The following is a 107832-nucleotide window of genomic DNA, read 5'->3' on the forward strand; positions in this document are numbered from 1 at the left end:
CGAACCGCCGGCACCGGGTTCGAAACCACGTGCTCCCCAGCCTTCAACGGCGAAACCGATACGGTCTTGATCGCTGTCGCCGGGCCACCGAGCAGCAAAGGCTTCACCGCCTCGGCATGCGCGTCCATGGGAGATTTTCCGAACTGCCCCGCCATGCGCTCCAACCATCGGCGCGCACGTTGAGACTTGATGCCGCCCAGCACCTTGGTACTTATTCGCACCGCCATCCCCATCCCGGCAGTGGCGAGACACAGCAGCAAATTGATCAATACTTCGGCGCTGATTTCCCCGAGCAACTCGTTCATATAGGGCGGCGGCAACAGGCGCATCCAGCTGACCGCTGCCGAGAGATGGATGAACAACAGCGGCTCGTCGCTGAGCACCAACAAGCCCTTGGCGAGGGTGTTGGCGCCGAGGCTCAGCAGCTTTTCAAGTTCGTCCGGGGACAGGTAGTGCAGCAGTTGTTCGGCATAAGCCAACGGGTCGCCAAGCCACTGAAACAGCTGCTTGACAGTGTCCCAGAGCGAGTAGAGCGCTTCGCCGAAGCCGCGCGCGTAGGCTTGATTCAGGGAGAGATAGCGCTTGGGGAAGCTGGCTTCGGAGTAACCCTTCCATAACGGCTCGAAGGTGGTCTCCCATTCACTGCGCAACCAACCGTCCAGTGCGGCAATCACCGACTGATAAGAGGCATACAGCGCCTTGAAATGATCTTTGGAGACGTTGGGGTAGAAGCTGACCCGGTACTGCTGGTTGCGATCACATTCCTTGATTTCAAGAATGCCGCTGGGGCCGATGGTCTTGTGGATCGGCTCGCCCAGGGGCCCGCCCTCTGGATCGACGCGTTGCACCATCACGGGCGTATTGCCAATGGGCACGAACCGAGCGCTCTGGAACATATGCAACAGGGTCAACGTGCCGTTTGCCTGGCACGTTGCTGTGGTGCTGCTGGGAATGATGGCGCGGTTGATCGGCGCGACAAGCGCCACGTCATCCCCGACTTTGAAGACCTGTTCGACATCCAGGGCCGAAAAGCTAAAGAAGCTTTCCGCCCAGTTCTCGTAGGTATTGAGGCAGCGCCCGAAGTCGCTGAGAACGGATTCGACGTCTCGCGTCTTTGAATCCATGGCGGCCAGCACCAGGTAGCCAATGGCTTGGCGGGTCACCTCGATCATGAAACAGCCCCTTCAACCGGGGCTTTAACGAAAAAAACCATCTGCAATCCCTCGCACTGTGTATTCAGGCGAGGGACTTTGCAGCGGTTTTCAGGGCAGGGGAGTAGCGCTTATCCGGCGCTTACGTGGGGCGTTTCGACAACTTTTGTCTTCTCCCGCCCCAGCACCAGGCTGCACAGCGCCGGCAAGAACAACAGCGTCAACACCGTGCCCACCAGCACTCCGCCAATCAGCACGAACGCCAGGGACGACCAGAACACCGACAGCGTCAGCGGAATAAACGCCAGCGCCGCCGCCAGCGCGGTCAGTATTACCGGCCTGGCCCGCCGCACGGTGGCCTCGACGATGGCCTCGCGAATTGCCATGCCGTGTTCCTGGTTCTGGCGAATCTGGTCGGTAAAGATCAACGTGTTGCGCATCAGGATCCCGCCGATCCCGATCAAGCCCAGGATCGCGTTGAACCCGAACGGCTGGTTGAACAGCAGCAAGGTCGGCACCGCGCCAATCAAGCCCAGCGGCGCGGTGGCGAAGACCATGAACATCACGCCGAAGGAACGCACCTGGAACATGATCACCGTGAGGGTCAGCAGGATCATGATCGGGAACAGCGCCGCCAGCGCCACGTTGGCCTTGGCGCTTTCTTCCACCGGGCCGCCGATGTCGATCCGGTAACCGGCCGGTAGTCTGGCGATCAGCGGTTGCAGGTCTTTGTACACGGCCATTTCCACATCGGGCGGTTGCACGCCGTCGATGATGTCGGCGCGCACTTCCACGGTGCTCGCGCGGTTGCGGCGCTTGAGGATCGGTTCTTCCATCACCGCCTGGAACTGCCCGACCTGGGCCAGGGGCACCGACGTGCCGGCGCTGTTGGTCAGGGTCATATTGTTGAGGTTGCCGAGGTTCTCGCGCTGGTTGCCTTGGGCGCGGGCGACCACGGACACGGTGCGGTTGCCCTCACGCACTTCGGTGATGGGGTTGCCGCTGAGCAAGGCGTTGAGCTGGGATTTGACCTCGTTGGGGGTAAAACCCAGCAGGCGCAGGCGGTCTTGATCCAGCACCAGGCGATAACCGCTGGTGCGTTCGCCCCAATCGAGAAAGGCGTCCTTGGTCAGCGTGTTGGCGGCGACGACCTTGCGCACGTCCTCGGACACGCCGCGCAGCACATCCACATTCGGGCCGGATACGCGGAACACCACCGGGAAGGGCACCGGTGGGCCGAACAGCAGTTGTGTCACCCGCACCCGCGCCGCTGGAAACTCACCGGCCGCAATTCGCTCACGCATGCGCAGCTTCAAGGCGTCGCGGACGTGAGAGTCCGGCGTCTGCACGATCAGTTTGGCAAACGCCGGGTCCGGCATTTCGGGGTTCAGCGACAGGAAGAAGCGTGGCGCGCCACCGCCCACATAGGTGTCGACCATGCTGGTCTGCGGCTCTTGCAGCAGCGCTTTTTCCAACTGCGCCGCAACCGCCTCGGTGCTCTTGAAGGCACTGCCGGGCGGCATATACACCTCAAGAATCAGCTCGGACCGGTCGGAGTTGGGGAAGAACTGTTTCTTCACCACGGCCATGCCCAGCACGCACAGTACAAAGGCGCCGATGACCAACCCGGTCACGAGCCAACGCCTGCGTACGCAGGCTTCGACTAAATCACGCAGCTTCTGGTAGTAGCGCCCGGCATAAATCGCGTCGTGGCCACCGGGCACCGGCTTGATCTGCGGCAGCAACTTCACGCCCAGGTACGGCGTGAACACCACCGCCACCAGCCAGGACGAGATCAGTGCAAAGCCGACGATCCAGAAGATATTGCCGGCGTATTCCCCCGCACCTGAACGTGCAAATCCCACCGGCAGAAAGCCGATGATCGTCACCAGCGTACCGGTGAGCATCGGTGCCGCCGTGGAGCTCCAGGCGAAGGTGGCCGCATGAATCCGGTCAAAACCTTCCTCCAGTTTCACCACCATCATTTCAATGGCGATGATTGCGTCATCCACCAGCAAACCCAGGGAAATAATCAGTGCGCCCAGGGTAATGCGGTCGAACTCACGCCCGGTGAGCAACATGATCACGAACACCACCGACAAGGTCAGCGGCACCGCAGCCGCCACCACCAGGCCGACGCGAAAGCCCAGGGCCAGCAGGCTGATGAGCATCACCACCGCGAGGGCGACGAAGAATTTGAGCATGAATTCATTCACCGCCAGGCTGATGTTTTTCGCCTGGTCGGAGACTTTGGCGAAGTTCACGCCCAACGGCAGGTCCGCCTGGATCCGGGCTTCCTGAGCCTTGAGGCTTTTGTCCAGCTCCAGACCGTTCCAGTGCTTTTCCATGATCACGCCGAGCATCAGCGCCGGGTCGCCCTGGTGGCGGATGCGGTAGCTGGGCGGGTCTTCATACCCGCGGCTGACGCTGGCGACATCGGCAATGCGCAGCACGCGACCGTTGACTTCCAGGGGCACGTTTTCGATCAGCGCCAGACTGTCGAAGGCACCGTCGATACGGATATAGGCGCGGGCCCCGGCGGTTTCCACGAAGCCAGACGGCGCCACGGCGTTTTGTGCGGCGAGGGCGCTGAAGATCTGGTCCGGCTTGATGCCCAGGGTCGCCAGGCGCTCATAGGAGAACTCGACGAAGATTCGCTGCGCCTGCTCGCCGAGGATATTGACCTTCTTCACCCCCGGCAGGTTGAGCAGGCCCTGGCGCAACTCTTCGGCCATCTGCACCTGTTGCCGATGGGGCAAGTGCTCGGCCTCCAGGGCGTACAGGGCGAAGTACACATCGGAATATTCATCGTTGAAGAACGGCCCGATCACACCGTTGGGCAGCCTCGCGGCTTCATCGCTGAGTTTTTTGCGCGTCTGGTAGAACAGCTCCTGGATTTCGCTGGGGCGCGTGGACTCCTTGTAGGTCATGCGCATCGACACAAAACCCGGCTGGGCGATGGTCTCGACGCGGTCGTAGTAGTCCAGCTCCTGCAGGCGCTTCTCCAGGCGGTCGGCAACCTGCTCCTGCATCTCCTGGGCAGTAGCGCCGGGCCAGGCGGCGGTAATGGTCATGACCTTGACGGTAAACGACGGGTCTTCGGCGCGTCCCAGTTTGCCGAACGAGAAGATCCCGGCGGCGAGGATCGCAATGATCAAAAACAGCGTGACTGCGCGGTGCTTGACCGCCAGTTCCGAGAGGTTGATGCCGCGCATGCTCATTGGTCCTGTTTGCGGTTGAGGGCCAGCACCTGGGCGGGCAACAGGCGCACCGCATCGCCGCTGTGCAACAGGTGCGCGCCGAGGGCGACGACGATCTGGCCGGGGTTCACGCCGCTGTCGAGCAGGGCGTCTTCCTGGCCGAGGCTGGCGACCTTGACGGCGGCGAAGCTGACCTTGTTATCCGCGCCGATCAGCCACACGCCGGTGCCTTGCCCGGAATCGTGCAACGCACCGATGGGCACGCGAGTTTGTTGCGCCTGGCCGTTGCCTTGCAGGCGCACGGTGATGGTCGAGCCGAGAGCGAAGCGCTCGACGTTACCGTGCAGCACATAACGGGCGCGGTAGGTGCGGGTGATGGGGTCGGCGCTGGCGGACAGTTCGCGCAAGGTGGCCGTTACCGCCTGGTCCGGGGCGCCGAAGGGGAAGGCCAGGGCTTTTTGCGCGGCCTGGTCACGCTGGTTTTCCGGCAGGTTAACGATGGCTTCGCGGGCGCCGTCATGGGCCAGGCGCGCGACGATTTGCCCTTCGGCGACCACTTGGCCGCGGTCCACCCGCACGTCGGTGATGGTGCCGTCGCCGTCGGCCTTGAGTACCGAGTAAGTGCGGCGGTTCTCGATCTGGCTGGCATCGGATTGCGCCGCAGCCAGCTCGGCCTCGGCGACGCGCAGGTTAGTCGCCGACTGGTCGAAGATCTGCCGCGACACCGCGCCGGTACTGGCCAGGCGCTGGTAGCGGTTTTCATCGTCGCGGCGTTGGCGCAGTTGCGCCTGGGCGGCGTTGACGCGGTTTTTCGCCGAGCGCAGGGCCAGCTCGAAGTCGCCGATGTCCAGCACCAGCAGGGTGTCGCCACGGGAGACGTGCTGACCGGGGTCGACCTTGCGTTCGATGACCTTGCCGCTGACCCGGAAGCCCAGGTCGCTTTCCGTACGCGCCGCCACCACGCCGGTGTAGGCGCTTTGCTGAGTGCCGGCGGCTTCGACCTTGGCGGCGAGTACCGGACGTGGTTGCGGCACTTCAGCGGCGGTGTCGGCCTGGCTGTTGCAGCCACTGAGGAGGATCAACAGGGCCAGGGGCGTGAGAAGACGCGAGGGGAGAGGGATCATGTCGGGCTCCGGGGATTACCAGTGGGCAAAAAATTATGGACATAATTTTTTACGCATATTATGGTCGAAATATAAATAAATCCAGCCCCGGATAATCCCCATGTCGAACGCCCCGGCCCCATCGCGAAGCTTATTGTTTTTACTGGTGGCCCTGACGGCACTGGGTGAAGTCTCGACCCAATTGATCATCCCGGGCTTGGGTGTGATCGAGCAGGCACTGCTGGCGCCGTCGGGGTCGGCGCTGATGGCACTGTCGGCGTTTGTCGCCGCCTTTGGCCTGGGGCAACTGCTGTTCGGGCCGCTGTCGGACCGTATCGGCCGCCGCCCGGTGCTGATCGGCGGGCTGTTGCTGTATGTGCTGGCGACCTTGTCGATGCTGCTGGTCAATGACATCCAGCAATTTATTGCCGCTCGCGTCGTGCAAGGCCTCGGCGCCTGCGCTGCGTTGGTACTGGCGCGCACCGTGGTGCGTGACGTGTGGAAGGCCGACGCGGGGCCGGCGCTGGCGCTGACCATGATCGGCATGCTTTACGCCATCGTCGTCGCACCGATGGTCGGCGGTCTGCTGATCAAGCTGCTGGGCTGGCGGGCGCCGATCCTGCTGGCCTTGGCGATTGGCAGTGTGGTGTTGCTGCTGGCGCTGCTGTTCTTCCGCGAGAGCAATCACTTTCTCGACCCCAAGGCCGGACACTGGCGCACCCTCGGCGGGCAATACCTGGATCTGCTCAAGGGCCGCCAGTACCGCGCGTTCGCCGTGGCGCTGGCGTGCACCTATGGCGCCATGTTCGCAGTGATCGCCGGTTCCTCGGCGGTGTATATCAATCTGCTGGGCTTGAGCAGCCTGGAGTACGGCATCAATTTCGGCGTGATCGTGTCGATGCTGATCATCGGTTCCACCTACACCCGGCGCAACATCCAGCGCCTGGGGCCGCAACGGATTGTGGCGATGGGCGTGACGCTGGTGGCCATGGGCGGGATTGCCGCGCTGGTGATTTATGCGCTGTTTGGCCTGTCGGTGCTGGGCCTGGATATTCCCATTGCGCTGGCGACCCTCGGCGGCGGCCTGGTATTGCCCGGGTCTGTGACCGGCGGGGTCATGCCCAACGCTCACCGCGCCGGTTTGGCGGCGGGCTTGATGGGTTTTGCGCAGATGTTCGGCGCGACCTGCAGTGGCCTGTTGCTGAGCCATCTGCGCGACGGCAGTGCCACGCCGATGATCGTGATCCAGGCGTGTTTTGCCGTGACGGCTTTCGTGGCCTTCCATTTGTTACGTGAGCGCCGTAGCGCAGAGGTCGCGGCCGCCTGAGTTGTCACACTTTGTCCAAGTTTATCGGGGCTGGATGATTACGATTCTCTTTTGAGTCTAATCCGAAGGTCTTCGCCCATGCTGCCTGCTTTTCGTTTCTCGCCCCTGGCCCTGTTGGTTGCCGCCAGTCTTCATGCCCACGCGGATGAGCCTGTTGCACTGGAACTCAATGATGTCGTGGTGACTGCATCCGGTTTTGCGCAAAGCGCGGAAGACGCGCCGGCCTCGGTCACCGTGATCGATGGCGAGGAACTGCGCCGCAAGTCCTACCGCGACCTCGGCGACGCAGTACGGGACGTAGAAGGTGTGACGGTCAACGGCGGTGCGAATGAAACCGACATCTCTATCCGTGGCATGCCGGCCGACTACACCCTGATCATGGTCGACGGCAAGCGCCAGAGTGCGCGGGAATCGCGGGTCAATGGCAACAGTGGCTACGAACAGAGCTTTGTACCACCCGCTGCGGCCATCGAGCGTATCGAAGTGGTGCGCGGGCCGATGTCCTCGCTGTATGGCTCGGATGCCATCGGCGGGGTGATCAACGTGATCACGCGCAAGGTCTCTCCGACCTGGGGCGGCTCCATCGGGTATGACTACTCGGCGCGCCAGCACAGCGACCAGGGCAATGCACGCCAGACCCAGTTCTACCTCAGCGGCCCCCTCAAGGAAGATTTCCTCGGTTTGCAGGTGTGGGGCCGCTACCTGGATCGCCAGGCCGACGACGACATCGAGCAGACCAATGGCTTCAGCAAAGCCGACCACCGCGACCTCACCGCACGCCTGGCCTTCACCCCGACCCTCGACCACGACATCCTGTTGGAAGCCGGCGCCACGCGCTTGAAGAATGGCGACGGCATGAGCGCCAACTGGGCCACCCGCGAGCAGGAAAACAACCGCGATCACTGGTCGCTGTCGCACCAGGGCCGCTGGGGCTGGGCCACCTCGGACATCGCGCTGTCCCAGGAAACCTCCAGCCGCGAAGGCAAGGCGACACCAGCGCAGACTGACATCTACGGGCGCAAACCCGAGATCAAGAACACCGTGTTCGACGCCAAGCTGGTGGTGCCCACCGCCCATAACGTCAGCACCGTGGGCGTGCAATGGAATAAAAGCGAACTGACCGACTGGAACCAGGGCCTCGGTGACCGCGTCGACTATAAATTCTCGGTGGTGCAAAAAGCCCTGTTCGCGGAAAACGAGTGGTCGATGACCGACAGCTTCGCGCTGACCACCGGCCTGCGCCTGGATGAGCACGAAGAGTACGGCGCCCACCTCAGCCCGCGGGTCTACGGCGTGTGGCGCGCCACCGAGCAGTGGACGCTCAAGGGCGGTATCGCCCGAGGTTTCAAGGCGCCGGAGCTGCGTGCCGTGGTTGAGGACTATGCTTACCTGCGCCGCAACCGCTTCGTGATGTTCGGCAACCCGGACCTCAAGCCCGAGACCAGCACCAACTATGAAGTCTCGGCGTTGTGGAGCAACCGCGACAACCTGTCCGGCGGCGTGACGCTGTTCTACAACGACTTCCAGGACAAGCTCTCCACCGTCACCACCGACCGGCGCTGGAACGGCTACACCATCATGGACCGGGTCAACGTCGACAAGGCGATCATCCAGGGCGTTGAGCTCAATGGCCAATGGGACATCAACCCCAGCGTGCTGCTCAAGGCCAACTACACCTACACCGACTCCGAACAGAAAAGCGGAGCCAACAAAGGCGCGCCCCTGGCCCTCACACCTGAGCAAAAAGCCAATGTGCGCACCGAATGGACCATCAACGATCGCACCCAGGCCTGGGCCTCGCTGAGCTACTACGGCGAGGAAACCGGCAACACCCTTACCACCGACGAACCGGCGCCGGGCTACACCACCGCCGACCTGGGCGGCTCCTATGACGTGAGCGATTCGTTGACCCTCAACGTCTCCCTCAACAACCTCACCGACAAGCGCCTGGACGATGAAACCTACGGCACGGTGAACTACGGCCGCACCCTGTGGATGGGCGCCACGCTCAACTTCTAGAGCGCGGTGGGCAATCGCACCACCGCGCACAGGCCGGCCGGTGGGCGATTTTCCAAGACCAGTTCACCGCCATGGGCCTGGATGCACGACCGTGCGATCGCCAGGCCCAGCCCCACGCCGCCGTCACTGACACCCCGTTGTACGAAGGGCTCGAAGACTTTGCTCAACCAAGCTTCGGGTAGACCTTGGCCGTGGTCGAGAATCTCGATGCGCAGCCAGCCGTTGTCCTCGCGAACCAGGCTCAGGTCGGCATCGCCGGCGTGGCGCAGGGCGTTGTCGATCAGGTTGGTCAGTGCGCGCTTGAGCGCCAGCGGGCGGCAGGTCAGCAGTAACGGTGGTGCGCCGGCCCAGGTGACGGGCTGTCGCAGGCGTTGGTAACGCTTGGCCAGGTCATCCAGCAGGTCGCTCGACGAAAGCGTGGCAGTCGCTTCCTGCACCGCGTCGTCGCGCACGAAATTCAGGGTTTCTCGTACCATCGCACTCAATTCCCCGAGGCTTTCGAGCATGTCATCGCGGGCTGCGCCAGGCTCCAGCAACTCCACTTGCAGGCGCAGTTCGGTGATCGGCGTATTCAAGTCATGGCTGACCGCTGCGAGCATCCGCGTGCGGCCTTCGACATGCCGGGCGAGGTTGACCTGCATGGTGTTGAAGGCGGCAGTGAGGTCGCGGGCTTCCTGTGGGCCGGTTTCCGGCAGCGGCGCGATCCATTCACCGCGGCTGACGCGCTCGGTGGCCTGGGCCAGGGTCTTGATCGGGCGCACCACGCGAGCAATGAAAAACATCACGATCAGCAGCACCGGCAGGGTCGTCACCGGCAGGCTGTAGGCCAGGACGCGGCCCCATTCATAGGCGCCGGCGGGGTATTGCACGGCATTCAGGTAGGTACCGTTGGGCAGCGGCACGCTGCTGCGCAGGCGCAACGGCGCCCAGCCGGCGGGGCTGAACACATGGGTGCGGGCGTCGGCGCCGCTGATGCGTTCCAACTGCATACCGATGGCGGCGGCGTTATCCAGCTGTAATTGGCGGCGCAGCTCGTTGGCCAGGCGCTGTTCTTCCGGGCGGTGTGCAAACGGCGCCACCTCCGGCGTGGGGGCGATCCAGAAGCGTGTGTCGTCGGTGCTCATGCCGGCCAGCAGGTGCTCGGTTTCATTCGGGCTCAGGTCGATTGCCGTGTGATGTGCAATCCCCAGGCGTTCCAGGCTGAAACTGCGCGACAGCGGGTGGATCAGGCTGCCGGTGCGTTGCAGAAACAACATCGCTATTGCGTTCGACGCCAGCAATGCCAGCAACAACAACAGGCTCAACTGACGTGCCAGGCTGTGCGGCCACAGCCGGCTCAAGGTGTGCATTCGCTGACCTCGGCCGCCAATAGATAGCCGCCGCCCCAGATGGTGCGCAACAGTTCCGGGGTGGCATCGCCCTGGGCCAGCTTGCGGCGCAGGCGGCTGACTTGCCGGTCGATGGCGCGGTCGCTGACATCGCTGTCGGCGGCGGCGGTGAGGTCGATCAGGCGTTCGCGGGGCAGTAGGGTATTGGGATGGGCGAGGAACACCTGCAGCAACCGGCTTTCAGCGGTGCTGAGTTGGATGTCGGGGTGGGCATCGCGGCGTAAGGTGGCGCTGGTCACGCTGAAGTGCCAACCGGAGAACTGATAGGCCCGTGCGCCAGTGCTGGGCGCGGTGGGGCCGGTGGCGCGGCCCTGACGGCGGAGCACGCTGTTGATACGCGCCACCAGCTCCCGGGGTTCGAAGGGCTTGGTGACGTAATCGTCGGCGCCCAGGTCCAGGCCGCGTATGCGGTCGGCGGCAGTGTCGCGGGCGGTCAGCAGGATCACCGGGGTGTTGCTGCGCCGATGCAACTGGTTGCACAACTCAAAGCCATCGCCATCGGGCAGCAGCACGTCGAGCACCACCACATCGAACGCCTGGGTCTTGAGCAATTGCCACATGCCGGCCGCGTCTTCAGCGGTGCGCACCTCAAAGGTGTGACGTCGCAGGTACGTGGCCAGGGGTTCACGAATCTTGCGGTGGTCATCCACCACCAGTACGCGCGGTGCGGCAGGCGCAGGGGCAAACGGCATTGCAGCCCTCGAGGGTTGAGCGGGAGAGGGCGGATATTACTACGAGTCATTATCATTAACGCTGTTTTGTGAGGATGCTGCCTTAAATCGTTCTGCCAGTAGGACGATTAAGGTTGTTTTTACCGTCTAGCGCCGAATTGCTGCGAGTTTTAAGGTGTATGCACTTTGGAGGACCACCATGAAAAAACTCATCGGCATCTACACCAGCCCACGCGCCCACTGGGTCGGCGACGGCTTCCCCGTGCGTACGCTGTTTTCCTACGACTCGATGGGCAAGCACATCAGCCCATTCCTGCTCCTGGACCACGCCGGCCCGGCCGATTTCACCCCGACAGACCAGCGTCGCGGGGTAGGCCAGCACCCCCATCGCGGCTTTGAAACCGTGACCATCGTCTACGACGGCGAAGTCGAACACCGCGATTCCACCGGCGCTGGCGGAACCATCGGCCCGGGTGACGTGCAATGGATGACTGCCGCCAAGGGCATCCTCCACGAGGAGTTCCACTCCGCAGCCTTCGCCCGCAGCGGCGGCGTGATGGAGATGGTGCAACTGTGGGTCAACCTGCCCGCCAAGGACAAAATGGCCGACGCGGGTTACCAGACCATCGTCGACGGCGATATTCCCGTGCTGCCCTTGGCCAATGACGCCGGCCACCTGCGCCTGATCGCCGGTGAATTCGCCGGCACCCAAGGACCGGCGCGCACCTTCACGCCGATCGACGTGTGGGACCTGCGCCTCAACGCCGGCAAGCCCGTCACCCTGGACCTGCACGTCGGGCGCAACACCGCCCTGGTGATCCTGCGCGGCACGGTGCTGGTCAACGGCGAAGAAGTCGCACGCCAAGGCCAACTGGCGTTATTCGAGCGCGACGGCCGCCAACTCAGCCTGGAGGCCAACGACGATGCCAAGGTCCTGCTGCTCAGCGGCGAACCGATTGACGAGCCTATCGTCGGGCATGGACCGTTTGTGATGAATACCGAGCAGGAGATTCATCAGGCGTTTGTGGATTTCCAATCGGGTAAGTTTGGGCGGATGGACGCCTGACGGTTCACCCTAAAAACCTGTGGGGGCGGATTTTATGTGACGAACGGGCTTGTTGTGGCGAGCGGGCTTGCCCCGCGTTGGGCTGCGCAGCAGCCCCAATAAACGCGACGCGGTTTTCCAGACATTCCGAAGCGGATGGTTTCAGGGCCGCTTCGCGCCCCAACGCGGGGCAAGCCCGCTCGCCACAACAAGCCCGTTCACCACCATTGCGCAGCAAGACATTTTGTTTGCGCAATCTCTATTTCATGCGATCTTCCCGTCATTCGCCCTGGAGTCGCCTGGATGCCCTCATTTATCGCTGATCACCCGATGCTGTGCGCCGTGGCGCTGATCTTTATCGACATCGCCGTGTGGCGCCTGATCTCTGCCGACCTGGCCAATTGGAAGCTGGCTGCGCGGTTGGCGATTTTTGCCGTGTTCAGTGCCGTGCTGTTCAACGACGGCATGAACCCCATGCAACTTGCGCCCTATACCGACAACACCGCCTTGCACCTGGCCGCCACGGCCCTGCAGATCGGCTGGTGGCTGTTTGCGGCGCGCACGCTGACGGTGTTGCTGGGCACGGTGATGATGCAGCGGGTGGGTCACACCGGGCGGTTGTTGCAGGACCTGATGGGCGCGGTGATTTTCCTCATCGCGATCATCGCCGCCATGGCCTATGTGCTCGACCTGCCGGTCAAGGGCGTGCTGGCCACCTCCGGCGCGGTGGCGATCATCGTTGGCCTGGCGTTGCAAAGTACCCTGAGCGATGTGTTTTCCGGGATCGTGCTCAACACCACCAAGCCTTATCAGATCGACGACTGGATCTCCATCGACGGCACCGAAGGGCGGGTCACCGACATCGACTGGCGTGCCACACGCCTGCAAACCTCCCAGGGCAGCCTGGCGGTGATCCCCAACTCCCTCGCGGCCAAGGCCAAGATCATCAACTTTTCGCGCCCGGCGGACATGTTCGGCCTGACGGTCAGCCTGCAAGTCAGCCCCCATGCGCGTCCGCAAACCGTGATCGAAGCACTGGAACGTGCGATGCAGGGCTGCCGGCCACTGTTGGCCAAACCCGCGCCGAGCGTGGCATTCAAGACTTCCGCCAGTGGCGGCGTGGAGTATGAAATCAGCGGGTTCGTGCCGGCTATGGCCCTCAAGCGCGAGGTGCGCAACCAGCTCTATGACCTGGCGTTCCGGCACCTGCAAGCAGCGGGCGTGGGCGTGCTGTCCGCCACCGAAAGCAGCGCGCCACCGGCCATGTCTGCCGCGCGGGCGTTGCTGGAGCGTTCGTCGATTTTCTCCACCTTGCGCCAGGAAGAGAAAGACACCTTCAGCCAGAACATGACCCTGCACACCTACCGCGCCGGCGAGATGATCCTGCCGGCGGGGGAGGTCAGCGATCATTTGTTTATCGTCGAGTCCGGCGTGGTCTCGGTGATGTTGACCAAGGGCGGCCATGTATTCGAAGCCGGGCGCATGGGGCCGGGAGAAGTGATTGGCGAGGCCGGGATCTTGTCCGATCAGGCCGTGCTGGCGGACTTTTCCGCCAAGACCTTCTGCACGTTGTACCGCATCGAGAACGAATACCTGAAACCGTGCCTGGATGCGCGCCACGACATTAGCGAGGCGATGAAGGCACTGTTGGAATTCCGCCTGCATGCCGCCCAGGTCCTGACCCAGGAGGCGCCGGTGGTGCCGGTGAAGAAGGGCTTTTTGCAGTGGCTGCGCAAGCGCGGCCTGTGAGAGGCAAGGGCCTGAAAGTGCTGTACTCGATGTCGAATGATCGCCAATGCGGGTTTTCTTGACTGTCTCTGACCACGTGAGGGCTCGACCTTGATTCGACTCACCGACTACATCGCCAACCTTGCTCAATCCCCTCTTGCCCCGTGGGCCGGCTTGGCGCCCTGGGCCCTGGTCGCCCAGGCGCCGGCCGTTGTTCGCCAGATGCTCGCCGACCTGCCGGCCGACGACTACAGCGTGAACGACGAAGTCGCCATCCACCGTACCGCTATCGTCGAACCCGGTGCCTTGCTCAAGCCGCCCCTGATCATCGGCGCCCATTGCTTTATCGCCAGCGGCTCACTGCTGCGCGGTGGGTGCTGGGTGGATGAGCACTGCATCATCGGCCCCGGCGCCGAACTGAAAACCACCTTCATGTTCAGCGGCAGCAAGCTGGCCCACTTCAACTTTGTCGGTGATTCAGTGCTGGGCCATGGGGTCAACCTTGAGGCGGGGAGTATCGTCGCCAACTACCGCAACGAGCGGGACGACAAGGACGTGCTGGTGCGGGTTGACGGGGTATTGCAGCGCACCGGCTGCGACAAGTTTGGCGCGTTGCTGGGGGATCAATGCCGGGTTGGCGCCAATGCGGTATTGGCGCCGGGGGCGGTTCTGGTACCTGCCAGCGTCGTGGGACGCGGACAGGTGTTTGATGCAGAGAACGGCTAGAAGTCGGCGATAAATTGCACGCCGCCGACCACTGCGCCCGTGGTTTGCGTAAGCCCGCCGGGGTATTTCACGTATTGCAGGTTAGGCCGCACCATCAGCCATTTCGTCGCCTGCACGCCATAGTTGATCTCGTAGCTGTACTCGCGGCGCTGCTCGGGCACGTATAGCGGGTCATCGATGTCGGTCACGCCATTGGCGCCGTTGAGCATCTGCGTATTGCGGGTATAGCGGTCGCTGACCTGCAACTTCGATGCGCCGAGGCCGAAGGTGTCGTCCGGGCGTGAATCGAAGGGGCCACGGTAGATCAGGCCGACCTGGATCAGGTGCTTGATCACGCTTTTGTCCGGGTCATTCACCGTCAGGTTCGCGAACACGTTGAGCCCGCGCCTGGCGTTGCCGTCGACCGTGGTTAATTGCTGCTGGCCTGACAGCCACCAGCCGCTGTTGCTGGAATACATCCGATAGGGCTTTCGTGAGCTGGCGGCGTAGTTGCCGTCGGCGTCCTTGAGCATGTCCTTGGTGTCGGCGTTGGCGTAGTAGTAACCGGCGTGGTACTCGGAATTCAGCCCGGCGAGCTGGCCTTTCCAGATGGCCTCGATGGGGAAGCTGGTGCCCTGGGAACCGCTGATAAACGGCTTGAAACCATTGCTGGCTTCGGCGTTGCCGGGGTTCTTGTCGTAGGCGCCGACCTGCATGGCGAACTCATCGGTGAACTGGTACTTGGCCCGCACCGCCCACTGGCTGATCGGAAAGCTGTTCCACACGCCGTTCCAGTTGCCCTCCTGGGAACCGCACAGGGTGACGTTCTGGAACTCGCAGGGGAACTGGTCGAAGTCTTCGCCATGGCCGAAGCGCCCCAGTTTCAGGGCGAACTTGCGCTCGAAGAACTTCTGCTCGTACCAGAACTGCGAGAGCCGCCAGGCATTACCGCCGCCGAAGACTTCCATGGTGGAGGTCAGGCCGGTGGCGTTGGGCTGGTGCACGCGGTCGTTGGTGATGTCCTTGCCATGGCGCTCACCGATGCCGATGCGAAAGGTCGCATCCTGCCAACCGAGGAGTTTTTGCAGGTCCATGTTGACGCCCAGGATCAACTGGTCGCTCCAGCGCGCGGTGGTGTGCGAGTTGTAGCCGCCGCCGAGGTTGGCACCGACTTCGCCGACATACTTGAGGGTGAAGTCGTAGCCTTGTTCGGCCAGTTGGGGGCGCAGGCCGTTCCAATCGCCGAGCATGGCCGGGGAGTTGGGGTCGAGCAGGCCCGCACTGAAGGCACAGGTGGACATGGCGCTGCAGAGCAGGGCCAGGGGGAGGGTGGTGCGCATGGAAGTACTCCTGGAATTGTTGTTTTTATTAGGTACAACACAAACTTCAGGCACACAGAGATCCCTTGTGGGAGAGGGCTTGCCCCCGATGGCGGTGTATCAGTCACTAATGTACCGACTGACACTCCGCTATCGGGGTAAGCCCCCTCCCACAGTGGAAGTGTGGTGTTTGTTAGGGCGCGGGGTTACTGCAGGTTTACGTAGAGGCCGCCATCGACGAGCAACGACGCACCGGTCACATAGCGCGCCATGTCCGAGGCGAGGAACACGATCGGCCCGGCCACATCGTCCGGCTCGCCCAGGCGGCCCAGGGGCGTGCGCGAGGTCATGTAAGCAAGTTTTTCTTCGTCGGCCAGGTCTTCCTTGTTGATGTCGGTGGCGATGGTGCCCGGCAGCACCGAGTTGCAGCGGATCCCATACGGGCCCAAGGCAATCGCGCAGGATTGCATCAACGAATGCAGGCCGGCCTTGGTCGGCGTGTAGTGGGTTTGCATGCCGCCGCCCACCAGCGCACTGATGGAACTGACGGCGATGATCGCGCCGCCACGGCCCTGGTTTTTCATCTGGTTGGCCGCCGCCTGCACGGCGAAGTAGGCGCCGTTGAGGTTGGTGTTGACGGTTTTCAGGTAGACCTCGCGGGGCATGTCGAGGAACGAGTGGAACGGGCAGATGCCGGCATTGTTGACGAACACGTCGACGCTGCCGAAGGCCTGTACTGCGCCGGCCACCAGCGTGTCGCCGGTGTCCGGGTCGGCCGCATCGCCGCCCACTTCGATGGCTTGGCCGCCAAAGGCCTTGATCTCTTCGATCAATGAATGCGCAGCCTCGGTGCCTTGGCCGCTGCCGCTGTGGCCGATCACCACGCGGGCACCCTGGCGGGCACACTCACGGGCTGCGGCGCGTCCGATGCCACGGGAGGCGCCGGTGATGATCACGGTTTTGTCTGCAAGCAACATAAAAATACTCCTAGAAAATCAAGCGGCGTCAGCCGAGGTAATTGCCGTAGCCGACCATGGCGATAGCGCCGAGGATCACCGCGATGCCCGCCACCAGCACGCCCTTGTTGGCCGCGCTGGTGCCGTGCCATTCGCGGAAATACAGGCCCCAGCAGTTGGACACGATGATGATGAATGACATGTGCAGCACCCAGGAACTGGCGTCGTTCTGCAGGCGGCTTTCGCCCATGCCGTAGAAAAAGAACTGCAGGAACCACAGCGTGCCGGCAATGGCCACCAACAGGTAGTTGCCCAGCAGCGGGGTGCTGCGGTCGGTGTAGTTATGGAAGGTGCGGTTGCGCCAGTTCAGCCACAGGCACCAGATGCCGTTGGTGGTCAGGCCGCCCCACATGATCACCATGAAGGTCACGTTGTTCTGGAACAGGCTGTTAGCGCCATGTTCCACCGCTGCCGCCGCCAGTGGGCGACCGGCGGAAATGCCGTAGCTGAAACAGGCACTCAGCACGCCGGAAATCACCGCCACCAGCATGCCCTTGCCCAGGGCGAATTCGCTGACGCTGGCGAACTTCACCGCTGCGGACACTTCCCGTTCCTTGATCAGCCCGGCCTTGCCGCACACCGCGATGCCGATCAGCGATACCGCCACGCCCCAGAGCACCCAATGCCCGCCTTGTGAGGCCAGCATCGAGGTCAGGGTACCTTCGGTGTCCTGGGTGAACAGGTCGCGGTACAGCGCCGGCATCAAGGCGCCGAGGGCCGAGGTGAGGCCCATGATCAGCGACATGCCTAAGGACAGGCCCAGGTAACGCATAGTCAGGCCGAAGGTCAGGCCGCCGATGCCCCACAGCACACCGAACAGGTAGGTCCAGAGCAGGGTGCCGGTGTCGGCATTGCGCAGGATTTCCACCCAGCCTGGCACCGTCAGTTGGGCGGCGATCAGCGGCACGATCAGCCAGGACACCAGGCCGCCGGTGATCCAGTAGCTTTCCCAGGCCCAGCCGCGCACCTTCTTGTAGGGGATGTAGAAACTGCCGGAAGCGAAGCCGCCGATAAAGTGCAGAATCACACCGAGGAGAATGATTTCCACGTGGTCGAATCCTTTTTATTGTTGTTGTGGGTCGGTTAATTCAAGGGCGGCTCAGCTGGAACATCGGCAGCAGGTCGACACTGACCGGCGAGCCGTCTCCATGGCTGGGCATGATGTCCTGCATATGGCGCCACCAGCGTTGCATCAGTGCGGTGCCGGGCAGTTCATCCAGGCCGTGGGTGTCTTCGTGGGTGAGCACGGCGAACAGCGCATTGGCCGCCTTATCGAGGAAAATCCGGTAATCCACTACGCCCGCGTCGAGCAGGGCCTGGGCCAGTTCCGGCCAGATCTCGTCGTGACGCCGGCGATATTCATCAGCCTGGCCCGGGTTGAGGTGCATGCGAAAAGCGCGGGTCTGCATTACAGCGCTCCATGGGGTGGCGTGGGCGTGTAGATACGCACGGCGTTATGCAGGAAAAACTTGGCCTGCACGGTTTCAGGTTTGTCGGCCATGCAGCGTTTGACGAGCCCCAGGGTGGTGGCGAAATCCGCCAGGTGATCGCTGTTGGGCCAGTCGCTGCCGAAGAAGCAGCGCTCTTCGCCAAAGGCCTCCCACAGCACGGCCAGGCGGTCGTGGTAAAACGCAGTGTCGGTGATCAAGCCCTGCGCCCCAAGCTGGGGAATTTCCGCCAGCTTGGCGAACACATTCGGGCGCTCGGCCAGGCGCAGCAGGTCGGCGTGGTACGCCGCCTCCTCACCCAGGAGTACCTGGGCGTTGGGCAGGTGGTCGACGATGATGCGCAACTGTGGCAATGCCTCGCTCAGCTGCAGCAGGCCTTTGAGCAAGCGCGGGTTCGGGTTGGCGCTGTCCAGGCTGCGGCCGGTGGCGGCGAGTTGGCGCAGGCCGTCGATAAACCCCGGGCGGGTCTGGTCGTGCAGCAGGTCGCGGTCCCACAGGTTGCCGTAGCGCAGGCCGAGGAACAGCGGCTCATACGCCAGGGCCTCGAGGTCGGTGGCGAAGTCGGCGTGCAGCGGGTCCAGGTTGCCGACAAAACCGAGCATGCGCGGCTCGCGGCGCAGGGTGTGCAGCAGCCAGCGGTTGTCGTCGCGCCATGGGCTGGCTTCCACGGCAATTGCGCCGATCACATTGTGTGGGCCGGCCAGGGCCCAGTAGTCGGCAGGTAAATGGGCGGCGTACAGCCGATTGCCCGGCTCGGGCCACGGGATGCCCTGGGGGCGACGTGGGTCGAACAGGTGCAGGTGGCTGTCGATGATGGGGCCGCTATAAGGCGTCAGGGGCATCGCGCAATCCTTGTGGGATTTTGTCAGGAAAGGCCCGCACGCTAACGCGCACCGACCCGTTTCACCACCTCAGCTCTGCAGGTACACCACATGGGTATGGGTGTACTCGTAGAGGCCGTGCTTGCCGTCGGCGCCGCCGATCCCGGATTTGCGCACGCCGGCATGGAAGCCTTGCATGGCTTCGAAGTTTTCGCGGTTGACGTAGGTTTCGCCGAAGTCGATCTCGCGCACCGCGTGCATGGCTTTGCCGAGGTCGCGGGTGTAGATCGACGAGGTCAGGCCGTAGTCGCAGTCATTGGCCAGGGCGATGGCTTCGTCGAGGTCGTCGACAATCTGGATCGGCAGCACCGGGCCGAAGATCTCTTCGCGCATGATCTCCATATCGGCCCGGCACCCGGCCAATACCGTCGGCTGGAAGTGAAAGCCGGCACCCAGGTCGGCGATCTGCCCGCCACTGACCAACGTGGCGCCCTGGCTCAGGGCGGTGCGCACTTTGCGGTTGACGCTGTCCAGGCCCTGGCGATTGATCAACGGACCCATTTCCGCATCGGCCATGGCCAGCGGATCGCCGTAGCGGGTCGCGGACATGGCCGCGCTGATACGCTCGATGAATGGCTCGGCAACCTTGCGCTCCACGTACACGCGCTCGGCACAGTTGCACACCTGGCCGGTGTTGATGATGCGCGAATCGCGGATGGCTTTGACCGCCAGGTCCAGGTCGGCATCTGCCAGCACGATGGCCGGCGCCTTGCCGCCCAGCTCCAGGTTGAGCTTGGTGATATTCGGCGCGGCGGCGGCCATGATGCGTGAACCGGTGGCGACGCTGCCGGTGAAGCTGATCATGTCCACGCCCTTGTGGGCAGTCAGTGCAGCGCCGACCTGACCATCGCCGCACACCACATTGAACACGCCGGCGGGCAAGTCGGTCTGGGCCACCAGTTTGGCGAATTCAAAGCAGTTGTTCGGGGTTTCTTCGCTGGGCTTGATCACGATGGTGTTGCCGGTGAGCAGCGCCGGGGCCAGCTTGCGGGCGATCAGGAAGAACGGGAAGTTCCACGGCAGGATCCCGGCCACCACGCCCAACGGTTTGCGGAACAGGAAGATGTTTTCGTTGGGGCGGTCGCTGGTGATGATCTCGCCTTCGATGCGGCGCGCCCATTCGGCCATGTAGTCGAGGTAGTCGGCGGTGAAGTTCACTTCGACCTCGGCCAGGCCGCTGACCTTGCCTTGCTCCAGGGTAATGGTGCGGGCCAGGTGGGCGACGTTTTCCCGCAGCTTGGCGGCGATGCGGCGCAGATGCCCGGCGCGTTCGATCGCGGGTTTGCGCGCCCAGTCTTTTTGCGCACTGCGGGCCGCGGCGAGGGCCTGGTCGACGTCGTCGGCGGTGGACGCCGGGACCTTGGACAACAAGACCCCGGTCGCCGGGTTGAACACATCGATGTGCGCCTGGCTTGGGGTAAAGCGGCCGTTGATAAAGTTCTGGTACACGGGAACGGATGACATGGGCAGCTCCTCAGTAAGTGCGCGATGGCGCGTTCGTTTCAGCCGCAGGGCGGTAGCGGGCCAGGGTGGCCAGGGCGCTCTGGCGCAGCAGGCTGATGTCGATGGCCACCGCGATAAAGCGGCAACCCCAGGCCTGGTAGCGGCGTGCGTCGTCTTCGTTGGGCGCCAGGATGCCGCTGGCCTTGCCGGCGGCGAGGGTGGCCTCCACCGCGTGCTTGATGCGCTCCTGCACTTCAGGGTGGCCGGGGTTGCCGGCGTGGCCGAGGCCGATGGACAGGTCGGCGGGGCCGATAAACACTGCATCCACGCCTTCCACGGCAGCAATCGCCGCGACGTTTTCCACGCCCAGGCGCGACTCCACTTGCACGATCAGGCACAGCTCTTCATGGGCGGTATTGAGGTAGTTGGCCACGCCATCCCAACGGGTGGCGCGAGTCAGGCCGCCACCGACGCCGCGAATGCCATGGGGCGGATAGCGCATGGCACGCACCAGGGCCTGGGCCTGTTCGGCGGTTTCCACCATGGGGATCATCAGGGTCTGGGCGCCGACGTCGAGCAGTTGCTTGATCAGGCTGGCGTCACTGTTGACCGCACGCACCACCGGTGCGGTGGCGTACGGGGCCACGGTCTGCAATTGGTTGAGCACGCTGGGCACGGTATTGGGCGCGTGTTCGCCGTCGATCAGCATCCAGTCGTAGCCGAGGCCGGCGACGATCTCGGCGGCGTAGCCGGTGGCAAAACCGGCCCAGATGCCATATTGGGTGGCGTCCTTGGCCAGGGCGGCCTTGAAACCATTACGGGGCATATTCATGGCGTTTTCCTCAGCGATTGTACGGACGGTGCAACTGGCAATCCGGGTTCAGGTCTACGCCGAAACCGGGCTTGTCGAGCACCGACAAGCGCATGCGGCCATTCACCGGGACCGGCTCGCCGAGCAGTTGCGGGTGGAACATCGGCACCACTTCATCGGCCTTGGGCGCCATCATCAGAAATTCGGCGAACGGGCTGTTATGGCGGGTGGCAACAAAGTGGTAGCTGTACACCGACGAGCCGTGGGGCACGACCATTGCGTTGTGGGCATCGGCCAGGGCGGAGATTTTCACCAGCTCGGTGAGGCCGCCGCACCAACCGACATCCGGCTGGATAATGTCGCAGCAGCCCATCTCCAGGAGCATGCGGAAGCCCCAGCGCGTGGCTTCATGTTCGCCGGTGGTCACCAACATGCCTTTTGGCACGTTGTTGCGCAGGGCGGCGTAGCCCCAGTAGTCGTCGGGAGACAGCGCTTCCTCGATCCACTTGAGCCCGTGTTCATGGGCGCCTATCGCCAGTTTGGTGGCGTAGTTCACATCCAGGCTCATCCAGCAATCGAGCATCAACCAGAACTCCGGGCCGACCCGTTCGCGCATGGTCGCCAGGGCTTCGAGGTTTTTGCGCAGGCCTTCTTCGCCTTCGCTGGGCCCGTGGTGCAGGGGCATCTTGCCGCCGATAAAACCCATCTTCTGCGCCAGGTCCGGGCGCGCGCCGGTGGCGTAGAACTGCAACTCGTCACGCACCGCGCCGCCGAGCAACTGGTGCACCGGCTCCTGGCGGATCTTGCCGAGCAGGTCCCACAGCGCGAGGTCCACCCCGGAAATGGTGTTGATCACCAAACCCTTGCGACCGTAGTAGAGGGTTGACTGGTACATCTGGTCCCAGATCTTCTCGAGGTCCGTGACACGTGCGCCTTCGATAAAGCGTGCCAGGTGTTTTTCGACGATATACGCCGCCGGTTCGCCGCCGGTGGTCACCGCGAAACCGACGGTGCCGTCGCTGGCTTCGATTTCCACCACCAGGGTGCCGAGCACGTTGATGCCGAAGCTGCGGCGGCTCTGGCGATACTCCGGGTATTTGCTCATGGGCGTGCAGATATGGTCGTCAATCCAATGGCCGTCGCCCTGGTCGTGGTAATCGGCGCCGCCGCCTCGCAGGACAAAGGCGCGCACGTGTTTGATGGTGAGATGACCCATGGTATGACTCCTGGAATTAAACAGTGGCCGGCGTGTTCGACGCGGTGCGGCCGGGTGAATGGATGCCCAGTACCAGCAATGCAGCGAGCACCGTGGTGGCGGACAGCAGGTACAAACCGGCCGCCGGGGAATCGAAGGCGCCTTCGGCCCAGTGCTTGATCACTGGGGCGATAAAGCCGCCGAGGGCACCGAAGGAATTGATCAACGCAATGCCGGCTGCGGCGGCGCTGCCGGCCAGGTAGCTGGAGGGGAAGGTCCAGAACACCGGCTGCACCGCGATAAAACCCGAGGCGGCAAAGCACAGCGCGAGCATGCCCAGCAGTGGGTTGGCGAAGGTCACCGAGCAGGCGATGCCGGCGGCCGCCATCAATAACGTCAGGCAGGCGGTGCGGCGGCGTTCGCCGGTGCGGTCGGAATAGCCGGGGATCCACCAGGCAGCGAACAGTGCGCAGACCCAGGGAATCGCCGAAACCAGCCCGACCATCAAGCCGACCTTGGTGCCGAGCAGGCCGCCCACCTGGGTGGGCAGGTAAAACACCACGCCATACACACTGGCCTGGATCAGCAGGTACACCAGGCACAGGTACAGCACCGAGGGTTGGCACAACACGGTCAGCAGGCTGCGGCCATGGGAGGTTTTGTGTTGGTCTTCCAGGTCGAGCAGGCTCTGGATTTGCTGGCGCTCGTCCACGCTCAGCCACTTGGCGTCGGCGGGGCGATTGTCCAGGTACCAGTAGGCCCAGATGCCTACCGCGCTGGCCATCAAGCCTTCCACGGCGAACAGCCACTGCCAGCCGTGAATCCCACCGAAGCCATCCATCTCCAAGAGCAAACCGGACAATGGGCTGCCGAAGATAAAGGCCAGGGGCGCGCCAAAGTAAAAGAAGCCCATGGCCTTGCCGCGCACGGCCTGGGGGAACCAGTAGGTGAGGTAGAGGATCACGCCGGGGAAGAACCCGGCTTCGGCCACGCCCAGCAGGAAGCGCAGCACGTAGAAGCTGGTTTCGTCATGGGCGAACACCATCGCCGCCGAAATCAGGCCCCAACTGACCATGATCCGGCACATCCACAGGCGGGCGCCGACACGGTGCAGGATCAGGTTGCTCGGCACTTCCAGCAGCGCGTAGCCGACGAAGAACACACCAGCGCCAAAGGCAAAGGCGGCATCGCTCAAACCGGTGTCGGCCTGGAAGGCTTGCTTGGCGAACCCGACGTTGGCGCGGTCGAGAAACGCCATGATGTACATCAACAGCAGGAAGGGCAGCAGCCGCCAGGAAATCTTGGCGAGCAGGTGCGCGGGCAGGGTTTTCATGAGGAGGTCCGTTGTTTTGTTCTTATGGACCGGACTGTACGGCGGCCGAGCAATGCGCTACAAATCGAATCTCGCTTACAACCGATAACCTCAGGGTATCGATAATAAGGAAAAAATGCGTAGTCCCACGATCTCCCCCAGCCTGTTCAACCGCCTGCGCTACAAGCACTTGCATATGCTGGTGGCGCTGAGTTCCAGCCAGAACCTGCACCGCGCCTCCCAGGCCCTTAACATGTCGCAACCGGCGGCCACGCGCATGCTGCGCGAGATCGAGGACATGTTCGGCTGTGACCTGTTCGAGCGCCTGCCACGGGGGATGCGTCCTACGGCACTCGGCCAGCAACTGATCAATTTTGCCGAATCGGCACTGAGCGGTCTCGACCGTTGCGCCGAAGACCTGATGGCGCGCCAGCAGGGCGGGTATGGCTACTTGTCCATCGGCACCATCATGGGCGCCGCGCCGGACCTGGTGATGGACTGCATTGCGCAGATCAAGGCGCTCAACCCGCAACTGCGTATCCGCATCATGGGCGACACCAGCGACCAGGTGATCCAACTGCTGGAGCAGGGGCGCATCGACCTGGCCATCTCCCGGCGCAACGCTGCCACCGACAGCGAGCACTACAGCTTCGAACCCCTGGGCAACGAGCGTCTGTTGGTGGTGGTGCACGCCGGCCACCCATTGGTCCGACGCGGCCAGCTATCCCTGGCGGAGCTGGTGCGCGACTGGCCGTGGATCCTGCAACCGCAAACCAGCCCGGCGCGTATCGGTTTCGACCAGGCCCTGCAAGACCTGGCGCTGCCAAGCCCGGCGGACATCATCGAATGCAGCTCGGTGTACTCCATGCAGCAGTTGATCCAACTGACCGACGCGGTGATGGTGCTGTCGGAAAGTGCCTTGCGTGATTATCTGAAAATGGGCCTGGTGGTCGCGCTGCCGGTGGCCCTGGATGTGCGGCTGGCGCCGTTTGGCATCTTGTTGCGCAAGGGCGAGGGGGTGAGCCGCGAATTGGGCTTGTTTATTGACCTGCTGCGGCAGAAGGCGGCGATGCTGTAAACGCGAGGTTGAAAAGATCATGGTGTCCCGGCACGATATTAAATAGAATGAATCTCATTTGAGACTCAATCGCGCCGTGCAGGTTGTTGCCATGAATGATGCTGTTGTCCCCACGCACGCCCCCGAACTGACGCTATCAAGCTTGTACCGTGACCATCGCAGTTGGCTGGAAAGCTGGCTGCGGCGGCGACTGGGCAATGCCTGGGATGCGGCCGACCTGAGCCAGGACACGTTCCTGCGGGTGCTTGCCAGTGCGCAGCCGATTGCGCAGATGCAGGAACCCCGGGCGTACCTGGTGACGGTGGGCAAGCGCCTGCTGGTGAATTTTCATCAGCGCCGCAGCCTCGAACAGGCGTATCTCAATGCCCTGGCCACCTTGCCCGACACCTGTGTACCGTCGCCCGAACAGCGCTGGCTGGTGCTGGAAACCCTGCAAGCCCTGGATGAATTGCTCGACGGCTTGCCCGTGCTGGTGCGCCGTGCGTTTCTATGGAGCCAGCTGGAGGGCCTGGGTTACCGCGAGATTGCCGAGCGTCTTGACGTGTCCGAACGTACGGTGAAGCGCTACATGGCCCAGGCCTATGAGCATTGCCTGCTGGTGGAGCTGTGAGCCGCGACGTCGCGCGCGCCGCCGCCCAGTGGCTGGCGCTGCTCGAATCCGGCGCGGCCACCGAGCGCGATCACGCCGCGTTGCAGCATTGGCGCGACAGCCATCCCCAGCATGAACAGACCTGGCAAAGAGCCCAGACCTTGCGCCAGCGTTTCAGCGACTTGCCCCAGGCGCTCGCGATGGCCAGCCTCGACCGCCCGCAACCGGGGCGACGTGCCGTGCTCAAGCGTGCCTTGGGCGTGGCGGCGCTGCTGCCGACGGCATGGTTGATCAGCCGCCAGTTGCCTATCGAAGCCTGGCGTGCCGACGTGCACACCGCCACCGGCGAACGCAAACGCATGCCGTTGGCCGAGGGTGGCAGCCTGCAACTGAATACCGCTACAGCCGTAGACGTGGACCTGGCACAACGGCGCATCACCCTGGTCGACGGTGAGCTGGCGCTGAACGTTCCGGGCGCGGCGGCGATGACGGTGCAAACCCGCTACGGCCAATTGCTCGTCAGCCAGGCCGAGGTGTGCGTGCGGCAACTGCCTTCCGGCTGCCTGGTGTCGGTGCTCAAGGGCGCGGTGCAGGTGCGTGATTTGAGCGCAAACCTGGCGACATTGCAGGGGGGGCAGCAAGCACCGCTGAAAGCCGGCGGACTTGGCGCCTGGGTGCCGTTCGATGTGCTGCAGCTGGGTTGGCGCGACGGCGTGTTGACCGCACAGAACCAGTTGCTGGGGGATTTTCTGCGCGAGCTGGAACGCTATCGTCCGGGCGTATTACGCTGGGACCCCAGCCTGGAAACGCTGCGGGTGACCGGCAGTTTTCGCCTGGATGACACTGACCGCATCCTCGGCCTGCTGGCCTCGACCCTGGGGTTGGAGGTGCAATCTCGAACCCGTTATTGGGTGAGCCTGCGCAAGGCGGCTTGATGCGCTTTGTGGCAAGCCTGCTTGTTGTGGTGAGCGGGCTTGCCCCGCGCTGGGCTGCGAAGCAGCCCCAATCAGGATTCCTGTGTTCTGTCAGGTAAACCGCAGCGCCTGGTTTTGGGTCTGCTCCGCAGCCCAACGCGGGGCAAGCCCGCTTGCCACAGGTTACGAGTAGTCCTCAGATCACGTGGGCACGCTGCAACTCGGTCAAGGCCAGCGCCATGAGCCGGGCCAGCAACGGATCACGTCGGTCTCTCGGGTGCGGCAGGTCGACCCCCAGTGCCTGGCGAATGCTGCTCGGTTGGTTGTCCATCACCAGCACCCGGTCTCAGGGGTTGTCATCGCTGATACCGATGTTCTGCTCCACCGTGAGCCCAGGCATCAGGCGTGGTTCCCGCAACACAAACACCACTTCGCCGTCGAGGCTGCGTCAGGCGCACTGCCGACCCAGGATCGAGTCGCGGCCGACGCAGCCTTGCCGGGACTCGAAAGCTGCTACCGGGGGGGAGCAAATTGTTGATCGGCTGTTGATGGGGCAACAGCTTGTATATTTCTATATGGAATAAATAAATAGTTATATATTCCTTTTAATGTTCTCTCGGATAACGCACTTTGAGGGCCTGCGCATTCGTGCGGATTGACCCAACAGCCAAAAGGAAAGCCGACATGACCATTAAAGCGATCAACGTGCGCAACCAGTTCAAGGGCGTGATCAAGGAAATTCTGCTGGGGGAGGTGGTGTCCGAAATTGACGTGCAAACCGCATCCGGCATCGTCACTTCGGTGATCACCACCCGCTCGGTGCGTGACCTGGAATTGAAGGTAGGCAGCGAAGTGATTGCCTTTGTGAAGTCCACCGAAGTGTCCATCGCCAAGCTGTGACGCCCACCTGATGTGGGAGCGCTGCTCCCACATTGATAAAACCTGCGACGGTGCCTTAGCGCTGCTGCAGCGCACGCTCCATACGTTGCAGACCCTCTTCCAGCAAGGCCCGTGGGCAGCCGAAGTTCAGGCGCACGAACTGCTGGCTGTCGTCACCGAATTCGATCCCCGCACTCAGCCCGACCTTGGCCTGCTCCAGGAAGAAGTGCTGTGGGTCATCCAGGCCCAGGGCGCTGCAGTCCAGCCAGGCGAGGAATGTGCCTTGCGGCGCATGCATCACCACGCCGGGCAAGCGGGTTTGCACGGCCTCGAACAGGTAATCGCGGTTGGCTTGCAGGTACTGCTTCAGCGCGTCGAGCCATTCACCACACTGGCTGTAGGCGGCGCGGGTGGCTTCCAGGCCCAGGGGGCTGACGCTGTCGACCATGCCGCAGCGGGCCTGGTTGAAGCGCTCGCGAATCTCGGCGTTCTGGATCACCGCAAAGCAGGTCTTCAAGCCGGCTACGTTGTAGGCCTTGCTCGCCGACATCAGCGTGATGGTGCGCTGGGCAATCTCAGGGCTGAGGCTGGCGGTGGGGATGTGGCGGCGGCCGTCGAAGCACAGCTCGGCGTGGATTTCGTCACTGATGATCAGCGCGCCGTTATCCAGGCAGGCATTGGCCAAGGCCAGCAGTTCTTCACGGGGGAAGACCTTGCCGATGGGGTTGTGCGGGTTGCTCAGCAGCAGTGCGCCGGCGCCGGTCAGGGCCTCGCGCAGGGCGGGCATTGGCGTGATGTATTCAGCGCCGCGCAATTGGAACGGTACTTCGATGCGCGGCAGGTTCCAGTGGCCGGGCGCCAGGCGAATCGGGCGATAGTTGGGGGTTTGCAGCACCACCGGCTGGCCCGGTTGTACAAAGGCGTGCAGCGCCATATTGAAGCCAGGCTCAACGCCGGGCAGGAACAGCAGGTCGTCGGGCTGTACGCGCCAGGCGTACTTGGCCCACAGGTCGGCCACGATGGCCTCGCGTACATCCGGGCCGGCCACGCTGTAGCCGAGAATCTGCTGGTCGACGCGAGCGTGCAGGGCCTGGAGAACGGCGGGCGGCGCGGCGATGTCCATGTCGGCGATCCACATCGGCAACACATCGGCCGGGTAACGGTTCCATTTGGTACTGCCAGTGCCGAGGCGGGGGTGGATCGTGTCGAAATCAACGCTCATGAGGGGGCTCGTGTCAGGGAGGGCAGACGGGAATGGCGATGATTCTAACGGGATAAAATCCAGATGCCAGCCCCGTCTTTACAGGCCCTGGTTGCCCCGAATCAAGTCATACGCCTTGCGCGCAATCGGGTTTGCCGTATTCGGCCGAATCCACAGGTAGTACGTGACCTCCGGCAACCTCGGCAACCCATCCGTTTCGCCCAGCACGCGCATATCCGGGCCGAGCATTTCCATGCTGCGCGGCGTCACCCCCAGGCCTGCGCGAGTGGCCGCTTTAATGCGAAGACCTGCAGCGCGGCTTTGCCCTGGCGGGCTGAGGATGACCGCTCCCGCGCAAGGCGGGTGCGGTACAGGGGGGTCAGCGATTGACCAGTTTCGCCGGCAACGCGATGACCAGGAAGCTGCTGAGGATCAGGCAGCCGGCAAAGAACCACAGCGCGCCGGCGCTGCTGCCGGTGACGTCGATCGCCACCCCCATCAACGAGTTGCTCACCAGGCCGGCGATATTCGCCAGCGAACACGCCAGGGCAAAACCGGTGGCGGCGGCGGTGCCTTTGAGAAAGGTCGCCGGCAGGCTGAAGAACACCGGCACTGCGCCGATGATCGCCGCCGAAGCAATCGCGAACAGCGCCACGGTAGCCGCGACGTTATGGGTGAAGAAGGTGCTGGTGGCCATCGCCGCCGCGCCGATGAAAAACGGCACGATGATGTGCCAGCGGCGTTCGCGGTGTTTGTCGGAGCTGGCGCCGATCAACAGCATGCCCAGCAGGGCGGCGACGCTCGGCAGGGCGGTGAGGATGCCGATATGGAAGGTGTCGGTGACCCCGGCGTTGCGGATGAACGTCGGCATCCAGAAGCCCATGGCGTAGGCGCTGAGCAGGATCGAGAAGTCGATGCCGCCGAGCATCCACACCTTGAGGTTGAAGAATCCGTCACGGAAGCTGTGCTTGCTGCCGGCGCCATCGGTGTCGTCCTTGCGCAGTTCGGTTTCGAGCAAGGCTTTTTCTTCGTCCGACAACCATTTGGCTTGCTGGTAGGTGTTTGGCAGCGCCCAGAACGTCAGCGCGCCGAGCACTACGCTGGGTACCGCCTCGATCAGGAACAGCCATTGCCAGCCGCGCAGGCCGCCGATGTGGTCGAAGTGGCCCATGATCCAGCCAGACAACGGGCCGCCGATCACGCTGGACAGCGGCAGGCCGATCATGAACAGCGCAATGATGCGCCCGCGCCGATGGGTGGGAAACCAGGTGGTCAGGTAGTACAGCACGCCAGGCAGGAACCCGGCTTCGGCGGCGCCGAGCAGGAAGCGCAGGATGTAGAACTGGGTCGTGGAGGTGACCAGCATGGTGCAGGCCGACAACAGGCCCCAGGTGATCATGATGCGCGCGATCCAGATCTTCGCGCCGACCCGCTCCAGTACCAGGTTGCTGGGGACTTCAAAGAGGATATAGCCGACAAAGAACAGCCCGGCGCCGAGGCCGAACGCGGTTTCGCTGAACTGCAATTGGTCGAGCATCTGCAGTTTGGCGAAGCCGATGTTGATCCGGTCGAGGTAAGCGGCCAGATAACAGAAGCACAGGAAGGGAATCAGCTTCCAGGTGATCTTGTGGTAAAGCGTGTTGACCGGATCGGCGACTGTGGTCGCGGGCGCTGCATTCGCAATGGGCATCGGGTGTCTCCTGGCGGTGACTTATGGTTTTTATACAGCCGCTTTTGTTTCAGCACTTCGGAATGCTGTCGAAGCGGCTTCCAAAGGCAGTGTCAGAATTGTTCTGCAGGTGCCGTGCTCTGTGGCGCGGTTGGGGGTAAGGCCTCATTGCTCCCTGAACTTGCTCATGGCCTCCTGCTTGCTCACCACGTCGCCGTACTTGCTGTCGATGTCGAACAGGTTGGCTTCATGGGGTGCCGGGTGTCGATCACCGACGCACTCACGCACGACGATGGTGCGAAACCCATGCTGCACTGCGTCCACCGCCGTCGCCCGAATGCAGCCGCTGGTGGAACAGCCGGCCAGCACCACCGTGTCGATACCCTGGGCATGCAGCATCGAAGCCAGGCTGCTGCCGAAAAACGCGCTGGCGTACTGCTTGGTGATCACCACTTCATCGGCTTGAGGCAGTACCTCGGCGCAGAACGCCGCCAGTGGGTTGCCTTCGACCATGTCTTTCATCACCGGAGCTTTTTTCACCCAGATACCGCCATCGGCGAAATGGCCGGGATGGTAGCGGATATTGGTGTGCACCACCGCAATCCCGTGCTGACGTGCGGTAGCCAACAGTTCGATGCTTTCAGCCACGGCGACAACCACTTCGGGTGCATATAACGGCGCGCCTTCGGTGGTGTAGCCCTGCATGAAGTCGATCATCAGCAGCGCGGCTTTCTTGCCGAAGCCGATGCGGTTGCCCCACACGCCCTGGTAGTTGGCGTTGGCGGATTGTTCGCTCATCTTTTCAATCCCTCATTTTCGAACAGGGCTCACTTCAGTACGCACCGGAGAGCAGGGCGCCCGCACCGGGAACGATGGGTTCCAGGTCCAAAGCCTTGAGCATGGCGTAGGTGGTGGCGATGGCGGCGGTGAGCACCGGCTTGCCGGTTTGCGCCTCGACCTTGGCCACCACCGGCAGCGACTGCATCTGCACGCAAGCCGACAACACGATCACGTCGACGCCTTCCAGGTTCATGCCGGCAACGATGGCCGGCAGGTTGGCCGGGTCGTGGCGGGCCACCTCGAGGTTGTCGGGGATCTCCAGCGCGCGCCAGTCCACCACCTCGAAGCCTTCTTCGCGGATGTAGTTCACCACCAGCTCGGTCAGCGGTTTCATGTACGGCGCGACAATCGCGATGCGCTTGGCGCCCATCACCTGCAAGCCTTCGATCAGCGCACCGGCGCTGGTGATCACCGGGGCGTTGGCGTCGTTATCGGCGGTGGCCTTGCGCAGGCGTTGTTCGGATTTGCGGTGGTAACCCAAGCCCATGGCCATGATCGCCACCAGGCACGCATACCCCAGCACGTCGACCTTGGCGTCGGACAGTTCGACGGCGCAGCGGTCGGATTCGCCGTCCATGGCCGCCAGTTCTTCCTTGCGCACTTGCTTCATGCGCATGCGGCTGGAGTGGAAGGTAAAGCGCTCGGGGCGGATCGCCTGGCGTGCGGTGAGCATGGCGGGGATCTCGGTCTCCATGGTGGTGTTGGAGCTTGGCACTATCTGGCCGATGCGGTAGGGCTTCTGCATGGAAGTGTCCTTATTGTTGTGTGAGGAAGTCGCCGAGGGCATCGAAGAAACCTTCAAGGTCATCCCACGGAATCATGTGTCCGGCATTCGGCACGCGGACCACCTGGATGCGCGCTTGCAGGTCCTGGATCTCGGCGATGTCCTCGTCGAGGATCACGCCGCCGCGTCCGGCCACCATCAATAGGGCTGGGGCCATGAGGTGGGGCAGGTCCTGGTGGAAGTCCACCGTGTGGAAGTCATTGAAGGCGCGCACGATGGCGGGCTCAAAGCAGGTGTGCAGCCATTCGGCGCGCAGGTGCAGTTGCTCGTCGGTCCAGGTGGCGCAGAAGGCGCGCATCGCCTGTGCATCCATGCCGACCAGGGATTGACGGATCGAGTCGACGTACCACGGCAATTTGCTCGGATACTCGCGTCGGCCCGGGCCGGATACCGGTGGGTCAATCAACACCATGCGGTTGACGCCCTGGGGATGCAGCACGGCGCTGCGCACGGCAAAGCGCGCGCCCATGGAGTGGCCCATCAGGTGGTAGCTGTCCAGGTTCAGCGCATCGGCAAAGGCACCGACGTCCTCGGCGCAGGTATCCGCGCTGTAATCCAGCTCCGGACCCGTCGAGGACAGCCCGCGCCCGCGTACATCCAGCACGTAGGTGTCGAACTGCGCGCCCAGGCGCTCGGCCACGAAGCCCCAGGTGATCGCCGGGCTGGTGATGCCCGGGATCAGAATCAGAGTCGGGCCTTTGCCGCCATAGCGCAGGTAATGCTGGCGAATGCCATTGGCCTGGACGTTGCCGCCGTAGAGGAAGGTACTCACGCGGCCACCCCCGATTTGAGCGGCTGGGCGTAGAGGTCATAGCCATAGACCCAGGCCGGGTCTTCCTGGGTGCGCAACCAGGTGTTGGCGTTCGATACGGCCTGCACGCGGGATGCGCGCTCCTTGCGGTTGGCTTCGTAGAGTCCAAAGGCCGTGCGGTAGTCGCTGATGCCGGTTTCCTGCAGGCAGCGGGTGAGCATCGCGGCGTCTTCGATGGCCATGCCGGCGCCTTGGGCCATGTGTGGCTTCATCGGGTGGCAGGCATCGCCCAGCAGCACCAGGCGGCCACGGCTCCACAGCGGCAACGGGTTGCGGTTGCGCAACGGCCACTTGGTCACGCTTTCGGTGCTCTCGATCAACGCCTGCACGGTGGGATGGTAGCCCTTGAAGGCGTCGAACATCTCTTCGCGGCTGCTGTCGACGAACGCGCCCTGGAAGTCCCATTCGGCATGGGGCACGCCGGTCACGTAGTAGTACTCGTCGCGCTTACCGGTGGTGTAGTAGACCATCATGTGGCGGTCCTCGGTCCACCATTTGATGCAGTCCTCGAACTTCAAGTCGTACTTGGCCAATTGGTCGCCACGGATCAGCGCGCGGTGCGCGACCCAGCCGCTGTACAACGGCTTTTCCGCGCCGAGCAGTTCCTCGCGGATCTTTGAATTGATGCCGTCGGCGCCGATCACGATGTCGGCATAGGTCACTTCGCCGTCAGCGAAGGTCAGGCGCACCTGGGTGTCGGTTTCTTCGAGGGTTTCCAGGCGCTTGTTGAAGTGCAGGGTGCCAGGCTTGAGGGTGGACATCTGCAGGGCGTGCAGGTCGCCGCGGTGCACGGTGATGTAGGACGCGCCATAGCAGGTGAGCGGGATACGCGAGAGGTATTCACCGCTTTCGCCGCAACGACTGAACCAGTACTCGGGGTGCGAGCCCATCAGGTCCAGCTGCTTTTCGATGCCCATGCGGCGGAAGATTTTCATGATGTTGGGGCCCATGTGGATCCCCGCGCCCAGCCGGGAGAACTCGGGTGCCTGCTCGTAGATGTCGACGTCGAAGCCGGCTTGCTGCAACAGGGTGGCTGCAGCTGCACCGCCCAGGCCGGCACCGACGATAGCGATTTTTTGTGTGCTTCCCATGGGGCGTGATCCTCTGTCTCTTTGATTGTCGGCGGCATCTGACCGCGAGTTTTTAGTGTATACGCTACTTTTTTAAAATTGAAAGCCCAACTTAATGAAATTGTTTTTTGGCTGTATTCGTCATCTGTACTGTATTTATCCCTGTATCTGTTGGGTATGTGTGAAAAGGTAACGTTTTTGTGCGGTGCTTGCAGTCCGTCCTCAATTCAGGTCTTATCAATATTAATTGGCGTGTACGCTATATAAATGCACCAGTGTGAAGCGCGATGCCTGAACGTGGTGCAGCCCCACAGGAGACAGGAAAATGCCGGTAAGCGATTGCGAACTGACCCAGATGTTTGAACACGTGCTGAAGCTGTCGAAGGTCGATCCGACTCAGAGCGTTGCCGTGCTCAAGAGCCATTACTCCGACCCGCGCACCGTGCGCGCCGCGATGGATGCGGCGCAGCGCCTGGGGGCCAAGGTGTATGCGGTGGAGCTGCCATCGTTCAACCATCCACGGGCGATGGGCAATGACATGACCGCCTACTGCGGCGACACCGCGCTCACCGGCAATCTCGCCGCCCAGCGCGCCCTGGAGGCGGCCGACCTGATCGTCGACACCATGATGCTTCTGCATTCGCCGGAGCAGGAGCAGATCCTCAAGACCGGCACGCGCATCCTGTTGGCGGTGGAACCGCCGGAAGTGCTGGCGCGCATGCTGCCCACCGAGGCCGACAAGGTGCGTGTGCTGGCCGCCGAGCAGTTACTGAAAAAGGCGCGTTCGATCCATGTGAAGTCCCGCGCCGGCAGTGATTTCCGCGCCGCATTGGGGCAGTACCCGTCGGTGACCGAGTACGGTTTTGCCGATGAGCCGGGGCGCTGGGACCATTGGCCGAGCGGTTTCCTGTTTTCCTGGCCCAATGAAGAAACCGCCGAGGGCGTGCTGGTGCTGGATGTCGGCGATATTCTGCTGCCGTTCAAGACCTATACCCGCGAGCAGATCACCCTGGAAATCGAGAAGGGCTTTATCACCGGGATCCACGGCGGTTTCGAGGCCGAGTACCTGCGTGACTACATGAAGTACTTCAATGATCCCGAGGTGTACGGCATCTCCCATATCGGCTGGGGCCTGCAGCCACGGGCGCAGTGGACGGCCATGGGGCTGCACGACAAGAATGACGGCATGTGCATGGATGCGCGGGCGTTCTATGGCAATTTCCTGTTTTCCACCGGGCCGAATACCGAAGTGGGTGGCACACGCAAGACGCCCTGCCATATGGATATTCCGCTGCGTAACTGCGATGTGTATCTGGATGATGAGGCGGTGGTCATTGGCGGGGATGTGGTTGCCCCAAAAGCTTCCCTGGCACGCTGAAAATCCAATGTGGGGGTCAAGTCCCCCACATGTTTGACCGAGTTTCTTCAGTGGGAAACTTGAGTACATCCAATAACGCGGCCATCATGCCCACCCATCGCCAACCACCCACCGAGCTCGCCGTGCCTGATTCCTACGTTTTTTCTGAACAAGTTGGCCACCTGCTGCGCAAGGCCTACCAGCGCCACCTGGCGATTTTTCAGCAGAATGTCGGCGATTCCCAGCTTACCGCCGTGCAGTTCGTCACCCTGTGTGCGTTGCGCGATCACGGTGCAAGTTCCCTCACTGAACTGGTCAAGGCCACGGCCGTGGACCAGGCGACCATTCGCGGGATTGTCGAGCGGCTCAAGGCCAAGGAACTGATCACCCTTGAGCCCGACCCGCAGGACAAGCGTAAGGTGGTGGTCGATCTGTCTGCCGCCGGCGCCGAGCTGGTCGCGCAAACCACGCCCCGCGCCGCACAGATCAGCGAATTGACCATGAGCAACCTCAACCCTGCCGAACGGATCGCGGTGCTGTTTCTGTTGCGCAAGATGATCGACGATCCCCAGGAATAAAGCCGGCTGGCATCGTTTTTGCTCTGTGTTGATGTAGCAGGCACTTCATCAGTCAAGTGTGTCGTGAGACCCCAGGTTCGCGACGCTTTTTTTTGGCTTATTAATGTAGTGCCTACTTCATCAAATGATTCGGGCGAAGCAAATGATCAGCCAGCACATCACGGTAGCGCTTGAGGTCAATGGGCAAACCAGCGAAGTCAGCGCCATGGCGGATACACCGCTGTTGCTGGTACTGCGCAATGATCTGCAACTCAACGGCCCCAAGTACGGCTGCGGCCTGGGCGAGTGCGGTGCGTGCACCGTGATCATCGATGGCGTCGCTGCGCGGTCGTGTGTATTTCCGCTGTCGGGCGCGGTGGGGCGCAAGATCGTCACCCTCGAAGGCCTCGGTACCCGCGAGGCGCCGCACCCGGTGCAGCAGGCCTTTATCGATGAGCAGGCCGCGCAATGCGGCTACTGCCTCAACGGCATGATCATGGCCACCAAGGCCTTGCTCGACCGTAACCCCAGCCCCAGCGAAGCCCAGGTGCGCCTTGAGCTGGCGGGCAACCTCTGCCGCTGCGGCACCCATATCGAAATCCTTCGCGCGGTGCTGCGAGCCGCGCGCCTGATGAACGTGGATGGATCACCATGACCGACACCCCGCTTTCCCGTGACCAGTGGCTGGCCAAGACCGGCGTTCTGTTGATCGTCGATGACGTGCTGCCGCCTTCGGGGCCGGTGGCCAAGGGGGGGACGCCCAGCGTGAAGCCCAAGGAGCTGGGGCTGTTTATTGCCGTCAACGATGACGGCCTGGTGTACGCATTCAACGGCCATGTGGACCTGGGCACCGGCATACGTACCGCGCTGGCGCAGATCGTCGCCGAGGAACTCGACCTGAGCATGAAGCAGGTGAAGATGGTGCTCGGCGATACCGAGCGCGTGCCGAACCAGGGCGCGACCATTGCCAGTGCCACGTTGCAGATTTCCGCGATCCCACTGCGTAATGCGGCGGCGGAGGCGCGGCGCTTCTTGTTGGCGCGGGCGGCGGGGCGCTGGGGCGTAAGCACGGCCAGCCTCAGGGTGGAAGGCGGCATGATTCACGGCGTCGACGGGCGTACCAGCACCTACGCGGAACTGGTCAGCGGCCAGCACGACCAGTTGCGCATCAGCGGCGATGCGCCCCTCAAGGCCGTCGAGGACTATCACCTGGTGGGCAAGGGCGCTGCGCGGGTAGACATCCCAGGCAAGGCCACCGGTGAACTGACCTATGTGCACGATATGCGTGTGCCGGACATGCTCCACGGCCGGGTGATCCGCCCGCCGTATGCAGGGCTTGATTGCGGTGACTTTGTCGGCAACAGCCTGCTGCGCGTGGATGAAGACTCCATCGCCCATATCCCCGGTATCGTCGCGGTGGTGGTGATCCGCGATTTTGTCGGCGTAGTGGCGCTGCGCGAAGAGCAGGCGATCAAGGCTGCCCAGGCGTTGCAGGTGCATTGGAAACCCTGGAATACCGCGCTGCCGGACATGGGCGATGTGGAACAGGCCATCCGCGATAACCCACGGGTGCGCCGCACCGTGCTTGACCAGGGCAATGTCGACGCAGCCCTGGCCGACGCCAGCCAACGCATGCCGCGTACGTACCTGTGGCCATACCAGATGCATGGCTCCATCGGTCCCTCCTGCGGGCTGGCCGATTACTCGCCGGCCGGCAGCCGCGTGTGGTCCGGCAGCCAGAACCCGCACCTGCTGCGCGCCGACCTGGCGTGGTTGTTGGAATGCGATGAGGCGCTGATCGAGGTCATCCGCATGGAAGCTTCCGGTTGTTACGGACGCAATTGCGCCGACGATGTGTGCGCCGATGCCTTGCTGTTGTCCCGAGCGGTGGGCAAGCCGGTGCGCGTGCAATTGAGCCGCGAACAGGAACACCTGTGGGAGCCCAAGGGCACCGCGCAGTTGATGGAGGTGGACGGCGGCCTCAACGCCGATGGCAGCATCGCCGCCTACGACTTCGACACCAGCTACCCCTCCAACGGCGCACCGACCCTGGCACTCTTGCTCACCGGCCGCGTCGAACCGCTGGCGGCGATGTTCGAGATGGGCGACCGCACCTCGATTCCGCCCTACGACATCGACAACCTGCGCGTGACCATCAACGACATGGCGCCCATCGTGCGCGCGTCGTGGATGCGCGGCGTGTCGGCGTTGCCCAACACCTTTGCCCACGAGTCCTATATCGATGAACTGGCCTTCGCGGCCGGCGTCGACCCGGTGGAATACCGCCTGCGCTATCTGAAGGACGAGCGCGCCATCGACCTGGTGAAATCCACCGCCGAACGCGCCAACTGGTCACCGCGCACCGCGCCGATGCAGACCGCCAGTGAAGACCACCTGCTGCGCGGTCGCGGCTTTGCCTACGCGCGCTACATCCACAGCAAGTTCCCCGGCTTCGGCGCAGCGTGGGCCGCCTGGGTAGCGGACGTGGCCATCGACAAGCACACCGGCGATGTGTCGGTGACGCGGGTGGTGATCGGGCATGACGCGGGGATGATGATCAACCCGTCTGGCGTGCAGCATCAGATCCACGGCAATGTGATCCAGTCCACCAGCCGCGTGCTCAAGGAGCGTGTGACCTTTGAAGAATCGACGGTGGCGAGCAAGGAGTGGGGCGGTTACCCGATCCTGACGTTCCCGGAGGTGCCGCAGATCGACGTGCTGATGATGCCGCGTCAGGACCAGCCGCCTATGGGCGCGGGTGAATCGGCGTCGGTGCCCAGCGCGGCGGCGATTGCCAATGCGATCTACGACGCCACCGGGATTCGTTTTCGCGAATTGCCGATCACCCCGGAGCGGGTGCTGGCGGCGCTGAATGCCGGCACGTTGGGTGAACCGGCCAGGTCGCCGGAAAAACGCCGCAAGTGGTGGTTTGGTGCGCTGTTCGCGACGTTGGGCGCGCTGCTGGCTACGGCCTGGCCGTTTCACAATGAAATCGCACCCATCGCTGCGCCGAGTGCCGGCACTTGGTCCAAGGCCACGTTGGAGCGCGGACGCTTGCTGGCGGCGGTGGGCGATTGCGCGGTGTGCCATACGGCGCCCGGTGGCGCGGTCAATGCCGGTGGATTGGCCATGGAAACCCCCTTCGGTACCCTGTACAGCAGCAATATCACCCCGGATGTAGAGACCGGCATCGGCGCCTGGTCTTATCCTGCGTTCGAGCGGGCGATGCGCGATGGCATTGGTCGCGACGGGCGCAACCTGTACCCGGCGTTTCCGTATACGGCGTTTCGCAATATCAACGATGCGGATATGCAGGCGCTGTACGCCTACCTGATGTCCCAGGCGCCGGTCAGCCAGGCGCCGACGCCGAATGCCATGGGTTTTCCGTTCAATATCCGGCCGCTGATGGCGGGGTGGAATGCGTTGAATCTGCGCCGCGGTGAAATATCGCTGCAGCCTGAGCGCAGCGAGCAATGGAATCGCGGCAATTATCTGGTGAATGGCTTGGGCCACTGCGCCGCGTGCCACTCGCCGCGCAATTTCATGGGGGCCGAGAAGGGTGGTAAGTCCTTCCTGGCGGGCGGCATGGTCGATGGCTGGGAGGCGCCGGCACTGACCGGGTTGTCGAAGGCGCCGACGCCTTGGACCGAGGACCAGCTATTCACCTATCTGAGCACCGGCTATTCCGATGCCCATGGTGTGGCGGCAGGCCCGATGGGGCCGGTGGTGAGCGAGTTGTCGAAACTGCCCAAGGCAGATATCCGTGCGATGGCGGTGTACCTGGCGTCGCTGAAGGGCGAGGCCGTTGCTGAAGTGCAGGTGGCCGCGACGGTGCCAAATCCCAATGGCCGGCGCGTGTTCGAAGGTGCGTGCAAGGCCTGCCACGCCGACGGGCTGGGGCCGAAATTGTTTGGGGTGAGCCCGTCGCTGGCAACCAATACCAATGTGTACAGCGACCAGCCGGACAATCTGATCAAGGTGATCCTGCAAGGCATCAGCAAACCTGCGACCCAGGACTTGGGCTACATGCCGGGTTTCAAGGACAGTTTGTCCAACAGCCAGGTGGCGGATCTGGTGGCGTACCTGCGCGGGCGGTTTGCGCCGAATGCGCCGGTGTGGAGTGGGGTGGAACAGAAGGTCGCGCAGCTGCGCGCCAACCCTGGTACTCACTGACACGACAGGGTTAAAGCGGTGGGAGGGGGGTCACGCCGCGCACCACCAGGTCACTGATAAACCCCAGCCAATCCTGCTGCTGCCCCTTGTTCGACAAGTCTTCGCCGAGGAATGAGCTGAGGGTGTGGCGGTTGGAGTTATAGAAGTAGCACAGCGAGGCGATCATCAAGTACACGTGCTTGAGGTCGACATCCTTGCGGAACACGCCTTGGGCCTGGCCGGCTTCGATGATCGGGCGCAATACGCCGACCGCTTCCCCCGACAGCCTGCGCAATTCGCCGGACTGCTTGGCGTGCTTGCCCTGGTGCAGGTTCTCGATGCTCAGGATCGCCACGAACTCCGGGTGCTTGACGTAGTAGTTCCAGATAAATGCGACCAGCTCGCGCAGGGCCTGCACCGGCGCATCCAGGTCCAGCTTGAGTGTGCTTTCGGCGTGGTTGAACTGCTCGTAGGTGTGTTCCAGCACGCAGACGAACAGGTGTTCCTTGCTGCCGAAATAGTAATAGAGCATGCGGTCGTTGGAGTCGGCTTCCTTGGAAATGGTGTCGACGCGCCCACCGGAATAGCCGTCGCGGGTGAACACCTTGACCGCCGCCTGCAGAATGCGTGAACGCGTCTGGTCCGCCTGTTGGGCACGAATTCCGGTCTTCTTGATCGCCATGTCAAAGCGCCTTGCAGGACAGTTTGGGCGCGAAATATAGCATGGGCTTTTTCCGCTCCGTTCTGTGACCGACAGGTTCTGTAATAAAAACGCCATTGCGCTGGGGATTAAATTCGGGGCGGGCTATTTTGGTGCGTCTCAATAACTAGAGTAGCCATGGATGAAATACCAACCCTTCAACCGCGCATTAATTGCCACCGCCTTGGTGTTGACGGTCAGCGGCGTGCAAGCCGCTTCCCAGGCACCGGTGGCCGGTGAAAATGGCATGGTGGTGACCGCCCAGCATTTGGCCACGCATGTCGGCGTGGATGTACTCAAGGCCGGCGGGAACGCGGTGGATGCCGCCGTGGCGGTCGGCTACGCGCTGGCGGTGGTGTACCCGGCGGCGGGTAACCTGGGCGGCGGCGGCTTCATGACCGTGCAACTGGCGGATGGGCGCAAGACCTTCCTCGACTTCCGCGAAAAGGCCCCGTTGGCGGCCACCGCTGATATGTACCTGGACAAGGCCGGCAATGTGGTCGAAGGCTTGAGTGCCAAGGGGCATCTGGCTGTCGGCGTGCCCGGCACCGTGTCCGGCATGGAGCTGGCCCTGAGCAAGTACGGCACACTCAAACGCGCCCAGGTGATTGCCCCGGCGATCAAGCTGGCGGAAAACGGCTTTGCCCTGGAGCAGGGCGATATCGACCTGCTGCACACCGCCACCGGCGAGTTCGAAAAAGACAAGGATATGCGCGGGATTTTCCTGCACAACGGCCAGCCGCTGCAGGTCGGCCAGAAGCTGGTGCAGAAAGACCTGGCCAAGACCCTCAAGGAAATCTCCGCCAAGGGCAGCGACGGTTTCTATAAGGGTTGGGTCGCCAAGGCCCTAGTGGATTCCAGCCAGGCCGGCAAGGGCATCATCACCCAGGCCGACCTCGACAGGTACAAAACCCGCGAACTGGCGCCCATCGAGTGCGACTACCGTGGCTACCACGTGGTCTCGGCACCGCCGCCAAGCTCGGGTGGGGTGGTGATCTGCCAGATCATGAACATCCTCGAAGGCTACCCGATGGCTGACCTGGGCTATCACTCGGCCCAGGGCCTGCACTACCAGATCGAAGCCATGCGCCACGCCTATGTGGACCGTAACAGCTACCTGGGCGATCCGGATTTCGTGAAGAACCCGATCGAGCATCTGCTGGACAAGAACTACGCGGCCAAACTGCGTGACGCCATCGATCCGCACAAGGCCGGGGATTCCCAGGCAATCAAGCCGGGTGTGTCGCCGCACGAAGGCAACAACACCACCCACTACTCGATCGTCGACAAGTGGGGCAACGCGGTCTCGGTGACCTACACCCTCAACGACTGGTTCGGTGCGGGCGTGATGGCGAGCAAGACCGGGGTGATCCTCAACGATGAAATGGATGACTTCACCGTCAAGGTCGGCGTACCGAACATGTACGGGCTGGTCCAGGGGGAAGCCAACGCCATCGCACCGGGCAAGGCGCCGCTTTCCTCGATGAGCCCGACCATCGTGACCAAGGACGGCAAGGCCGTGATGGTGGTGGGTACACCGGGCGGCAGCCGCATCATTACGGCGACCTTGCTGACCATCCTGAATGTCATCGACTATAAGATGAATATCCAGGAAGCCGTGGACGCGCCGCGTTTCCACCAGCAATGGATGCCGGAAACCACCAACCTGGAGACCTTCGCGGTCAGCCCGGACACCCAGAAGATTCTGGAAAGCTGGGGCCACAAGTTTGCCGGGCCGCAGGATGCCAACCACTTGGCGGCGATCCTGGTGGGGGCACCGTCCCTGGAGGGTAAGCCGGTAGGTAACAACCGCTTCTATGGGGCGAATGACCCGCGTCGCAATACCGGCCTGTCGTTGGGCTACTAACCGCCCCGGTGTTGTAGTGAGCGGGGCAAGCCCGCTCACTACAACAGCTGTTCTACCGCAGCAAACGCGGCGGTGCGGCGCTCCTCCCAACTCCCCCTGATGACCACCACCGCCTGTCGATGCGCCTGCATCCACGCCAGGCTGTCCTGGAAAAACGCCCGGCGGTCGGCCAGTTCCGGCTGGCAGCGTTGGCCATCGGCGGTCCATTCCACATCATCCGGCGACAGCAGCAGGTGCAGGTCGTACTGCCGGGCCAGCAGTTCGTCGTCGAGCCATGCCGGGTAGTCGCCGAACAGGGTCTGGCTCCACAGTTTATTGGTCAGCAGGTGAGTGTCGAGGACCAGCAGGCGCGGCTGCCGGGCGCGGGCGGCATCTTCCCAGGCCAGTTGGCCGTGGGCGATGGCTGGAATATCCGCCAGGGTGGTGTCGCGCTGGTGATGGTCCATGAAATCGCGCACGTATTCACGCACCATCAAACCGCCAAAATGCGCGTGCAGTTCGGCGGCCAGCCAGCTTTTACCGCTGGATTCGGGGCCGGCCAGTACGACCACCTTCATGGTTGCAACGCCGGGTCGGCGCGCCATTCACGCCAGCCTTGCACGGCGATCACGGTGAACAGGGCATAGAGCGCAGCGGTGAGATACAAGCCCTTGTAGAGGAACAGTCCGACGAAAATCACATCCACCGCGATCCACAGCGGCCAGCATTGCACGCGTTTCTGCGCCATCCACATTTGCGCAACCAGGCTGAAACCGGTGAGGGCGGCGTCGAGCCAGGGCTGGGCGGCATCGGTCCAGTGCGCCATCGCAGCGCCCAGCAGCAGGCTGCCGACCGCGCCGATGGCCATGCTGGTCATTATTGCGGGCCAACCCAGGCGGGTGACCTGGCGCCCTTGCCTGACCTCGCCGGCGCGGGTCCACTGCCACCAGCCGTAGACTTGCAAGGCGGCGTAGACCACCTGCAGCAGCATGTCGGAATAGAGCTTCACGTCATAGAACACCCAGGTGTACAGCAACACCATCACCAGGCCGATGGGCCAGCACCAGGGGTTCTGTTTGACCGTCAGCCAGACAGCGATCACCCCCAGGGCGGCGGCGAACAGTTCAAGCCCGGACATGGCAGTTCCTTGGGAGAGTGGGAGAGGGCGGGGATTGTAACCAGAGGCCAGCAATCTTCAAAACACAGTAGGGCAAATGTGGGAGAGGGCAAGCCCCTCCCACATTTGGAGCGGTGTTAGACCTTGAACTGGCGCAAAAGGCCGTCGAGCTGCTCGCTCAGCCCGCGTAAGTGCACGCTGGCCACGTTAGACTGTTCCGCCGCCAGCGCGGTGCTGTGGGACAAGCTCGCAGCCTGGGTGACGTTTTGGTTGATGTCTTCCACCACATGGGCCTGTTGCAGGGTGGCGCTGGCAATCGAGGCATTCAAGCCGTTGAGGTTGTGCAGGGCCTGGCCGATGGCGGTGAGGCTGGCACCGGCCTGGCCGGCTTGTTCGATGGTCAGTTGCGAGGCGCTGTGGCTGTCGCTGATCACCTTGACCGCTGCTTCCGAGTGACCTTGCAGGCGCTCGATCATCGCCTGGATCTCGGCGGTGGATTTTTGCGTGCGCTGGGCCAGCAGGCGGACTTCATCGGCCACCACGGCAAAACCACGGCCTTGTTCCCCGGCGCGTGCCGCTTCGATGGCGGCGTTGAGCGCCAGCAGGTTGGTCTGGTCGGCGATGGAGCGGATCACTTCCAGCACGCCACCGATCTGTGTGCTTTCGCTGGACAAGGTGCGGATCACTTCCACGGCCTCGCTGATGGTGGTGGAAAGCTGGTCGATCTGCTGGAGGCTACTGTCGATATTGACCTGGCCTTGCTGGGCCTGAGCCTGGGCATCGCGCATTTCGCTGGCGGCGTGTTCGGCGTTCTTGGCCACGTCCTGCACGCCGTAGGTGACTTCATTGATGGCGGTGGCCACCAGTTCCATCTGCTGGGACTGTTGCTGGCTGCGGTCATGGGCCTGGGTCGCGTTGTTGCCCAGTTCCGTGGAGGACTGGCCCAGGGCGTTGGCGCACACCTGCAACTGGCTGACGACCTGGCGCAGCTTGGCAGTGAAACTGTTGAAGTGTTGGGACAGCTGGGTGACTTCGTCGCGACCGTCGGTGTCGAGGCTGCGGGTCAGGTCGCTTTCGCCGCTGGCGATATTACCCATGGCGTTCACTGCGTCCTGCAAGGGGCGCACGATGCTGCGGGCAATCAGCGATACCAGCAGTGCCATTACCACGGCGATGCCCAGACCGATAAACGAGGCCTTCCACACCTGGCTGTTGAACTCGGCCTGCACATCGTCCACGTACACGCCGGAGCCGATGATCCAGCCCCACGGCTCGAACAACTGGATATACGAGGTTTTCGCCACCGGCGCATCGGCGCCCGGCTTCGGCCAGCGGTAGTTGATGATGCCGGCGCCCTTGGCCTTGGCGAGGATCACGAACTCGTTGAACACGGCAAACCCATCGGGATCGCGGATGGCCGAGAGGTTCTGGCCGTCCAGCTTCGGGTTGGCCGGGTGCATGATCATCACGGGGGTGAGGTCGTTGATCCAGAAATAGTCGTCGTGGTCATAGCGCAAGCCGCGCACCGCGCTCAGGGCTTGTTTTTGCGCGGCTTCGCGGGTCATCACCCCGGTGGTTTCGAGGCTGTGATAAAACGTCAGGATCCCGCTGGCGGTCTGGACCACGTGCTGGGTCTGCTGGCGCTTGGCCTGGTAAAGGTCGTCGTGGATCTGCTTGAGCATCAGCAAACCCAGGGCCATCAGCATCAGCACGGCGACGATCAGGATCAACCAGAGGCGTCGGCTGATCGACATATTACGCAAACTGTTCATCGTCCTGTCACTCCGGGCTTTTTATAATTGTGGGCGTCGCATCGACTTTTACGCCTTGTCTGATAGGCTTTCGGCCTGAAATCGCAAAACCTGAGTACTGCCTGATTTTTCACAGAATTTTTGCAGACCGGCATTGACCCATGGTCAACACCGGGCCTTCAGTGCGCTCGTCAGTGAACCATTAAAAGATTGATAAGGCATGCCACAGGGCATGACCTTTGGGGGAAGCATGGATTTTTGGACAGCCATTCAGGCATTGATTCTTGGCGTAGTGGAGGGGCTTACCGAGTTCCTGCCGATCTCCAGCACCGGACACCAGATTATCGTCGCCGATTTGCTCGACTTCGGCGGCGAACGCGCCATGGCGTTCAATATCATCATCCAGCTGGGTGCGATCCTCGCGGTGGTCTGGGAATTCCGGCGCAAGATCCTCGATGTGGTCACCGGTTTGCCGACCCAGCGCAACGCTCAGCGCTTCACGGTCAACCTGCTGATCGCGTTCCTGCCGGCCGTGGTGCTGGGGGTGATCTTTGCCGACCTGATCCACCATTACCTGTTCAACCCGATCACCGTGGCCACTGCGTTGGTGATCGGCGGCGTCGTCATGCTGTGGGCCGAGCGCCGCGAGCATGAAGTGCACGCCGAAAGCGTCGATGACATCACCTGGAAAGATGCGCTCAAGGTCGGTTTTGCCCAGTGCCTGGCGATGATCCCGGGTACGTCGCGCTCCGGCTCGACCATCATCGGCGGCCTGCTGTTCGGCCTGTCGCGCAAGACTGCCACCGAGTTTTCGTTCTTCCTGGCCATGCCGACCATGGTCGGTGCGGCGGTGTACTCGGGCTACAAATACCGCGACCTGTTCCAGCCGGCGGACCTGCCGGTGTTCGCCATTGGCTTCGTCACCTCGTTCATCTTCGCGATGATCGCGGTCAAGGGCCTGCTCAAGTTCATTGCCAGCCATAGCTACGCGGCATTTGCCTGGTACCGTATTGCGTTCGGCCTGCTGATCCTGGCGACCTGGCAATTCGGTTGGATCGACTGGGCTGCGGCCAAGGCATGATGATTCAACACCCACGCCTGAAAGCGGCGATTTTTGTGCTGCTGTGCACGGCGCCGCTGCTGGGTTCGGTGTTGGTGTGGCTGCGCGGTGAAACGGTACTTCCGTTGGCGGCCTATGGCGTGGTCAGCGTGCTGGCGTTCTTCCTGTATTGGAGCGACAAGCGCAAGGCCCTCACCGACAGCTGGCGCACCCCGGAGAACATCCTCCACGCCGTGGAGCTGGCGGGCGGTTGGCCGGGGGCATTGATTGCCCAGCAGGTGTTCCGGCACAAGACGCGCAAGGTGTCTTACCAGGTACTGTTCTGGGTGATCGTGCTGTTGCACCAAGTGTTCTGGCTGGACCAGTTGTTCCTCGGTGGCACGCTACTGTCAGTTCTCTAGCAGCAAGCCGACCTGCGTGCGCTTGGGCAGTTTGCTCACCACCAACTGGTGGGAGCGCTGCAACAAGCCGCGCAGTTCCTCGGCGCCCAGCGGGTAGGGCGTGTTCATGATGATCCACTGCGCGCGTGCCAGGTACGGCGCCGGGTGGATGCCAGGGCGGTCCACATGGCCGAGGAACAATTCCTTGTCGACCTTGAACGCCAGCGAATCACCGCGCAGGTTTTGCAGGGCGAACATCTTGTTGCCCGCTATCGAGAACACTCGCACGCCACCCCATTTGTAGTCTTCCCGCGCGCCGGGCAGGCTCAGGCAGAAACTCGCGACTTGTGCTTCGGTCATCTTCATAGCAAGCGGTCTCCGCAGCTCTTAAAGCCTTCTTCCAGGTAATCGATCCAGGCCCGAATCGCCGGCAGCACGCCACGGCGATGCGGGTAGACGGCCTGGAGCCAGCCGCCCGGCAACGACCATTGCGGCAGCAGTTGCACCAACCGACCGTTGGCCAGTTCCTCTTCGCAGTACATCATCGGCAGCACGGTAAAGCCCAGACCCATGACGGCGCTGGCCTTGCGCACGATGAAGTCGTCGATGCCCAGGCGGGCTTCCATCGCCAGATCGTGTGGGTTGCCCTGGGGGTCAAGGATGCGCTGATGCACCAGGCGATCCGCCTCCAGCGCACCGAGTATCGGCAGTTGCTTGAGATCGTCGAGGGTGCTTACCTGGCGACCGAGCATGAATGCGGGGCTGGCGACCAGTACGGTCTGGGCCTGGCGCAGGCGCTTGGTCACCAGCAGCGGGTCTTCGTCACCAAGCTCGCGCACTCGCAGTGCCACATCGATGCCTTCGGCGACCAGGTCGACGCGGCGGTTGACCAGGGTCATCTCCAGCTGTACCTGGGGGTTGGCGGCGAGAAATCCGGCGACCAGTTCTGGCAGGAAGTGCTGCGCCAGCCCCACCGGGCATGTGACCCGCAGCCGCCCGCGGGGTTCGCTGGACATGCTGGCCACCGCCTCGTCGGCCATTTCCGCCTCCAGCAGCATCGCCTGGCAGTGGCGCAGGTAGCGCTCGCCAACGGCGGTCAGGGTCAGTTGCCGCGTGGTGCGTTGCAGCAGGCGCGCGCCGAGGCGCTCTTCCAGTTCGGCGATACGCCGCGACAGCCGTGACTTGGGAATGCCCAAAAGCCGCCCGGCCGCCGCGAAGCCGCCGGCTTCGACGACTTTGGCGAAATAGTAGAGGTCGTTGAGGTCTTGCATGGTCAGCCTATTGTCCTGTCAGTGGGACAAACTATCGCAATTCAGGCGACTTATCGACTATTGGTTTCATGCGTAGCATCACCACCATCTGATCGCCACTGTCGATCCCACACTCGGAGATCCACCATGAAACTGTTGCACATCGATTCCAGCATCCTCGGCGACAACTCGGCTTCCCGTCAGCTCAGCGCTGGCGTAGTCAAGGCCTGGCAAGCGGCCGAGCCGGGTGTGGAAGTGACCTACCGCGACCTCGCCAGTGAAGGCATCAACCACTTCTCCGGCGCGACCCTGGGCGCCCTGGGCACCGCCGCCGAACTGCGTGACGCCGCACAACAGCACGAGGCCGACCTCAGTGCCAAGACCCTGGCTGAATTCCTCGCCGCCGATGCCGTGGTATTGGCGGCGCCGATGTACAACTTCACCATTCCAACCCAATTGAAGGCCTGGATTGACCGCATCGCCGTCGCCGGTCAGACCTTCCGTTACACCGAAGCCGGCCCTGAAGGCCTGTGCGGTAACAAGAAAGTCATCATTGTTTCCACCTCCGGCGGCCTGCATGTTGGCCAGGCAACCGGTGTTGCCCACGAGGAATACCTGAAAGTGATGCTGGGCTTCCTCGGCATTACCGACATCGAATTCGTACGCGCCCACGGCCTGGCTTATGGTGATGAAGTACGCAGCAAATCCATCAGCGACGCGAACGTACTGATCAACGAACAATTGTTCGCCGCTGCGTAAGGCTTGTGTAAATTTCATCTCTGCTCGGTTTCTATCTGAAGCCGGGCGCCTAAACTCTGTATTCTGGTCGTCTTGAAGCGACTGGCGTACGGAGTTTTTTCGTTTACCCGCTGTCATTACCTTGGCCCAGGTTATGCACGCATGGGTTTATCACCCAGTGTGAGTACCTTGAGCCATGGACTTTTCAAATAGACATGCCGCGGGTGTTGAACGTGGTCACGCAGCAAAGGTGGACATCCTCATGATGCGTCTTTGTGCCGTTATGGTTCTTTCCCTGCTCGGCGGCCTGTTTTCAGTGCACGCCGCGCCTGCGCCGCACCCCCATTGGAGTGTGGGCTTCCATCGCATGACCTTTCTCGACCCGCTGGATCTGCAACCGATGAAAGCGGTGGCGTTCTACCCGTCCACCGACGATGAACACAGCACACAACTGGGTCCCTATCACGTCGCGGCTACCGAAGATTCCAAGATCGCCATTGGCCGCTTCCCGATGCTGATGCTGTCCCATGGCAACACCGGTACGCCGTTGGCTCTGCATGACCTGGCCACCTCCCTGGCGCGTAAAGGCTTTGTGGTGGTCGCGGTATTGCACCCCGGCGATAACTACAAGGACCACAGCCGCCTGGGCACGGTAAGTAACCTGTACGGCCGGCCGATCCAGATTTCCGAAGCGATCACCGCGACCTTGGCCGACCCGATGCTGTCGCCGTTCGTCAACGTCGATCAGGTGGGCGTTATCGGCTATTCGGCCGGTGGCGAGACCGCGTTGATCCTGGCGGGGGCCAAGCCGGATTTCGATCGCCTGCGCCGCTATTGCCAGGAACGCCCCGAAGATCGCGATGCCTGCACCACCAAAGGTGAACTGGTGGTGGACCGTGACGACCTCCAACCACAATCCGACCCGCGCATTCATTCGTTGATGTTGATGGCGCCATTGAGCCTGATGTTCGGCCGCCACACCCTGGCGGATGTGCACGTGCCGGTGCTGCTCTACAGCGGCGACGGCGACAAGCTGGTGGCGGTAGACAAAAACGCCGCCGCCCTGGCGCGCAAGCTGCCGGAACCACCGGACTTCAAGTTGCTGGCGGGGGCAGGGCACTTCGTGTTCATGGCGCCGTGCGACAGCGACCAATTGGCCGCGATGCCGGCGATCTGCACCGATGCCGACGGCGTCGACCGTGAAGGCATCCACCGCGACTTGATTTCCGAAGCCGGGCGTTTTTTCACCCACACCCTCGGCCAATCTACCCGCGCCGGCTTGCAGACCGCCGATCAGTAAGCGCGGCGCTTGAGCAGCAAGGTCACGCCCAGCGCCGTGACCGACAACAGCGCCGCGCAGAAGAAGATCCAGCTGTAACCCAGGTTCAACGCCACGGCACCCATCAATGGCCCAGCAATCGCCAGGGCCAGGTCGAAAAACACCGCATACGCACTCAGGCCCGCACCGCGGCTGCTGTTTGGCACCTGTTTGATGGCTTCCACGCCCAGTGCCGGGTACACCAGCGACAAACCAAAGCCGGTCAGCCCCGCACCGATCAAGGCCACGCCGGTGGACGGCGCCAGCCACAGTAACGTCAGGCCCAAGGTCTCGATGATCATGCACGCAATCGCCGCCCTGAAGCCGCCAAAACGGCTGATCGCCGAGATGAACACCAGCCGCGAGACGATAAAACACACGCCAAACACCGTGAGGCAGTACGCCGCGCCGACCCAGCCGCGATTGAGGTAATACAGGGTGATAAAGGTGGTCAGGGTGCCGTAGCCGATGGACGCCAGGCACAGGCTGGCACCAAACGGTGCGATGCGCCCGAACACCGCCCAGAACGGCAGGCGCTCGCCGCGCACCACCGGCACCGAGGGTTTGTTGCGGATCAGCACCAGGCCCAGCGCCGCCAATACCGACAGCGCGATACCCAGGCTGGCGTAGCCATATTCGGCGACCATCACCACTCCGAGCGGCGCGCCGATGGCGATGGCGCCGTAGGAGGCAATGCCATTCCACGAAATCGATCGCGCGGTATGTTCGGCACCCACCTGGCCCATGCACCAACTGATGGTGCCCACGCCGATCAGGCCCTGGGCCACGCCCAGCAGCAGCCGGCCGGCAATCAGAATCCCCAGGCTCAGGTTGGGCAGGCTGTCCACCAGGGTGGCGAAAAACGTCAATACACCGCTGATCAGGATCCCCGCCAGCCCCAGCACAATCGCGCGCTTGGTGCCGACGTTGTCGGACATGCGTCCGGCCATGGGACGGCTGAGCAGGGTTGCGAGGTACTGGGAGCCAATGGTGATCCCGGCCACCACCGCGCTGAAGCCTAGTTGCTCATGGACATAGCCCGGGATTACCGCAATCGGCAGGCCGATGCAGATAAAGGCGATGAAGGTGTAGAAGACGATGGAGACGATCTGCAGGGTGATCGACAGTGAACTGGGGGCGGCGGCAGACATGGGCACTCGTTCGCGGGCGGGCGGTGAGCGCATCATGGCAAGGGCTTGGGGGAAAAGGAAGCAGGCTAACTACTTTGACTGAGAAACCGGCTTTTGTGGCGAGCCCGCTCGCCACAAAAGCCCGCTCGCCACAACGAGCCTGTTCCCCACAGTTTCAGGTCACTACTTTTAGAACACCACGCCTTGGCTGCGCAGGTAGTCGTCGTAGGTACCGCTGAAGTCGATCACGCCGTTGGCGCTCAACTCGATGATGCGGGTGGCCAGGGACGATACGAACTCACGGTCATGGCTGACGAAGATCAGCGTGCCCGGGTAGTTCTCCAGCGCCAGGTTCAGCGCCTCGATGGATTCCATGTCCAAGTGGTTAGTCGGTTCGTCCATGATCAGCACGTTCGGCTTTTGCAGGATCAGCTTGCCGAACAGCATGCGGCCTTGCTCACCACCGGAGATCACCTTGACTGACTTGAGGATCTCGTCGTTGGAGAACAGCATGCGCCCCAGGGTGCCACGGATCACTTGCTCGCCTTGGGTCCACTGGCCCATCCAGTCGAACAGGCTCATGTCGTTTTCGAAGTCACTCGCGTGATCCTGGGCGTAGTAGCCCAGTTCTGCCGCGTCGGTCCACTTGATGCTGCCGGCATCCGGAGTCAGTTCGTTGACCAGGGTGCGCAGCAGGGTGGTCTTGCCGATACCGTTCGGGCCGATGATCGCCACACGCTCGCCGGCTTCAACCTGGAAGCTGAAGTCCTTGAACAGCGGCTTGCCGTCGAAGCCTTTGGCCATGCGCTCGACGATGACCGCCTGGCGGTGCAGCTTTTTGGTTTGTTCGAAACGGATGAACGGGCTCACGCGGCTCGAAGGCTTGACCTCGGCCAGCTGGATCTTGTCGATCGCCTTGGCACGGGAGGTCGCCTGCTTGGCTTTCGAGGCGTTGGCCGAGAAGCGGCTGACGAAGGATTGCAGCTCGGAGATCTGCGCTTTCTTCTTCGCGTTGTCCGACAGCAGTTGCTCGCGGGACTGGGTCGCCACGGTCATGTACTCGTCGTAGTTGCCCGGGAACAGGCGCAGCTCGCCGTAGTCCAGGTCAGCCATGTGGGTGCACACGCTGTTCAGGAAGTGACGGTCGTGAGAGATGATGATCATCAGGCTGGAGCGCTGGGTCAGGATGTTTTCCAGCCAGCGGATGGTGTTGATGTCCAAGTGGTTGGTCGGTTCGTCAAGCAACAGCACTTCCGGGTCGGAGAACAGCGCCTGGGCCAGCAATACACGCAGTTTCCAGCCGGGGGACACTTCGCTCATCGGGCCGAAATGCTGTTCCAGGGGAATGCCCAGGCCCAGCAGCAACTCACCAGCACGGGATTCGGCGGTGTAGCCGTCCATCTCGGCGAACTCGGTTTCCAGCTCGGCCACGGCCATGCCGTCGTCTTCGCTCATTTCCGGCAGCGAGTAGATACGGTCGCGCTCGGCCTTGACCTTCCACAGCTCTTCGTGGCCCATGATCACGGTGTCGAGCACGGTGAATTCTTCGTAGGCGAACTGGTCCTGGCGCAGCTTACCCAGGCGCACATTCGGCTCCAGCATGACCTGGCCACCGGACGGATCGAGGTCGCCGCCGAGGATTTTCATGAAGGTCGACTTGCCGCAACCGTTGGCACCGATCAGACCATACCGGTTGCCGGCGCCGAACTTGACCGAGACGTTCTCAAAGAGCGGCTTGGCGCCGAACTGCATGGTGATGTTAGCTGTGGAGATCAATTACTTTACCTATCAATAGCTTAGGGTGCGCTTATTTGAGCTGGGACCAATTTGGGACCAATCTGGAGCTTTTCCATTTCGCTCCAGTCCGAGCTTGAGTTGATCCAACGCGCATAAGTCGAGAGCAGCATCTGCACACTATGGCCGAGCTGCTGGGAAATGAAGGCGGGGTTCATGCCAGACATAATGCATATTGTCGCATAGGTGTGACGACAGTTGTATGGCGGCCGACGACGGATATTCAGAGCTTTCAGCGTCGGAACCCATTGCTTATGCAGGTCCGACGTCTGCTTCACGTACTCCGAGTTCTTTGATGGCGGGAAAATGAAGGGCGTTTCCAGCACTTTCCCTTTACCATTTTTCCGACGCTCCGCGTACTCCCTGGCGAATTTCAGGGCATGCAGGGCGCGGTCATTCAACAAAACGAAGCGGTCACTGCCCGTTTTCGTGCGCTCAACCACTTCCCCCAAGGCGATCCCGCGACATACGTGGGCCGTCCTCTTCTCTTCGTCTACCGCATCCCAGCGCATCGCCAGGGCTTCAGATAGACGCATCCCTGTAAAAAACACAAACTCAAAAAATGCCGCATAAATCGTACTGGGCCAGTGATCGTGCTCGTACATCTTCGCGATGATCTGGTCTGCTTCTTCCAGCGTGAAGGGGTCGATCTCCTTTTTGCTGCGCTTGGGCAGTTCGAGAATTGCCGCTGGGTTCTTCGGGATCAACTCTTCGGATACGGCTGAATTCAGGATGGTGGACAGCTTCGAGATGGCGTTGCGCTTAACGCCCGGCGACTTCCACTCGCTGGTGGCCATGACCCGGCGGAGCAGCGTGGTTGTGATCAGGTCGATCCGCACCAGGGCCAGACCGGGCATCCAGTACCTGTTCAGCGCTCCCTTGTAGTTTCCCTTCGTACCTGCCACCACCTCACGGCTATCCAGCCAGAGCTGCGCGTACTCGCCGAAGTTGATCTTGCCGCCGGCGAGGTTGCTGGAACTCGGGAAAAGCTCGGCGTACTTGTCGTCGTCGAGCAGCCCCAGCTTGATCAGCCCCTTTACCTGATCAACAACCTGTGAGGCAGACTTGATTCCTTTCTGTGTCGGGGGATAGGGGAGCGTTTCACTCCGCCGGCTGCCGTTCCACATAAAGCGGATGCGGATCGATCCGTGGTGGAGGTCCATTCCTGCGGGCAGACCCATTGGCTTTCGAGCCATTCGTAGTATCTCCTGATGCTGTACATGACCCGGCTGCCTTGCTTGTTCCACACGCCGAGTGGGATTTGGTTTCGGGCTCGCTTGGAGCGTAAGGCGGCGAGGGTGGTGCCGAGGATTTCGGCCATTTTCGCCTCGGGGACCTTGTCGCCCGTGATGCCGTCGTTGAGCTGTTCGGCTGCTGACATTGTTCTCTCCGCGCCGCGCTGGGCGGCAGAAGGTGGGTTAGGTGGTGGCTTTCTTGATTGCGGCCCGCGCGTCGAACATGGCGTAGTACAGGCGGTGGAAGATTGCGCAGCTCGGATCCTCGTGATCGTCGCCGCCGTGCTCGAAGATTCCGTCGATGGTGCCGCTGTAGTTGCTGGCGATCTGCTCGCACTCGCCCGCTACCTGGGTGATCGCTATCAGCGCTTTCAGCAGTTGCTCGCTGCTGGCGCGCTCCTCCCGGCCGATATGCCAGAACTGCTGCGCCCAATGATCCGCCGGCGGCGGGTTGGTGTTTTGGGCTCCCTGAGCCAGTGCACCGACGATCGTGTCGCACAGATCGCGCTTGTAGGCGTTGTCGCCGTCTATGCTCAGGCCGCGCCGGCGCAGAGCGCTGACCACCTCGTTTCGATCCAAGCCCTGATCTTCAAGGATGATGTCCCGCTCTGGCTCGTCCGGGGTGACGATGACCAAGGCAAGCTTGGCGCCTGGCAGGCAGTAGCCACTGAGTTTGACCAGGGCGTCGTTGGCTGCTTCGTGGAAACGCTGAACTGCTGACATAGGAATACCTCGCCCGCCGCTCACCGGCAGGCATGTAGGGGGATTGGGGTTAGGGCAGGTGTTTGTGAGAAAGCGCATGCGCTAGGTGGCGCGCGTAGGTAGAGACGGCTCGCCAGTAGGCGGCCATCGGGCCTTTGCGCCGCTTCCAGGAGTTCTCCGCCTCGGTGTTGGCCTGGTCGCGCAGTTCGCGCATCACGGCTTCGATCCGCGCCCTATCTTCTGCTGGTAGGTCCAGAAGGGCGCGGCCAGATGGCAACTTTAAGAGTGGGTTGATGTAGCCCATAGGGTCACCTTTTCGAAGTAGAACACCACCGGCGCGCCAGTCTCGGCGATCAGGCCATATGCTTTAGCCAGGCGGTAGATTGGGGTGTAGTTGTTCAGCGACTCGACGTGTCTTGCGATCCAGCTGCGCCAACCTTCCAGCGTCTGGCCGCCCTTGCTGATGTTGCAGGGCGCGCAGGCCGGCATCATGTTTTCCAGCACGTCATGCTCGGGTCGCAGTGGCTTGCCCGATACCAGCTTCCAGGTGCCGACGGCGGTCTGCTTGGACAGCAGCTCACGCACGACAGGCGCCAGGTGGTCGGCGTGCCATCGGTCACCCAGCAGCACTCCGCAGTAGGCGCAGTGCCCGCCGTACTTCAGGCGCACTTGCTCGCGCTCAGCTTTCTTCAGGCGCATAGCTTCACCTGCTTGCGGTACCCAGCGTCGATTGCCCGGAGGAAGTCGAGCCGGGCATTCTCATGGATACCTTCCCAAGGTAAGCAACGGATCTCACTGGGGATCATGGTTTCGAACAGCTCGCGCGCCAGGCTCTGCCTATGCTGCTCAGCGGTTGCGCCGTTCGGGCGGAACTTGCGCTCACCAAAATAGGCGCAGTGCTCGACGTCAGAGCAGAGGTACTGCCAGACAATCACGTCGCTGGATGAGTAATGGACGGTGCACGTGGCGAATCCAGTTTCGCCGGCCGAACCATCGACCTCACAAACGGTTCCGGCCGGCGGCGGTCCTTCGCCAGACCAGGCCGCTACACTTTCTTCGGGCATGACTTCGTCCTTGCCGCTATAGCGGCTGACTTTGAAGGGGGAGGGGTTAAGCGCACTCGAAGTGCGCCATAGGCGGGACTATTTCGGGGAGTGGTGTTGCTGGCTAACGAATTTTCCGATGTCGTGAATGGTCTCTATGGCAGGAGCAATACCGTCATGAGCAATGGTTACCAGCAAAGCAACAGCAGCAAGCAACGATAGTGCGGTGCTGTTTTTTTCAAATGTATTATTGACTCTGAAATCCAAGCGCTCTTTTGAGGTCTTCCATTCGTCGCCGTTAAAGTAAGTCAAATAGAAGTCTATGTAATGTGAGCCGGGCCTGATGGTTTTGCTCGTTTTTAAATTGTACTCAAAGGGAGCTTTCCCGCTTTTTAACTCGGTTATTAACAATCCTGGCTCGTTAGCGTCAAAAAATAATGTAGGCTCTTTCCAGTTGGCGGTTTTTAAACCCATGCATATGCAGTTGTAACCCGCGTTGTCTACGTGCCCCGTTTCTCTTCCCCATTTTATTGTCATTGACCCATTCTCATGGGTTTCTATGTATGGGGTGTGGTGTACGGATGAACTATCACGGTCAAATAAATTCGATGAGATATAGCACTGAATCTTGCAGTTTGATATTTCTCCATAACCCGTGATGTATTGTTCGAAAGTCAAATTGTCGCCTGCATTAATTACCGTTTCGCCGACACGCGTTGCAAGTGCGTAGGCGCCCGGCATCTGGGCATTTTCCCATGTTCGAGGGGTTTTCATCTCATCGAGATTCATTGCGTCCTGCGCTCCTTAGGCTTGCATGCAAAGTAACTAGAGCATCCACCGGAGGAAAGTGCAATCCACTAGCCGCGGGGCTGGGGCGTTCTTGTGTCATCCCTCGTTACCAGATCATGGGCATTCACAACCGTCATGCCGAGGTGCCTGGCAATCAGGACTTCGAGCTGGGCGCCCTTCGAGTTTTCCCAGCCCGGCAGCAGGGCGATCACCCCGCACAGCCCCAGGCGTGTCAGGTCGTATGCCATGTAGTCGGCCCACTGCGCGCCCTCTACGACGCCGTGATCTGCTGGGTTCTCGACTTCGTAGCCCATGTCGCGCAGTTGGTCGGCCACGGCGTTGAAGGCCGGGTAGTTGAAGTCGGTGATGCCAGTCATGGGCCCGGCCACGTAGACGCGGTTGGCGCGGGATGCCTGGAGGGTCACGCCTGGCAGCAGGAGCGACTTGATGCGGTCAACTGCCCGATCAACAGGGGCCTGGATGAATGACGGCAGCGGCTCGTTCGCCGGCGGCGTGGTTCGAGTAACTGCTGCGATCATGCCGACGAGCGAATCGGTCACGATGGTGCGGATGTCTGGCTTGCGGTTTTCTGTAGGCATGAGGAGTCCTTGCCGGGCCATGCCCGGGCGGTGGAGTGGGGAGTTACGCGGCGCGTGCTTGGCGTTGCTCAGTGCGCCACGGGTCGTTGGCGCGTGCCAGGGCAGCCATCGGCGGCGGGCTTACGCTGTTGCCGCACATGTGCACCTGTTGGGTCTTGGTGAACGGTTTGCCGTCGGCGCCGTGGCTGATGATGTAGTCGGCCGGGAAGCCCTGGGCCTTGTACAGCTCGTACGGCTTGAGCATCCGCAGGCAGATGTCGACGATCACATAGGGCGTGCCCTTCACCGTCACGGTGACCATGGCCAGGCGGTCCTTGGTGGTGATGGTCGGCGCGGGGGCATCGCAAGCGCTGATGTTCTCGGTGCCGTAGTAGCTGATCAGGAATGCAGCGACCCGCAGGGCACCGGCTTCGTGTTCCGGTGACAGGGTGAGCGATACCAGCGAGCTCTTGCCGCCGCCACCGGCGGTGATGGTCGGTGCCGGATCGTCCAGGCCCTGGCCAACACTCCCGCCGAATGCCCTCTCCATGAACGCGCTCACCAACCCGTGGTGCTGGCCGCCGGCGCTGATGGTGTGCAGCGGATCATTTGCGTCCCTGGCATCGCAGTTGCCGCGCAGGTGCACCAGGTTCGCCGCCACCAGCTGCTGCTGGCTACCGGTGTTCGTTACGGTGGTCATCGGGTCTTCGATGCTCTTGGCGGCGGTGGTGTTGAAGCCGCCATTCATCTGGGCCATGAACACCGTGGAGATGCCCATGGCATGTGCGGCCCCGGCCGGGCGCTGATAGTTGCCGCCGCTGGTGATGGTCGGCAGTGGTTCGTCCAGCGCCTTGCCCGCATCGTTGAATCGGAACTTCACCAGGTGCGCGGCTGCCAGGGCGTGCTTCACGCCGCCGGCGACCACGGTGCCCAGTGGTTGATCCAGACCTGGCACTCGCGGCTCCTGACCCTGGCGCTCGCCGTACCCCGACTGAATCAGCGTGGGGCTGATCAGCGTCAGCTCGCCGCGATTCGCGCAGGTCACCGTCGGCAATGGTTTGAGTGGATCGTTGATTCGGTCGCTGCCGTGGTGTGTTGCCGGTGCTATAACTGGGCTGACCACCGAGAACGCGCCGCCCTTAGGATATGAAGTGATTGTGCGCAGCGGCTCGTCTGCCGACTGTACTGTTTCCCCTGACCAATTGGCGATCGGCACAATGAATGGTGCCGCGCTGTCGATGACGAACTTCTTCATGCCCTTGGCAACGCGACGCAGGGTCGCCGGGGCCAAGTCTTTCTTGCGGCCGAAGATGCTTTTGCCGAGGTCGGTGAAGTCGATGCAATCAGCGGCGGTCTTCCACTTCTGCTGGCCCCTGACCGGGTTCTTGGCGTGGGTAGGCGCTGGCCACACGATTGGCTGGCCGTCGCACCGGGCGATCATGAACAGTCGCTCCCGACTGGTTGGTGCGCCGAAATCGCACGCCCGGATCACCTTCCATTCAACGACGTAGCCCATGCCTTCAAGCAGGGCCACGAAGCGGCGCCAGGTCTTGCCGCGCTGCTTCGGGTCAGGAATCAGGAACTGCTGGCCCACCGGCACAACCTCACCAGGTGCTGCAACTTCGCCGCCGAGTTTCACCACGCGGCCGGTGGCCTTATCGCGCTTGGCGATCAGCCGGCCCCACTGCAGGATCTGTTTCACGTTCTCCAGGCTGATCACCCGGGGACGCTTCATGCCTGCCCACTTGAGCCCGATCCACGACAGGTTGCGGATCTCGCGCTTGCGTGGCTGGCCGCCGGCTGCCTGGCTGTGATGGGTGCAGTCCGGTGACATGTGGAACCAGCCCACGGCCTTGCCGCCGCACTCGGTGTCCGGGTCACCATCAAACACGTCGGTGGTGAAGTGCTTGGCGCCTGGGTGATTCACGGTGTGCATGCTGATGGCTTGCGGGCTGTGGTTCTTCGCTACGTTCACGGTGCGGCCCAGGCCAATTTCCAGCCCGGTACCGGCTCCGCCGCCACCACAGAAGAAGTCGACAACGATCTCATCGTCCTGAGGGTTGAAGCCGAGTCCGTATTGGGTTTTGAAATCGAAGGGGTGTTTCTTCTGTTTTGCGGACATAGGGGTTCCTCGCCGGGTATATTTACCGATCAAACGTCAAGGTAGGGATAAGGGATGCTGAACGATTACGGAAAAGACTTGTTTAAGCCCTGGCTATCTGTATCGAATATCCTGCTTGTATTGGCCGTACTGTTCGGAATTGCATTGTTCAAGCTCACAAGTAGTGAGCTGGCAAGCTGGGTTCAGGCTATAGGGTCAATAGCGGCGATATGGGGAGCTTTTGCGATTAGCAATAGTCAGGTTGAAAGACAAATTCAACAGGCTAATCAGCGGGCTTTGGATAAGTCAAACGCGTATTTTGCTGTGGTTAAATGCGCATGGGATCATGCCAGGACTATGAGAGAGTTAGTTGAAAAGCAGCCGCCCGTTGGAGTCTTTAAGGAGAGCTGGAATCTTGTTTTTAGGGACCTATTTAACTCTTCTTTGAGTTCGCTAAAGAGCCTCCCTGCCTACGAGCTGGGTAACTATGATCTGGTTATTTTTCATAATGGAATGTTGGCGGCTATGTCGAATATGTCATCGAGAGTCACATTGTTTCTTGAGGCCGATGCGTTTATTGAACAAGAGCTTGTTTTGATGTATGAAGATCTTTTTGCTCAGTCGCAGCTAGCTGAACACTACTGGGGCGAGTATGAATTAGTATTCAATGCTAAATTTGGAAACGCCTAACAGGGTTATCTAACCGGGTAGTAGCCGGACTTAGTGGGAAACTGGCATGGAGCCGGATCAGGCGGCCTGAGAAATCGGCACGGCCTTCAGATCGTCTTTTTCGTCAGCGTCGCCCAGATAAGGTTTCAGCTCCGCGCGGGTGTACTTGCCAGCCCTGATCGTGTCACTGGTGTATCCGTTGTAGTTGGGCCGGAAATACACCCCGTCTTTCACGTTAAGGATCATGAACAACGGCTCAGGCTTAGGGAAAAGCACCTTGCGCAGCACCTCGGCGCGCTGATAGTTCATCCCAGCCACCGCCTTCGCGATCAGGTCCTCCAGGCGCTGGCGGCGGGCTCGGTCATTCTTCTTGGCTCTGATGTCTGTAGGCCGCTCAACAAACAGCTCGAAGCAACCCTTGTTGTCGTAGCCGTACTTGCCATGAGCGACCCACCACATGTTGTTGATGTTCACGAACGCAGTGCCCTGGTACCAGCGACCTTTACGGTCAGTCGTCCAGACCTTCGCACCATGTTCAATTGTTTTCTTGTCGCCCGACCCTGAGTTGTAGTCGGCAGCAGGAATAGTGGGAGGCCCAAAGCGCCGGGCACTCACGTAGTCGGCATTGATCCACTCGGTGTTGGTCATTCCGCCCAAGCCACACTCTCGGCCTGGAGCCTTGAACGTATAGCCGGTGAAGACGTTGCACAGGTAGTCACGAATGCGCATGCGGGTCCGCTGCATTTCCAGGCGAGCCAGGTAAGGCATGTGCTTTTCTTTGTCGCTTTGGTACCGTCCGCCGTGGTCTGCGCGATCCGGGGTGTTCACGGCTTGGAAAAAGTCCAACTCAATGCTGCGCCCGATGATCTTGAGGTCGGCTTGCAGATCGCCTTTCACGCAATGGCGTGAATTGTTGCCAGTGAAGATATGGGTCTGCTCGCCGACGGTCCATCCGATCCGATTGAGCGTTTGAATGATCCGCTTGAACACTTCGCGCTTGAACTTGCGCTCCCAAATGACCTTGGCGTCCCACTCGCGGGGAATTTCTTCTTCCCACACAGCCAGGCGGCCCTCGCCAAAGCTGACGCAGCCTTCACGTTGAATTTGCATGGTGTTCTCCAATACGGGCGCCGTCCCTACATGTTGGCGGCGAAATAGTGGCAATTTGGATTCGCTTGTGTTTTATTCCGCTCCCATTTGCAAGGAGAGTGATATGGGAATTGATAACCTGATGGTGACTTTGAATCGTGTTCCCGAACTTCACGCAATTGTGGAGACCGGAACCGACTGGGTTGCGCTTTTGGGGTCTTTGACGGCTGTGGTCGCCGTTGTGGCGGGCTCTGCATACAACGCGTACTCTTTCAAAAAGACCATAATCAGCCAGGAAAAGATGGCTGAAGATAATGCTAAATTTCTTCGTGAGCAGAGTAAGTCTGAGTTTTTGGCAAAAAGTCGTCTAGACTGGATTGCAATTTTTCGGGAGCACGTTTCCAATTTGCTCTCATTGGGAAACAGTGTTTACGCAGTTTCCCAATACATTGTCGATGTCAGTTGGGTTAAAGGAGATACCCGCGAGGAATTTAAGGCATCTACTGCGCTTTATGATATTCGCTACGCTGAATTCACCGATAAGTTGTCAAAGGCTAGATTGCACTTCTCTCAGATCGAGTTATTGATAAGCCCAAATGGCGAAGAGTCCGAAAAACTAATACACGCGATGAATGAGTACATACAGGCGGCATGCTCATACACAAAAATAGTTGATAGGGGCCAAGCTGTTGTTGACATAACTCAGAGGATACTGCGAGACGAGTGGGTAAAAGTTAAAGAAATGAAGGCTCTTTGATGCTCCTTCTTGTGTTGCGTTCAAATTTCCCCCCCACCTCCCTGCTAGTAATGACTTACAGTTTATGATTACTCATTTTTGTTAAAATGGTCAATCTAGAAAGCCTTGCATGATGGCAATTTGGTTTGGGTTGGGGTATTACGGGTGACCGGCATGGAGCCGGACCAAAAGGAGTTGAAAATGGGTATCGCCGTAAAAATGCAGCACGAACTTGAAGAGCTTCTATCGGCAGGTGCTAGCCTTGAGCTGTCAGCAAAAGGAAAGCTCGCGCATCAACTGGTTGATTTGGCTAAGTGCGCGAAGCGAGGAGGTAGTCATCTCACGCTTAACGACCTTGGCTTTCTGCTGCAAAACCAACTGATCGACATTGCCAGAGCGGGATCTGGGCATGTGACGCTCAGGGACTGAGCGGCTCGATAATTTCGTCGCCAGGGTCTTTCTGGATGGCGAGTAGGCTTTTGTTTCGAAAATCTCGCGCCACGTTTTCGGATATTTCGATTTCGTGGTGCGGGGGATTCAGTAGCGGCTGACACTTTGCGGAACCCATGGCATGCAGGTGATGAATCATCAGAGTCATCGCCTCGCCCTGCTCAGTAATGCCTGACCACTCCATCAGGTCGGCCAGGGCTTTGCGGGTGCCCGGGCGAACCCTGAGCCTCAATTCCTCTTCGGCATTCGCCACGCGCTTCCTGGCGGTTTTGGCCGAGCGTTCCTGCAGTGTTTTCGCCATGGACTACCTCTTCGATTCCGCTGGCCGGCAGTGCGAGCCAGGTTTGTCGTTTGCGTTGCTGGGTGCGGGCTATGCGGCGCATGAGTCGACCTTTATCTGTCGCCAGGCGCCGACCGCTTCGAAGATCCGCGCGGCATGTTCCTCGTCCAGAGATATCGCTTCAGGTATCGCGATCCAGCCCGAGGCCACCATCTGGCTTTGGTTGGCCTCGTCGCGCAGTTTCTTGTAGCAATGCTCGATTACGTCTTCCAGGTGGTCGGAGAGGTAGACCCCATCGGGCGCCACCTCCACCGACTTGCTGTACCGGTCGCCGCGGGTGTCGATGCAGAGGGCGCTGAGGTAGATCGTCCACCGGTGGGGGATGCCGCAGACGGCCTGGCCGATCTTCCCTGGTGCGATGTTCTTCAGCGCCTTGTAATTGATCATGCCCTGGCGGCCGCTGGGATCTATGTTGACCACGGCGACGTGATTGGATGCCAGCAGGGAGCGGCACGACCGGGCAATGCGCGCCTGCAGGTTATGCGCCTTGCGCTTGCTCATAATGCCTCCGCGAGTTTGCGCAGCGCCTTACGTTCTGCCGCTGTGATGGGCGGCTTGCGGCGCTTGAGGATGGTTTCGGGATCGATCTTGGTGGAGCGGGGCGGTGGCAGCGGGTTGATTGGCGGACTATCGCCGATGGTGAGTTTTCCGCCAGCGGCAAGGTGCCGTTGTACCTGACTGGAAAGCTCCAGCGCGTTTTCGCGCCGGAACTCGATGCCTGATTTGAGGTTGCTGATCATGCTGCCGCCTTGGCCAGCGTCACCCCGGCCATGCTGAATGTTGATCCCTGCGCTGCGACCATCGCGTCGAGCGCTTCCCAATTGACCGAAAGGACTCTGATTGGCGCTTGACCATATGCCACGGCTTTCACCAGGGCCTCGAAGTCCGTCACGTTGGCCTGCAGCGTTACCTGCTCCACCGCTTGGCTCGATACTGGCTTTGCGGCCTGGGCCACGGGGGCCGTCGTCTGGGTCAGAGCGGCGCGGACTGGCTCTGGTGTCGCCGCTTTCTCTACGACCGGCTCCGGCTTGATGGCTGCCAAGCGTTCCGCTTCCTGCTCTTCGGCGATACGCTTCGCTTCGGTCTTTTCTCGCTCCACCTTCTGGTGTTCGGAGATTCGGAATTTGATCAGCGTCACCAGGTCGTCATTGGCCTTGGTAACCAGTTGCTGCACATCGCTGAACAAGAAGGCGTGATCAACGGCGAGCTCAGCCAAACTGGTCAGGTTCAAACGAATGCTATCGGCTGCTTGGCTAGCGTCGATCTTCGCCCGGGCCAGCTCGGTATCAACTGCATCCTGAAGGCTGGCGATAGTGCGCTTGCTCTTCATGGCGCCGGCGAAGTCCGAAACGACATGAGGCAGCGTGACTTTGCCAAGGGTCTTGTTGATTGCGGCGATGTGATCCGCCAGGGCGAGCTCGGCTTTTTGCTTGATGTTGGTCTTCACCAGCAGCTCTTGAGCCTTCACCAGCTTGTCGACCTTCAGGCGAGTCTCGCGAGCATGGGCGCTGATGCGATCCAGCGACGAAAACAGCTCGTCGATGCTTTGGGTCTGCGACAGGGCCTGTTTCTTGGCGACAGCGACAGCTTCCTCGACATCGCCACACCACTTGACCGCTTTCTTGGCGTCGGCGAAGTCCTGATCGGTGGAGAGTGTGGTTTTCACCGAGTCGATGACAGCCAGCGCCGAGTCTTCGAACACCTTCAGGTTGCTGGCGGTGACCATGCCGGTCAGCTCGATGCGCAGGGCTGGCAGCTCGTCAGGTGCCTTGCCGACGACGATTGAAGGCGCGTCGGCCATCTCGAAGTTGGCCAAGTCTGCCTCGAACTGTTTCCAGCCTTCGATCAACTGGGCCGCGCGCCCGGCGACGGGCCGGTACTCCATGTGCACGAAGTTCTCCGGCGTGCCGTCTGAGCAAACAAAGATGACCCGCTCAGCGCCGCTCACCAGCAGTTGCTGTTCAAGCTGCCAGTAGTAATGCGGAGCAAGGTCGCCGGCTTTCACCTGGGCCACGACCGACTCATTCCACAGCTTGTGCTCGAACAGGGTCTCGCCGAGCACCGTAGCGCCGTCCATGGAGGCGAGCAGGTTGCCCTCCGTGGCGACGATCGGATAAAGCTCTTCGCCGATCAGTGCTTCGGCCAACGGCCGGGCCATGGCTTCGGTCGCGTGGCCTTTGTCGAAGATGAACTGCTGCGAGGGCGTGACGTCCGGTGTGATACCGGTCTTCTTGGCCATCAGCAAGTCGGTGCGGGATTGGTACTTCGACGCGCCCATCATCGCCGGGGCTTCTGAAGCGGTGCGGTACTGAGCGCGAAGGGCAAGCCACTCGGCGGAGCCTTGAGCTACGTTGTGAATTTTCATGCTGAATCTCCATCGAGGGCTTTGAGGTTGGTGATTTTTTCAATCTGCGCCGGGCTCAGCGTGTACTTGCTGCTGATGGTCGCAATGAGGTGTTCAGGGCTGGTGCGGTTCGAGTCGATCAATGGCTGCCACTTCACGATGTTCTCGGTCAGCAGGTCGTCGGAGTAGGCGGGCAGCGCTTCCGGTTCAGGCTGGGCTTGCTGTCGTGGGCTGACATCGCGCACCGGCTCCTCGAATGCCTTGCCCTCCATCTCGTCGGCCGTTGGCGCCGATCCAACTTCAGGGAATGCTTTGCGCAGGGCCTGTGCCTCGGCGCATTTGGCGAGCTGGGCAAATGCTCGACGCTTCCACATGGCGTTGGGCGCCGCAGTGTCCTTGCTGGCTGTTGCGTAGTTTTCAATCCAGCGCTCGTTGGCCGTGTACTCGGCAACCAGGCCGTTGCTCATCTGCCGTTTGACCGTCACACGACACCATTCGGGATAAGTGACTTCTACGCCGCTCAGCTTTGCTGTTACTGGAGGGCCATATTCCGGCTCGCTGATTCCGGCGTATTGGCCGGTGCGCGCTGCCTGAATGCGGTACAGGCCGATGCCTGGCATCACTGTGTCCTGCATCTTTTTCGTCTTTGAGTTCCAAATCGGAACGATGTGCACCGGCTTCAACATCGGGTCCAGGTGCGCGGCCTGGCAGTAGGCCAGGACCATTACAACCGAGTTCTTTTCTGCGCCGGGGTAGAGGCTGCTGCTCAGCACTTCAACGAGCGCGGCCTCCGACATTGCTGGCGCGTTGTCTTCCTGCTTCATTACTGCGGACATGGGGAATCCTTGCCGCGATGCTCGCAGCGATTGAAGATGTTGGTTATTGGGTTATCAGGCCGCCGATGGCAGGGCCTAAGAAAACGATGGTGAGGAAGGTCAGGCCGACGATGGCCGACAGAACGCGGATGGCGCGGCGCCGGTGCCGCTGATAGGTGGTCATGGCGATTCGTCTTCCAGGTAGAAGGTGTCCGGGTCATGGATGACCTGGGCGTCGTCACGTAGATGCCGCCAATCGGATAGGTGGGTTATCTGCAACTTGCCGCACACGTCGATTCGAACCAAGCCGGTCTGAACTTCGATGTCGCAAACTGGCCACCACCAGTCCTTCCCGTTTTCGCTTACCCACAATGGCTGAGGCAGCGAGTTGATCAGCTCCATGTTAAGGAGATCGCTCACCGCCGAACCCTCACCGCAATCCGCCCACCCTTCATGGTTGGCGCCAGGCGTTGTGGCAGATCCCGCACCAGGTCTTCACGCTTGCGGCCAATGAGCTCGTTGAAGGGAAGGCCGAAGCCCAGGATGGCAATGCGGCGCTCGATGTCGTCGAGCTGCTCGTCGATCAATGATTTAACCGGTGCGGTGGTCATGCTGCCTCCTTGCGCTGCCGGCTGGTCTTCAGCAGCCAGGCGCTGTAGTGGTGGAACTCTTCGGCGGTGATGGCGCCGGTATTGAAGTTGCGGACAATCAGGCCCTCAGTCAGCGACTCGGCCAGGTCTGTCGTATCCGGATGCTCAAGCTCGAGCAGGGCGGTGGTTATCGCGACGTGCGGGCTCATAGGCCTGCATCCACGTCGTCTACCGCCTCTTCCCGCTCTGCTGCTACTGCGTCGGCGGCGTAGGGCCGGAGTAGGTCCATGGCGATCCTCTCGGCGGCCTCGATAGGGCGGGGTTGCCCGATCAAGTCAGCAGCGTGGCCGCGCGAATCTGCCTGACTGCTCAGGATCGACGACAGGAACAATCGGGCGAGCGAATCACGCTGATCCAAGCCGTCGATCTGGCGCTGATTCAAGATGCCTTGCAGGTAGGTGCAGTACCGGTCGAAGGTCACCACCTGCGGCTGGCCGTGGCGGCGCTTCCACTTGATGTCCATACCGCACACCAGGCGCTCCGCCGAATGCTCAAGCCACCCGGTCACCTCGTCGCCCTCGCTGACCTCTGGAGGCAACTGAGCGTCGTAACGCTCCTGGCACATCTTCAATGCTGCGTTCATGGTCGCCTCCAAAGTGGCGGGTTGTTCACCTGTATTCGTCAACACTCATGCCTCCCGCTGGTTGCCGATGGGCGCGGGGTGAGTACTGACGTAATAGAGGTGGGGAAGGGTGCAGGCGCCCGGCACTGCCCGGGATGTGTCGAGTCTGGCCAGCTATGCCCTCGGACTCACATGCGGTGTTCTTCTTCATTTGGGGTGGGCCTACCTTTCGGCTGATGCGCGGTGACATCGACGACCCTGCTTTCCGCTGCCTGTTAGGGTGCTGGGCGAAGCCTTCAGGCTTGCTACGCCGCGCGGGTGAATCGTTGATCTACTTCATGGCCGTATCTCCCGTCGCTCGCTCACTGGGAAGGCAGTGGCCACCTATCGAAGCTGCATTGGAATGTCGGTCCTGACTGTGACGATTGGCTGCGTCCGGGTGTATCGCATTGCTCGCCAATCCAGCTCAGCTTTTTTCATGACCCGCCGACATTCCGATGCAGCCTCTTGAGGGAGCTCATCTTGTTTGAAATAAGTGGCAACAGTTACAAGGCTGTGCCAGCATCCGGCCACAGACTTTTGCAAGGAAGCTGAACAATGCTCGATGCTCTGGAAGGCACGCCACTCTGGGTTTACGGCGCATTTCTCTTGGTCTGCTACTACGGTTTTAGTGCCAGGAAAACCAGTCGTGAAAGTCAGCAGTCGCTGATCATCACACCGGTTGTTTTTGTGGTCTGGTCACTCCTTTCTCTCAGCTACGCGGACCGCGTTGAATTGACCGTGGGCAGTTGGTTCACGGGAATGCTTTTAGGTGGCCTAGCCGCATTTGCAATATTTCCTCGACGCGGACTGACTTTGGACGAGGAGGGCAAACACCTGATCGTTCCCGGGACATGGAAAGTTCTTGGTATCTCGCTTCTCTTTTTTGCCGTGAAATACTTCATCGGTTATCAAGCTGCCGTACATCCAGAATTCTCGGCCACTGTGGAAATGCTCGTCCTTGCTGGTGCCGCATCGGGGTTTACGGTCGGCTTGTTCTGCGGACGCACGGGGGGCTTCTACTTGGCGTGGCACGCACTTCGAGATGTCCATGAAAGCAAGCGCACCATCTGAACACGCTTGTTGATAGCTCTACGCGCGCTCATGAGAGAGGATCGGGCAGTTAACGACAGGCTGTCGTGGCGCTGGTTGTTCAAAGCTGTTTTGGTTCAAGCGCGTACTTGATTTGCAGGTTCTGCTCCGGCGTAAAGAACGGGTTGCATGTACTGCAATGTCCGGAAACTGCTATCTCAATGCTGAACTGAGCGGTTTCTGCTGGACGCAGGCAGTTCGGGCAATGCTCATCGTCTGCGGACTCAATGTCTGCGTGGCTCAGAATGCATTTCTGGGCGTCACTCTCGTCGTCGTGGGACTCTTCACAAATGGGGCAGAAGAACCTTTCAATGACGCCAGGCATACAGCACTCGCGCGCCCCATCCTCGTCGTCGTGCAGCTCATTGCACGCATCACACTCGTACTTGATCACCACCCCTTTAGCCATGACGTTTCTCCGGTTGTCATCCCAAGCAGCCCTCGCAAGAAGGCTGCTCAGTGATGCTTTCCGCCGTGACCCGCTACTGGCGTCGGTCACCGGCTTGAATCAAATGTTCTTCCAGCCGCGGGCCTTTCGGCTTGTTCTCCCGCTGGATAACTGTTCTTGGTGCTTTACGCTGCACACCCGGGTCAGTTGCCAACCCTCTGAGCCGTTTAGGCCGGTTCATCGCTGCCTTTGAATCTGGGCCGGTGGTGATCCGGCAAGGGGTGAAACCAAAGAGCGGCGGGCGGAGGCCCTTCGCAGTGGCTGTGTGTTGCTGCGACGGAGTGAATATAAGTGAGCTTATTTTATTCGTCAATAAGCATGCTTATATATTTTCCTGTGGGCGATAAAAAACCCGCTCAGCGGCGGGCTCATTCACGCGTCACAGTATTCTCGCCAGCCGATCCTTACGGTGTCGCCGTTCAAGCGTTCGATGCGAATGCCGGCGGTATCTCCGATCTCCTGGATGACCTGGTGCCAGGCCTCGGAGCTTTCGTCCTCTCGCCTAGAGACGACGACGGCTTGCACCTTCTGCACGCCTGGGGCGGCAATGATGCGCTGTAGACGGCGACCTACAAGCTCGTAGGAATTGCGTTGCTTTGCGGTGGGGTAGGGTGCCTGGTTCATGCCTCGCTCCTTGCGAATGCTGTATGCATACACAGTATTTGCGCTGGCATATCTTGGCAATAGGGCGGCAGGAATTTTCATGCATAAATGCATATTCTTTGGAGAAGCTTTCTGGCAGTCGTTAAAAAACCCGCGCTTGGCGGGCTCCGATCAGAAATTCATAACAGTCTGAGCTTGCTTTCTACGACGTCGCGCCGATTGCGCGATTCCGTTGCCAGCGCTGCATTAACCAGTAAACACCGCCAGCTATGAGGAAGTTGAACCAGCCCCACATCACGCAAGCGGCTGCGGTACTGAGGAAAAATACGGAAAAATACCGCACAACCACTTTTACCCAGATTGTGCAGCGTGTAGCGGATCGCCAAATCCCAACAAACGTAACGAAGGCGTATAGGCCTACCGGAACGGCCACGCCGCGAATGGCAGACAAGGTCCAGCCGGCACCGCTGCTCTGATCACCTCTTAGCACATGTGCCACATATGAACCTGCTAAACCCAGCACAATAATTCCACCAATCACGCCAAAGCCCCAAAATGCTTGGCTTACGGTGTACCCGCCAGCGAAAAGCTTAGACTTTAGTGATCTATGGCCAAACAGGCCGACTAAAATGGCCAGAACGATACCCATCTAATGCTCCTTGAGGTTATGGCTGAATGCTATCAAGTATTTCGGCAAGACCTCATTAACCTTTAAACGTGGGTGCGCAGGAGTCTTTCTCCACAAGAGTTAAGCGTGATCTATTTAGGAAAATTGGCTAGGAGTACAAGAGGATGGGCGGGCAGAACCAGGTCGCGAAAAGTCACTCAATGTTGGTTCATGGATTTATACGCAGAAGGAAGCCCGGCGGCGGGTACAGCTACGAAGTGGCTGTCAGAGGGAAGTTGCGATCGCCCGGGCTAGTTGGGTGTCTGACATCAGCGGCGGTGTGCTGGTCGAGCGGTAGTATCTGGAGGCTTGCTCAAACTGTGCGCCGCGAATTTCTCCATCCGACCCAATGAACGCCAGAGCGTCGGTCTTCGCCGATTTGAAAACCTTTGGCGGCTCGGTCGTGAGGGATGTGGTCGCTCCAATTAAAATGGTTGGCGCGGAGATTGTGAGAAATATTGCGGCAGCGATAGGGTTTGCGCCATCACCTGATAGGGCCTGCGTGCTGACCGATGCCAGTAGGGCTATCGCCAGGGTCTTCCATGAGTCCATTCTTCGATGCTTCCATTGCGCTCAGAGGGCGCCACCATAGCAGGGCAGGGTACTAGCCAGAAATAAGAAGCCCGGCGCTTGGCTGGGCCCCCGATTGTTCGGAATCAAGTTTCTGTAATGAATAGCCTGTGCAACTCCCCGTCCTTGAAGACCGGACGCGCACGCACCTTGAGGCTCGCGTGACTGCCCATAGCTTGTGTGTATGCGTTATTTGGAAAGGACAAGGCGACGTCAGTGATTTTGCCATGAACAGATCCTGAAAAACCTTCGATCTGGACGCGGCACACCCCTGTATCAACGCTAAGGGCGTAAATCCGAGAAATAACATAGTCGCCCGGATCGCCAACAGAAACTTCGCCATTTGATCGAATGGCTAGGGCCTCCGGCTCAGTAATCTCAACTGGATGATCGGAGTCCGCAAATTGCGTGATTTGATCGCAAGACTTACCAATTGGTGCCAAGGCATTCCGCATGGGAGACCTTGCTGCCTCAACCAATAATGGGAGCGTCGCGAGCAATTTCTCAGTCAGCCTTTCAGAGGATAGATGGGCATTATCGTTTGCCTTGATCAACCCGTTCGCCATCACGTGATTGAGGTCTGAAGACTGCTTAGCTTGCTCCCTTATGACCTCTACCAGCTCTTTCACGTCCGAGTTTCCCGATAGTGCTTTCTTGACATAGGCCAGAACCTGAGCGGTTAACCAGTCGAATGCCTTTTTATAGACATCCGCAAAAGCAGGCATCTGGTGTGTGATACCTGTAAGTATAACCAGTGTTTGCTCAAAAGATCCTTCTTTGGGAGGTGCTGAGAAGCACCTTATGTCGGACTGTTGGCGTGATGCCAAAACCTCGCCATAAATGCAGTAATGGCTGATGAGTCTATATAGCCTGGATGCTCCATCCACCGACTTCGCATACTGCCCGGCTTCCAGTAAATGGCGGTTGGCGTCTAGCCCCTCGTACTTCATGTTCATGTGACCGGTAACACCAGTCATCTCATTCCAACCGACCATTGCACATCCCTGAATTTGAAATGACTTATTCCGATTGCGTTATTTCATTCACGTGTTTCGTCCCGCCTTCACCTCACCCTCACTCCATAGAAGTGGTTCAGCGCTATCAGCTCAACCACAGCCACGAAAACGCAGAGCACAACGAAGCCTGGGCTGAAGACCCGCTTGCGGACTGATGAGCCCCAGCTAAGACCAACTGCGTCGGAATAGCCGGGGAGCATCATAAGCAACGCGATACAAGCAATGACCCCAACCTTGCTCCAGAAGCTCTGCTCTCGCCATGAGGTCGACGGCTTTCCAAGGGCGGATGGCATCAGTAGAACTTCTGCAGCGCCTGCACAACTACGCCCACGATCCGGCAGTTCTCGTCCACAGCCTCGATTGGGTAGCTCGGGTTCAGCGGCTTTAGGAACAGTCGACCGCCGTCGCTTACCAGCTTCTTGAAAGTGGCTTCGTTGCTGTCTGGCAGCTTGGCCACTACCAGCTTACCTGGTGCTACCTCAGCTTCTGTGTCCACAAGGATCAGCGTGCCCTCGGTGATGCTCTGGCCGGCGGGTGCGGTCATCGAGTCACCTTTGACCGTCAGCCAGAAAGCAGGGCCCTTCGAGTTGTATTCGGAAAACTCGTAACGGTCGGAAATGCCAACAGGGTACGGCTCGACCACCTCAGCCCATGAGCCGGCAGAAACCCAGCTGATCACTGGATAGCGGAAGCTCTGAGGATTCTGGGCAGCCAGCGATACGTTCGACTCTTCCTTTTTTGAGTCAATGACCATGGGCCCAATATCGTCCGAAAGCCAAATAGCACTCACGCCGCATATGTGGGCAAATTTTGGAAGGTGTGCGCTTTGAAGGTTCTTGCCTGTCTCCAGCTGGGAGATCAGGGGTTGCTCAACACCGGAAACCGTCGCCAGTTTTGCCTGGGTCAGCTTCGCGTGTTTCCGCGCTTCTTTTAGTCGTTCTGCAAGTGTGCTCATGCACATGAATTTATAAGTTCCCTTATTGGCTTGCAAATAAGCCTGCTTCTACTTAGGATATAAGCAGGCTTATCAGGAGGGCTCTCATATGACCCCTATCGAAAGGCTCGTCGACTTCTTCGGCGGGCAAACCAAAACCGCTTCAGCGCTCGACGTATCCCAAGCAGCAGTTTCGTACTGGGTCGCCGGGATTCACCCGATGCGTGCAGAAAAAGCTTTCAAGGCTGAAGAGTTGACCGGTGGAAAGATCACTGCGCGTGAGCTGTGCATGCCCCAGAAGCGCGCCCGATCCGCCGCCTGACATCGATGTCCGCCGATCCATTGAGCAAATGATCGCTTCTGCATCGGCAGGGCGCCACGGAAACAAATTTGAGGTTTTACGAATGGAAGACTTTTTGGATGCATGCCAGGCAGCAGTGAAGGGGAACGAGCCCAAGAATCTGGCTGCAAAGATGGGTGTTCCACACGTTGGCCTGCTCCAGCGCGCGAACCCGGACAACGAGGCCCACCACCTTACCGTGGAGCATCTGTTCGGGATTTTGCTGCACACCGGAGATATGCGCCCATTGCAGGCCCTGGCCAATGAGTTCGGCTTTGACCTGGTATCGAAGTCGGCACCAGAGCCGCAAGCGCTCACCAAATCGCTGATCAACGTAGGGAAGGAAGTTGCAGACCTGACGATCGCGGTGCACGAAGCGTTGGACGACAACCACGTCAGCACTTTTGAAAAGAGCCTGATCCGCCAGGAGATTCATCACGTACGGCAGAGCCTCGACGTGATGGATGCGTCGGTTAAGGCCGCCTGAAAGATTTCGCATGCGGAATCTTTTCTTTTACCGACACGCCAGGTTTGGGGCAGTCCCTTCCCACTATTAAGAGGAAGAGCTGAACAAAAAACCAGGCACAAAAAAGCCGACGGTCGAGGTCGGCTAATTCGATAACACTTTGTGAGGCCGATTATATGCAACCCCCACCAAATATCAATAGCAGTACCAATCTCGCGCCACGTTCTTCGCAATCCGAAAACGTGGCGCGCAATTCCTCAGTGATTCCGTTCGACTTCGACGGCGCAGCAATCCGGGTCATAACCGACAAGCTTGGCGATCCGTGGTTTGTCGCGCGCGACGTCGCTGACGCCCTCGGCTACTCCAAACCGGAGAACGCGGTGGCCCGTCACTGCAAGGCTGCGACCACTACCCCGAAACAGGGTGGTGGTTTCATGACCATCATCCCAGAGCGGGACCTGTACCGGCTGGTGATGAAGTCCAAGCTGCCGGCCGCCGAGAAGTTCGAAGAGTGGGTGGTGGGCCAGGTACTGCCGAGCATCCGCAAGACCGGCACCTTTTCCACTCAAGGCCCGAACAACTCCAAGATCGTCGGCGAACTGGCCATTCTGGAGTGCTTTGACCGCCTGCTGAAGCCCGCACCGTCCAGCAAGATGCTGATGCTGGCCAAGATCGCCGCCAACAACGATCTGGATGCGAAATTCCTCCCAGGCTACGCCGTCGACGCCGCTCCAGACGCTGCTGGCGGGTCTTCGATGCCAACCAAGGCAATCACGGCCCTTATCAAAGAACACGCAATCGCCAGCACGGCCCGCGCCTTCAACCTAGCACTGGAGGCCCACGGCCTCCTCAGGGTCATGCAGCGCAAGAACTCTAAGCAGGAAACAGTTGAGTTCTGGTCGATCACCGAGAAGGGCATGGCCTACGGCAAGAACCTCACCAGCCCTCAATGCCCCCGCGAGACGCAGCCTCACTGGTACGTGGATCGCTTCCTTGAATTGGCCGCAAAGGTCGGGAAGGCCTGACATGCAATACACCGTCACGATTAACCAGGTGAAGGCGCTGGAGTGGGGGCTGAATTCTCAGCAAGCCCTGCTGTTCGCTTTCGTCTACGGCTGCCCGAGCTGGACCAAGCCAATCAAGACCGATGACGGGATCTTCTTCGCGTTGAGCAAGGCCAAGATCACCGAGGAGCTGCCGCTGCTCACTGATAAGCCGGACACCGCTTACCGTATGTTGAAGGCCCTTGAAGAGGCCGGATTGATTGAGCTTCGCTCTGAAGCATTTCGGCTCACCGAAAAAGGCTGTGAGTGGAACCCGGACCGTATGGGCCACTTCACCGCTCACCAACCGCCGGTCCTCCCGCCCCGACGCAGGACGAACAAGAGACCAATCCCGTCTGGCCTGCGTGCTCAAGTGTTCGCTCGCGACGGTCACGCATGCCTGCGCTGCGGCTGCTCGGTGCTGATGCGCTTGAGGGCTGATCACGTCATTCCTGAAAGCCAGGGCGGAGAAGCCTCTTTGGGTAATCTTCAAACCCTTTGCATGTCCTGCAATAGCTGGAAAGGCGTAAAGACGATTGATTTTCGCGCGTTCGCCGGGGGTGCAGCATGAGCATGGGCCTTATGGTTGCTGCAATGAAGCTTCGCGTCGGCAATCCACTCCGCAAGTTGGTGCTGATCAAGTTGGCCGACAACGCCAGCGACGTAGGCGAGTGCTGGCCGTCCTATCAGCACATCGCCGATCAGTGCGAGATCAGCAAGCGTTCTGTCATGAACCACATCACCGCTTTGTGTGAGGCTGGACTGCTGCGCAAGGAGATCCGGAAGGGTGGCCCGAAGGGTAATTCGTCGAACGTTTACTTCTTGACCCTCGATGGTGGTGCACCTCCTGCACCAGGGGTAGTGCAGAAGATTCACCCGGGTAGTGCAGCAGGTTCACCCCCTAGTGAATCTCCTGCACTAGGGGGTAGTGCAGCAGTTGCACCCAGAATCAGTAACTCTCTTGAATCAGTCATGGAACCGGTCATTGAACCAATTGCACCCCCGGCTCCCGCCGAGGTTGTGCCGGCTCAGTCCCGCGGCTTGGTACTCGTTGTCGACCGCACCGATGCTCCCAAGGTCGAGATTCCCGCCGACATGCCTGGCCCCAAAGACCAATCCTGCAAAACCTTCAAGGTCTGGGCGAACTATGCCATGGCTTACCGCAAGCGCTACAGCGCCTGGCCGGTGTGGAACGCCAAGGTCGGCGGTCAGCTCGGACAACTTGTCGACCGCCTGGGCGCCGACGTTGCCCACCACGTGGCAGCCCACTTCCTGAAAACCAGCGACGCCGCCGTCCTGCGCAAGTGCCACAGCCTCAACGAACTGCTGGCCAACGCCGAGAGCTACCACACCCAGTGGGTGACCGGACAGCGCATCAACGGCACAACCGCCCGCCAGATGGAACGGACCGAGGCAAACCTCTCCGCAGCCGAGCAGGCCGCCCAGATGGTTTTGGCCAAACGCCTAGCAGGTGACCGCAATGAATACCTCTGAAATGAACGATCAGCAGGTGGCCGGGCTGGCCGCTGCCATCTGCGCAACGGCCGAGGCCATGGGCCAGGAAATGAACCCGGGGACCGCCGCGATGATGGCCGAAGACCTCTGCGCCTACCCGGTACCCGTCGTCAAAGCCGCGTTGAAAGCGTGTCGCTTCGAAGTGAAGGGCAAGCTGGCTATGGCTGACATCCTGCAGCGTGTCCAAACCTCCGACGGACGCCCAGGCAAGGACGAAGCCTGGGCTATCGCCATGACTACCAACGACGAATTTGAAACCGTGGTGCTGACCGACGAGATCCAGTTGGCCCTGGCCGCTGCGAAACCCATCCTGGATGGCGGCGACAAAATCGGTGCGCGCATGGCGTTCATCGCCGCCTACCAGCGGTTCGTGGGCCAGTCCCGCGAGGACGCGAAGCCGGTCAACTGGCACGTATCCGTAGGCTTTGACGCTAACCGTCGTGTGCAGGCTGTGACCAAGGCAATGGAGCTGAAGCGCATTCCCCACGAACACGCCCAGAAGTACCTGGCAGACCTTATCGTTGAGCCGATCACCGAGGATGGTCGTGCCATTGCAGGTCTGCTCACCGGTGCCGTCACCCGGGCAGAGCCGGCTCTCCGCGAAAAGCTCGAACTGGTGAAGTCTTCGATGCTGGAGATGCGTGCCGCCAGCACTGAGAAAAAAGACGAAATGCGAATCGAGGCTGCCAACGAGCTGGCCGACCGCCGCGCATTGCTGATCAAGCAGGCCCAGGAATTGGAAGAGAAGAGGGCGGCTCAATGACCGACAAGATCAGCGTCAACTGCCAGGCCAAGCTCACTGAGGCCATCACATGCCTGACCACCATGTACCGGGACAAGAAGTTTGTGGTGGTCTCCCTGCGCCCGGGCAAGGACCGCACCCTCGACCAGAACCGGCTGTGGTTTGGGATGTACAAGCGAATTGCCGAGATGACACAGATCGGTGACGCGGCCGACGCCCGCCGGTACTGCAAGCTTCACTTCGGTGTGCAGATTCTGCTGAACGAGGACGCTGGGTTCCAGGCCGAGTGGTACCGGGTGATGCGTCATCTGCCATACGAAACGAAGCTGGCCATGATGGGCGAATGCCATTTGTTCGGCCCTGACGGTTTCCCGGTGACCAGCCTGTTCAACCGCGCCCAGGGCATCCAGTACACCGACCGCATCGCCAATTACTTCACTGGACAAGGTGTTGTGTTCACCGATCTGCTTAGCCAGGAGGCCGCATGAGCCATAACTTCAAGCCGGGCGACCTGGCGCTGACGCTGGTTTCGAAATACCAGATTCCGGCTATGGCCACTGTGTCGCTGGTCGTGTTCATTCCTGCTGGGGAGGGTGCGATCGAGCCGGATGGCTGTTTGTGGTTCGCTCCGCACGCAGGATGGGTCGTTGGACGTGATGATGAGGACGGCTACGGATTCTTCAGGGCAGCAGACCTGATGCCATTGAGGGGCGACTTTACCCCAGAGTTGCATAAAGCCAAGGAGGCTGTATGAAGCGCACCCCACTACAGCGCAAAACCCCGCTCGCGTCCGGCGGTCCACGCCGCCGGCGCTGCCCAGCGTGCCGAGTGATGTTCGTCCCCGTCCGCGCCTCCCAGGCCGTATGCGGGGAGATCGAGTGCGCCATTGCTCATGGGCAGTCGGAGAAAGGCCGAGCGATCGCCGGGAAGGCCTTGGCAGAAGTAGGGCGCCGCGAGATCAAGGTCCGCAAGGAGAAGCTGAAGAGCAGGGCGGATCACCTGCGCGAAGCCCAGGCGGCGGTGAATGAATACGTGCGTCTCCGTGACGCGCACCTGCCCTGCATCAGCTGCGACTCCACGCCGAACGACAACGACCTCATGACCGGCAGTCGGTGGGACGCCGGGCACTACCGATCCGTCGGTGCCTGTCCGGAACTGCGCTTCGAGCCGCTCAACATCCACCGGCAATGCGTGAAGTGCAACCGCAACCTTTCCGGCAACGCAGTGGAGTACCGCATCCGCCTGGTGCTGCGCATCGGCGCCGAGAAGGTGGCATGGCTGGAAGGCCTGCACCCGCCATGCAAGTACACGGTGGAAGAGATCAAGGCCATCAAGGCCAAGTATCGGGCAATGACCAAAGAGTTGAAGAAGGGGGAGGCAGCATGAAGATCAACTCAGCGCGCCAGGCGTGGCATGACTGCAAGTACAACCCGGCACCCGGCCAGACCTCTGACGTTGTGCAGCTGGGCGTGGTGGTGCAGAACACCGAGCGCGGGCCAACGGCGAACCACGCGGCGCACGGCGCCCTGGCTGGGCATATCCAGTCGGCGATTGCTCGCCTGCACCCGCAGATCCGCGTATTCGGTGACTTCATGTACGCCGCCGAGCGGAACGACGACATCCGAGAGGCGGCGGAAGATGTCGTGTTTCGTATTGTGGTGAGCAAGTCGCCACGGATGACCGCGGCCAAGCGCGAGAAGATGGAGTTCGTGGTCAAAGGTGTTATGCGCCGGTACCAATACATGCACCAGGGCGGCCAGTCGGCCAATGAAGACCCGTTCGCCAATCCTGAGAAGTTCCGTGCATGGATGTGGCAGTTCTACGGCGTGCGCCTTGAATCTTGCGCCTGGGCTAGGGATTGGGAGCCCTGCATTCAAAGAGTTTTCGAATGCTGCGAGGATCTTGATAGGATGGCACTCAGCCCGGTAGCGGCTGTCATCTATCAAATGAAAGAGGCGGCTTGACTGTCAATGGAAGGATTAGTATTAGCTGATGTAATCAAAATTGCTGCCGGTAGCGGCGTTGTCGCTGCCTTAATTAATTCTGGAATTGGCTGGCTGAAAGAAGGTCGACAAAAAAAAGCGCAGCTCCTATTTGAAGCTCAGATTGATGCTATTCACCTGATATCGAAAATGGACGCGCTAGCTGTCGAGTGCGCGAACAATTACTGGACGTTTCACGATGCTTGGGGCCAGGCTCGTGGTTCTTTGCAGCAGGGGGATGTCCCAGGGTGTAATAAGCCTGTATTGCTCGTCGAGCCGATTAGTATTTCCAAGATAGACCGAGCGATCGCATGTCAAATCGCCTGGTTAGAAAATGATATTCGACTTGGAAATGACGAAATTAGATCACGCTGGGAAGCCTACCTCGACACAGATGATGCAGTGGAAGCTGATGCCGACCTCGTGGGGTATTTTGGGTATCAGGCATTGTTGATCGCTCGGGCGCTTCGCGCAAAATACAGCTTGAATTATCAAGGCGCAAAATGGGGTATGCCTCGAATTGAATCTCAGTTGCTGGAGTGCTCAGAGCGAGCGAAAAAATTCTTCAAAGAGGACGATTGACTTCCCGCACGGCTGAGGGCATCATTTTGCCATATTGAGTATTTTGCCTACGGCAACTTCCTCCACTAACCCTGCTTTCGAGCGGGGTTTTTTGTGTCTCAAATTTCGCAGGCGAAAGACCGGAAAGACCCTCCTGCTCAATCGACGTTCGAGGATCTACCGATGACTCACATCACTCGCTGCAAAATGACTCTCCGCTCCAAAGGGCCTATTCAGGGTTCTACGGAATCGCTGACCCGCCTGCACTTCGGTGCTGTTTGGTCTGCCAATCCGGCGGAAGAAGACGCGATCTACGGAAAGTACACGCCATACGGTGAATACACCGTTAACGTGACCGCCGACCGTGCCGAGCATTTTGAAGAAGGGAAGGACTAGTACTTCGATATCTCGCCCGCTTTGTGAGTCTGCTGGGAAATTTCTCGGTTGAGTTCGGCACGAATATCCCGAACTCGGCCGTCAGCGAGAAGTTTTCCGCGGAGGTTCAAAACGTGACCATTTACATGTGATCTGTGCGTGCTGTAGTCGGATATCACTGCGTGTGGGATTGATACAGCCTCTACCACCTCATATGACTCGCTGAAAATAACTGCGATCAGTTCGTCGAAATCGCCTTTATCCAAATTGCGTATTACGCCTAGCTGTCTGGATTTGTTAGTAGGGGTGGCACGCCGCGCCTTTATCTGAAATTTTTTGCCGTCATCAGACACTGCATCATGGCCGGCAGCTGAATTGTTGGCGAGCATCAATCCTAGGGCTGAAGCAACCAGCCATTCAGCATAGTCACCGACGGGATTGTTCATCGTTCTCAGGACTCCACGAGTTCTGAGCTCAGCTATTACTTCCGACTGAAGCCTTAGCAAATCTTTGGTTTGGAGGTTGGCGAGATCCATCGTGCGAGAGTCCTGTAATTCAGAGCAAATAGCGACGGTTGCATTGAATAGCGCTCTGTATCGCTACCTTACACCTACAGCCCTCGGTAACGCCTGTGCGCCGACACCGGGATAGTGGGAAAACCCGCACACCTATTCAGCGCCTCGACATTGATCGAGGCCTTTTCGTTTTCGGCCCCACCACACCCATCGCTATGAGCTGGGAGTGTTGCTGGGGCCGATTCAATTTGGCAGGGCGGTGCTCGCTCAGATGAGAGCTAGGCTGTCCACCTCACGCGCAGTTTCTGGATCGACCATGCGAGAGCGGCGGAATACGCCGGTTGCCACGAGAGCATCAATGACCGGAACGGTGGATTGTCGAGTGTTGCGACTAGCTGCGTTCGCAAAGCCGCGAAGGATGAAGTCGAGACTGTGTTTTTTGATCTCATCTTGTTTGGCGTTGTCCTTGCCGACTACCAACTCCCGATCATCTCCAAATGCTTGGACAAGCTGTCGCACCGTAAACCCGGACGAGATTCGCGATTCTGGAAGAATGATCCAAATATCGAGCGGGTCAGCGATGGCTTCTTGAATCACTCGTAGCTTCACGTTCAGGGCTCGCAAGGCAGTCTCCACGGCTTCCATCTTTGATGTATGGAGGAAGTCGACCAAGCGATCCCCTTGAGTTTGAGCCAGGCCCAGGATTCGGCACAGGTCGGCCTTGCGCATATCCCGGGCCATCATCTCGTTCCACAGAGCGATTTTGGCTACGGTCACGGCGGGAAGACGAACAACGTGTTCGCCTGGCTGCGCTGGTGATGCCTGCGGAATCGCTCGGCGCTGATCGACATAGATCGACAGGGTCGTCTCAATCGCGTCCAAAGCTTCACGTATAGCGTGCTCTTTGTCGTCGCCATAGCTGTTCAGCTCTGGCAGGTCACGGCAGAACACCGCTAGACCTGGTGCGGTGTCTTGCTCAAATCGAATTGCATAGTCGTACATGGTCACTCCCTGGAGGTGATCGCTCAGCATTCAGATGTAGGTGAAGGGGCTCTCAGAGCCCCAGTTGTTTAATGATCGCCTTGCGGGTCGGTTCTGGCATTTCCTTACTGCCGTGATCCGCGAAGGTGGTCCTGTTGCCGTTTGGGGCGGTGACTTTGAAGTGGCTTCCTTTGCCAGCTTCGAAGATCACCCCTTGGGCCTTCAACCATCGTCTGAACTCGCTGAACTTCATCACCTCGCCTCGTTGTTTGGATGCGTAAACTATACAACGTTTTTGTGGTGATACAACTATTTTGTAGTATTTTATTAATCATGCCCCACGGAGTCGAGCGCATGGAGTACCTACAGCGCCTGCTCGACAAGATCGACAGGTTCGAATTGTTGATTGCAGGCCTGATTGGGGCCGTTGTTGCGAGCTGGTGGCACAAGGACGACTTGTCCGACTGGCGAGCCTGGATGGTGTTCCTGATCACTGGGGTTGCCTGCTCGCTATACCTGACGAGCATGGTCAGCGCCTACCTGAATGTCACTGAGCCCAAGATCGTTGCCGGGATTGGCTTCTTGCTGGGCACCTTCGGCGGTTCGCTCCTGGCAGCAATCAACCGAGCCATCAAAGCCGCTGACCTCTGGGCGCTTATCCGCCAGCGGTTCGGGGGAGGCAATCCACCATGAATCTTGAACTGATCAATTCCATCGCCTGCGGCCTGATCGCCGCCTGGGCGACCTGGTGTGTACTGAGCGGGAAGGTGAGGGACGGCATCCTCGGGAAGCTGATCTACTCGACGATCGCCATCACCGGCTTCGTTGTGATGGTGCGCAGCCAGAACATCTTCTTCGGCCCGACCACCGCGGGCCTGACACTGCATGTCGCCCTAGCCCTGGCTGGTGCTCGCCACATCTTCATTGTCACGTACTGGCAGCCGGTTAAAGCCTGGCTGTGCCGGATGCTGAACTGCGAGCACTGCCTGCACTGCGACAAGGCACCTGGTGGTGTCGAACGCCGGAGCAAGTAATGCGAGGGCCTACCAGCCCCCTGGAAACCACTGCCGGGCAAGGCTTACCGTCACGCGCAGTGCATGCTGACTTTGATCGCACTCCAACTGCTGATCTTCGGGCTTCGCTGGTTTGCGCCACCTAAGATTTGCCGCTAAGCCTTTGGCGTAAGTTCGCTCAAATTCGGGGCTGGCTTCTTTGGTAAGGCGCATCGCTTTCGCATAGTCCGCTTCAAGGTCATCAGGTAGCGATTCACAAGCCAGTTTGGCCTGCTGATACCTAACGGCGTACATGTAGCCGTCAGTAGGAGCTTCGTCGTAGCTGTAGCGGGATGGCTCTGAAGCGAGTGCTGGGCCAGCGAGAAGTAGCGCAGAGAGATACAGGCGTCCGTGCATGGGTTCGAAGTCTCGAAAAAATCAAAGTCAGCGGAGTATACCCGGCTCATCCGCGCCACGTTTTCGAATGCGCCAAATCGTGGCGCGAGGTTCTGCAGATGAGCAACGTCACCCGACTGCGCCACGCGCTACCGATGAGCCCGGACATCAACAAGGCAGTGAGCGCTCTCGACAAGGCCATTGCTGATGCCGTGGATGCTGCCAAGACTGCTGGATTGCCCCAGGGACTGATTGTGAGCCTGCTCCACGGCCACGCCCATGCACAGACGCACCAAATGGTGACGCAATGACCGTAAAGGTTCTGGAGTTCAAGCGCCCCGGTGAACCGCACTCAGCCGGCGAGGCCATCTGCACCCACTGCAAACATGAATGGGTAGCTGTAGCGCCTGCGGGACAGCGGAATCTGGAATGTCCCTCCTGCAATTCCCATCGAGGCGTATTCAAGTGGCCTTACGGCCCGTCCGAGGGCGATGAGGCCTACCAGTGCAATTGCGGCTCCGACGACTTCTTCATCATGCGCCGGGGCAAGCAGGCCAATGGCGCGGTGCACTGTCGTGGTTGCGGCACAGAGGCCACTGGCTGGTTCCAGTAACTAAAGGATTACCCATGACAACCAAGAAACCCGACTGGGAGGCGATCGAACGAACCTACCCAGCCGAGATTGCAAACTTCAGGGCTTACTGAGCAGGCAAGCAACGATCCCGGGCCTCACACATTCCGGTGCGATCATGAAAATGACGACTGCTACTGCAAGCACTAAGTAAATTGTGTTTTTCATCCTTCGAGCCTCGTTGGTTAATGAGCGCTCATTAGGCCGGGCTGGCACGCGAATAGGCGGGCAATCTGCCCCTCTTTTGGGGGCGAACTCTGAATTGAGAAGGTTCTTCTGGTATGAATCGGCCGCGTCCTCCTGCGTCATTGGTCGAGCTATCCGATCTTTCGGATTTCGGCACCTGCCTGATGCCTGCCCCCGAAGTATGGGAATGGCTTCAAGCCGAGATCCTTGCCGACACTGGCAGCATTCATAACGAAGACCATGCCCACCTACTGGATGCAGGCATCCGGATCATGTGGGCGTCGTCGAGCTTCGAGAAGCAGGGTAGGACGGTCCTGGGTCAAGCCGAGCAGGTAGCGTTCCGTGCCGGTGGTTGGCAGAAAGCCCGGATGGAGCAACAAATGCGTGACTGGTTCGGCGACGTGCCGGCCTTCATCATCACCCTGGCAGCCGATTACTGCGCCCAGTGCAGCGACCTTGAGTTCTGCGCCTTGATCGAACACGAGCTGTATCACCTGGCTCATGCGACCGACAAGTACGGTCAACCAGCATTCACCCAAGACGGTGCACCGAAGATCAAGCTGCAGGGCCACGACGTCGAAGAGTTCATCGGTGTGGTCCGCCGCTACGGTGCGAGCCCTGACGTTCAAGCGTTGGTGGATGCTGCAAACAGTCCTGCTGAGGTGGGGAAATTGAACATTGCGAGGGCCTGCGGAACCTGTCTGCTGAGATCGGCCTGATTCTTGACAGGCTCTAGACGGATGAGAATTTATGGCAGCCCTGAAAAATGAGGTGAAGAGCTTCATCGTTCAGGCGCTGGCGTGCTTTGACACTCCATCCCAGGTAGTGGAAGCCGTCAAGAACGAATACGGGGTTGTGGTGAGCCGCCAGCAGGTGGAGACGCACGACCCAACCAAGTCGGCCGGGAAGGGGCTTGCGGTGAAGTGGGCGACCCTGTTTCACGACACCCGCAAGAGGTTTCGCGAAGAGACCGCAGAGATCCCAATCGCCAACCGCGCCTTCCGGCTCCGTGGCCTCGGCCGAATGGCTGAAAAGGCCGAGAACATGCGCAACCTGGCGCTGACCGCTCAACTCTACGAGCAGGCGGCCAAAGAAGTGGGCGACGTTTACGTGAATCGCCGAATCGAACCTGAGAAACCTCTGGGCTCCCAAGCGGACCAGCAGCACGCAGTTGCTGAGTACACCCTGGAGCCTGATGAGAATGTCCCCGCTACCCCGTACCTTTGATCCACCGGTAAAGCTGACGCCTAAGCAGGCGAACATTTACTGCTGGGGTTTCCAGCCTGAGGCCCGCTTCCGCGATGCGGTGTGTGGCCGGCGGTTCGGCAAGACGTTCCTGGGCAAGGCCGAGATGCGTCGTGCTGCCCGCTTGGCTGCGGAGTGGGGCGTAAGCGTCGAGGACGAGATCTGGTACGGCGCGCCTACCTTCAAGCAGGCCAAGCGCGTGTTCTGGCGGCGACTGAAGCAGGCGATCCCCGAGGCGTGGCGCGCACACCGCCCGAACGAGACTGAGTGCTCGATCACGCTCAAGTCCGGCCATGTCATGCGCGTGGTGGGGCTCGACAACTACGACAACCTGCGGGGCTCAGGTCTGTTCTTCGTCCTGGTGGATGAATGGGCAGACTGCCCGTGGGAAGCCTGGGAAGAGGTCCTGCGCCCGATGCTCTCTACCTGCCAGTATTCGATACCGGGCGTTGGCATGCGCAAGGGCGGACACGCGCTGCGCATCGGCACGCCCAAGGGCTTCAACCATTGCTACGACACGTTCCTCGATGGCCGGCCAGGCCATGAGCCCGATCATAAGAGTTGGCTGTACACCTCGCTCGACGGCGGAAACGTTCCGGCCGAAGAGCTGGAAGCTGCCCGCCGCAAGATGGATCCTCGGACCTTCCGTCAAGAATACGAGGCCAGCTTCGAGAACTACCAGGGCGTCGTCTACTACACGTTCAATCGTGAGGCGAACCGAACCAGCGAGACGATCAAGCGCGGCGAGGCGCTGCACATCGGCATGGACTTTAACGTCATGAAGATGGCCGCCGTGGTGCATGTCATCCGTGACGAGCTGCCATTGGCCCTCAGCGAGTTCTCTGAGGTGCGCGACACACCGGAGATGATCGAGAAGATCAAGCTTCGCTTCCCTGATCACAGCATTGCGATCTACCCAGACGCCAGCGGCCAGAACACGAGCAGCAAGAGCGCGAGCGAGTCTGACCTGTCACTGCTCAGGAAGGCCGGCTTCACCGTGGTGGTGGATTCGACTAACCCAGGGGTGAAAGACCGTGTCAACGCTATGTGCGCGATGTTCGCCAACACGTACGGCGAGCACCGGTACCTGGTCAACGTCGACCAATGCCCGAAATACACGCAGTGCCTGGAACGGCAGATCTACACGGAAAAGGGTGAGCCCGACAAGAAGGCCGGTTATGACCACTTGGTGGACGCCCCCGGTTACTTCATTGCCAAGCGGTACCCGATCAAAACACGCACAGGCGGAACACGCCGAATTGGAGGCTTGGCCTGATGCCAGTGCAATCGACAAACCCCGACTACGACGCGCATATCGCCGAGTGGGAGATGATGGACGACGCGCTCGAGGGTGAGTGCGCCGTGAAGCGCAACGAGCGCAACCTGCCCAAGCCGAGCGGTATGGTTGAGGCCGAGAAGATCGACGCCGCGGGTAACAAGTACCTCTACGAGAACTACACGAACCGCGCTCAGTACGAGCATTGGGTGCGCGACTCGTTGCGCTCGATGATGGGCTTGGTGTCCCGCCTAATCCCGGAGATCGAGCTGCCCAGCGGGCTGAAAGCGTTGGAGGACAACGCCACGGCGGACGGCTTCGGCCTGAAGCAGTTGTTCTTCCGCATGGTGCGCCAGGCCATTTCCCACGGCCGGGTGCCGCTGGTGGTGAACATTGACGAGAGCGGTGAACCGTATTTCTCAACGTATGCCACCCGCAACGCCATCAACTGGGACACTGCTGATCAAGGCGGCAGGCAGGACCTGGTTCTCTCGGTATTCCGCGAGTTTCGCAAGAAGGGCGGCGATCGCTACAGCCATGATTGCGATACGGTGTTCCGTGAGTTCTTCATGCTTGGCGACGTTTGCTACACCTCGGTACGCAATGAGGGCGGCGAACTGGTCGAGGAAGAGAGGCCCCTGGGCACCACTGGCACCGATAACCGACTGATCAAAGGCCTGGCCTACCTGCCAGTGATCTACTGCGGTTCCACCGACAACTCGCCGGAGGTGGACGAGGTGCCGCTGCTGACCATGGCGCGGGCCGCGCTTAAGTCCTACCAGTTGAGCGCTGACTACTTCACGTCGCTGCATCAGACCAGCCACCCGCAGCCGTGGGTCTCTGGCCTGGATGAGGCGGTGGAGTTGAGCGTTACCGGCCCATCGGCGGCATGGGATCTTGGGCCTTCCGGCTCCTGCGGCTACCTTGAGTTCCAGGGCGCCGGCATCGAAGCCGTGCGCAAGGCCATGGATGACCAGAAGAACGCCGCGCTTGAGGCGGGCGCCAAGGTCATGGACGTCGGCGGTACCGAGTCGGGCGAGGCGCGGAAGACGCGCCAGAACGATCAGCACGCCACGCTGCACAGCATCGTCATTACCGTGGCCGAGGCAGTGGAGCAGGGGCTGCGTTACGCCGCCGAGTGGAAGGGATACGACCCTAAGCAGGTCAAGTTCAAGGTAAACCCTGAGTTCGTGACCCCGGTGGTCGACGCCCAAGTGCTCGCCGAGCTGCTCAAGGGCGTGATGGCTGGAACGATCAGCGCCGACACCTACTGGCAGTACCTCACCACCGGCAAGCTGCCGGAGCGCCCATACGAAGACGAAGCCGAACTGATCAGCGATGAGCGCGAGTCGGCCGGCATCAACTTGGACAAAGACGATGCCATCGACAAACCTGGTGCAGGCGGACAGCCAACTGCTGGAGCAGACGACCCGCCACTCGGTAATGCTGGAGCGACTTAAGGCCGGCGAGGTCAAGAAGTTCGAGAAGTACCTGCGCCAGATCGACAAGCTGGTGCGGGATCAACTCACCCGCAAGGAGCTGACCACCTACAGCCGGGACCGGCTTGAGCAGTTCCTGGCGCGGGTGGACGGCAAGCTGCTGGACATCTACAAGGCCTACGGCGACCTGGTGCAGGCGGATCTGGTCGATATCGCGCTGTATGAGTCGACCTTTGAGGCCAACAGCCTAAGCAATGCGCTCTCCATCGACGCAGTGGTGCCGAGCAACGCGGTGATCCGTGCAGCGGTGTTCTCCTATCCGCTGCAGGTGAAGGGTATCGACGGCGGCAAACTGCTGAAGAGCTTCGTCAGCGGCTGGACTCGCACCGAGACGATGCGTGTCACGAACACGATCCGGCTTGGTTTCGGCCAGGGCCAGACCAATGCTCAGATCATTCAGGCGATTCGCGGTACCGCGGCGCAGAACTTCACGGACGGCGTCCTGGCGGTGAGCAACCGCAACGCCGCCTCTGTGGTGCAGACGGCAATCCAGCATGTGGCCACGACGGCTCGGATGGAGACACTGAAGGCCAACAGCGATGTGGTGCTGGGATACCGGTGGGTGTCGACGCTCGACCGCAAGACCTCGCAACAGTGCAAGGGCCTGGACGGTATGCGCTTCGACTTGGGCAAAGGTCCACTGCCGCCGGCGCACATCAACTGCCGGTCCACCACGGTGCCGACCACCAGGCTTTCGGAGATGTTCGCCAAGGGCGCCACCCGCGCTTCGGTGGGCGATAAAGGTGGGGCTCAGGTCGACGCAGGTCTGAACTATTACGAGTGGCTGGCCACGCAACCGGCGAGCTTCCAGGATCACGCCCTCGGGCCTGTCCGGGGCAAGTTGTTCCGCGATGGCGGGCTAACGCCGGAGAAGTTCGCCAAGCTGCAACTTGATAAATCGTTCAAGCCGTTGACGCTGGCACAGTTGAAGGATGCAGAGCCTGACATGTTCACCCGAGCAGGCGTTACACTCGGCGCTCAACCAGGTTGAGATAGCGCATGCAGATCATCGTTGAGGACGGGAAGGGCAGGCCAGATGCGAATAGCTTCGTCCCGCTGAAGAAGCTGATCTTCTACCGCGACTACTACGGGTTCCGGATACCTGAAGCTGAGGCTGAGCAGGTCGAACTGCTGCTGCGCGCTGCGGCCGACATCAACGGTCGCCAGTGGAAAGGGCGCAAAGCCAATCCTGAACAGGCAATGGCCTGGCCGCGGCGTGACTGCAAGATCGAATACCAAACGCTTTCCGAGACATTCGTGCCCTTTGAGCTTGAATGGGGCCAGGTGAGGCTGGCGGTCGAGCTATATGCCGCCGAGCAGGGATTCCAGATCGAAGAGCCGACGCATTGCACTGAGCCTGACGGCCGGCGCACAAGACTAAGTCGAGACACCGCAGGCTTTCGTATGCGACCACCTCCATATACATCAAGCCGGACACAGTTTGCAGATTACTTGGTGATGCGTGGTTTAAGACTTGTCAGGTAGGTTTAAACGTCCGGGGTATTGTCAGGCTTAGGTTTAGGCAAAATGAACGGAAACCCCAGAGTCCCGCTTTCGATTAGAGTCGACTCCTGAATGCATTTTTTTGGTGTTGATTTGTCGGGAAGAATTGGAGTCAGTGCTGCTATTGTTTGAGGGATTTGAGTATCGGTTTCCTGGCCAATTGTTTTGATCATTCCGTTTTCAAGGCTCACATTAAGCTTCGCTGAGCCAAGTCCACTTTTGAATTTCAGGGACCGTTGCTTGCCAGGTAGCGTGACTGCGGTCACCCCCTGTGAGCAGTCCTTATTGTTGGTAACCAAGATGTAAGGCACTGGATCGTAGTATGTAAGTCCACCCTTCCCTAGATCAATTCCAGCGCACCCTGAAATCCCTGATGCGCCAATAGCAAATAGCACTGTCTTCGCAGAATTTTGCATAGCACTCTCCTGTCGTGAGCCGACATGGCTCGGGAAGGAGTGTAGTTAGGATTCCCGCTTGTACCGGAGTTCGGACGGCGCTGCGCAATTGGGTAACAGCAATGACGCGAAAGTATCTATGCCTCGACCATGTCGGGGTTTTTTTATGCCTGCAAAGCGGGCCGACCAAACCCAAGGGGTGCACCAAGTGGCAGACGAAAACCAGATTGATCTTGAAGACCCGGCAGTTAAATCCGCGATCGCCGAAGCGGTGGAAGCGGCCACACTGGGCCTCAAGAACAAAAACACCGAGCTGCTTGGCTCGCTCCGGACCACCAAGACCGAGCTGGACGGCTTCAAGTCCCAGTTTGAAGGCCTGGACATCGCTGCCGTGAAAGGGCTGCTGACCAAGGTTGGCCAGGATGAAGAGACCAAGCTGATTGCTGAGGGCAAGCTGGACGAGGTCATCACCCGCCGCACAGAGCGCCTGCGCACCGACTACGACACCAAGCTCGCCGCCGAGAAAGCCCGTGCCGACAAGGCCGAGCAGTTCGCTGCGAAGTACAGCGACAAGGTGCTGGCCGATTCCATTCGCGCTGCTGCCATCAAGGCCGGCGCGCTCCCCGAAGCTGCTGAGGACATCATTCTTCGCGCCCGGGGCACTTTCAAACTCAGTGAAGACGGTGAGGCAATTGCCACCGACCGTGACGGCGAGGTCGTTTACGGGAAGGACGGGAAGACCCCGCTGTCGCCGCTCGAATGGGCGGAATCTCTGCGTGAAACAGCAACACACCTGTGGCCAAGGGCTCAGGGTGCCGGGCAGACCGGCGATCAAGGTGGCAAGGCCACGAAAAAGTGGGGCGAGTACACGGAAACCGAGCGCGCTGCGATCGCCCGAGACAATCCCGATCTCTTCAAGAAAATCCAGGCCACCAAAGGAACCTAATCCATGGCAACTACCCAACTGACCGACATTTTCGTCGGTGACTACTACGCCTCCCTGGCGCCGGTTAACAGCCCGGAAAAGACCGCTGTATACGAGTCGGGCATCGTGACTCGCTCCCCTGTGCTTGACGCGATCGCCTCCGGCAGCCAGGGCACCGCCGAAATCAGCTACTGGCAGGATCTCAACGCCGATGAAGCGCCGAACATCAGCAACGACGACCCGAACGACCAAGGCGAAGTCGGCAAGGTCACCCAGGACAGCATGCGTGCTCGGGTTCTGTACCTCAACAAAGGCTACGGCGTAGCTGACCTGACGGCCGAACTGGCTAACAGCGAGCCTCAGCAGCAGATCCGCAACCGCTTCGGCACCTACTGGACCCGCCAGTGGCAGCGTTACACCCTCGGCGCGTCTCGCGGCATCATTGCTTCGAACATTGCCAACAACGGCGGTGACATGGTCATCGACGCGGGCGCGACCATCAGCGCGAACGCCTTCCAGGATGCTGCGTTCACCGCGGGCGATGCCGCTGACCAGTTTGGCGCGATCGGCGTGCACTCAGTCGTGATGAACCAGATGGTCAAGCAGGATCTCATCGAGTACCTGCGCGACTCCGACGGCAAGATCATCCTGGCCACCTACCTGGGTAAGCCGGTGTTCATGGATGATGCCCTGGTATATGGCGCGGGCAAGTACCTGTCCGTGTTCTTCGGCCAGGGTGCTTTCGGCTACGGCGAAGGTACTCCGAAGGTGCCGGTAGAGCTGGAGCGTAAGCCGGGCGGCGGTAACGGTGGTGGTGCCGAAGTGCTGTGGGAGCGGAAGACCTACATCCTCCAGCCTGCCGGCTTCAGCTGGAAGGGTTCCGAAGCTCAGAACCTCAGCCCAACCGCGACTCAGTACGCCTCCGCAGGCAACTGGGAGCGTGTGTTCAGCCGCAAGCAAGTCCCGTTCGCTGCTGTGATCAGCGGTACCACCACGCCGTAACGCGGCCCACACAGCCTGGCGCCTGTGTGGCGCCGGGATGCTTTTGAGGTGACTCATGAAAGTGATCTACACGGACAATCCGGGCAAAGAGCGCGGCGTATGCTACCGGCTGCTGAGCGAATTCTTCGGTGTCATTGGTTCCGCTACTGAGGTGGTCGTTGATGGCGATGCACCGGATATCTTCGATGCTTACCAGGCCGTCGGGATCAAGGTTTCCGACGGCAAGGAGTCGGAGAGCAAAGAAACCGATCCTCTGAAAATGAAGGTCCCCGAGCTGAAAGAATGGCTGACCGAGAAGGGCATTGCCTTCGACCCGTCCGCCAAGAAAGAAGACCTGCAGGCCCTGGTGCCAGCGGAATAAGGACAAGCACATGACCGACTTCATCACCGTTGCCGATGTTGACGCCCAGCTCGGTCCTGACTGGGCCGGCACCGGTGATCCGGTCCTTGCTGTGACCATGGCAAACGCCTGGCTGACGGCCAAGATTAAGCGGGCTGTTCCCGATCCGGTCCCGGCCGAGATTAAAACAGCCGGCGCCCAGGTTGCCAAAGAGGCAGCGGCTGGCAAGCTGTACACTGCCACGCAGAAGGAAGTGCAGAGCAAGACAGTATCCGCTCAGTCCGGTACGTCCGTGAGCAAGACCTACGTGGCAGGCTCTACCGATCAGTCGGCGGGCGTGAACTTCGCCCTGGCGCTGCTAGAGCCGTGGATCACGCGCTCCGGCGTGATGATGCTGAAAAGGATCTGATCATGGGTATGCGCGAAGATATCCAGGCCGAGCTGGCCGAAGCGTTCGATGATGCTGACGGCCTGGCCGATGCGGTAAAACCTTTGGCTGGCGTGCGCAAGGTTGCGGGCGAGTATGACCCTGACCTGGGGGGCGAAACGCCAGACACCACTGTTACTTACATGGGGCGCGGTGTTTTGGGCAGTTACCTTTCCAAGGAAATCGATGGATCGCTTATCCAGACCACCGACAAGAAGCTGCTGGTGCTGCAAAACGAGCTATTCGTCTCGGAGGCAGGTGTGCCGATGGCGGTGCCGGCAGCGCCGGCCATTGGCGACATCATCAACGGCTTGCGGGTGATGAACGTGTCATCGGACCCAGCGGATGCTACGTGGACGGCTCAACTGAGGAAGTGACATGGCGAATAAATACGCGAGCATGAACGGTAGCTTTGCCGAGAACATTCGTGACTTCGCCGAGCGCGCTCAGGTCGGTATCGACACAACCATCCGAGAGATCGTTATCGAGATCGGCAGCAGCGTGATCCGCATGTCGCCCGTGGGCAATCCAGAGATCTGGGCGGCGAACGTTGCGCACCGCCAGGCGAACACCCAGGCAGCCGATGACTACGACTTCAAGGTCGCCGTGCGCAATACCGTCATCAACCTCAACGAATCGAACTTCACCAAGGCCGGCAAGCTGAGGCGAGGCGTGAAGTACGCCAAGCCCCTGACCAAGACCGAGCGCGACCAGAACTTCAACGTGAACGGGTTGGTCGCGGGTAGGGACTACGTCGGTGGGCGGTTTCGGGGGAACTGGCAGTTTTCCATCGGCACGCCGGCGGAGGGCACGCTTGAACAGGTCGATCCTGCTGGCGGCGTGACGTTGGCCAAGCTGCGACTGCAGGTCCAGGCACTTACGGCTGGCGAGACGGCCTACATCGTGAACAATCTTCCGTACGGCATCCCGCTGGAGTATGGGCATTCGACCCAAGCTCCCGGCGGCATGGTCCGGATTACCCTGGCCCGCTTCCAACAGATCGTCGACGAAGCCACAAGGAACAACCAGGTATGAGCCACGCCATCATCGCGTCCATATACGAGGCCAAGTTGCTTGCCTGGAACGCTGCCAGGTCGGACAAGCTCAAGATCGTTTTCGAGAACACGGCCTACGCGCCAGCGGAGGGCGAGACTTATCTGCGGGCCTTCACTATCCCGGGAGACACCACGAGCAACACACTCGGCGGTGATCACCGGCTGTTCACCGGCGTGTTTCAGGTCAGCATCATCGCACCGGCGGGCACCGGCAAGATCAAGACCAACCCCATCACCACAGAACTGGTTGACCTGTTCCCGCTATACGCCAGGGACACGAAGGGTGCGGTCACCGTGGTGACCATGTCGCCAGTTGACCCAGGCCCTGGCATCACAGGCGACTCTGCCTACACCGTCTCTGTTTCGTTCTCATATAGATCCGATGTTGCCGCATAAGCCCGGTTTCATTCGGCTAGACAATTGGACATTTTGGCGGCGACTGATTCGAGCGATTTGTGTAGCGCCTCGACATGCATAGTCGCCTCGTCTGCCGCGTTTAGTTCGTTGTAACCGTATCCGGAGTTAACCAAAATATTGCGGAATACATATTCAACCCCAGTTCCTTTGCTGCTTGCGACGAGCGTGTACTTCGTCAGTGATCTCAGGCTGGTGCCCATCACTGTTATGTAATAGCTGCCCGTGCCTAGCATAACCACTCGTTGCTTCGAGAGATCGCTCACGGGCGATATCGAGTCATTTGTTATCTGCTGAACCATGCAAAACTGGATTTGATCTACTGATACCTTATTGGCATCTCTAAAGCGCATTTCCTGCAAGGTGGGCCATCCATTTTGAGAGGTGCCAAGCACTATGTCCGGGTTCTGGGAAGCAAGTCGAGTAGGTGCGGGCGGCGCAGTCGCACAACCGCTAACGATACAAATTGCTACAGCGACAGAGAAAAATTTGAACATTACTCATCCTTGATCTGGTTAGAAGGCCCCATCTAAATACTCGTTCAAGGGCGCACATTCAATCTATTGCATCAGAGCTCCATTGCGAGCCTTAAAACAACGCCCATTGGGCAACCCGAGAACCCGCCACCGAGCGGGTTTTTCATATCTGAAAAGAGGAAATACCCCATGGGCTACAAACTCCCGAACGGTGGCACCTTCCAGCACGCCGCAACCTACGCCGCTGCACTGGCGTTCGCCACCATCAGCAACGCGAGCGAGGCGGTGGCCACCGTTGTAGGTGGCACCATCGCTGCCGGCGATATTGTTCTGCTGACGTCTGGCTGGAGCAAGCTCGATAGCAAGGTGGTTCGCGTGAAGGCAGCGACGGCAACGGCGATTACCCTGGAAGGCATCGACACTACCGACACGCAGGTCTATCCGGTCGCTGGCGGCGCTGGCACGATGCGCAAGGTGCTGACCTGGGTGCAGATCCCGCAAATCTCCGACGTGGCCTTCTCCGGCGGCGAACAGAACTACCTTGATGTGGTGTTCCTCGAGGATGACCAAGGCAAGCAGATCCCCACCGACAAATCAGCGGCAAGTATGGTGCTCACCATCGCCGATGACCCGGCCCAGGCGTTCAACGGGGTGCTGTTGAAGGCGGACGCCGGCAAGCAGATCGAAGCAGCGCGCTTGAACCTGCCCGGTAACGACACCCTGCTGTACGGCACCTACACATCGTTCTCCAAGCAGCCAGCGGTGTCCCGCAACAACCTGCTGACCCGTACCGTCAGCTTGGCGTTGCAGGCCGAGCCGACCCGCTACCTGACCGCGGCGGTGTAACCCATGGCTAAGATCCGTATTGCGCAAAAGGCTACGTTCAATGCGCCCGTGCTGATCCCGATCGTCGGCTGCGAACCCGAGAAGGTCGAGTTCACTTTCAAGTACCGGGATCGCACAGAGCTTGCCGCTCTGTTCGATGAATGGAACGAGGCGCGGAACAAGGCGCGGGCCGCGCTGGGCGACAAGCCTTCTTGGTCGGAAGTGGTTGCCGTGGACACCGAGCAGCAAACCCGGCAGATCAAGGACCTGGTAGTCGGCTGGGGCTTTGATGATGAATACAGCGACGACAACATCGTCGCATTCGTGAAGTCCTGCCAGGGTGCCGCCGAGGCGGTCGTTAAGGCCTACGAAGGCGCATACAGTCAGGCCCGCCTGGGAAACTGACTGACGCCGCCCGCGCGATGTACTCGCCGAGCGTGCCCGACACGATTATCGGCATGTTCGGCCTTGCCCCTGGCGACCTGGTTGAAGAAGTGGAGGTCTGGCCCTGCAATTGGCCTGCCTTCCTCCTATTCAACCGAATGTCCACTCAGTGGCGAGCAGGCGTCGGCGGCGCGATCGGTCTCGACTACAGCTGCATCCGCGACGTGGCCGGCTTCCTCGGCATCAAGAAAAAGAAACTCGCTGAAATCTTCCCAGACCTCCAGGTGCTGGAAGGCGAGGCTCTGCGCGTCATGGCGGAGGAGAGGGAAAACAGCCCGTAACCGCGGGCACTTATTCAAGGTGAGTCGATGAACATTGCAGAACTCGGCGTCAAGATCGACTCGGCCGATGCAATCCAGGCGAAAACGAGTCTGGATGAAATGGCGAAGGCCGGCGGCCGGGCCGAGCAGTCCGCCGTTTCGCTGATGAACGAAATGCAGGCGCTGGAAAAGTCGCTGTCCACCAGCGCCAAAACCACCCAAGACTTGGCAAAGCAGCGTGACGCTCTCGCCAAGCTGACCAAGACCGGCGCCTATGGCGAGGCCGAGGCCGCGAAGATCTCGGCGCAGCTCGACAAGCAGCAGGTGGCCTTGGCCAAGTCCGCTATGGACGAGCAGAAGGCCCTCAACAGCCTACTGGGGGCTATTGACCCGGCCCGTGCCGCGCTGGCTAAGCTGGACACGCAGGTTGAGCAACTGGGTAAGCATCTCGACGAGGGTCGAATCAGCCAGGACCAGTACAACAGCGCCCTGGCCAAGATCGACAAGGATTATGGAAAGCTCGAAAAGACCACCACCGGTTTCGACAAACTGCGACTCGGCACCCGCCAGGCACAGGAAAACGTTGTACAGCTGGGTAACGCGCTGTCGTCGGGTGACTGGGGGAGTGGTGTTCGTGCCGTGGCTCAGTTGGGCGCCGGTGCCGGTGCAGGTGCTGCCGGGTTGCTTGCCATCTTGGCGCCTCTGGCTCTGGCTACCGCAGCCGTAGGCGGCCTGGCGTATGCCTACCACAAAGGCAGCGAAGAGCAGGACAGCTACAACAAGTCGCTGATCCTCACCGGCAACTACGCCGGCCTGAGTGCCGGACAACTGGGCGACATGGCGCGTCAGGTCGGCGCTACCGTCGGGACCACCGGGCAGGCAGCGGCGGCTCTGGCCATGCTGGCAGACAACGGCAAGATCGCCGGCGAGAGTTTCGCCAGTATCACCCAGGCCGCCGTGTCGATGCAGGAAGCTACCGGCAAGGCTGTCAGCGAGACCGTATCCGAGTTCGTCAAGTTGGCAGACGAGCCGGTCAAGGCATCCGCGGCGCTTAACGAGCAGTACCACTACCTAACCGCCTCGGTTTTCTCTCAGATCGCCGCTCTTGAAGAACAACGCGATCACGCTGGCGCCGTGAAGCTGGCTACCGAGTCCTATGCCGACGCTATCAACGAGCGCACGCCGAAGATTCTGGAGAACCTGAGTTTCTGGGAGAAAGGTTACAACGCAGTCTCACGGGCCGCCGACAGCCTCAAGAATATCGGCCGCCCGGACATCGGCGCCGACATCGAACAGGCCCGCCGAGACTTGGCAAGTGCGCAGTCCGGCGACGTTGGTCTGTTCCAAAACAAGCAGGAGATGATTGATTTCTATCAAAACCGCTTGAATATGCTTGAGGACCAGAAGGCGGCACAGGCTGAAATTGCAAAGCTGGAAGGCGATCAGGCAAAGGCCCAACAAGCCGCCATCACCTCTATGCAAAAGGTTGACGCTCTCACCAAGTCCTCGTGGACGAATGAGCAAAAACGCGCCGATGCACTCAAGGACTACAAAAAACAACTCGACGATATCCGCAAGGTAGCGCCGAATGATCCGCGCCTGGCCCAGGCTACGGTCGATAAAAACATCGCCAACATCAACGACAAGTTCAAGGACCCGAAAGCCGCTGGTACCCAGGTCGATCTGACCGGCTTCAACAACGCCAAGAACAACCTGGCGGCGATCACCGACACCTACAAAAACTACCAGAAGGAGCTGGAAGCGGCGCAGAAAGCCGGCCTGCTGTCCGAGGAAGACTATCTTCTACGTCGTCAGGCCTTGATCGGCAACGAGCTTGATCAGGTCACGGCGGCCTACGAGGCCGAGATCTCGGCCCTGGAAGCATCCAAGGCCAAGAAGAGCACCTCGGCGGCGCAGAGCATTCAGCTCGACCAGAAGATCGCCGACGCGCGCGCAGGAATGATCAAGGCGCAGAAGGATGCCGACAGCCAGCTTGAAGTGCTCGCCACCAACGAAACCGGGCGCCTGGCAAAGCAGGAGCGGGCGATCAGCACGTACGTGCAGGCGCTGGGGCAGCAACAGCGGGCTTTGGAATTGGCAGGCCAGCGCGCAGTGCTCGGCGTTGGGCAGGGCGATCGACAGAACGCGCTCGGCGGCGAACTGAACAGCCAGCAGGATCGGTTTGCTCAGCAGTCGCTGGAGCTCGCCAATCAGAAGTCTGATCCGTCGCGCAACATGTCGGAGGAAGAGTTTAAACGGAAGTCGCAGGCGCTCGCAGACGCGAACAAGGCCGCCACCGACCAGATCCGGCAAAATTATGCGGATGTGGAGAATGCCCAGGGCGATTGGACTAAGGGCGCGACAGCAGCCTGGGACAACTACCTGGATTCGGCGCGCAACATCGCCGGGCAAACCAAAAGCCTGTTCGGCAACGCCTTCAGTTCCATGGAGGATTCCATCGTCAACTTTGCCATGACCGGTAAGGCGTCGTTCTCGGACTTCGCCAAATCGATCCTGGCCGACATGGCGCGTATCGCGACCCGCCAAGCCAGCTCCGCATTGCTGGGCAGTCTGGTTGGCGCGGCGGCGAGCTACTTTGGGGGCAGCGCTGCTGGTGGAGGCAATGGTTTGGCTGCCGGGTCTGCCGGTGCCACGTCGTCAAACCTCGGGGCATCATCTGCCGGATACTCCAGCACCTACTTTCCGCAAGCCAAGGGCGGCGCATGGTCGGGCGGTGTGCAGATGTTCGCCGACGGTAGTGCGTTCACGAACTCCATCGTCAGCAAGCCCACGGCTTTCGGGATGGCCAATGGCAAAACCGGCGTCATGGGCGAAGCTGGGGAAGAGGCGATCATGCCTCTGACCAGGACGTCTAGCGGCAAGCTTGGGGTTATGGCAATGGGCGGCGGTGGTACCGGTGCCACGCAGATCAATGTCGAGGTGCACATCGACGGTGAAGGCAATGCATCGTCTACCTCTGACGCTCCCGGCTATGACCTGTTCGGCAAGGAGCTGGCGACGTTCGTTGAGCAGAAGTATCAGGAACTGCGGAGCAGGGACATGCGCCAGGGCGGCGTCATCAACAACGCAATTAAGGGGCGATGATGGCTATCGAACGATTCACCTGGGCGACAGAGAAGGGCGCGGAGGGCGATATTTCCCAGCGCGTCCGCTCCAAGCAGTTTGGCGATGGCTACGAGCAGTCGGTCGAGGATGGCCTCAATAACCGGTCGCAATCATGGCCCGTGACCTTCACGGGCTTGAAGGGGCGCATCAAGGACATCATGGCGTTCCTCGACCGGCACAAAGGGGCGAAGGGCTTCCTGTGGGAGCCGCCCCTCGGTGAGCTGGGCCTCTACAAGTGCAACGGCTACAAGCCAGTGCACCGTGGAGGCCAGGTCTACGCCATCACCGCGACTTTCCAGCAAACCTTTCATCCCTGAGATAACTGCCCATGGCACTGATCACGGACATCCAGAAACTGGAGCCCGGCGGCGAGATTCGCCTGTTCGAAATTGACGGTACCGAATACGGCTCCGATTACCTTCGCTTCCACGGTCTCGCTATCCCGCACACGCCCGAGGAATTGCTGGCCTACGAGGGCTCAGAAGAGGAACTACCCGCCAAGTCGATTATCTGGCAGGGCCAGGAGTACGCGGCCTGGCCGGTGCAGATTGAGGGTATTTCCTCGAGCAGCGACGGCGCCGCCTCTCGGCCGACCTTCGCCGCGGGCAACGTGAATGGACGGGTTACAGCTTTGTGCCTGGCCTTCGAGGACATGCTCAAGTTCAAGCTGACAGTCCGCGAGACTCTGGCCCAGTACCTCGATGCGGCCAACTTCCCCGAGGGCAACCCAACCGCAGACCCGACGCAGGAGGCGCTGGAGATCTGGTACATCGACCAGAAAACCAGCGAGGACGGTGAGGCGGTGGTCTGGGAGCTTTCTTCGCCGGGTGAGATCGACAACCACGGCCTGCCCGGGCGGCAGATGACCACGTTCTGCCACTGGGCCATGACGAACGGTTATCGGGGGCCTGACTGCGGCTACACCGGCGCCGCCATGTTCGACGACGAGGACAACCCAACGGACGACCCCGCCCTGGATCAGTGCAAAGGCTGTCTGTCGTCGTGCAAGTTGCGCTTCGGTGAGAACAACGAACTGTCCTTCGGTGGCTTCCCTGCCGTTTCCCTCATAGCCCGGAGCTGAACATGCGCAAGCACATCATTGCGGCCATCCAGGCGCACGCGGCGGCCCAGTATCCGAAAGAATGTTGCGGCCTGCTGCTCGCCATCGGGCGCAAGCAAAAGTACTTCCCGTGCCGGAACATCGCCACGGAGCCGAACGAAGAGTTCCGGCTTGATCCCGAGGACTATGCTGCGGCGGAAGACATGGGCGAGGTGATCGGCATCGTTCACTCGCACCCGGACGCCACCAGCAGGCCGTCACCGCATGACTTGGCCATGTGCGAGGCCACGGCGCTGCCCTGGCACATTCTGTCCTGGCCCGAGGGCGACATGCGCACGATCACGCCAACGGGCAGCACGCCGCTGCTCAAACGGCCGTTCGTGCACGGCGCCTGGGACTGTTGGCAGGTCTGCGCTGACTGGTATCAACGTGAGTGGGGCCTTGAGTTCGAAGCATTCCAGCGCACCGATGGTTGGTGGGAGAGTGCGGAGAACGCCAGCCTGTACGAGGCGAACTACGAGGCTGCCGGTTTCGTGCGTGTCGACCGCCCACAGCGTGGCGACATGGTCGTCATGCACGTCGGGCGGACAGTTCACCCGAACCATGCCGGGATCTACCTAGGCACTGATCCGGCGCTACATGGTGAGGAATCGGGCGTTTTCGGCCCGGGCCCATTCCTGCTGCACCACCTGTACGGCAGGCCATCCGAGATAATCGTATACGGCGGCCCTTGGCATGACCGAACGCGCTTGATACTTCGCCACCGGGAAGCTCGGTGATACAGTCGCCACTTTCAGGATTAGGATCGATCATGAGGATTATCGGTTTCGCGGCGGCCGCATTTCTGGCTCTGGTGCTTTCAGGATGTGCTGGCACTAGTTTTTCGTATGACGATGCCAGGAGGGTTCAGATAGGGATGACTGAGGAGCAGGTGACTCAAATCATGGGGCCTCCATACTCGGTGGTTTCCCGCGCCGATGGGCAAATGTGGATTTGGAGCCACGCGAACGGTATGACTGGAGCGAGCCGAGTTGTCTCTTTCCGCATGGTGGACGGCAAGGTCGTTGAGGTGCCAACTATTCCGACGAGCTTCAAATAGACAAACCGAAGAGGGAACGACATGCGGATTTTGATAGCGGCGGTAGCGGTAGTGATACTGGCGGGGTGTGCCTCATCGGCGATCTCGGTGCGGGATGCGAAGCCGGTTCCGTCTGACGAGGTATATGCCTTCCAGACTAAACCGGCTGGCGAGAGCGGAAAAATCACCGTGGTGCGCGACTCTGGCGCGGTCGGATCTGGTTGCGACATCGTTGTTTATATCGACGGCCGCAGGGCTGCAAAGATCGGAACTGGTCAGCGGGCCACATTCTACCTTCCGCCGGGGTCGCCCAATCTCGGCGCAGGCCTGGCTGGCTCTGGCTTGTGCGCGGGCGCTGCAATTCGAACCATCGCAGCAACGGTGCAGCCAGGCAAGGAAAGCCTGTACCGTATCAGCGGCGACATGGCTGGGTTCTACATAGGGCCTTATGTCGATTACAACTGAATCAAGAAAACCTTGAAGCCGCCTCCGGGCGGTTTTTTATTGCCCGGAGAAAGTGATGCAGGCATCAGCGATCAACTACCAACCCATGACGACGATTCGCCTGCACGGGCAGCTCCGACAGTTCGGAAAGTCCTTCAGGCTCGCGGTGAAATCGCCGGCGGAGGCGATCAAAGCACTATGCGTGCAGATCCCTGGATTCGAGCGATTTCTTTCGAATGCCAAGTCTCGCGGCCTTGAATTCGCGGTGTTTCGCGATAAGCGCAATATCGGGGAGAAGGAACTGAGCTACAACGGTTCCGGAGACATCCGCATTGCGCCCGTGGTCGTAGGCAGCAAGCGCGGCGGTATTCTTCAAACCATCGTCGGTGCGATCTTGATTGTTGTGGGTGTTGTTTTCTCTGCAACGCCTTTCGGTACTCCGCTCATAGGAGCGGGCATTGGTCTTGTCGCCGGCGGTGTTATCCAGATGCTGAGCCCTCAAGCCAGCGGCCTGAAGACCAGCGCGGCACCCGAGAACACGCCCGGCTACGCCTTCGGCAGCGCCAAGAACACCACTGCATCGGGTAACCCGGTCCCGCTTTGCTACGGCAAGCGCCGGGTCGGCGGAGCGATCATCAGCGCCGCGATCTACGCAGAAGATCAGATGTAACGAAACCCGAAGCACTACAGCCGGCCATGAGCCGGTTTTTTATTGCCTGGAGAAAAACATGGGCGCAGCACAGAAGCTCGACATCTACGGCGCTAAGGGCGGCTCCGATAAGCCAAAAACGCCAACCGAAGCGCCGGATAGTCTGCGCTCTGTCGCGATCGCCAAGATGCTGATCGCTGTAGGGGAGGGAGAGTTTGAAGGCACGCCCACGGCCAAAGACATCTACCTCGACAACACGCCGCTTCAAGACCCCCAGGGCAACATGAACTTCCCGAACGTGAAGTGGGAGTGGCGCACCGGGGCCGTGGATCAGAGCTATATCCAGGGCATCCCTTCGGTCGAGAACGAGACCACCATCAGTACCGAGCTACGCAGCGGGACGCCGTGGGTGCGGGCCATCAGCAATACCCAGCTCTCCGCTGTGCGCGTTCGTTTTGCGTGGCCCGCGCTTCAGTCCGTGGACTCTGGCGGAAACGTCAATGGCTACCGGATCGAATACAAGGTTGAGCTGGCAACCGATGGCGGTGCCTATCAGCAGGTGCTGAGCGAGGCTGTCGACGGCAAGACCACCAGCCTGTACGAGCGGACACGCCGTATTGATCTTCCAAAGGCGACCACCGGCTGGTTGATGAAAATCACGCGCCTGACCGTCAACCAGAGCAACAACAAAATCTCCGACACCATGCAGATCGCCGGCTTCACAGAGGTGATCGACGCGAAGATCCGCTACCCAAATACTGCGCTGCTCTACATCGAGTTCTCCGCTGAGCAGTTCCGCAGCATCCCGGCCGTAACGGTCGAGACCAAGCTGAAGAAGATGCAGGTGCCGAGCAATTACGATCCGGTGTCGCGTACTTACCCAGGTGTCTGGGACGGCACGTTCAAGCAGGCCTGGACCGACAACGCGGTTTGGATGACCTATGACATCACCACAGCAGACCGCTTCGGCCTTGGCCGCCGCATCAAGCCGTGGATGGTGGACAAGTGGGAGCTGTACCGCATCTCGCAGTATTGCGACCAACTGGTGCCGAACGGGAAGGGTGGACAGGAGCCGCGCTTCATCTGCAACTTGAACCTGCAGAGCAAGGCTGACGCCTGGTCGCTGCTGCGCGACATCTCCACGATCTACAGGGGTATGACTTACTGGGCCCAGGGACAGGTGTTCACCCTCGCGGATATGCCGCGCGCTACCGACTTCGACTTCGCCTACACCCGGGCGAACGTCATCGACGGCAAGTTCACTTACTCCAGTGCGTCGGAGCGCACCCGCTACACGCGGGCGCTGATCAGCTATGACAACCCGCTGAACAACTACGACACCGATGTCACGGCGGTGACCGATGCCAAGCTGCAGCGGCGCTATGGCGACAACCCGCTGGAGATCAGCGCAATCGGCTGCACCCGCGAATCCGAGGCCCAGCGCCGCGGTAAGTGGGCACTGCTCACCAACTCCAAGGACCGCGCCGTCACTTTCAAGGTCGGCCTCGATGGGCGCATTCCGCTCCCGGGCTACGTGATCCCGATCGCGGACGAATTGCTGGCGGGTCGCCCCGTGGGTGGGCGTATCTCCGCAGTGAATGGCAAGGTCATCACCCTGGACCGCGACACCCAGGCCAAGCCCGGCGACCGTCTGATCCTCAACCTGCCTGACGGCAAGTGCGAGGGGCGCACCGTGCAGTTCGTCAGCGGCCGGCAGGTCACCGTTACGGTCGCCTACTCTGTTGCGCCCGAGCCTGAGTTGGTGTGGGCACTGGATGCTGACGACCTGGCCATCCCGCTTTATCGCGTGGTCAGCGTGGCGCGGCCAGAGCCCGGCGTCTTCGAAATCTCGGCGGTGCAGTACGATCCGAGCAAGTTCGATCACATCGACACAGGCGCCCGCCTGGAAGAGCGCCCAATCAGCGTTGTGCCGATCACTGTCGTTCCGGCGCCGGCAAGCGTCACGCTCACATCGAGCTACGCCGTAAATCAGGGTATTGCGATCAGCACCATGAATATCTCGTGGCCGGCCGTAGCTGGTGCTGTCGCCTATGACGTGGAGTGGCGCAAGGACAGCGGCAACTGGATCAAGCTGCAGCGCACGGGCGCGACGAGCGTTGACGTCACCGGCATTTACTCGGGCGCCTACCTGGCGCGGGTGCGGTCGGTGAGCGCCTTCGAGATATCTTCGGTCTGGAAGAGCTCCAACCTGACCAACCTGGAAGGGAAGGTCGGCTTGCCGCCGGCGGTGTCGTTCCTGACCACCACCAGCGAACTGTTCGGCATCGGTATTCACTGGGGTTTCCCTGCTGGCGCCGAGGACACCCAGCGCACCGAGCTGTGGTATGGCCAGGCCAATGACTTGTCGGCGGCGACCAAACTGGCCGACCTGGCGCACCCCCAGGCGGATTACAGCATGCAGGCGCTCCAGGCGGGCGCGCAGTTCTTCTTCTGGGCGCGCCTGGTGGATCGCACTGGCAACGTCGGTCCGTTCTATCCGGTCGGTAATGGCGTGATGGGCCAGGCCAGCGCGGATGCGGCGCCGGTGCTGGAGTTGATCGCCGGACAGATCGGCCGCACAGAGCTTGGCCAGGACATCGTCGACGAAATCGACAAGATACCGGGTCTGCAGGCGCAGATTGATGCGCTCGACGGGCTGTCGGCCTATGACCCTGAACAAACCTATATCGAGGGTGACCTGGTGGTGGTGGGCAAGAGGATCTACCAGGCCACCGGCCCGGTGCCCGTCAACACTGCGCCGCCTAACGTCGGTTACTGGATAGACGTGGGTCAGGTGCTGGTTACCGCCAACGGCCTGGCGCAGCAGGTGGAGATCAACACTACCAGCATCACCGAGTTGGACGGTGTGGTCACGGCCCAGGCGTCGAGTCTTCAGGCGTTGCGTTCGGCCTATCGGGATGACTCCGGAGAGGGCGATCTGGCGGATGCGCTCCAGGGCTACAACGCCTCGGCGAGTTTCGCGCAGGAAGTGAAGACGCGCGCCTCGCAGAACGAAGCCATGGTGCAGCGCCAGACCGAACTCACCGCGTCGGTGGGCGAAGTCGCGGGTACTGTGACCGATCTGGAAAGCGTAGTGGTCACGGATCGGCAAGCGACGGCCCAGGCCATCCAGCAGATCGGCGTAGAGCTCGGCGAGACCTCAGCGGCGGTTCAAACCGTGAGCCAGGCTCAGGTCGACACCGACGGCAAGCTCTCCACCATGTGGTCCGTGAAGATGCAGCTCAATCAAAACGGGCAGTACGTGTACGCAGGTGTCGGCCTCGGAATCGAGAACGTTGAAGGGGTTCTGCAAAGCCAGTTTCTGGTCAGCGCTGACAGATTCGCCCTGGTCAACACCATTGCTGGCGGAGCTGTAAGCATCCCGTTCGCAGTGCAGGGCGGCCAGGTGTTCATGAACTCGGCCTTCATCCAGGACGCTTCTATTGGCGTGGCAAAGCTTACCCAGAGCATTCAGTCGGCGAACTATGTGCCTGGGAAAACCGGGCTGATGATCAACTTTGTGACAGGCGAGTTTGAATTGAACAGCACCGTCGGCGTTGGCGGTCGCCAAACGATCAACAATCGCGGCGGCAAGGTCTTCGACGAGAACGGAGCCAAGCGCTACCAGTGGGGAGACCTTTCCGCATGAGCTACGGGGTAAGAGTTTGGGGGCCGACCGGCCTCCTTGAGCTTGATGAAAACTCGTTCACCGTTCGGATTGTTTACTCGGAAATCGTTCAGTCCGGCGGCGGGCAGGGCAGGAGCAGGTTCATCGCCATTGCCGGAGTTTCGCCAGCCACTCACTCAGCTGTCTGCGTTCCTATCGCTGCGTACGACACTACTGCACAGAGTAACTATGCAATTCAATATACGCCGCTAGTTTCAAATGGCGGGGTCACGGTGTATTACGGATTTCCTGGTACGAATACTGGCCCCATTGGATTAAGTCCACAGAGGCTCCTAGTCATGAGGTACAGGTAATGTCATTTGGCGTTGAATTTTCAAATAATAATGACGTTGTCGTACTGGATTCGGAATTCTCACGACTCGTGACACTAGATAGAGGCACTTGGAGCGGTAATGGTTCTGGAGTGTTTGTTCCTTTTGCGAAGGCCATTACCTCCGAAGAACCTCCCCTTGTGTTTGTAAGACTTAACCAATCGAACACACTTTCCTTTTGTATGATCAATGGAGCATCCGGTAATTGGACGGGATTTTCCTTCAAGGGAATCTCCGGGACAGGGACTTCAGGATCTTGGTTTGCGAGTGCGTTTAAATCGGTGCCTACAGCTAATTTCGGTTTCAGAATTTGGGATGCTTCATCAAAGTTGCTTTTTGATAGCGGAACACCGGCTGCGCAATTCACGAGGACGATTACCGGCTGGAGTTATCTCGGGGCTGTGCAGACTGATCAGGGTGTTTATAGATTGAGCTGGACGGCCTATACCCCACTTAATACGGGCGACTATATGCTTCTGAATAATATTGCGATGGATGTTGCAGGCGGTACGTCTCGACAAGGAAACATGTATGCGGTATGGGATTACGCAAATAACAGACTCGTTATTCAAGTTGTTGGTGTCGATATTCAGACCACCTTATATACCCCAGTTGTCTGGGCCAAACCAATTTCGTAGGGGGATTATATGGGCTGGTACAAAACGGGAACAGTTTCTGTAACGGCGGGCGGCAATGCTGTGATCGGCACGGGGACATCCTTCATTGCGAACTCCTGCGTCGGCGATGCATTCCGCGGGCCTGACGGTGGATGGTACGAAGTCACCAACATTGCCAGCGACACGGCATTGTCGATCGCTCCGAATTACCAGGGTGCCACTCTCGCAGCTGGCGGTTACTCGCTTGCGCCGATGCAGGGTTACGTCAAGGACTCGGCTGATGCTTTGCGAGCCGCAACACAGGTTATTGGACAGGTAGGTACAGACGTTTCCGCCCAAGTTAAACTAGCAGCAGACGCTGCAACTGCCTCCCAGGGTAGTGCAGCAGCCTCAGATACTAGCGCAACAAATGCTGCATCTTCAGCCACTAGTGCAAATTCTAGTAAGGTGGCGGCGAAAGCTAGTGAAAATGCAGCGAAGGTCTCAGAGACTAATTCAAAAACATCAGAAACAAACTCCGCTACAAGCAGAACTAATGCTGCAAATAGTGCTACTGCTGCGGCTAACAGTGCTACACAGGCTGCCGATAGTGCTGCATCTGTTGCAAACAAAGCAAACTCTGGTGCTAATAGTGATATTACCTCTTTATCCGGTCTGACTACTCCACTCTCTGTAGCACAGGGTGGTACTGGTTCCCAATCAGGTCTTCCAAACTTTGGTGGAGCTGGAACTGGTGGAGCTGGAACAAGGGGGCTGGTACCAGCTCCAAGTGCGGGTGCTACAAGATTTCTCTCAAGCCTTGGTACTTGGTTGCCAGTGAACACCACAGTTTCTTGGGGAGGCATCACTGGTACTCTTGCAGACCAGACAGATTTGAAGTCAGCCCTAGATGCCAAAGGTTCAGTAATCACGAAATACTTTGAAAGCCAGCAAACAAGTTGGGTGATTAACAGTGACCTTGTATTCACACACAGTCTTGGTCAACCAAGGGTTGTAGAATTCGAGGCGGTGCTTACGGCGGCGCTGTCGGGATATCCGGTAGGGACAAGGGTAAAAGTACCGTTTTATGTAAATGGCGGTGCTTACTGGGGTTGTCAGATTATTGGTATGACAGCAACCACACTAACCATCCGGTTTTCAAATCAAATGGGTCTTTTGCAAAGTTCAACGGGTGCGGTAGTCATGACCCCGGCTAACAGCCAGATTATAGCGAGGGTAATGTCATGATGAAGTATTACGTTAACGCGGAAGGGGTCTACCTATATGCGACGGATGGCGAAGCTCCCGAAGATGGCATCGCTGTTGAGCCCCCCCCTGTATCCGGGGATCAAGTTTGGTTGTTCCCCGGATGGTCCGAGAGCAAAGCGGGTTTGATAGAAATAGAAAACCAGTGGCGCGAAGAACAGATGCCTTTCGCCCAGCAGAACGTTACCGCCATCGAGTACGGCGTGGAAGACATCCCCGGCACCGCTCAGCAGTGGCAGAAATACTGGCTGGCCCTGCGCAAGTGGACCGACACAAACCCTGACTTCCCCGACAGCAGCAAGCGTCCTATAGCGCCCACCTGATTCGATACCGAACACCACCACCCGCCATGAGCGGGTTTATTTTTGCCTGGAGAAAAGCAATGGCACGACTTTCCGAATCACTCGCCGGCGGCCGTAACGCGTTGGCGTTCCTCGACATGCTCGCCTGGAGCGAGGGCACCAGCACATCTCCGGCCACTGCCATGGATGGCTACGACGTGATTGTGACCGGCGCCGATCGTAAGCCAGAGGTCTTCAAGGACTTCACAGATCACCCGTTCGCCAAGGGGCGCGCGTCGAAGG

The 107832-nt window shown here is 60.4% G+C and carries 124 protein-coding genes and 4 pseudogenes (1 of these 128 only partly in view); 67 read left to right on the forward strand and 61 right to left on the reverse strand.

The window, feature by feature from the left end; all coding sequences use genetic code 11:
• The 3 genes and pseudogenes from HCF10_RS07795 to HCF10_RS07805 all read right to left on the reverse strand — a co-directional run.
• Nucleotides 1-1172: pseudogene (locus tag HCF10_RS07795) on the reverse strand (type IV secretion protein Rhs); the annotation flags it as partial.
• A 110-nt stretch (nt 1173-1282) separates the two neighbouring features.
• Nucleotides 1283-4366, reverse strand: coding sequence for an efflux RND transporter permease subunit (locus tag HCF10_RS07800; RefSeq protein ID WP_167655196.1), 3084 nt, complete (start codon nt 4364-4366; stop codon nt 1283-1285).
• Between the two features lie 2 nt (nt 4367-4368).
• The gene (locus tag HCF10_RS07805; protein ID WP_167655197.1) at nt 4369-5475 is read right to left on the reverse strand and encodes an efflux RND transporter periplasmic adaptor subunit; all 1107 of its coding nucleotides are present in this window, start codon (nt 5473-5475) and stop codon (nt 4369-4371) included.
• Between the two features lie 100 nt (nt 5476-5575).
• Here HCF10_RS07805 and HCF10_RS07810 point away from each other — a divergent pair, with 100 nt between their 5' ends.
• Both HCF10_RS07810 and HCF10_RS07815 read left to right on the forward strand, forming a co-directional pair.
• Entirely contained in the window at nt 5576-6781 is a 1206-nt protein-coding gene (locus tag HCF10_RS07810; protein WP_131696523.1) for a multidrug effflux MFS transporter, read from the forward strand.
• A 78-nt stretch (nt 6782-6859) separates the two neighbouring features.
• Complete coding sequence (locus HCF10_RS07815) at nt 6860-8800, forward strand: TonB-dependent receptor domain-containing protein (RefSeq protein ID WP_167655198.1); 1941 nt, start codon at nt 6860-6862, stop codon at nt 8798-8800.
• Here HCF10_RS07815 and HCF10_RS07820 read toward each other — a convergent pair.
• Together HCF10_RS07820 and HCF10_RS07825 are read right to left on the reverse strand one after the other, a co-directional pair.
• Nucleotides 8797-10116: an ATP-binding protein gene (locus HCF10_RS07820; protein ID WP_167655384.1), complete on the reverse strand. Its 1320-nt coding sequence runs from the start codon at nt 10114-10116 to the stop codon at nt 8797-8799. The two genes, HCF10_RS07815 and HCF10_RS07820, sit on opposite strands and share 4 nt — an antisense overlap.
• A 20-nt stretch (nt 10117-10136) precedes the next feature.
• On the reverse strand, nt 10137-10880 hold the full coding sequence (locus HCF10_RS07825) for a response regulator (RefSeq protein ID WP_131696520.1): 744 nt from the start codon (nt 10878-10880) through the stop codon (nt 10137-10139).
• A gap of 178 nt (nt 10881-11058) precedes the next feature.
• On the opposite strand from HCF10_RS07825, the gene HCF10_RS07830 reads away from it, so the two are divergent.
• The 3 genes from HCF10_RS07830 to HCF10_RS07840 all read left to right on the forward strand — a co-directional run bounded on the left by HCF10_RS07830 (nt 11059) and on the right by HCF10_RS07840 (nt 14358).
• Nucleotides 11059-11925 carry a pirin family protein gene (locus HCF10_RS07830; RefSeq protein ID WP_145338813.1) on the forward strand — a complete coding sequence of 289 codons (867 nt, stop codon included), beginning with the start codon at nt 11059-11061 and terminating at the stop codon, nt 11923-11925.
• Nucleotides 11926-12207: 282 nt separating this feature from the next.
• Nucleotides 12208-13653 carry a mechanosensitive ion channel domain-containing protein gene (locus HCF10_RS07835; RefSeq protein ID WP_167655199.1) on the forward strand — a complete coding sequence of 482 codons (1446 nt, stop codon included), beginning with the start codon at nt 12208-12210 and terminating at the stop codon, nt 13651-13653.
• Nucleotides 13654-13743: 90 nt separating this feature from the next.
• Nucleotides 13744-14358 (forward strand): LpxA family transferase, encoded by a 615-nt coding sequence (locus HCF10_RS07840; RefSeq protein WP_145338815.1) that lies wholly within the window; start codon nt 13744-13746, stop codon nt 14356-14358.
• Here HCF10_RS07840 and HCF10_RS07845 read toward each other — a convergent pair.
• The 9 genes from HCF10_RS07845 to HCF10_RS07885 all read right to left on the reverse strand — a co-directional run bounded on the left by HCF10_RS07845 (nt 14355) and on the right by HCF10_RS07885 (nt 23783).
• The gene (locus HCF10_RS07845) at nt 14355-15677 is read right to left on the reverse strand and encodes a carbohydrate porin (protein ID WP_092489224.1); all 1323 of its coding nucleotides are present in this window, start codon (nt 15675-15677) and stop codon (nt 14355-14357) included. The two genes, HCF10_RS07840 and HCF10_RS07845, sit on opposite strands and share 4 nt — an antisense overlap.
• Before the next feature lie 185 nt (nt 15678-15862).
• On the reverse strand, nt 15863-16633 hold the full coding sequence (locus HCF10_RS07850) for an SDR family NAD(P)-dependent oxidoreductase (RefSeq protein ID WP_131696516.1): 771 nt from the start codon (nt 16631-16633) through the stop codon (nt 15863-15865).
• A gap of 28 nt (nt 16634-16661) precedes the next feature.
• Nucleotides 16662-17720, reverse strand: coding sequence for an L-rhamnose/proton symporter RhaT (rhaT, locus tag HCF10_RS07855; RefSeq protein WP_090404933.1), 1059 nt, complete (start codon nt 17718-17720; stop codon nt 16662-16664).
• Nucleotides 17721-17760: 40 nt separating this feature from the next.
• Entirely contained in the window at nt 17761-18081 is a 321-nt protein-coding gene (gene rhaM, locus HCF10_RS07860) for an L-rhamnose mutarotase (RefSeq protein ID WP_205885575.1), read from the reverse strand.
• The gene (locus HCF10_RS07865) at nt 18081-18962 is read right to left on the reverse strand and encodes an amidohydrolase family protein (RefSeq protein ID WP_167655200.1); all 882 of its coding nucleotides are present in this window, start codon (nt 18960-18962) and stop codon (nt 18081-18083) included. Before HCF10_RS07865 ends, rhaM begins: the two co-directional genes overlap by 1 nt.
• A gap of 69 nt (nt 18963-19031) precedes the next feature.
• Nucleotides 19032-20465: an aldehyde dehydrogenase gene (gene aldA / locus HCF10_RS07870; RefSeq protein ID WP_167655201.1), complete on the reverse strand. Its 1434-nt coding sequence runs from the start codon at nt 20463-20465 to the stop codon at nt 19032-19034.
• 10 nt (nt 20466-20475) lie between these two features.
• Complete coding sequence (locus HCF10_RS07875; RefSeq protein ID WP_092489220.1) at nt 20476-21276, reverse strand: aldolase/citrate lyase family protein; 801 nt, start codon at nt 21274-21276, stop codon at nt 20476-20478.
• A 10-nt stretch (nt 21277-21286) separates the two neighbouring features.
• Complete coding sequence (gene rhmD, locus HCF10_RS07880; protein ID WP_092489219.1) at nt 21287-22471, reverse strand: L-rhamnonate dehydratase; 1185 nt, start codon at nt 22469-22471, stop codon at nt 21287-21289.
• A gap of 16 nt (nt 22472-22487) precedes the next feature.
• A complete protein-coding gene (locus HCF10_RS07885) occupies nt 22488-23783 on the reverse strand; it encodes an MFS transporter (RefSeq protein WP_131696510.1) in 1296 nt (431 codons plus the stop codon).
• Between the two features lie 115 nt (nt 23784-23898).
• Here HCF10_RS07885 and HCF10_RS07890 point away from each other — a divergent pair, with 115 nt between their 5' ends.
• The 3 genes from HCF10_RS07890 (at nt 23899) to HCF10_RS07900 (ending at nt 26364) form a co-directional block, all read left to right on the forward strand.
• On the forward strand, nt 23899-24840 hold the full coding sequence (locus HCF10_RS07890) for a LysR family transcriptional regulator (protein ID WP_167655202.1): 942 nt from the start codon (nt 23899-23901) through the stop codon (nt 24838-24840).
• A 91-nt stretch (nt 24841-24931) separates the two neighbouring features.
• Nucleotides 24932-25450, forward strand: coding sequence for a sigma-70 family RNA polymerase sigma factor (locus HCF10_RS07895; RefSeq protein WP_027607930.1), 519 nt, complete (start codon nt 24932-24934; stop codon nt 25448-25450).
• Entirely contained in the window at nt 25447-26364 is a 918-nt protein-coding gene (locus HCF10_RS07900) for a FecR domain-containing protein (protein ID WP_167655203.1), read from the forward strand. Before HCF10_RS07895 ends, HCF10_RS07900 begins: the two co-directional genes overlap by 4 nt.
• A 175-nt stretch (nt 26365-26539) precedes the next feature.
• Here HCF10_RS07900 and HCF10_RS31955 read toward each other — a convergent pair.
• A pseudogene (locus tag HCF10_RS31955) lies at nt 26540-26689 on the reverse strand (ABC transporter ATP-binding protein); the annotation flags it as partial.
• 338 nt (nt 26690-27027) lie between these two features.
• Between HCF10_RS31955 and HCF10_RS07910 the strand changes: the two are divergent.
• Complete coding sequence (locus HCF10_RS07910; protein ID WP_003173733.1) at nt 27028-27243, forward strand: TOBE domain-containing protein; 216 nt, start codon at nt 27028-27030, stop codon at nt 27241-27243.
• A 55-nt stretch (nt 27244-27298) separates the two neighbouring features.
• On the opposite strand, the gene HCF10_RS07915 is transcribed toward HCF10_RS07910, so the two are convergent.
• The 7 genes and pseudogenes from HCF10_RS07915 to HCF10_RS07945 form a co-directional block, all read right to left on the reverse strand.
• Nucleotides 27299-28444, reverse strand: coding sequence for a MalY/PatB family protein (locus HCF10_RS07915; RefSeq protein ID WP_131696506.1), 1146 nt, complete (start codon nt 28442-28444; stop codon nt 27299-27301).
• Nucleotides 28445-28522: 78 nt separating this feature from the next.
• Nucleotides 28523-28723: pseudogene (locus tag HCF10_RS07920) on the reverse strand (LysR substrate-binding domain-containing protein); the annotation flags it as partial.
• Between the two features lie 79 nt (nt 28724-28802).
• A complete protein-coding gene (locus tag HCF10_RS07925) occupies nt 28803-30113 on the reverse strand; it encodes an MFS transporter (protein WP_131696505.1) in 1311 nt (436 codons plus the stop codon).
• Nucleotides 30114-30257: 144 nt separating this feature from the next.
• Nucleotides 30258-30890, reverse strand: coding sequence for an N-carbamoylsarcosine amidohydrolase (locus HCF10_RS07930; RefSeq protein ID WP_131696504.1), 633 nt, complete (start codon nt 30888-30890; stop codon nt 30258-30260).
• A 34-nt stretch (nt 30891-30924) separates the two neighbouring features.
• A complete protein-coding gene (locus HCF10_RS07935; RefSeq protein ID WP_131696503.1) occupies nt 30925-31677 on the reverse strand; it encodes a maleate cis-trans isomerase family protein in 753 nt (250 codons plus the stop codon).
• Between the two features lie 10 nt (nt 31678-31687).
• Complete coding sequence (locus tag HCF10_RS07940; protein ID WP_145338821.1) at nt 31688-32488, reverse strand: alpha/beta fold hydrolase; 801 nt, start codon at nt 32486-32488, stop codon at nt 31688-31690.
• Complete coding sequence (locus tag HCF10_RS07945; RefSeq protein ID WP_167655204.1) at nt 32485-33618, reverse strand: FAD-dependent monooxygenase; 1134 nt, start codon at nt 33616-33618, stop codon at nt 32485-32487. The genes HCF10_RS07940 and HCF10_RS07945 overlap by 4 nt, the downstream gene beginning before the upstream one ends.
• 304 nt (nt 33619-33922) lie before the next feature.
• Here HCF10_RS07945 and HCF10_RS07950 point away from each other — a divergent pair, with 304 nt between their 5' ends.
• The 4 genes from HCF10_RS07950 to HCF10_RS07965 all read left to right on the forward strand — a co-directional run bounded on the left by HCF10_RS07950 (nt 33923) and on the right by HCF10_RS07965 (nt 39684).
• Nucleotides 33923-34975: a 2,5-dihydroxypyridine 5,6-dioxygenase gene (locus HCF10_RS07950; RefSeq protein WP_131696500.1), complete on the forward strand. Its 1053-nt coding sequence runs from the start codon at nt 33923-33925 to the stop codon at nt 34973-34975.
• A 122-nt stretch (nt 34976-35097) separates the two neighbouring features.
• A complete protein-coding gene (locus HCF10_RS07955; RefSeq protein WP_131696656.1) occupies nt 35098-35532 on the forward strand; it encodes a MarR family winged helix-turn-helix transcriptional regulator in 435 nt (144 codons plus the stop codon).
• Nucleotides 35533-35674: 142 nt separating this feature from the next.
• Nucleotides 35675-36166, forward strand: a complete 492-nt coding sequence (locus HCF10_RS07960) for a (2Fe-2S)-binding protein (RefSeq protein WP_131696499.1) — start codon at nt 35675-35677, stop codon at nt 36164-36166.
• Nucleotides 36163-39684, forward strand: coding sequence for a molybdopterin cofactor-binding domain-containing protein (locus HCF10_RS07965; RefSeq protein ID WP_167655205.1), 3522 nt, complete (start codon nt 36163-36165; stop codon nt 39682-39684). Before HCF10_RS07960 ends, HCF10_RS07965 begins: the two co-directional genes overlap by 4 nt.
• 10 nt (nt 39685-39694) lie before the next feature.
• Here the strand turns inward: HCF10_RS07965 and HCF10_RS07970 are convergent, their stop codons facing one another.
• A complete protein-coding gene (locus tag HCF10_RS07970) occupies nt 39695-40345 on the reverse strand; it encodes a TetR family transcriptional regulator (protein WP_145338824.1) in 651 nt (216 codons plus the stop codon).
• A gap of 160 nt (nt 40346-40505) precedes the next feature.
• Between HCF10_RS07970 and ggt the strand changes: the two genes are divergently transcribed.
• On the forward strand, nt 40506-42230 hold the full coding sequence (ggt, locus tag HCF10_RS07975; RefSeq protein ID WP_131696496.1) for a gamma-glutamyltransferase: 1725 nt from the start codon (nt 40506-40508) through the stop codon (nt 42228-42230).
• Between the two features lie 38 nt (nt 42231-42268).
• Here the strand turns inward: ggt and HCF10_RS07980 are convergent, their stop codons facing one another.
• From HCF10_RS07980 to HCF10_RS07990, 3 genes are all read right to left on the reverse strand, one after another.
• Nucleotides 42269-42787 carry an AAA family ATPase gene (locus HCF10_RS07980; protein ID WP_167655206.1) on the reverse strand — a complete coding sequence of 173 codons (519 nt, stop codon included), beginning with the start codon at nt 42785-42787 and terminating at the stop codon, nt 42269-42271.
• Nucleotides 42784-43347: a nicotinamide riboside transporter PnuC gene (gene pnuC, locus HCF10_RS07985; RefSeq protein ID WP_131696494.1), complete on the reverse strand. Its 564-nt coding sequence runs from the start codon at nt 43345-43347 to the stop codon at nt 42784-42786. Before pnuC ends, HCF10_RS07980 begins: the two co-directional genes overlap by 4 nt.
• A 116-nt stretch (nt 43348-43463) precedes the next feature.
• On the reverse strand, nt 43464-45098 hold the full coding sequence (locus tag HCF10_RS07990) for a methyl-accepting chemotaxis protein (protein ID WP_145338826.1): 1635 nt from the start codon (nt 45096-45098) through the stop codon (nt 43464-43466).
• 229 nt (nt 45099-45327) lie between these two features.
• Here HCF10_RS07990 and HCF10_RS07995 point away from each other — a divergent pair, with 229 nt between their 5' ends.
• Nucleotides 45328-46158 (forward strand): undecaprenyl-diphosphate phosphatase, encoded by an 831-nt coding sequence (locus tag HCF10_RS07995; RefSeq protein WP_145338827.1) that lies wholly within the window; start codon nt 45328-45330, stop codon nt 46156-46158.
• On the forward strand, nt 46155-46538 hold the full coding sequence (locus HCF10_RS08000) for a DUF1294 domain-containing protein (RefSeq protein ID WP_131696492.1): 384 nt from the start codon (nt 46155-46157) through the stop codon (nt 46536-46538). Before HCF10_RS07995 ends, HCF10_RS08000 begins: the two co-directional genes overlap by 4 nt.
• On the opposite strand, the gene HCF10_RS08005 is transcribed toward HCF10_RS08000, so the two are convergent.
• Nucleotides 46527-46883: an MmcQ/YjbR family DNA-binding protein gene (locus HCF10_RS08005; protein WP_145338828.1), complete on the reverse strand. Its 357-nt coding sequence runs from the start codon at nt 46881-46883 to the stop codon at nt 46527-46529. The two genes, HCF10_RS08000 and HCF10_RS08005, sit on opposite strands and share 12 nt — an antisense overlap.
• A complete protein-coding gene (locus HCF10_RS08010; protein WP_131696490.1) occupies nt 46880-47788 on the reverse strand; it encodes a LysR substrate-binding domain-containing protein in 909 nt (302 codons plus the stop codon). Before HCF10_RS08010 ends, HCF10_RS08005 begins: the two co-directional genes overlap by 4 nt.
• A 126-nt stretch (nt 47789-47914) precedes the next feature.
• Here HCF10_RS08010 and HCF10_RS08015 point away from each other — a divergent pair, with 126 nt between their 5' ends.
• On the forward strand, nt 47915-48526 hold the full coding sequence (locus HCF10_RS08015; RefSeq protein WP_131696489.1) for an FMN-dependent NADH-azoreductase: 612 nt from the start codon (nt 47915-47917) through the stop codon (nt 48524-48526).
• Between the two features lie 241 nt (nt 48527-48767).
• Nucleotides 48768-49805, forward strand: a complete 1038-nt coding sequence (locus HCF10_RS08020; RefSeq protein WP_167655207.1) for an alpha/beta hydrolase family protein — start codon at nt 48768-48770, stop codon at nt 49803-49805.
• On the opposite strand, the gene HCF10_RS08025 is transcribed toward HCF10_RS08020, so the two are convergent.
• The 10 genes from HCF10_RS08025 to HCF10_RS08070 form a co-directional block, all read right to left on the reverse strand.
• Entirely contained in the window at nt 49799-50974 is a 1176-nt protein-coding gene (locus HCF10_RS08025; protein ID WP_167655208.1) for an MFS transporter, read from the reverse strand. The genes HCF10_RS08020 and HCF10_RS08025 overlap by 7 nt on opposite strands.
• A 168-nt stretch (nt 50975-51142) precedes the next feature.
• Nucleotides 51143-52729 carry an ABC-F family ATPase gene (locus tag HCF10_RS08030; RefSeq protein WP_074846575.1) on the reverse strand — a complete coding sequence of 529 codons (1587 nt, stop codon included), beginning with the start codon at nt 52727-52729 and terminating at the stop codon, nt 51143-51145.
• Between the two features lie 20 nt (nt 52730-52749).
• Nucleotides 52750-53943, reverse strand: coding sequence for a tyrosine-type recombinase/integrase (locus HCF10_RS08035; protein ID WP_167655209.1), 1194 nt, complete (start codon nt 53941-53943; stop codon nt 52750-52752).
• A gap of 222 nt (nt 53944-54165) precedes the next feature.
• A complete protein-coding gene (locus HCF10_RS08040) occupies nt 54166-54705 on the reverse strand; it encodes a hypothetical protein (protein ID WP_237683074.1) in 540 nt (179 codons plus the stop codon).
• Between the two features lie 49 nt (nt 54706-54754).
• A complete protein-coding gene (locus HCF10_RS08045) occupies nt 54755-54988 on the reverse strand; it encodes a hypothetical protein (RefSeq protein WP_167655210.1) in 234 nt (77 codons plus the stop codon).
• Entirely contained in the window at nt 54964-55383 is a 420-nt protein-coding gene (locus tag HCF10_RS08050) for an HNH endonuclease (protein ID WP_167655211.1), read from the reverse strand. Before HCF10_RS08050 ends, HCF10_RS08045 begins: the two co-directional genes overlap by 25 nt.
• On the reverse strand, nt 55374-55748 hold the full coding sequence (locus tag HCF10_RS08055) for a hypothetical protein (protein ID WP_167655212.1): 375 nt from the start codon (nt 55746-55748) through the stop codon (nt 55374-55376). Before HCF10_RS08055 ends, HCF10_RS08050 begins: the two co-directional genes overlap by 10 nt.
• Before the next feature lie 78 nt (nt 55749-55826).
• The gene (locus HCF10_RS08060; protein ID WP_167655213.1) at nt 55827-56516 is read right to left on the reverse strand and encodes a hypothetical protein; all 690 of its coding nucleotides are present in this window, start codon (nt 56514-56516) and stop codon (nt 55827-55829) included.
• A 68-nt stretch (nt 56517-56584) separates the two neighbouring features.
• Nucleotides 56585-57115 (reverse strand): DUF4406 domain-containing protein, encoded by a 531-nt coding sequence (locus HCF10_RS08065; RefSeq protein WP_237683075.1) that lies wholly within the window; start codon nt 57113-57115, stop codon nt 56585-56587.
• Between the two features lie 43 nt (nt 57116-57158).
• Nucleotides 57159-59216 carry a DNA cytosine methyltransferase gene (locus HCF10_RS08070; protein WP_167655214.1) on the reverse strand — a complete coding sequence of 686 codons (2058 nt, stop codon included), beginning with the start codon at nt 59214-59216 and terminating at the stop codon, nt 57159-57161.
• A 54-nt stretch (nt 59217-59270) separates the two neighbouring features.
• Between HCF10_RS08070 and HCF10_RS08075 the strand changes: the two genes are divergently transcribed.
• Nucleotides 59271-59885, forward strand: coding sequence for a hypothetical protein (locus tag HCF10_RS08075; RefSeq protein WP_167655215.1), 615 nt, complete (start codon nt 59271-59273; stop codon nt 59883-59885).
• 57 nt (nt 59886-59942) lie between these two features.
• Here HCF10_RS08075 and HCF10_RS08080 read toward each other — a convergent pair whose 3' ends face one another.
• On the reverse strand, nt 59943-60974 hold the full coding sequence (locus HCF10_RS08080) for a hypothetical protein (RefSeq protein WP_167655216.1): 1032 nt from the start codon (nt 60972-60974) through the stop codon (nt 59943-59945).
• 103 nt (nt 60975-61077) lie between these two features.
• Here HCF10_RS08080 and HCF10_RS08085 point away from each other — a divergent pair, with 103 nt between their 5' ends.
• A complete protein-coding gene (locus HCF10_RS08085; protein WP_167655217.1) occupies nt 61078-61710 on the forward strand; it encodes a hypothetical protein in 633 nt (210 codons plus the stop codon).
• A 180-nt stretch (nt 61711-61890) separates the two neighbouring features.
• The gene (locus HCF10_RS08090; protein ID WP_167655218.1) at nt 61891-62118 is read left to right on the forward strand and encodes a hypothetical protein; all 228 of its coding nucleotides are present in this window, start codon (nt 61891-61893) and stop codon (nt 62116-62118) included.
• Here the strand turns inward: HCF10_RS08090 and HCF10_RS08095 are convergent.
• The 9 genes from HCF10_RS08095 to HCF10_RS08135 all read right to left on the reverse strand — a co-directional run bounded on the left by HCF10_RS08095 (nt 62108) and on the right by HCF10_RS08135 (nt 66871).
• On the reverse strand, nt 62108-62440 hold the full coding sequence (locus HCF10_RS08095) for a hypothetical protein (RefSeq protein ID WP_167655219.1): 333 nt from the start codon (nt 62438-62440) through the stop codon (nt 62108-62110). The genes HCF10_RS08090 and HCF10_RS08095 overlap by 11 nt on opposite strands.
• A 69-nt stretch (nt 62441-62509) precedes the next feature.
• On the reverse strand, nt 62510-62980 hold the full coding sequence (locus tag HCF10_RS08100) for a hypothetical protein (protein ID WP_167655220.1): 471 nt from the start codon (nt 62978-62980) through the stop codon (nt 62510-62512).
• Nucleotides 62977-63219, reverse strand: coding sequence for a hypothetical protein (locus HCF10_RS08105; protein WP_167655221.1), 243 nt, complete (start codon nt 63217-63219; stop codon nt 62977-62979). Before HCF10_RS08105 ends, HCF10_RS08100 begins: the two co-directional genes overlap by 4 nt.
• The gene (locus HCF10_RS08110; protein WP_167655222.1) at nt 63216-64844 is read right to left on the reverse strand and encodes a YqaJ viral recombinase family protein; all 1629 of its coding nucleotides are present in this window, start codon (nt 64842-64844) and stop codon (nt 63216-63218) included. Before HCF10_RS08110 ends, HCF10_RS08105 begins: the two co-directional genes overlap by 4 nt.
• Complete coding sequence (bet, locus tag HCF10_RS08115; RefSeq protein ID WP_167655387.1) at nt 64841-65647, reverse strand: phage recombination protein Bet; 807 nt, start codon at nt 65645-65647, stop codon at nt 64841-64843. Before bet ends, HCF10_RS08110 begins: the two co-directional genes overlap by 4 nt.
• Nucleotides 65648-65818: 171 nt before the next feature.
• Nucleotides 65819-66058 carry a hypothetical protein gene (locus HCF10_RS08120; RefSeq protein ID WP_167655223.1) on the reverse strand — a complete coding sequence of 80 codons (240 nt, stop codon included), beginning with the start codon at nt 66056-66058 and terminating at the stop codon, nt 65819-65821.
• Nucleotides 66055-66249 (reverse strand): hypothetical protein, encoded by a 195-nt coding sequence (locus HCF10_RS08125; protein WP_166405628.1) that lies wholly within the window; start codon nt 66247-66249, stop codon nt 66055-66057. Before HCF10_RS08125 ends, HCF10_RS08120 begins: the two co-directional genes overlap by 4 nt.
• On the reverse strand, nt 66246-66437 hold the full coding sequence (locus tag HCF10_RS08130) for a hypothetical protein (protein WP_167655224.1): 192 nt from the start codon (nt 66435-66437) through the stop codon (nt 66246-66248). Before HCF10_RS08130 ends, HCF10_RS08125 begins: the two co-directional genes overlap by 4 nt.
• The gene (locus tag HCF10_RS08135; protein WP_167655225.1) at nt 66434-66871 is read right to left on the reverse strand and encodes a hypothetical protein; all 438 of its coding nucleotides are present in this window, start codon (nt 66869-66871) and stop codon (nt 66434-66436) included. The genes HCF10_RS08130 and HCF10_RS08135 overlap by 4 nt, the downstream gene beginning before the upstream one ends.
• A 576-nt stretch (nt 66872-67447) precedes the next feature.
• Between HCF10_RS08135 and HCF10_RS08140 the strand changes: the two genes are divergently transcribed.
• A complete protein-coding gene (locus HCF10_RS08140; protein ID WP_167655226.1) occupies nt 67448-67963 on the forward strand; it encodes a hypothetical protein in 516 nt (171 codons plus the stop codon).
• Nucleotides 67964-68042: 79 nt separating this feature from the next.
• On the opposite strand, the gene HCF10_RS08145 is transcribed toward HCF10_RS08140, so the two are convergent.
• From HCF10_RS08145 to HCF10_RS08170, 7 genes are all read right to left on the reverse strand, one after another.
• Nucleotides 68043-68390 (reverse strand): hypothetical protein, encoded by a 348-nt coding sequence (locus HCF10_RS08145; RefSeq protein WP_167655227.1) that lies wholly within the window; start codon nt 68388-68390, stop codon nt 68043-68045.
• 411 nt (nt 68391-68801) lie between these two features.
• Nucleotides 68802-69053 (reverse strand): DUF1654 domain-containing protein, encoded by a 252-nt coding sequence (locus HCF10_RS08150; RefSeq protein WP_167655228.1) that lies wholly within the window; start codon nt 69051-69053, stop codon nt 68802-68804.
• 181 nt (nt 69054-69234) lie between these two features.
• Nucleotides 69235-69681 (reverse strand): hypothetical protein, encoded by a 447-nt coding sequence (locus HCF10_RS08155; protein ID WP_167655229.1) that lies wholly within the window; start codon nt 69679-69681, stop codon nt 69235-69237.
• 243 nt (nt 69682-69924) lie between these two features.
• The gene (locus HCF10_RS08160; RefSeq protein WP_167655230.1) at nt 69925-70251 is read right to left on the reverse strand and encodes a DUF2388 domain-containing protein; all 327 of its coding nucleotides are present in this window, start codon (nt 70249-70251) and stop codon (nt 69925-69927) included.
• Nucleotides 70252-70355: 104 nt separating this feature from the next.
• Nucleotides 70356-71264, reverse strand: a complete 909-nt coding sequence (locus HCF10_RS08165) for a DUF7946 domain-containing protein (RefSeq protein ID WP_167655231.1) — start codon at nt 71262-71264, stop codon at nt 70356-70358.
• Between the two features lie 68 nt (nt 71265-71332).
• On the reverse strand, nt 71333-71578 hold the full coding sequence (locus HCF10_RS31295) for a hypothetical protein (protein ID WP_237683076.1): 246 nt from the start codon (nt 71576-71578) through the stop codon (nt 71333-71335).
• On the reverse strand, nt 71578-72246 hold the full coding sequence (locus HCF10_RS08170; RefSeq protein ID WP_167655388.1) for a LexA family protein: 669 nt from the start codon (nt 72244-72246) through the stop codon (nt 71578-71580). The genes HCF10_RS31295 and HCF10_RS08170 overlap by 1 nt, the downstream gene beginning before the upstream one ends.
• Nucleotides 72247-72328: 82 nt before the next feature.
• Here HCF10_RS08170 and HCF10_RS08175 point away from each other — a divergent pair, with 82 nt between their 5' ends.
• The 13 genes and pseudogenes from HCF10_RS08175 (at nt 72329) to HCF10_RS08230 (ending at nt 79264) form a co-directional block, all read left to right on the forward strand.
• The gene (locus HCF10_RS08175; RefSeq protein WP_092489160.1) at nt 72329-72541 is read left to right on the forward strand and encodes a transcriptional regulator; all 213 of its coding nucleotides are present in this window, start codon (nt 72329-72331) and stop codon (nt 72539-72541) included.
• An 82-nt stretch (nt 72542-72623) separates the two neighbouring features.
• On the forward strand, nt 72624-73046 hold the full coding sequence (locus HCF10_RS08180; RefSeq protein WP_167655232.1) for a phage regulatory CII family protein: 423 nt from the start codon (nt 72624-72626) through the stop codon (nt 73044-73046).
• Between the two features lie 155 nt (nt 73047-73201).
• Nucleotides 73202-74050, forward strand: coding sequence for a BRO-N domain-containing protein (locus HCF10_RS08185; RefSeq protein WP_167655233.1), 849 nt, complete (start codon nt 73202-73204; stop codon nt 74048-74050).
• Between the two features lies 1 nt (nt 74051).
• A pseudogene (locus tag HCF10_RS31300) lies at nt 74052-74349 on the forward strand (phage replication protein); the annotation flags it as partial.
• Between the two features lie 2 nt (nt 74350-74351).
• Nucleotides 74352-74639, forward strand: coding sequence for an HNH endonuclease (locus HCF10_RS31665; protein WP_272954105.1), 288 nt, complete (start codon nt 74352-74354; stop codon nt 74637-74639).
• Nucleotides 74636-75562, forward strand: coding sequence for a helix-turn-helix domain-containing protein (locus tag HCF10_RS08195; RefSeq protein WP_167655235.1), 927 nt, complete (start codon nt 74636-74638; stop codon nt 75560-75562). Before HCF10_RS31665 ends, HCF10_RS08195 begins: the two co-directional genes overlap by 4 nt.
• Nucleotides 75549-76346 (forward strand): hypothetical protein, encoded by a 798-nt coding sequence (locus HCF10_RS08200; RefSeq protein ID WP_167655236.1) that lies wholly within the window; start codon nt 75549-75551, stop codon nt 76344-76346. The genes HCF10_RS08195 and HCF10_RS08200 overlap by 14 nt, the downstream gene beginning before the upstream one ends.
• Complete coding sequence (locus tag HCF10_RS08205; RefSeq protein WP_167655237.1) at nt 76343-76813, forward strand: hypothetical protein; 471 nt, start codon at nt 76343-76345, stop codon at nt 76811-76813. Before HCF10_RS08200 ends, HCF10_RS08205 begins: the two co-directional genes overlap by 4 nt.
• The gene (locus HCF10_RS08210) at nt 76810-77079 is read left to right on the forward strand and encodes a hypothetical protein (RefSeq protein WP_167655238.1); all 270 of its coding nucleotides are present in this window, start codon (nt 76810-76812) and stop codon (nt 77077-77079) included. The genes HCF10_RS08205 and HCF10_RS08210 overlap by 4 nt, the downstream gene beginning before the upstream one ends.
• Nucleotides 77076-77711 carry a recombination protein NinG gene (locus tag HCF10_RS08215; protein ID WP_167655239.1) on the forward strand — a complete coding sequence of 212 codons (636 nt, stop codon included), beginning with the start codon at nt 77076-77078 and terminating at the stop codon, nt 77709-77711. The genes HCF10_RS08210 and HCF10_RS08215 overlap by 4 nt, the downstream gene beginning before the upstream one ends.
• Entirely contained in the window at nt 77708-78289 is a 582-nt protein-coding gene (locus tag HCF10_RS08220) for a hypothetical protein (RefSeq protein ID WP_167655240.1), read from the forward strand. Before HCF10_RS08215 ends, HCF10_RS08220 begins: the two co-directional genes overlap by 4 nt.
• Before the next feature lie 6 nt (nt 78290-78295).
• Nucleotides 78296-78889 (forward strand): hypothetical protein, encoded by a 594-nt coding sequence (locus tag HCF10_RS08225; protein ID WP_167655241.1) that lies wholly within the window; start codon nt 78296-78298, stop codon nt 78887-78889.
• Nucleotides 78890-79051: 162 nt separating this feature from the next.
• Nucleotides 79052-79264, forward strand: coding sequence for a hypothetical protein (locus tag HCF10_RS08230; RefSeq protein WP_167655242.1), 213 nt, complete (start codon nt 79052-79054; stop codon nt 79262-79264).
• On the opposite strand, the gene HCF10_RS08235 is transcribed toward HCF10_RS08230, so the two are convergent.
• From HCF10_RS08235 to HCF10_RS08245, 3 genes are all read right to left on the reverse strand, one after another.
• A complete protein-coding gene (locus HCF10_RS08235; RefSeq protein WP_167655243.1) occupies nt 79261-79779 on the reverse strand; it encodes a DUF6998 domain-containing protein in 519 nt (172 codons plus the stop codon). The genes HCF10_RS08230 and HCF10_RS08235 overlap by 4 nt on opposite strands.
• A gap of 246 nt (nt 79780-80025) precedes the next feature.
• Nucleotides 80026-80760 carry a type II toxin-antitoxin system HicB family antitoxin gene (locus HCF10_RS31960; RefSeq protein ID WP_443200904.1) on the reverse strand — a complete coding sequence of 245 codons (735 nt, stop codon included), beginning with the start codon at nt 80758-80760 and terminating at the stop codon, nt 80026-80028.
• 52 nt (nt 80761-80812) lie between these two features.
• Nucleotides 80813-80992: a type II toxin-antitoxin system HicA family toxin gene (locus HCF10_RS08245; RefSeq protein ID WP_167655244.1), complete on the reverse strand. Its 180-nt coding sequence runs from the start codon at nt 80990-80992 to the stop codon at nt 80813-80815.
• Nucleotides 80993-81093: 101 nt separating this feature from the next.
• Here HCF10_RS08245 and HCF10_RS08250 point away from each other — a divergent pair, with 101 nt between their 5' ends.
• Both HCF10_RS08250 and HCF10_RS08255 read left to right on the forward strand, forming a co-directional pair.
• On the forward strand, nt 81094-81432 hold the full coding sequence (locus tag HCF10_RS08250) for a hypothetical protein (RefSeq protein ID WP_010211438.1): 339 nt from the start codon (nt 81094-81096) through the stop codon (nt 81430-81432).
• Entirely contained in the window at nt 81429-81773 is a 345-nt protein-coding gene (locus HCF10_RS08255; protein ID WP_167655245.1) for a hypothetical protein, read from the forward strand. Before HCF10_RS08250 ends, HCF10_RS08255 begins: the two co-directional genes overlap by 4 nt.
• Nucleotides 81774-81782: 9 nt before the next feature.
• On the opposite strand, the gene HCF10_RS08260 is transcribed toward HCF10_RS08255, so the two are convergent.
• A complete protein-coding gene (locus tag HCF10_RS08260; RefSeq protein ID WP_167655246.1) occupies nt 81783-82148 on the reverse strand; it encodes a hypothetical protein in 366 nt (121 codons plus the stop codon).
• Between the two features lie 98 nt (nt 82149-82246).
• Between HCF10_RS08260 and HCF10_RS08265 the strand changes: the two genes are divergently transcribed.
• The 8 genes from HCF10_RS08265 (at nt 82247) to HCF10_RS08300 (ending at nt 88449) form a co-directional block, all read left to right on the forward strand.
• The gene (locus HCF10_RS08265) at nt 82247-82438 is read left to right on the forward strand and encodes an alkaline phosphatase family protein (protein ID WP_167655247.1); all 192 of its coding nucleotides are present in this window, start codon (nt 82247-82249) and stop codon (nt 82436-82438) included.
• Nucleotides 82435-82740, forward strand: coding sequence for a hypothetical protein (locus HCF10_RS08270; RefSeq protein WP_167655248.1), 306 nt, complete (start codon nt 82435-82437; stop codon nt 82738-82740). Before HCF10_RS08265 ends, HCF10_RS08270 begins: the two co-directional genes overlap by 4 nt.
• Before the next feature lie 299 nt (nt 82741-83039).
• Nucleotides 83040-83663, forward strand: coding sequence for a putative metallopeptidase (locus HCF10_RS08275; RefSeq protein WP_167655249.1), 624 nt, complete (start codon nt 83040-83042; stop codon nt 83661-83663).
• A 31-nt stretch (nt 83664-83694) separates the two neighbouring features.
• Nucleotides 83695-84171 carry a DUF2280 domain-containing protein gene (locus HCF10_RS08280; RefSeq protein ID WP_167655250.1) on the forward strand — a complete coding sequence of 159 codons (477 nt, stop codon included), beginning with the start codon at nt 83695-83697 and terminating at the stop codon, nt 84169-84171.
• Complete coding sequence (locus tag HCF10_RS08285; RefSeq protein WP_167655251.1) at nt 84146-85465, forward strand: phage terminase large subunit family protein; 1320 nt, start codon at nt 84146-84148, stop codon at nt 85463-85465. Before HCF10_RS08280 ends, HCF10_RS08285 begins: the two co-directional genes overlap by 26 nt.
• Nucleotides 85465-86925 carry a DUF4055 domain-containing protein gene (locus HCF10_RS08290; RefSeq protein ID WP_167655252.1) on the forward strand — a complete coding sequence of 487 codons (1461 nt, stop codon included), beginning with the start codon at nt 85465-85467 and terminating at the stop codon, nt 86923-86925. Before HCF10_RS08285 ends, HCF10_RS08290 begins: the two co-directional genes overlap by 1 nt.
• Nucleotides 86843-87955, forward strand: a complete 1113-nt coding sequence (locus HCF10_RS08295) for a minor capsid protein (RefSeq protein WP_205885579.1) — start codon at nt 86843-86845, stop codon at nt 87953-87955. The genes HCF10_RS08290 and HCF10_RS08295 overlap by 83 nt, the downstream gene beginning before the upstream one ends.
• 8 nt (nt 87956-87963) lie before the next feature.
• Nucleotides 87964-88449, forward strand: coding sequence for a DnaT-like ssDNA-binding protein (locus HCF10_RS08300; protein WP_167655253.1), 486 nt, complete (start codon nt 87964-87966; stop codon nt 88447-88449).
• Between the two features lie 2 nt (nt 88450-88451).
• Here the strand turns inward: HCF10_RS08300 and HCF10_RS08305 are convergent, their stop codons facing one another.
• Nucleotides 88452-88883 (reverse strand): hypothetical protein, encoded by a 432-nt coding sequence (locus tag HCF10_RS08305; RefSeq protein ID WP_167655254.1) that lies wholly within the window; start codon nt 88881-88883, stop codon nt 88452-88454.
• A gap of 187 nt (nt 88884-89070) precedes the next feature.
• Between HCF10_RS08305 and HCF10_RS08310 the strand changes: the two genes are divergently transcribed.
• From HCF10_RS08310 to HCF10_RS08340, 7 genes are read left to right on the forward strand one after another with little or no spacing between them, the layout of a single operon-like run.
• On the forward strand, nt 89071-89808 hold the full coding sequence (locus HCF10_RS08310; protein WP_167655255.1) for a hypothetical protein: 738 nt from the start codon (nt 89071-89073) through the stop codon (nt 89806-89808).
• Between the two features lie 3 nt (nt 89809-89811).
• Nucleotides 89812-90789 (forward strand): phage coat protein, encoded by a 978-nt coding sequence (locus HCF10_RS08315; protein WP_167655256.1) that lies wholly within the window; start codon nt 89812-89814, stop codon nt 90787-90789.
• 55 nt (nt 90790-90844) lie between these two features.
• Nucleotides 90845-91150: a HeH/LEM domain-containing protein gene (locus HCF10_RS08320; protein ID WP_167655257.1), complete on the forward strand. Its 306-nt coding sequence runs from the start codon at nt 90845-90847 to the stop codon at nt 91148-91150.
• Nucleotides 91151-91160: 10 nt separating this feature from the next.
• On the forward strand, nt 91161-91538 hold the full coding sequence (locus HCF10_RS08325; protein WP_167655258.1) for a hypothetical protein: 378 nt from the start codon (nt 91161-91163) through the stop codon (nt 91536-91538).
• Nucleotides 91539-91540: 2 nt separating this feature from the next.
• Complete coding sequence (locus tag HCF10_RS08330) at nt 91541-91933, forward strand: hypothetical protein (RefSeq protein WP_167655259.1); 393 nt, start codon at nt 91541-91543, stop codon at nt 91931-91933.
• Between the two features lies 1 nt (nt 91934).
• Nucleotides 91935-92591: a hypothetical protein gene (locus tag HCF10_RS08335; RefSeq protein ID WP_167655260.1), complete on the forward strand. Its 657-nt coding sequence runs from the start codon at nt 91935-91937 to the stop codon at nt 92589-92591.
• Nucleotides 92588-93007 (forward strand): phage tail terminator-like protein, encoded by a 420-nt coding sequence (locus HCF10_RS08340; RefSeq protein ID WP_167655261.1) that lies wholly within the window; start codon nt 92588-92590, stop codon nt 93005-93007. The genes HCF10_RS08335 and HCF10_RS08340 overlap by 4 nt, the downstream gene beginning before the upstream one ends.
• 8 nt (nt 93008-93015) lie before the next feature.
• Here the strand turns inward: HCF10_RS08340 and HCF10_RS08345 are convergent, their stop codons facing one another.
• Nucleotides 93016-93522: a hypothetical protein gene (locus tag HCF10_RS08345; protein ID WP_167655262.1), complete on the reverse strand. Its 507-nt coding sequence runs from the start codon at nt 93520-93522 to the stop codon at nt 93016-93018.
• A 168-nt stretch (nt 93523-93690) separates the two neighbouring features.
• Between HCF10_RS08345 and HCF10_RS08350 the strand changes: the two genes are divergently transcribed.
• The 15 genes from HCF10_RS08350 to HCF10_RS08420 form a co-directional block, all read left to right on the forward strand.
• Complete coding sequence (locus tag HCF10_RS08350; protein ID WP_042572016.1) at nt 93691-94347, forward strand: phage tail protein; 657 nt, start codon at nt 93691-93693, stop codon at nt 94345-94347.
• 3 nt (nt 94348-94350) lie between these two features.
• Nucleotides 94351-94731 carry a phage tail assembly chaperone gene (locus tag HCF10_RS08355; RefSeq protein ID WP_167655263.1) on the forward strand — a complete coding sequence of 127 codons (381 nt, stop codon included), beginning with the start codon at nt 94351-94353 and terminating at the stop codon, nt 94729-94731.
• A 17-nt stretch (nt 94732-94748) separates the two neighbouring features.
• Nucleotides 94749-95051: a DUF1799 domain-containing protein gene (locus HCF10_RS08360; RefSeq protein ID WP_167655264.1), complete on the forward strand. Its 303-nt coding sequence runs from the start codon at nt 94749-94751 to the stop codon at nt 95049-95051.
• A gap of 27 nt (nt 95052-95078) precedes the next feature.
• Nucleotides 95079-98135: a phage tail tape measure protein gene (locus HCF10_RS08365; protein WP_167655265.1), complete on the forward strand. Its 3057-nt coding sequence runs from the start codon at nt 95079-95081 to the stop codon at nt 98133-98135.
• Nucleotides 98135-98473, forward strand: coding sequence for a phage tail protein (locus HCF10_RS08370; RefSeq protein WP_110625737.1), 339 nt, complete (start codon nt 98135-98137; stop codon nt 98471-98473). The genes HCF10_RS08365 and HCF10_RS08370 overlap by 1 nt, the downstream gene beginning before the upstream one ends.
• Before the next feature lie 11 nt (nt 98474-98484).
• Nucleotides 98485-99237, forward strand: a complete 753-nt coding sequence (locus HCF10_RS08375) for a phage minor tail protein L (protein WP_167655266.1) — start codon at nt 98485-98487, stop codon at nt 99235-99237.
• Between the two features lie 2 nt (nt 99238-99239).
• Nucleotides 99240-99995, forward strand: coding sequence for a C40 family peptidase (locus HCF10_RS08380; RefSeq protein WP_167655267.1), 756 nt, complete (start codon nt 99240-99242; stop codon nt 99993-99995).
• A gap of 32 nt (nt 99996-100027) precedes the next feature.
• On the forward strand, nt 100028-100315 hold the full coding sequence (bamE, locus tag HCF10_RS31670; protein ID WP_167655268.1) for an outer membrane protein assembly factor BamE domain-containing protein: 288 nt from the start codon (nt 100028-100030) through the stop codon (nt 100313-100315).
• Between the two features lie 21 nt (nt 100316-100336).
• Nucleotides 100337-100759 (forward strand): hypothetical protein, encoded by a 423-nt coding sequence (locus tag HCF10_RS08390; RefSeq protein ID WP_167655269.1) that lies wholly within the window; start codon nt 100337-100339, stop codon nt 100757-100759.
• A gap of 55 nt (nt 100760-100814) precedes the next feature.
• The gene (locus HCF10_RS08395; RefSeq protein ID WP_167655270.1) at nt 100815-101408 is read left to right on the forward strand and encodes a tail assembly protein; all 594 of its coding nucleotides are present in this window, start codon (nt 100815-100817) and stop codon (nt 101406-101408) included.
• Between the two features lie 58 nt (nt 101409-101466).
• Nucleotides 101467-105036 (forward strand): phage tail protein, encoded by a 3570-nt coding sequence (locus HCF10_RS08400; RefSeq protein WP_167655271.1) that lies wholly within the window; start codon nt 101467-101469, stop codon nt 105034-105036.
• Nucleotides 105037-105367: 331 nt separating this feature from the next.
• A complete protein-coding gene (locus HCF10_RS08405) occupies nt 105368-106024 on the forward strand; it encodes a hypothetical protein (RefSeq protein ID WP_167655272.1) in 657 nt (218 codons plus the stop codon).
• Nucleotides 106025-106033: 9 nt separating this feature from the next.
• Nucleotides 106034-107230: a hypothetical protein gene (locus HCF10_RS31315; protein ID WP_237683077.1), complete on the forward strand. Its 1197-nt coding sequence runs from the start codon at nt 106034-106036 to the stop codon at nt 107228-107230.
• Nucleotides 107231-107373: 143 nt separating this feature from the next.
• A complete protein-coding gene (locus tag HCF10_RS08415; protein ID WP_237683078.1) occupies nt 107374-107571 on the forward strand; it encodes a hypothetical protein in 198 nt (65 codons plus the stop codon).
• 59 nt (nt 107572-107630) lie between these two features.
• Nucleotides 107631-107832 carry the start of a glycoside hydrolase family 24 protein gene (locus HCF10_RS08420; RefSeq protein ID WP_167655273.1) on the forward strand. The gene runs 308 nt beyond the window's last position, so only the first 202 of its 510 coding nucleotides appear in the window; its start codon is at nt 107631-107633; the stop codon falls past the right edge of the window.

The sequence above is a fragment of the Pseudomonas sp. B14(2022) genome (genome assembly GCF_012030485.1).
Taxonomy (GTDB): Bacteria; Pseudomonadota; Gammaproteobacteria; order Pseudomonadales; family Pseudomonadaceae; genus Aquipseudomonas.

Excerpts from the sequence above, each read along its gene's own strand:
- HCF10_RS07800 (WP_167655196.1), bottom strand. The coding sequence starts at position 4,366 with ATGCGCGGCATCAACCTCTCGGAACTGGCGGTCAAGCACCGCGCAGTC.
- HCF10_RS07805 (WP_167655197.1), bottom strand. The coding sequence starts at position 5,475 with ATGATCCCTCTCCCCTCGCGTCTTCTCACGCCCCTGGCCCTGTTGATC.
- HCF10_RS07810 (WP_131696523.1), top strand. The coding sequence starts at position 5,576 with ATGTCGAACGCCCCGGCCCCATCGCGAAGCTTATTGTTTTTACTGGTG.
- HCF10_RS07815 (WP_167655198.1), top strand. The coding sequence starts at position 6,860 with ATGCTGCCTGCTTTTCGTTTCTCGCCCCTGGCCCTGTTGGTTGCCGCC.
- HCF10_RS07825 (WP_131696520.1), bottom strand. The coding sequence starts at position 10,880 with ATGCCGTTTGCCCCTGCGCCTGCCGCACCGCGCGTACTGGTGGTGGAT.
- HCF10_RS07830 (WP_145338813.1), top strand. The coding sequence starts at position 11,059 with ATGAAAAAACTCATCGGCATCTACACCAGCCCACGCGCCCACTGGGTC.
- HCF10_RS07835 (WP_167655199.1), top strand. The coding sequence starts at position 12,208 with ATGCCCTCATTTATCGCTGATCACCCGATGCTGTGCGCCGTGGCGCTG.
- HCF10_RS07845 (WP_092489224.1), bottom strand. The coding sequence starts at position 15,677 with ATGCGCACCACCCTCCCCCTGGCCCTGCTCTGCAGCGCCATGTCCACC.
- HCF10_RS07850 (WP_131696516.1), bottom strand. The coding sequence starts at position 16,633 with ATGTTGCTTGCAGACAAAACCGTGATCATCACCGGCGCCTCCCGTGGC.
- rhaM (WP_205885575.1), bottom strand. The coding sequence starts at position 18,081 with ATGCAGACCCGCGCTTTTCGCATGCACCTCAACCCGGGCCAGGCTGAT.
- HCF10_RS07865 (WP_167655200.1), bottom strand. The coding sequence starts at position 18,962 with ATGCCCCTGACGCCTTATAGCGGCCCCATCATCGACAGCCACCTGCAC.
- aldA (WP_167655201.1), bottom strand. The coding sequence starts at position 20,465 with ATGTCATCCGTTCCCGTGTACCAGAACTTTATCAACGGCCGCTTTACC.
- HCF10_RS07875 (WP_092489220.1), bottom strand. The coding sequence starts at position 21,276 with ATGAATATGCCCCGTAATGGTTTCAAGGCCGCCCTGGCCAAGGACGCC.
- rhmD (WP_092489219.1), bottom strand. The coding sequence starts at position 22,471 with ATGGGTCATCTCACCATCAAACACGTGCGCGCCTTTGTCCTGCGAGGC.
- HCF10_RS07885 (WP_131696510.1), bottom strand. The coding sequence starts at position 23,783 with ATGAAAACCCTGCCCGCGCACCTGCTCGCCAAGATTTCCTGGCGGCTG.
- HCF10_RS07890 (WP_167655202.1), top strand. The coding sequence starts at position 23,899 with ATGCGTAGTCCCACGATCTCCCCCAGCCTGTTCAACCGCCTGCGCTAC.
- HCF10_RS07895 (WP_027607930.1), top strand. The coding sequence starts at position 24,932 with ATGAATGATGCTGTTGTCCCCACGCACGCCCCCGAACTGACGCTATCA.
- HCF10_RS07910 (WP_003173733.1), top strand. The coding sequence starts at position 27,028 with ATGACCATTAAAGCGATCAACGTGCGCAACCAGTTCAAGGGCGTGATC.
- HCF10_RS07915 (WP_131696506.1), bottom strand. The coding sequence starts at position 28,444 with ATGAGCGTTGATTTCGACACGATCCACCCCCGCCTCGGCACTGGCAGT.
- HCF10_RS07925 (WP_131696505.1), bottom strand. The coding sequence starts at position 30,113 with ATGCCCATTGCGAATGCAGCGCCCGCGACCACAGTCGCCGATCCGGTC.
- HCF10_RS07930 (WP_131696504.1), bottom strand. The coding sequence starts at position 30,890 with ATGAGCGAACAATCCGCCAACGCCAACTACCAGGGCGTGTGGGGCAAC.
- HCF10_RS07935 (WP_131696503.1), bottom strand. The coding sequence starts at position 31,677 with ATGCAGAAGCCCTACCGCATCGGCCAGATAGTGCCAAGCTCCAACACC.
- HCF10_RS07945 (WP_167655204.1), bottom strand. The coding sequence starts at position 33,618 with ATGGGAAGCACACAAAAAATCGCTATCGTCGGTGCCGGCCTGGGCGGT.
- HCF10_RS07950 (WP_131696500.1), top strand. The coding sequence starts at position 33,923 with ATGCCGGTAAGCGATTGCGAACTGACCCAGATGTTTGAACACGTGCTG.
- HCF10_RS07960 (WP_131696499.1), top strand. The coding sequence starts at position 35,675 with ATGATCAGCCAGCACATCACGGTAGCGCTTGAGGTCAATGGGCAAACC.
- HCF10_RS07965 (WP_167655205.1), top strand. The coding sequence starts at position 36,163 with ATGACCGACACCCCGCTTTCCCGTGACCAGTGGCTGGCCAAGACCGGC.
- HCF10_RS07970 (WP_145338824.1), bottom strand. The coding sequence starts at position 40,345 with ATGGCGATCAAGAAGACCGGAATTCGTGCCCAACAGGCGGACCAGACG.
- ggt (WP_131696496.1), top strand. The coding sequence starts at position 40,506 with ATGAAATACCAACCCTTCAACCGCGCATTAATTGCCACCGCCTTGGTG.
- HCF10_RS07980 (WP_167655206.1), bottom strand. The coding sequence starts at position 42,787 with ATGAAGGTGGTCGTACTGGCCGGCCCCGAATCCAGCGGTAAAAGCTGG.
- pnuC (WP_131696494.1), bottom strand. The coding sequence starts at position 43,347 with ATGTCCGGGCTTGAACTGTTCGCCGCCGCCCTGGGGGTGATCGCTGTC.
- HCF10_RS07990 (WP_145338826.1), bottom strand. The coding sequence starts at position 45,098 with ATGAACAGTTTGCGTAATATGTCGATCAGCCGACGCCTCTGGTTGATC.
- HCF10_RS07995 (WP_145338827.1), top strand. The coding sequence starts at position 45,328 with ATGGATTTTTGGACAGCCATTCAGGCATTGATTCTTGGCGTAGTGGAG.
- HCF10_RS08000 (WP_131696492.1), top strand. The coding sequence starts at position 46,155 with ATGATGATTCAACACCCACGCCTGAAAGCGGCGATTTTTGTGCTGCTG.
- HCF10_RS08005 (WP_145338828.1), bottom strand. The coding sequence starts at position 46,883 with ATGAAGATGACCGAAGCACAAGTCGCGAGTTTCTGCCTGAGCCTGCCC.
- HCF10_RS08010 (WP_131696490.1), bottom strand. The coding sequence starts at position 47,788 with ATGCAAGACCTCAACGACCTCTACTATTTCGCCAAAGTCGTCGAAGCC.
- HCF10_RS08015 (WP_131696489.1), top strand. The coding sequence starts at position 47,915 with ATGAAACTGTTGCACATCGATTCCAGCATCCTCGGCGACAACTCGGCT.
- HCF10_RS08020 (WP_167655207.1), top strand. The coding sequence starts at position 48,768 with ATGATGCGTCTTTGTGCCGTTATGGTTCTTTCCCTGCTCGGCGGCCTG.
- HCF10_RS08025 (WP_167655208.1), bottom strand. The coding sequence starts at position 50,974 with ATGTCTGCCGCCGCCCCCAGTTCACTGTCGATCACCCTGCAGATCGTC.
- HCF10_RS08035 (WP_167655209.1), bottom strand. The coding sequence starts at position 53,943 with ATGGCTCGAAAGCCAATGGGTCTGCCCGCAGGAATGGACCTCCACCAC.
- HCF10_RS08040 (WP_237683074.1), bottom strand. The coding sequence starts at position 54,705 with ATGTCAGCAGTTCAGCGTTTCCACGAAGCAGCCAACGACGCCCTGGTC.
- HCF10_RS08045 (WP_167655210.1), bottom strand. The coding sequence starts at position 54,988 with ATGGGCTACATCAACCCACTCTTAAAGTTGCCATCTGGCCGCGCCCTT.
- HCF10_RS08050 (WP_167655211.1), bottom strand. The coding sequence starts at position 55,383 with ATGCGCCTGAAGAAAGCTGAGCGCGAGCAAGTGCGCCTGAAGTACGGC.
- HCF10_RS08055 (WP_167655212.1), bottom strand. The coding sequence starts at position 55,748 with ATGCCCGAAGAAAGTGTAGCGGCCTGGTCTGGCGAAGGACCGCCGCCG.
- HCF10_RS08060 (WP_167655213.1), bottom strand. The coding sequence starts at position 56,516 with ATGAATCTCGATGAGATGAAAACCCCTCGAACATGGGAAAATGCCCAG.
- HCF10_RS08065 (WP_237683075.1), bottom strand. The coding sequence starts at position 57,115 with ATGCCTACAGAAAACCGCAAGCCAGACATCCGCACCATCGTGACCGAT.
- HCF10_RS08070 (WP_167655214.1), bottom strand. The coding sequence starts at position 59,216 with ATGTCCGCAAAACAGAAGAAACACCCCTTCGATTTCAAAACCCAATAC.
- HCF10_RS08075 (WP_167655215.1), top strand. The coding sequence starts at position 59,271 with ATGCTGAACGATTACGGAAAAGACTTGTTTAAGCCCTGGCTATCTGTA.
- HCF10_RS08080 (WP_167655216.1), bottom strand. The coding sequence starts at position 60,974 with ATGCAAATTCAACGTGAAGGCTGCGTCAGCTTTGGCGAGGGCCGCCTG.
- HCF10_RS08085 (WP_167655217.1), top strand. The coding sequence starts at position 61,078 with ATGGGAATTGATAACCTGATGGTGACTTTGAATCGTGTTCCCGAACTT.
- HCF10_RS08090 (WP_167655218.1), top strand. The coding sequence starts at position 61,891 with ATGGGTATCGCCGTAAAAATGCAGCACGAACTTGAAGAGCTTCTATCG.
- HCF10_RS08095 (WP_167655219.1), bottom strand. The coding sequence starts at position 62,440 with ATGGCGAAAACACTGCAGGAACGCTCGGCCAAAACCGCCAGGAAGCGC.
- HCF10_RS08100 (WP_167655220.1), bottom strand. The coding sequence starts at position 62,980 with ATGAGCAAGCGCAAGGCGCATAACCTGCAGGCGCGCATTGCCCGGTCG.
- HCF10_RS08105 (WP_167655221.1), bottom strand. The coding sequence starts at position 63,219 with ATGATCAGCAACCTCAAATCAGGCATCGAGTTCCGGCGCGAAAACGCG.
- HCF10_RS08110 (WP_167655222.1), bottom strand. The coding sequence starts at position 64,844 with ATGAAAATTCACAACGTAGCTCAAGGCTCCGCCGAGTGGCTTGCCCTT.
- bet (WP_167655387.1), bottom strand. The coding sequence starts at position 65,647 with ATGAAGCAGGAAGACAACGCGCCAGCAATGTCGGAGGCCGCGCTCGTT.
- HCF10_RS08125 (WP_166405628.1), bottom strand. The coding sequence starts at position 66,249 with ATGACCACCGCACCGGTTAAATCATTGATCGACGAGCAGCTCGACGAC.
- HCF10_RS08130 (WP_167655224.1), bottom strand. The coding sequence starts at position 66,437 with ATGAGCCCGCACGTCGCGATAACCACCGCCCTGCTCGAGCTTGAGCAT.
- HCF10_RS08135 (WP_167655225.1), bottom strand. The coding sequence starts at position 66,871 with ATGAACGCAGCATTGAAGATGTGCCAGGAGCGTTACGACGCTCAGTTG.
- HCF10_RS08140 (WP_167655226.1), top strand. The coding sequence starts at position 67,448 with ATGCTCGATGCTCTGGAAGGCACGCCACTCTGGGTTTACGGCGCATTT.
- HCF10_RS08145 (WP_167655227.1), bottom strand. The coding sequence starts at position 68,390 with ATGGCTAAAGGGGTGGTGATCAAGTACGAGTGTGATGCGTGCAATGAG.
- HCF10_RS08150 (WP_167655228.1), bottom strand. The coding sequence starts at position 69,053 with ATGAACCAGGCACCCTACCCCACCGCAAAGCAACGCAATTCCTACGAG.
- HCF10_RS08155 (WP_167655229.1), bottom strand. The coding sequence starts at position 69,681 with ATGGGTATCGTTCTGGCCATTTTAGTCGGCCTGTTTGGCCATAGATCA.
- HCF10_RS08160 (WP_167655230.1), bottom strand. The coding sequence starts at position 70,251 with ATGGACTCATGGAAGACCCTGGCGATAGCCCTACTGGCATCGGTCAGC.
- HCF10_RS08165 (WP_167655231.1), bottom strand. The coding sequence starts at position 71,264 with ATGGTCGGTTGGAATGAGATGACTGGTGTTACCGGTCACATGAACATG.
- HCF10_RS31295 (WP_237683076.1), bottom strand. The coding sequence starts at position 71,578 with ATGCCATCCGCCCTTGGAAAGCCGTCGACCTCATGGCGAGAGCAGAGC.
- HCF10_RS08170 (WP_167655388.1), bottom strand. The coding sequence starts at position 72,246 with ATGTGCATGAGCACACTTGCAGAACGACTAAAAGAAGCGCGGAAACAC.
- HCF10_RS08175 (WP_092489160.1), top strand. The coding sequence starts at position 72,329 with ATGACCCCTATCGAAAGGCTCGTCGACTTCTTCGGCGGGCAAACCAAA.
- HCF10_RS08180 (WP_167655232.1), top strand. The coding sequence starts at position 72,624 with ATGGAAGACTTTTTGGATGCATGCCAGGCAGCAGTGAAGGGGAACGAG.
- HCF10_RS08185 (WP_167655233.1), top strand. The coding sequence starts at position 73,202 with ATGCAACCCCCACCAAATATCAATAGCAGTACCAATCTCGCGCCACGT.
- HCF10_RS31665 (WP_272954105.1), top strand. The coding sequence starts at position 74,352 with ATGGGCCACTTCACCGCTCACCAACCGCCGGTCCTCCCGCCCCGACGC.
- HCF10_RS08195 (WP_167655235.1), top strand. The coding sequence starts at position 74,636 with ATGAGCATGGGCCTTATGGTTGCTGCAATGAAGCTTCGCGTCGGCAAT.
- HCF10_RS08200 (WP_167655236.1), top strand. The coding sequence starts at position 75,549 with ATGAATACCTCTGAAATGAACGATCAGCAGGTGGCCGGGCTGGCCGCT.
- HCF10_RS08205 (WP_167655237.1), top strand. The coding sequence starts at position 76,343 with ATGACCGACAAGATCAGCGTCAACTGCCAGGCCAAGCTCACTGAGGCC.
- HCF10_RS08210 (WP_167655238.1), top strand. The coding sequence starts at position 76,810 with ATGAGCCATAACTTCAAGCCGGGCGACCTGGCGCTGACGCTGGTTTCG.
- HCF10_RS08215 (WP_167655239.1), top strand. The coding sequence starts at position 77,076 with ATGAAGCGCACCCCACTACAGCGCAAAACCCCGCTCGCGTCCGGCGGT.
- HCF10_RS08220 (WP_167655240.1), top strand. The coding sequence starts at position 77,708 with ATGAAGATCAACTCAGCGCGCCAGGCGTGGCATGACTGCAAGTACAAC.
- HCF10_RS08225 (WP_167655241.1), top strand. The coding sequence starts at position 78,296 with ATGGAAGGATTAGTATTAGCTGATGTAATCAAAATTGCTGCCGGTAGC.
- HCF10_RS08230 (WP_167655242.1), top strand. The coding sequence starts at position 79,052 with ATGACTCACATCACTCGCTGCAAAATGACTCTCCGCTCCAAAGGGCCT.
- HCF10_RS08235 (WP_167655243.1), bottom strand. The coding sequence starts at position 79,779 with ATGGATCTCGCCAACCTCCAAACCAAAGATTTGCTAAGGCTTCAGTCG.
- HCF10_RS31960 (WP_443200904.1), bottom strand. The coding sequence starts at position 80,760 with ATGTACGACTATGCAATTCGATTTGAGCAAGACACCGCACCAGGTCTA.
- HCF10_RS08245 (WP_167655244.1), bottom strand. The coding sequence starts at position 80,992 with ATGAAGTTCAGCGAGTTCAGACGATGGTTGAAGGCCCAAGGGGTGATC.
- HCF10_RS08250 (WP_010211438.1), top strand. The coding sequence starts at position 81,094 with ATGGAGTACCTACAGCGCCTGCTCGACAAGATCGACAGGTTCGAATTG.
- HCF10_RS08255 (WP_167655245.1), top strand. The coding sequence starts at position 81,429 with ATGAATCTTGAACTGATCAATTCCATCGCCTGCGGCCTGATCGCCGCC.
- HCF10_RS08260 (WP_167655246.1), bottom strand. The coding sequence starts at position 82,148 with ATGCACGGACGCCTGTATCTCTCTGCGCTACTTCTCGCTGGCCCAGCA.
- HCF10_RS08265 (WP_167655247.1), top strand. The coding sequence starts at position 82,247 with ATGAGCAACGTCACCCGACTGCGCCACGCGCTACCGATGAGCCCGGAC.
- HCF10_RS08270 (WP_167655248.1), top strand. The coding sequence starts at position 82,435 with ATGACCGTAAAGGTTCTGGAGTTCAAGCGCCCCGGTGAACCGCACTCA.
- HCF10_RS08275 (WP_167655249.1), top strand. The coding sequence starts at position 83,040 with ATGAATCGGCCGCGTCCTCCTGCGTCATTGGTCGAGCTATCCGATCTT.
- HCF10_RS08280 (WP_167655250.1), top strand. The coding sequence starts at position 83,695 with ATGGCAGCCCTGAAAAATGAGGTGAAGAGCTTCATCGTTCAGGCGCTG.
- HCF10_RS08285 (WP_167655251.1), top strand. The coding sequence starts at position 84,146 with ATGTCCCCGCTACCCCGTACCTTTGATCCACCGGTAAAGCTGACGCCT.
- HCF10_RS08290 (WP_167655252.1), top strand. The coding sequence starts at position 85,465 with ATGCCAGTGCAATCGACAAACCCCGACTACGACGCGCATATCGCCGAG.
- HCF10_RS08295 (WP_205885579.1), top strand. The coding sequence starts at position 86,843 with ATGCCATCGACAAACCTGGTGCAGGCGGACAGCCAACTGCTGGAGCAG.
- HCF10_RS08300 (WP_167655253.1), top strand. The coding sequence starts at position 87,964 with ATGCAGATCATCGTTGAGGACGGGAAGGGCAGGCCAGATGCGAATAGC.
- HCF10_RS08305 (WP_167655254.1), bottom strand. The coding sequence starts at position 88,883 with ATGCAAAATTCTGCGAAGACAGTGCTATTTGCTATTGGCGCATCAGGG.
- HCF10_RS08315 (WP_167655256.1), top strand. The coding sequence starts at position 89,812 with ATGGCAACTACCCAACTGACCGACATTTTCGTCGGTGACTACTACGCC.
- HCF10_RS08320 (WP_167655257.1), top strand. The coding sequence starts at position 90,845 with ATGAAAGTGATCTACACGGACAATCCGGGCAAAGAGCGCGGCGTATGC.
- HCF10_RS08325 (WP_167655258.1), top strand. The coding sequence starts at position 91,161 with ATGACCGACTTCATCACCGTTGCCGATGTTGACGCCCAGCTCGGTCCT.
- HCF10_RS08330 (WP_167655259.1), top strand. The coding sequence starts at position 91,541 with ATGGGTATGCGCGAAGATATCCAGGCCGAGCTGGCCGAAGCGTTCGAT.
- HCF10_RS08335 (WP_167655260.1), top strand. The coding sequence starts at position 91,935 with ATGGCGAATAAATACGCGAGCATGAACGGTAGCTTTGCCGAGAACATT.
- HCF10_RS08340 (WP_167655261.1), top strand. The coding sequence starts at position 92,588 with ATGAGCCACGCCATCATCGCGTCCATATACGAGGCCAAGTTGCTTGCC.
- HCF10_RS08345 (WP_167655262.1), bottom strand. The coding sequence starts at position 93,522 with ATGTTCAAATTTTTCTCTGTCGCTGTAGCAATTTGTATCGTTAGCGGT.
- HCF10_RS08350 (WP_042572016.1), top strand. The coding sequence starts at position 93,691 with ATGGGCTACAAACTCCCGAACGGTGGCACCTTCCAGCACGCCGCAACC.
- HCF10_RS08355 (WP_167655263.1), top strand. The coding sequence starts at position 94,351 with ATGGCTAAGATCCGTATTGCGCAAAAGGCTACGTTCAATGCGCCCGTG.
- HCF10_RS08360 (WP_167655264.1), top strand. The coding sequence starts at position 94,749 with ATGTACTCGCCGAGCGTGCCCGACACGATTATCGGCATGTTCGGCCTT.
- HCF10_RS08365 (WP_167655265.1), top strand. The coding sequence starts at position 95,079 with ATGAACATTGCAGAACTCGGCGTCAAGATCGACTCGGCCGATGCAATC.
- HCF10_RS08370 (WP_110625737.1), top strand. The coding sequence starts at position 98,135 with ATGGCTATCGAACGATTCACCTGGGCGACAGAGAAGGGCGCGGAGGGC.
- HCF10_RS08375 (WP_167655266.1), top strand. The coding sequence starts at position 98,485 with ATGGCACTGATCACGGACATCCAGAAACTGGAGCCCGGCGGCGAGATT.
- HCF10_RS08380 (WP_167655267.1), top strand. The coding sequence starts at position 99,240 with ATGCGCAAGCACATCATTGCGGCCATCCAGGCGCACGCGGCGGCCCAG.
- bamE (WP_167655268.1), top strand. The coding sequence starts at position 100,028 with ATGAGGATTATCGGTTTCGCGGCGGCCGCATTTCTGGCTCTGGTGCTT.
- HCF10_RS08390 (WP_167655269.1), top strand. The coding sequence starts at position 100,337 with ATGCGGATTTTGATAGCGGCGGTAGCGGTAGTGATACTGGCGGGGTGT.
- HCF10_RS08395 (WP_167655270.1), top strand. The coding sequence starts at position 100,815 with ATGCAGGCATCAGCGATCAACTACCAACCCATGACGACGATTCGCCTG.
- HCF10_RS08400 (WP_167655271.1), top strand. The coding sequence starts at position 101,467 with ATGGGCGCAGCACAGAAGCTCGACATCTACGGCGCTAAGGGCGGCTCC.
- HCF10_RS08405 (WP_167655272.1), top strand. The coding sequence starts at position 105,368 with ATGTCATTTGGCGTTGAATTTTCAAATAATAATGACGTTGTCGTACTG.
- HCF10_RS31315 (WP_237683077.1), top strand. The coding sequence starts at position 106,034 with ATGGGCTGGTACAAAACGGGAACAGTTTCTGTAACGGCGGGCGGCAAT.